We start from the raw sequence: 115,343 nt of genomic DNA on the forward strand, positions 1-115,343 counted from the left end.
CCGTCCTCCGGCATGGGAGACCAGAGACTGGCCGGTGAAAGTGACCGGGACGGACGGGAAAACCTTGGTAGGCTGGTGCATCGAAAAGGTGCTCCTTCAAGACACGGAAATAACGGCGTAGACACCCCTATTTTCCCTTGTCAGAGCACCTTTTCGTCTCTTAAACACACCCCTCAGCCCAACATTGATGAAAACCCCGGGTTAAACCACCGTCTCCTGCAGAGGACTCACACCTCCAAGCAAATGCCCATGCTGGGCGTACAACCAAGGGAGGGCCAGCACGTGCGGGCCCTCCCCGGGTTTCCCCGGAAATGGAAATGCGCGGGTTCCGCCTGGCTGACCTCGTGGTGATGCTGCCGTGGCGGGGAACGTCGCGGTCACGCTCAGTTCGGGGTTCCTCGGTCCGATGTTAATTTTCGCTGGTTCGCCCGGTTGTGTAGGCCGCGGCGGCCCTGTGAAGGGCAGCGGAAACGGCGGCTATGGCGGGGCGGGTGCTGGAAGCTTCTCTGGCTACGAGGAGGATTTGACGGCTTTGCATGCCCGCGGCCGTGGGAAACCGGCGAAGGTTCGTCGACGCACCAACGAGCGCGAGTCCGGGAAGGACGGCGACGGCCAGCCCGGCTTCGACAAACCGCAAGTGCACCGAAACATCTTCGGAGGAGCAGATGACCTTGGGTTCGAAGCCTGCCTTCCGGCACTGGTTGGTTAGCCAGGTCCGGGAAGCCGCGTCTGCGGTCTCCACCGCCCAGCGGGTGTCCGCGAGCTGCGCGATCAGGCCTTGGCCCGGGTCCAGGCCGTCGGCGATGGTCGCGTCCATGACGAGCCATAGTGGATCGTCCATGATCGTGGTGACCGTGATCCCCGGCCGTGACGGCAGCGGCAGTCCGGGGAATGACTCGGCGATCACAAGATCGTATTCGGAGGAGGCCAGAGACGGCAGCGTGGCCTCCGGTTCACCCTGTTCGAACTCCACGGTCAGCTGCGGGTGCAGGCGGCGCAGCTCGTTCAGGGCGTCGGGAATGATCGTCAGGGCCGCGGACTGGAAGGCCGCGACCTTGACCACGCCTCGGGGCTGGGACATGGAGGTCGAGACGTCCGCCTCTGCACGTTCAAGCAATTCGAGAATCTGCTCAGCGTGGGCGACCAGGATCAGGCCCTGGGGGGTCAGCTGCAGACGGCGCCCGGAGGGCTCGACGAGGGGGACGCCGATTTCCTTTTCCAGCAGCCGGATCTGCTGCGACACCGCTGACGTGCTGTAGGACAATGCCGCGGCCACCGCTGTCAGGGTCTTGCGGTGATGCAGCTCCCGCAAGACCCTGAGCCGGACGACGTTCAGCACATCTGTCCCCTCTGCCGCATCGATTCGGAGCCTGGCGCGCCGGTCAGGAAAACTCTACGATAATCTCCACCTCGACGGGGGCATCCATGGGCAGTTCGGCCACCCCGACTGCCGAGCGGGCGTGCTCCCCGCGGGCGCCAAAGAGCTCCAGCAGCAGCTCGGAAGCACCGTTGACCACCGCCGGCTGACCATTGAAGCCGGCGGCGGAGGCGACGAAACCGGTGACCTTGAGGATTCTCGCCTGGTCCAGGTCGCCGAGGGCCCCTGCAGCGGCCAGCGCGTTCAGAACGCACGTCCTGGCCAGGCCGGCTGCCGTCTCGACAGAGACGTCGGACCCGACCTTGCCCACAGCAGACATTCTGCCCTCCCGGAGGGGAAGCTGCCCCGAGGTGTAGACGGTGTTTCCGGCCCGGACGGCCGGTACGTATGCGGCGACGGTTCCGGGGACGTCAGGGAGTTCCAACCCGAGTTCGGCGAGTCGTCCCCGGAGGGCCCGGTGGGACAGGGTGGTGGTCTGGTCAGTCATTTTTGTCCTTCAAAGGTGTGTTTAGTGGCAGAATTCGGTGGCGGTGGCGGCAAGGATTTGGCTGACCCTTGTCAGCGAGTCGAGGTCGACCCATTCGGTGGCGGCGTGGGCTCCGCCGCCGTCGACGCCGAAGAGCAGCCCGGGAATCCCGGCTTCGAGCATGAGGGAAGCATCGGTCCAGAACGCTTCGCCACGGACGGTGGCGGCCTGGCCCGTGACCGCCCCCGCGGCCGCCGCCACAGCACGGACAATCGGGGCGTCGGCGGGGACCTCGAACGCGTGGCGTTCCAGACCCGCGGCCAGGCTGTAGCTGAAGTCGGGGTCGGAGGCGGCGATGGAATCGAGGATTTGCCGCAGCTCGGCCTCCACCGTTGCGGCGCTCTCCCGCGGTACCGTGCGTCGTTCGAGCGAGACGGTACAGGCCGCGGGGTAGCTGGACAGTTCCTCCCCGCCGCGGATGAGCGCGGCATGGATGCTCCCCGTGCCCAGCATCGGGTGGACAGCGCCGCCGAGCAGCGACCGGCTGAGCTCCTCGAGGCCGGTGAGGAATCTCCCGGTCTTGGCGATGGCGTCGATGCCCAGATCAGGGCGGGAGCCGTGCGCGGCGGTGCCGTGGATGGTGACATCGAACCACACGAAACCGCGGTGGGCGATCACGATGTCCTCGTGCGTGGGTTCTGAGACGATGGCGGCGTCGGCCGTGAAATGCCGGAGGACCTCCTCGGTGCCGGCGCTGGCGAACTCCTCGTCCGCGACGAGGGCCACGATGATGTCCCCCGCATGCGGCCGGGATGCGGCGGCGGCGGCGGCGACCATCATCGCGGCGATGCCGGCCTTCATGTCGAACGTCCCGCGGCCATACATGCGGCCGTCCTCCATGCGGGGCTCAAGGGGCTCCCCGTCATAGCCGGCAAGCGTGACGGTATCGAGGTGGCCGTTAAACATCAGGCTCTTACCTTGGCCCGTGCCGGCCGCGACGGCAACGATCGAGGGGCGCCCGGGCACGGCTTCGAGCCGGGTCACGGTGAAGCCCCGTGTCTGCAGCCAGGCGGCAGTGAAGTCTGCAAGGGCTGTTTCTCCAGCCGCGCCGGGAACCAGGCCCGGGTTGACGGAATTAATCCGGACGAGGTCCTGCAGGAGCGCTGCCGGGTCCTCCAGCACGCCGGGCACGGTTTCTGGACTGACGTTTTCGCTGGTTTCCATGGGCAATGAGTCTTTCATCGGAGCGGGTTGGCCGCGAGGCCTTCGGTGCTGACCAGGACGATCACGGAGGTTTCGTCCAGGCCCATCTGCTGTCGCCGTTCCGGTCTGGAGAGGGCGGCCCGCACCCCGGCCAGGGACGCGGCCCCGCAGGGGCCCACATCCTGGCCAAGATCGGTCAGGTCCATGACGGCCTGCCGGCAGTTTTCTTCGGTAACACTGACAGCTGCGTCCATCCCTGCCAGCAGGGCGGGCCATCCCATCTCGGAGGGCGTCCCGCAGTTCAGCCCGGACATGATGGACGGGTAGGAAGTGTCGACCACGACAGGACGGCCGGCGAGCAGCGACTGGGCGACGCAGGCGGCAGTTTCCGGTTCCACGCTGAGCAGCGACGGTGCGGCGTTACCGGGGGTCCGGTAGTGATCCACCAGTGCGTGCGCCAGGGAGCCGACGCCGACCGGGCAGGCTACCAGGTCTGCCCCGGCATAGCCGGACTGCGTCAGAGCCTCGTCAATTTCGTCAAAGAGCGTCGCGTAGCCGTCAACGATCCAGCGTGGGACGTCGGTGTAACCGGCCCACGAGGTGTCCTGGATCAGCAGGTCGCAGCTGCTGCCTTCCGTTGACGCTGCGGCGACGGCGACCACGTCGTCGTAGATTGCGTCCACATGGTGGAGTTCTGCACCTTCGCCCCGGATGGCGTCGACCGCGGCCGGGCTGAGGCCATTGGGAACGTAGATCCGGGCCTCGAGCCCGAGCAAGGCGGCCATGCGTGACACGGCGCGCCCGTGATTTCCATCGGTGGCAGTGACCAGCACAGGCCGTTCGTGGGGCGTGGTGCCGGCCCGGAGGTAGTCCCGGAGCGCAGGAACGCTCATGGTCTCGGCGTCCAGCCCGTAACGGGCGCTCAGGGCCCGGCACACGGCCCAGGACGCGCCGAGAATCTTGAAGGCGGGCAGTCCGAGCCGGTTGGACTCATCTTTGAGGAATACCCGGCCCACCCCGAGTTCGGCAGCCAGACTTGGAAGTTCGGTCAGCGGGGTGGGGGCGTAGCCGGTCAGTGTCCGGTGGAAGGACGCTGCGGAGTCCGGGGCCGCGGTCTGCCAGGTCCGGGCGGCGGGATGGGCGTACCAGTAGGCGGTGTCTAGTGAAGGCATGCCACCATGTTCCGACACTTTGGACTAAAGCAAAAGCAATGGTTACTGCTTGGTTATTTTTACTTTTCCTTCAAATATCACTTCGTTCGCCGCCTCGTGGAACGTCCTGTTTTTGTGGATCTTACCGGCCACGAAAATCCGCTTTTACTTTCGACGATGGACCGTCATGATGGAACCCAACCCACACGTGACTGTCGCCACATTCCCCTTAGAACGGCGAAAACGATCTTCAGACGCGTCATCCGGCCCAGGGCCGGAGGATTTACGCCCCCCGCCCCCCGACATTGCGCACCAAATTCGAATGTTTTCCTGAACACCATCACCTCGAAGGACAAAGCCTGTGACGAGTATGCAGCCGCTACTTAGCAAGAAACCGATGCTCATGGCGCCGGGGTCCGAGCCCGATAGCCCGGAGGCCAGGCAAACGCTCCGACGCTCCATCACCGGCTCCGCGCTGGGGAACGCCGTTGAATGGTACGACTACGCCGTCTATGGATACCTCACCATCTACATGGCAACAAATTTCTTTGGGTCAAAGGCGGGCGACGGCGGCGTGGGCGTTACGTTAACGCTGGCCACCCTGGCATTATCCTTCCTCGTCCGGCCGCTGGGCGGCATCATCTTGGGTCCGCTGGGCGACAAGGTAGGCCGACAGAAGGTCATGGTTCTCACCGTGATCCTGATGACGCTGGCATCAGGCTGCATCGGCTTGCTGCCCACGACGGACACCGCCGGGATTCTGGCACCCGCCCTGCTCCTGATCTGCCGGCTGCTTCAAGGCTTCTCTGCCGGCGGAGAGTACGGCGGCGCGGCCGTCTACATGGCGGAGTCGGCTCCGGACCGCCGCCGCGGTTTCTTCGGCTCCTTCCTGGAATTCGGAACCACCGTCGGATTCATTCTTGCGGGCATTCTGTGTACCGGCCTCGTCAGCATCGTCGGCGAACAAGGGATGCTTGAGGGCTGGTGGCGGCTCCCGTTCCTGGCCACCATCCCGATGGGCATCATTGCGCTGTGGATCCGGACCCGGCTGGACGAGGCCCCGGTCTTCTCGGAGGCCTCCGCACACAAGGAAGGCACAAAGGCGCCGGTGCGCCAGGTCCTGAAGCATCACTGGAAGCAGATCCTGGTCCTTTCCGGTTTCGTGGTCCTGCTCAACGTGGCTTTTTACATGGTCCTGGGGTACATGCCCACCTACCTCAGCAGCCAGCTGGGACACGACACCGCCGAGGGCAACTGGATGCTGGTCGGGATGATGGCCCTGATGCTGATCGCCATCCCGCCTGTGGGAGCCTTGTCGGACCGGGTGGGCCGCAAGCCTCTGCTCCTGCTCGCCGCCACAGGCTACGCGGTGCTCTCCGTCCCGGCCGTTATGATGCTCGGACTGCCGAATCCACTTCTTCAATTTCTCGGACTGGCCGTACTGGGCCTGCTGTTGGTGATCCTGACGGCAGCGGTATCCTCCACCCTCCCGGCTTTGTTCCCCACCGCCGTGCGCTACAGCGGTTTTGCGATCGGCTACAACTTTTCGACGGCATTCTTCGCCGGGCCGTCCCAGACGGTGGCTAACCAGCTGATCGAAACCACCGGGAACCAACTGATTCCCGGCTGGTACATGGCGATTGCCGGTGTGATCGGCTTCATCAGCATCCTCTGCATGCGGGAAACCGCGCAGGCCACGCTCCGCGGTGAAGAATTGCCCGGCGACGCGGCATCGCTCGGCTTCCCCAAACTCAAGTACGTCGAGACAAACCGCATGGACGCCGAAAACCGACGGTCGACCTTTCGTCCCGTGGCTTGAACTTCCAGCGCCCCCTCAACAACCTGGGTAGTCACCCGCACCAAGGAGTCACCAACCGTGAATATCACCAGCGAACCGACCGACCGCACCAGTAACACGCCCCAGACCGGGCTGGAAGGAACCCCGCCGCTGAGCGCTCCGCGCCGAGGCTTCGATGACAAAGAATTTGAGTCCCGGCTGGTGCGGGCCCAACACCTCATGGCCGAGGCCGGGTTGGATGCTCTGTTCCTGACCACCGAGCCAGAATTCCGCTATTTCACGGGGTTCCTGACGCAGTTCTGGCAGAGCCCGACACGGCCGTGGTTCCTTCTGGTACCGGCCAACGGGCAGCCAACGGCAGTGGTTCCGGGCATTGGATACCCCCCGGTGGCGCAGACCTGGATCGATGACATCCGCTCCTGGACTTCGCCGCAGCCCGAAGATGAAGGGGTCTCGCTGCTGGCCGAGACTATGCGCGAAGTTCTGGGAGACCACGCCCGAGTAGGGGTGCCGATGGGCCCAGAGACCACACTGCGCATGCCGCTGAGGGACTACAACCGGCTCAAGGGCATGCTGCAGGGCTTCAGCTTCCACGATGCCACCGGGGTCGTGAAGTCCCTGCGCATGGTCAAATCGGAGGCGGAAATCGAAAAGATCGCGCACGTTTGCCGCATCGCTTCCGATGTCTTCGACCTGGTTCCCGGCATAGCCGCCGCCGGCCAGCCACTCATCGAAACCTTTCGTGCAGTCAAGATCGAGCTGCTCAAACGCGGCGCTGACGATGTTCCATACCTTGTTGGCGCGGCCGCTCCCGGCGGATACGACAATGTCATCTCCCCTCCGGGGAATCGTCCACTGACCGACGGTGACGTGCTGATGATTGACACGGGCACGGTCTACGACGGCTACTTCTGCGACTTTGACCGCAACTATGCCATCGGCTCCGCGGACCGGGCAGCGGCCCACGGGTACGCCACACTTTTCGAGGCCACCAATGCAGCCCTGGACATCGCGCGGCCCGGCGCAACGTCAGGCGACCTCTTCCGGGCGATGCAAAAAGTCATTGTCGACAACGGCTATGCCTGCGGAAATGTTGGGCGTTTAGGCCATGGGCTGGGCATGCAACTGACCGAATGGCCCTCGCACACCGACACGGATGAGACCGTCCTCGTTCCCGGCATGGTCCTTACCCTTGAACCCTCGCTGGACATGAAGCCCGGCCAGGGCATGGTGCACGAGGAAAACTTCGTGCTCCGCGAAAACGGGCCACAGCTCTTGAGCCGCCGCGCCCCTGAACAGCTTCCTGAGGTGCATTGAGATGAAGTTGTCCTACGAATCAGATACTGGTGTGGCGAAGCGCGCCCGGCTGGGTGTCATCGTCCTGCAGGTTGATGAAACACTCGAATACGAATTCCGGACACTCCTGAATATTCCCGGCGTCGCAATCCACCACACCCGCGTGCCCAGTGGACTGGACGTCACCGAAGAAACCTTGGCAGCCATGGAACGACATATCCCCCCCCGCCGTCGCTCTCCTTCCCACCGGGGCACCCTTTGATACGATTGGCTACGCATGCACGTCCGGTGCCAGCGTGATCGGACAGGCAAATGTGGCGTTGGCCGTCCGGTCCGCCTACGCCACCTTCTCCCAGAACGTTCCCCAAGCGCCGGCGGTCACCGATCCCTTGACCGCCGTCCGGGCAGCCTGCAACGTCTTGGGCGTCCGCCGGCTGGGATTTGTCAGCCCATATGTAGCCGGAGTCTCCGAACACCTCCGCACGAACTTGGAAGCAGACGGCCTTACGATCACAGCTTTGGGCTCCTTCGACGAATCCGAGGAACGCAAGGTTGCCCGCATCAGTCCTGAATCGGTTTACCAGGCGATCCTGCAAGTAGGACGGTCTTCGCCTTGCGACGCCGTGTTCGTCTCCTGCACTAACCTCCGGACCCTGGAAATCCTTGAACGCGCGGAGGTAAGCCTTGGGAAGCCCATTATCAGCAGCAACCAGGCCCTCGCCTGGCACATGCTTCGCATCTCCGGCATTAATGACCCGATTCCCGGATATGGACGACTGCTGCAACTAGGGCTTACCGCGGACGCCGAAACCGTCAACACCGGCCCCGCCACATCCCCGAAGGGTGCGTAGTCGTGGAAAATGTTGTCTCTAGGCCTGAATGGTCTCGTCCAGAATCCGTGGAGTTGAAGGCCGATTTCGACGCCGGCCGCCTGGATGCGGAAGTCGACGCGTTTGGGGTCCAAGAGCTTCAGTTCAAGGATGTCAACGGCATAAATATTGCCCTTTCCGACGACAAGCCCGACCTGCGCGTTGGTGCCAATAAGAACCCTCCCGAGGCTGCCTTCCCCATCACCAAGGGAAATACGAGTCTTAAAGAAGCCCTTGACACCGGAATTATCTCTCAGCGTGAAGACGGAACGATCGGCAAGCTCCTAACCGACGCTGGCCTCTCCAAGGGCCTCGCAAAGGTCGCAGCTAAGCAATACGTAGTTCCGGCCAGTTAGCCCGACTGGCGCAACAAGACTTTGTGGCATTTGGTCTGGCTCGACCCTATTCCTTGGGAAAGAATTGGGTCGCTAGTGTCAAAAGGGCTCTTCTTTAGGGGCTGTCAGTAGTCACGAGCCCTAGAGCGATTTCCGGCGAAGCGTCCAATTTGCGGACGGACTTTCCAGTAGTCAATCGACGGAAAATCCGCAACCAGAGGCCCTCCAGCCGGCATCCCTTGAGCCATCGTGCCGCGAACATCCAGACCTGCAGCGAAGAAGTAGAGGTTCTGAGCCTTGAAGTTCGGGAAGCAGCCCGCCCCCGTCGCGGACATCAATGAGGACAAGCTCGAGGTCCACAAGCCGAAGACCGAGGCCGCCGGCGTCAAGGCCGTCATGGTGGCACTGGAACGTGCGGTGTCGCAGGCCGGGTTACCCGCCCGGCGGAGTCGCTGCTGCGGTTGAACCAGCAGGGCGGGTTTAACTGCCCGGGCTGAACCAGGCCCGGAATCGGCCATGAAACGGAAGGCGGGCGAGCCATGCGAGAACGGGGCCAAGGCGGTGGCCGAGGAGAACACCCTCCGCACGGTAGGTGCCGAATCTTGTGCCACGCACTCCATCGCCGAACTTTCCGGGAAGACGGAGTACTGGCTGGGCAACCAGGGCCGCCTTTCTGAGCCTGTGGTGATCCGCGAACCTGGTCCTGTCCCACTTCGTTCCCGCCAACAATTCTCCGGCCCGGTGGTAGGCGGCTGAAAAGGGGTTCAACGGGAAGCTGATTGTGGGTGAAGACCTTATGGTGCTCGGTGTAGGTAGTCAGCTTCGCTGATGCTGTGCATAAATAACTGAAACCGGCCCCATAGGGGTCGGCCTCAGTTATTCCCTCAGCAAAAGGAAATCTGTCGTTCAGCCTCGTCGGTGCGGGAGTTATTGGTCCAGCGGGGATTTTTCCCAGGAGATGTCCACGGCGGAGGCGGCCTGCTGCTGGATGGCCAGCATGGACAGTTCCAGCACGTCCTGGCCGTGGGTGGCTCCGGCGGGTGCGGCGTCGTCGTCCGTGAGGATGAACCTTACTTTCGGGTTGGCGGCAAGGGTGACCACGTCGGCAAGCAGGTTCGCCACCACATAGAACAGGGCTATGACGATCACCAGTGCCTGCACCACGGGCAGATCCCTGTTGGTGACGGCATCGATCAGCTGGAATCCGACGCCCGGGAAGCGGAACAGGAACTCAACGATCACCACCCCGCCGATCAGCCAGGCGAGCTGCAGTGCAATCACCTGGGCAACCGGGCCGACGGCGTTCGGCAAGGCATGACGCAGGATCACCACGCGCTCCGGAAGCCCCTTGAGCCTCGCCTGCTGGACGTACTGGCTGTCCAGGACCTCGAGCATGGTGGCCCGCATGATGCGGACGATATACGGGGAGACAGCCAGCACCAGTGTCAGGACCGGAAGCACCAGCTGTGCCGGGTTGCTCCAGACCTGTTCACCCGGGGTGAGGACGAACACGGCCGGAAACAGATGGAAAAGCCCGGTTGCCAGAAACAGCACGCGTTGGTGTGGCGCTGAGCCCGCCGACGGTGCAGCGTTCTGTTAGCCGGGCCCCGGGGCTCCCATGGTCTGCCGGCATGCGTCCCTGACTTTGGCGACCAGGGGTGAGTCGGTCATGTCGTTGCTGTAGATCAGGCTGACGCGGGAGATGGCGGTGGTGTCGTTGATGTCCAGGTAGGCAAGGCCGGGGATGGCGAAGGCGCGGAGGGATTCCGGGACGACTGCGATGCCCAGGTGGGCGGCGACCAGCCCGAGGATGGTGGGGAACTGGACGGCCTGCTGGGCGAGGTCGAAGTCGACATCGGCGGCGTGGAGCAAGGCGGCGATGTGGTCGAAAAGCCCTGAGATCCTGTCCCGCGGGAAGGCAATGAACCGCTCGCCCTTCAGTTCGCCAAGCCGAACTGATCCTCGGCCCGCCAGGGGTGGTCTGTCGCGACGGCCACCACGAGGCGTTCGTTTTGCAGGAGTGTGGTGCCCAGGCCCGGCACGGTCCGGACTTCCCGGGCGATTCCGGCGTCCAGGGCGCCGGCGGTGATGAGCTCGATCTGGGCGTCGGTGGTTTCCTCGCGGAGCTCGAGGTCGATGCCGGGCCAGTGGGACCGGAGTTCCCGGACCACGGGTGGAAGGGCCGAAATGGCTGCCGAGGAGACGAAGCCGAGACGCAGCTTGCCGATTTCGCCGTCGCGGGCCTGCCGGAGGGCCGCGGTCATGGCCCCGTACTGGCTGAGGACTTTCCGTGCGTGCTTGAGGAGCAGTTCGCCGTCGGCGGTGAGCTGCACGTTGCGGGAGTTGCGCACGAACAGCTGGGTCTTGCATTCCTCTTCGAGTTTGCGGATCTGCTGGCTCAGCGGCGGCTGGGCCATGTGCAGCCGCTCGGCGGCTCGGTTGAAGTGCAGTTCTTCGGCCACTGCGACGAAAAGCTCCAGGCGACGAAGGTTCATACGAACAAGACTAAGTGAGTATTGATGGGAGTCAAATAGATACTTCAGTGGGCCGGGTTTCGGGTTTACCGTTTGATCGTGAGGACAGTCACAGATCACCAAACCCTAAGAGGTTCCAGAATGCCCGTCATGACCAAGCCCGCCAGCAGCTTCATCAACGGAAGGTGGGTTGAAGGGACCGCGGACACGACGTCCCGGTTCAACCCCTCGGCACCGGAGGAAGCGGTCACCACCTATCACCAGGCCGGTTCCGAAGAGCTGGCGCAGGCGATCCAGGCTGCTGCTGACGCGGCACCGGCGTGGGACAGGCTGGGGATTCTGGCCCGGGGCCGGATCCTGGCGGCTGCCCGGTTCAGGGGCGAAAAACGCATCGAGATCGATGCGGTCGCAGCCGTAACAGCCTGACCGGACCACGGCCACGGATCTGTTGGGTTACCAACGTCGTTTTCCCTCTTCCCAGATCGGAACCACCATGCTTTCCCACGCAGCACCCGGGTCTCAAATGACCATCGATTCAGCGCCGCTGAACTCCTTCCACAAACGCCTCACCCTCTTCAGCTCAGGGGGCCCGTTCCTGGACGGCTACATCCTGGCCATCATCGGCATCGCCCTGGTCCAGGTCATCCCGGCCTGGCAGATGAATGACTGGTGGAACGGTCTCATCGGCGCCTCCGCCCTGATCGGTGTCTTCCTCGGCGGGCTCGTTTTCGGCAACATCACCGACAAAATCGGGCGCAAGCTCATGTACACGATCGACCTCATGGCCATCATCGTGTTCTCCATCGCCCAGTTCTTCGTCCAGGAACCCTGGCAGCTGTTCGTCCTGCGGCTGCTCATCGGCATCGCCGTCGGAGCCGACTACCCCATCGCGACCGCCCTGGTCGCCGAATTCGTCCCCGCCACCTGGCGTGCCCGGCTCCTCGGCGGGCTGAACGCCATGTGGTTCGTCGGCGCCACCGTCGCCGCCTTCGTCGGCTACTGGCTCCTCTCCTTCGAAGACGGATGGCGCTGGATGCTGCTCTCCTCCGCCGTGCCCGCCGTCCTGATCCTCATCGCCCGGGCCACCATCCCCGAATCCCCCCACTGGCTCGTCGGCAAAGGCCGCCACCAGGAGGCCCTGGACATCCTGAAGAAAACCATCGGCGAAGGCGCCACCCTGGACGGCATCACCGCCCACGACCCCAACGCGGCCAAACTCAGCAGCGCCCAGGCCTTCAAACTGGTCCTGACCGGCGGCTACCTGCACCGGGTCATCTTCATCTCCATCTTCTGGACCTGCACCATCGTGACCCTGTTCTCCATCTACGCCTTCGGACCCCAGATCCTGGCCCTGTTCAACCTCCAGTCCGGCGACGAAGCCAACATCGGCTACGGCCTGATCAACCTGTTCTTCCTCGTCGGCAACGTCGCCGCCCTCCTCGTCGTGGACAAACTCGGCCGCCGGCCCGTACTGATCTGGGGCTTCATCCTCTCCGGCGTCGGTCTGCTGTTCCTGGCGCTCTTCCCCGCCGCGCCCCTGGGCCTGATCGCACTGGCCTTCGCCTTCTACGCCATCTTCAACGGCGGCCCCTCGATCCTGGAATGGATCTACCCCAACGAACTGTTCCCCACCAAGGTCCGGGCCACCGCCGTCGGACTGTGCACCGGCACCAGCCGGATCGGCGCCGCCATCGGCACCTTCGCCACCCCGCTGGCCCTGACACACCTCGGACTCTCCGGAACCATGTGGATCGCCGCCGGCATCGCCCTCCTCGGAGCCGCAGCCAGCTACTTCATGGCCCCCGAAACCAAAGGCCAGAACCTCGAAGAAGCAGCCGCCCTCCACGCCTGACACCCGCATACCCACCAACCGCGGCGGAGGCAGCCGGTCTCCCCAGGCCACGCTGCTCCCACCGCGGCGCCCGCCCCACCGCGCACGACAGAAAGCAAAGAACCATGCACCCGACCACCCTGACCCTGAACGTCAGCGGCAAAGACCCGGACACGCTACAAACCAACCTGACCACCGCCGTCGATACGGCCATCACACAGGCCATGGCAATGGGCCACCGTCACGGGATCATGGTCACCCAGCACGACTACAACGACTTCACCGTCACCCTTCACCCCGACGTACCCTACGGCCAAGCACGCGAGGAACGACGGTTCGGCAGGGCCCACGGGTAGGCAGCCTCTGGAAACGGATGTGTAGGTGTAGAAGTAGTCGTTCCCACGCCCGGAGATCATGAAGTTCGGAAAACGTAGTTGAGCTACCAGCGACCATGGAGACCACCACCGTCTCCTGATGACTGGCCCTCGGGATCTTCTTCACTCGCCGAGTTAGAACGCGAGCTGATCTCCGCACGCGCCCTCGCCAGTCTCACCTCCGCCCGGTGCGGCCGGAAAGACGCCGGTCTCTAACAGCCGGCGAAAGTCCGGCGCGCCGTGACATCCGTGGGCCGGCCCGAAACCGACGTCAGCGACATCTGAGCCGATCTCGGGATCACACGGCAGACCTGATCTTGTTCGGCAAAAGCCGAGGCCAAGACAACCTCGCCGCCAGCCTAAACGTCGCCGAGCAACAAATGCTGCCGACCCAGCTCGACGGCCTCTGGCCGCTGGCATCGGATTGCCTCTCGCGGGCTCTGGTTGTGTCAGTCGTTCATGGCCCAGGCTTCACGGAGAATCTCAGCTGGGGTCAGATGGGGTAAAGCTGCCACTGATGCTGGCTGGTCCCGTAGCGCGATCGTCTGGGACGGGAACCAATCTCGATGCGATGCAGCCGCCTATGTCGCTGCCCGCGGCGGTGCGATGAGGCTCTCGAGCATTTGTTGTTCGGCGATGTTCAGGCGCTGGGCGAGATGTTCTTTTGCCTGTTGAATTTCGCGGGCCAGGATCAGGTCGCTGAACTCCTGATGCTGTGCGAGACCTTCCGAGGTGGCTCCGCCGTCGGCCTCCAGATGTGTCATTGCCAGGCGGAGCCGGCCCATCAGCGAGGCATGGGTTTCTGAAAGGATGTGGGAGTTCAGGAAGGCCACCGTCCGGGCATGGCATTGTGTATCGGCCTCTACAAACCCGGGGATGTCACCGTTTTCCACCGCTTCACGCATCTGCGCCACTGCTTGTTTGAGTCCCAGCAACGCCTCATCGGAGGCATCGGCAGACGCCTCCACACCGGCAAGTTCGAGCACCCGCCGGGCCTGATAAATTTCGGCCACGTCGGCGGCATCGAGGCTCAGGACTTCCAGTACCCGGGTCGCGGGATTGCGGACGAGGAGCCCTTCCATGACCAGTGAGTTCAGCGCCTGACGGACCGTGGCGCGCGAAATGCCCAGTTCGCGCGCCATGGCGTCTTCGGTGATTCTTGATCCAGGCAGTATCTTCCGGCTAAGAATCTGCTCCCGGAGTGCGGCGATGCTGAGTTCTGCCGTCGTCATGCGGTGGATCTTGTTCACGGGTGGGCTCCTACTGTTGTGGCGGTACTTCTTTATATCGGGGCTGGCGCCGCCAGTGCCTGATTCACGATCCTAGGCGGCCGCCCGGGATCCGCGGCTATCGGGTTTACTGCTGTCCGGGCTTCCGAGGGGCCGCCAGCTGTACGGCGGGGGCGTTGTCGAGAAGGCGATCCGGTCGGAAATCCGCGAACAGGGGTTCGGTCTCCCCCATGATTTCTGCCGTTACGCCCACTCCGAGGAAAGGCGCCAGGGTGACACCGCTATGGGTGGCGACCAGGTAGAGCCAGGGCACGGACGGGACCGCTCCGATGATGCTGCGCCCATCGGCCGGCATGGCGCGTTCTCCGACCCGCAGCTCGGTGATGGATGCGTTCTCGGTATTTCCCAGCACGCCCCGGAGTCTGCTGAGGATTTCGTTGGTGAGGGATGGGTCCGGGCGCAGGTCGGCTCCGGGCGCTGCCGTCGCGTCCAGGTCCAGGGCCTGGAGCAGGAGACGGCCGCCGCCGTCGGGCCGGATGTTCAGTGAGGGTGTGGTGAGGAGGCGGTCTATCGAGGTGGGCAGGGGGTTTGTGACGGCGAGGTAGCCCACGGTAACGTCGCCGGGCTCCTGGTACTCGGTCATGACCTGTCCAAGTCCGGCTGCGGCCGTAATCGTGTTGGTCCAGCGGCCGGCAGCGCTGATGACCCGGTCGGCGAGGATGGTGGATCCGTCGCTGAGGCCCAGCCGCACGCCACCGGGTGCTTCACGGAAATTCTCCACCGCGACACCGGACAGGATTTTTACACCTGATTCTTGGACGCGGCGGAGCTGATGGCGGATGTACAGGCTGGGATAGCAGTGGGCTTCCCGGGGAAAATACGCCACCACCCCGGCGCTGTCGGGGATGAGCAGGTCAGGGACGAGTTCGCGGGCGTAGGACGGGGTGATCTTATCGGCCGGGTAACCTAGTTCGCCGAGGCGTTCCAGACGGCCCTGGAGCTCCACTACGTGCTCCGGGTCGGTGGCGAACTCGATATGGCCGGTGGGACGCAGCCAGTCGGCACCGGAAGCGGCGAGCCGGTGGTGTGCCTCCAGCCCGGCCAGGTTCAGTTCGTAGTAGCTCTCCGGCTCCTTGTTGTTGGAATTGACCCACGCATAGGAAACCGCGGAGGTGCCTGCACCGGGCACCCCCTGGTCGATCAGCGTGACCTGGGCGCCGCGGGCGGCCGCTTCAGCGGCGATCGAAACGCCGATCATTCCGGCACCGATGACGGCTATTCTCATTGTTTGTTCCTTAAAAGAAGGGGTCAGAGGACTTTGCTCAGGAACGCCTGGGTGCGTTCTTCTCGTGGGTTGCCCAGCACATCGCCCGGCGTGCCTGCTTCGACGACGACTCCGCCGTCCATGAAGACCACGGTGTCGGCGACTTCCCGGGCGAAACCCATCTCGTGGGTCACGACGATCATCGTCATGCCCGTCGATGCCAGGTCTTTCATGACGTCCAGGACTTCACCGACCAGTTCCGGGTCGAGGGCCGAGGTCGGTTCGTCGAAGAGCATGAGTTTGGGTTCCATGGCCAGGGCCCGGGCAATCGCGATCCGCTGTTGCTGGCCGCCGGAGAGGGAACCGGGGTAGGCGTTGCGCTTGTCGGAAAGACCAACCCGTGCAAGGAGACGTTCGGCACGTTCCTGCACCCGTGCTTTGGGTTCTTTCTTCACCCCGATCGGCGCTTCCATAATGTTCTGCAGCACGGTCATGTGGGGGAAGAGATTGAACTGCTGGAACACCATGCCCACCTCCGAACGCATCCGGGCGATGTCTTTGGGGCGAAGTTCGTGAAGGGCCCCGGCGTGTTCGCGGTACCCGACCAGGTCGCCGTCAACTGCGATCCGGCCTGCCGATACGGTGTCCAGATGGTTAATGAGGCGCAGAAAAGTTGATTTGCCTGATCCGGACGGGCCCAGAAGCGTCATCACTTCGCCTCGCCGGACTTCCAGGTTGATGCCTTTCAGGACTTCGTTGTGGCCGAAAGACTTCCAGACGTTGGTGGCGGTGACCATCATTTCGGGTGTGTGGGTCATCAGATTCTCCTGCCGGCGGCCGCGTCAGTGGTGCCGCGTCTTTTTTGCAGCTCCAGGATGCGTCGAAGCATGCCGTTGCTTTGGTCCCGAGTGCTTCTGCCGTAGTGGCGTTCGGTGTAGTACTGGCCAACGGTCATCACCGAGGTGACAATCAGGTACCAGATGGAGGCCGTGATCAGCAGCGGAATGGTTTGGAAGTTCTCGGCGTAAATCAGCTGGGTGGCGTAGAGCAGTTCCGGGAAGGACAGCACACTGACGAGCGATGTTGTTTTGAGCATCGAAATCGCGTTGTTCGCTGTCGGCGGCACAATCACGCTCATCGCCTGCGGAAGAACGACGCGCCGCAACGCGCGCATGTTCGACATGCCGAGGGCATGGGCGGCCTCCGTCTGTCCTTTACCGACGGAGACGATGCCGGCACGGACGATTTCCGCCATGTAGGCGGCCTCGTTCAATCCGAGGCCCAGAATCGCCGCAACCACCGGGGTGATCAGCGAGTTGGTGTCCATGGCGAACAACGTAGGTCCGCCCGGCACTCCCACGCTGAGCAGCGGGTAGAGTGCGGAAATGTAGCCCCAGAACAGCAGCTGGACGAAAATGGGCGTCCCGCGGAAGAACCAGATGTACAGGCCCGCGGCGCCTTGGAGAGCCGGATTGGTACTCAACCGCATCACGGCAAGAACGATGCCGAGCACGACGCCCAGGAGCATGGCAACGACCGTCAACTGCAGGGTGTTCACCAGACCCGCCAGCACCCGCGGCGACATGAAGTACTCGCCGACGACGGGCCAACCGAAGTTCGGATTGGTCGCCACGGACTGGATCGCCAGCGCAGCAAAAATGAGAATCAGAACATAGGAGGCCCAGCGACCTGGCCGTTTAAGCTTGATGACCCGTTCGGGTTCGTGCTGCCGCCCCGGAACCCGTGCCGCCTGGTCCGGCAGTAGCGGTTCAGTGTGGGCATTCACGAGCGGGCACCGTTGATTTCGGATTTATCGATCTTGATGGCGTCCAGATTCCACTTGCTCAGCAATGAACCGTACGTGCCGTTCTGGACCAACTCATTGATGGCGGCGTTGACAGCAGCCGTCAGCTTGCTGTCCTTGGGCAGGGCGGCGCCGCCCGGGTTCGGGTTTTTCAGCAGCGGACCGACGGCTTCGAACTTCTCCGGGTTCTTCTTCGCAGCGTCGGCCAGCGGCGGTGCGTCGAGCATGACCCCGTCGATACGGCCGCTCTGCAGGGCCAGCTCCGCCTGGGGTGCGTTCTGGTAGACCTCGGCAGTTGGCGCCGGCTTGTTGGCCGACGTGCAGGCACTCTCCTGACCGGGGAGGAACGTCGTCTGTTGCAGTGAGCCGCGGATTACGCCGATGCGGGCCCCGCAGGTCTGGTCTGCGGCGAGGGACTTCGGATTGCCCTTGCCGACCAGCAGCAAGGTGCCGTTCCAGTAATACGTGGCGAAGTCCACGGTCTTCTCGCGTTCCTTGGTGTCCCCAATGGATGACATGGCCAGATCGACCTTGTTGGCAGCCAGTGAGGGAATCAGCGCATCGAAAGATGTCGGGACGAATTCGACCTTCAGGCCCAGCAGATCACCGACCGCGGTGGCCAGGTCGGGGTCCAGACCAACAATGGTCTTCCCGTCCGTATCCATTGATTCAAACGGAGCATACGTAGGGTCAGTGGCCACCCGCATTCTCCCTGCCTGCCGGATGTCATCCGGCACGAGAGCCGCGAGCCTGGCCTCGGCGGCCGCAGACGGAGTCGGAGATGCAGCCGGTGCACCTGATGAGACACCGCCGCAGCCAGTCAGCGCCAGCACGCCGATAACGGCGGTGAGGCCGGTGTGACCCAGAAATTTCGGTTGCAAGCTCATGCTATCCCTCCTAGTATCAGACTGTCTGACAGTCTAAGTGTCATACTTCACATCTAAGCCGTCAAGAGGCGGCCCAAAGTTTCCGTGCAGAAAGTTCACAAATGAAAAAGGAAATTCAAACCCCGCTCGCCCCTGTGCCCGTCGGCCCCTATTCCCAGGCCGTCCGCGTCGGTCCCTTCATATACCTCGCAGGCCAGGGCGGGTTTACTGCCGCCCGTGAGCTCGTCGCCGAAGATGTCGGGGCCCAGACAAAACAGGCCTTCACCAACCTGATAAACGTGCTGGAAGCCGGTGGCGGATCCCTGAAAGACCTCGTCTCGGTCCGTGTTTACCTCAGTGACGACTCGGAATTCGCGGGCATGAACGACGCCTACGCCCAGTTCTTCGAAGCCCCGTTCCCAGTGCGGACCACTGTCTCCGCAGGACTTGGACCCGGCATGAAAGTGGAAATCGACGCCGTGGCCATCATTGACGCATGACCACCCGGACCATTAGCCTCGAACGACCTCCCGCCAGCGCAGCTGGCGTCACTCTCATGGACGCTCAGGGCCCAGCCCTTGCGTCCAAGCCGGAACGCGGGCCACTGATGTGGACCGTCACAGGCTCGGACCCTCAATCCCTTCAGGACAACATCACTATCGCCGTCCAGAAGGCGGCAGATCACGCAATCCTGGCCGGAGAGGGAGGGATCCTAGTCACCCAACACGGATATGGCGACTTTACCGTTCAGGTTGACCTCGCTGTCCCGTACGGACAGACCTTGGAGCGACGCGTCTACTGAGAACCCAAGCCGTCCACAGGGCCCTTCGCGGATTCCGTGTACGCGAATGGAGGTACCCGTTGCGATGGTGCATACACGGCAATCGTTACACGGCGGGCCCTTGTATTCCTTGGCCCGGAAGGGATCTCAAACGGTGTCTTGCGAACGATCGCTACCGGACATCTTGGAGGCTCAGTCGGATATTCGACGAATTCACAAGCCACCCAAATTCTGCCTGCTGACGTGGACCGTGTTCTTTTAAAGGACTGTGCTCAGCGGATTGGTGAATACAAGACCGATTTGCAGGGGGTACGTCGTGCCCTACGTGAAGCTTTCTGGGCAAAACTGGACCAGCTCGTCTGATACCCAGGCCGGTGTGAGCGCAGACGACATCGCGACGATTCTGGGAGCCAAAGCCGTTCTCGATGTCGGCTTCCCGGCGCTTCATCCTGGGCGCTCAGCCCCGTCTGGACTTCATGTCGGAGGCTTGTGCAACAATGTCGACGAAGCTGTTGCGTAGTGGGGGAACATCTTGGAGATAATCATCATCGCCGGACTGTGCTGGCTCATCGGGGCGGGTTGGAAGGGCCTTCGTCGGGCGTTTTCGAGCAGCCCCACAACGGCTCAGAAGCAGCGACTTCCGAGTCCCGGGCATGGTCGCGGTGAAACTAGTGATTCGACCCCGGTTTCGTCGGCAGCGGCGGCCAGTCCCGGCAAGACCCCTCCCGTCACCACGCACAAAACTGACCAAGGGAAGGCACCTGCCGCCGAACCGCCACATTCGGCGTCCGTTGCCAACCCTGACATCAGCGAATGTCAGGTGCCCCCCACAGACCCTTCACCTCTCGACGGAATACAATTCTTCGTTGGCAACAAAGGATATCCAGTTTCGTCGGATGATCGGGATGAATGGTTAAGAGCCAGACGAACTGGAGTCTCAGCCACGGATGCGCGGAAAATCGTTCTACAGAACGGCCGGCCCAGCAGCCAACGCCCTAAGCTCCTCCTTGAGAAGGTAACTGGAGATGAAGGCCCTCGATTTGCCCAGTTCGAACATGGAATTGCGCGGGAACCAATCATCGCAGCGTGGGTTGAAAAAAACTTCGGAATCAGGCCAAACCGCTTCCTTTGCATTGGGATCAACCCCCGCCATCTGGCAACTCCTGACGGCATTGGAGAAGGCGCAATCTGTGAAATCAAGACGTCGACCAAGCCGCTGGTCAGCACCGCGAAGACGTATCGCGATCAAATCCAATGGCAACTTCATGTCACGGGTGTGGGGAAAGCTCTCTTCGTCGTTGAAAACCGCAATTCCCTCGAGCGCGAGCATGCATGGATTGAACGCGATGAGGCGCGTATCGCCGTTCTCGCTGCTCATGCTGATCACTTCCTCGAAGAACTTGACGCCGCAAACGCCGGAATACCCTTCACCGTCCCCGCTCCCGTCGTCGGTGAACAGCAAGCGGTGCCGCAGACCCAAGAAACCCGGGCCGAGCAGGAACTGAGTTTCCCCGCCGCTACGTCAAACCCCTTCGGGGCGGAGACACATCTCCAAGCGCCAAGCTCCCCGGTTTTCGGACTAAGTGCTCCACGGCAAGCTCTGCAAGTCGCAGAGCCAATCCCTGAGTGGGCTAAGAATGCCTCGATCAAGTTGCTCCGCGACTATGACCAGGGCTTCTCGCTGGAGCAACTCGTCGACGATCGATCTTGGGCCACTGAAGACGAAGTTCTGCAGGAACTTTCGCGATGTCTTCTCAACGTCGAAGCGCCCCTCAACAGAAAGCCATCGCAACGCAGGAAGCGGACGTGGACACGTGTTGAAATGGACGATGTTGAGGACATGTACTACACGGGCATGTGGCTGCCTGCCCTGGCAAGAAAACTTGATTACGAACAAATTGAAATTGCATATGCCCTATTTACCAGACGACTCCCCGAGGTGCCACGGGAGTTAATTGACAATGGGCGATAGTTCGTGCGCATACCCCTCAGAGGCAGCTCTATCGTGTCCGACTATAAGACGGCTCTGATGACAGGCCAATAAAGCATCAATAGAAACTAATCCTTCCCGTTACCCGGGTTATTATTACTCCCCTGCCCCGGTGGCCCTTCTTTCTCTTCCATGGCGCAGGCCGCCCGTTACATTTATTCCGTCCCCGAAGACCTTCGCCGCGGTAACCTGGATGCACCCTCAATGAGCACGAATCCATTTTGTTCGCAGACAGCCAGCTTCCGTGCGTGTCCGATCCTGATGTAGATCCGGACAGCCAGGATCTCTCTCAGTGTCGAGGCCATCTGTTTCACATCGGCAGTCCAGCGGCTCCCGCTTTGTAATCTATGTTCGCGTACGTCCTCGTCATGATCGGTGCGGTAATCGCATGCCCTCTCTTCTCCTGATCTGGTTCAGTGTCTCGAAGCCTCTGCGCCTCGAAACGCTAGGGATACGAGACGGAGGGATTAGGCCAGGCCCTCGCTCCGTGGTGGTTCTACGCGCCATTTATCGATCACAAAACGCCGCTAAATAGCGCCGAAAATCACAGATTTTGAGAGGTGTCGTTTTTCGAAGTCGTCTGCACAGGCACAAAGGGTCGTATTTGACTGTCTGGGCCGGCAGTGCGTGACAGCGTGCGCCCTGACCCTGCCGCCGCCTGAGAGGTCCTCGGGCACGGCTGCGAGACCGTCAGCTAGCTCCCTTGATTAAACCTTTGCCGTTCAAAACGACCAAGCAAGCCGAGGCGCCAGGACGTGCTCGTTCTTCCGGCGATGACATTATGGGATGGTAGGTTTCCGGGACTATTGTTCAGTAAAACAAGCGAGTGGGGGGACAGACGTTCATGCCTGCATTCCGCGTCCCCGTCGCACCCTCTCTGCTGGAATGGGCGGTAGAGCGCTCGGGCCGGCCGGCTGAAGACATCCACCATCGCTTCCCGGCGTTGGCAGCATGGGAGCGCGGAACCCGGCATCCCACGTTTAACCAGCTGGAGGACTTCGCCCAGGCAACGTACACACCATTTGGCTCGTTCTTTCTCGATGAACCGCCGGTCGATGAGGTTCCGATCCCGGACTTCCGGACCATTGGCAACGTTCTGGTCGAGCGGCCAAGTCCGGACTTGCTGGAGTCCATCTTCATTTGCGAACAGCGGCAGGAATGGTACCGCAATCATTCACTGGCCAGTGGGGCAGAAGTGCTGCCCTTCGTTGGATCGGCAAGCGTGGAGAGCCCGGTCGTAGAGACCGCGACCCTAATCCGCGACACCTTGCAATTCAATGCAGAGGAAAGGGCCAACGATGCGTCCTGGTCCGATGCGCTGCGCAGACTCATTGATACGGCCGAGGAAGCCGGAATCCTGGTCATGATTAGCGGCATCGTGGGAAACAACACCCACCGCGGCCTGAATCCCGAGGAATTTCGAGGGTTCGCTCTATCGGATCCGCTGGCCCCCCTGATTTTCGTCAACGGGACAGACACCAAGGCCGCACAGATCTTCACGCTTGTTCATGAAGCGTGCCACATCTGGCTCGGACAAACCGCCCTCTCGGACGCCGCTATGGAACGCCCCGGCGGAAATGAAACGGAACTCTGGTGCAACCGTGTCGCAGCTGAAGTGCTCGTGCCCCTGGCATCGATTCGCCGTTCTTATCGGAACAGCCCTACTAGCGACGAGCTGGACCGCCTGGCGAAGATCTACAAAGTGAGCACACTGGTGATACTGAAACGGATATTCGACGCCGGCCTGTTGGGCTGGGACTCCTATCGCCTCACCTACAGGGATGAACTCTCCCGTGTCATGGCTATCCTCGGCCGAAAGTCCCAGACATCCGGGGGCAACTACTACTTCACCCACCCGCTCAGGGTCAGTCGAAGGTTTGCCAAGGCAGTTATCAACGACACCTACACCGGGAGAACGCTCCACCGCGATGCCTTCCGTCTCCTCGGGACACGGAAGCATGAGACATTCGTCAAACTGGGACAACAGGTAGGAGTGGTCTAGATGTACCTGTTGGATGCCAACATTTTCATCACAGGGAAGAATCTGCACTACGGGTTCGACTTCGTACCGGCATTCTGGGAATGGCTCGACCAGGGCCACTCCGCCGGCGTCCTCTGCAGCACAGATAAAGTTCGCCAGGAACTCTTAGTCGGAAAGGACGAGCTGGGTAAATGGGTCGGCGGCCGAGGCTCATTTTTCCTCGCCCCCGATGCAAGTACGCTTCCGAGCCTTAAAACCCTGACGAAATGGGCATACTCCGGCATCTTCACACCCGCCGCTATCACCGAGTTCCTGAGCATTGCCGATTTTGAACTTGTCGCCTACGCGCACGCACACGGCCATACTGTCGTTACCCACGAGAGGCCCAGCCCACTGGCGAAGAAGAGGATCCTCATCCCGGACGCATGTGACGCCATGGGCGTACCGTGGATCGATCCCTACGCGATGCTGCGACAGACCGGCGCGCAATTCGTTCTTGGCGCAAGCGCCGCATCCTGAAGCTCAACCAGCAGGAAGCGGCGTTTTGGGTCAGGGCCCTGGATTTTCCGACCCCAGCTCCCGCGCTCCAACTCCGCTGCAGCTCAGCTCAACCGGAAGGCTGAGACGAGAGATCACGACGGTAGTACGACGGCCGCCGGAACAGCATCCCCGAGGTCACTGAGTCCACCGCGAGTGAGACAGTGGAACAAAGTCCGCTAGGCTCGGACTAACCCCAGGACTCTGGACATACGTCGGACTCTCTTCTGCTAAACCCTTCAAACCCGCGCTTTTTCGTAGCTCGGGAGCTGTTAATTTGTGCCTCTCTGTAATATAATTAATTAGAGAAAATATTGGCTTGATGGAGGGGTGGGATCATGGGTGTGATGACTGCCCAGCCGCCTCTTCCCATAGCCATCGAGGAAGGTGCTGTGCCGCTTGGCTCGGCGGTATCGCTGGTGGAAGACGCCGACGGTGGCCGTGTTTTCCTTCACGGCCAGCTTGTCTACGCCTGGGATGACGGGGACACGCCCACGCGCCGGTTCGCGGCAGCGAAACTGGCCGATATCAGAGCAGCCTCCGTCGCCGATATCGCCGCCGGATTCGGTATCGATCCCGGAACGTTGTGGCTGTGGCGCAGGGATCTCAAAGCCTCCGGCGTGGCCGCACTGGTCCCGGATAAGCGCGGCCCCCGCGGTGCCAGCAAACTCACCAGGACCCTCATCTCGGACATCAAGGGCCGCCGTGCCCGCGGGGATTCTTTCCGCACGATTGCCGCAGCCGTGGACCTGTCCACGTTCAGCGTCCAAAGGGCGTTATCCGCAGACGCGGACACGGATGAGGGCACGGAGACGCCCGCGGCACCGGCGGCCAGGACGGCCCCGGTGGATGGGACGTCCGCGGTGGACGGAACAGCCGGGGCCGCCGATCCGGGGCCCAGGGAAGTCCGGCTGCCGGTCCTGCCTGATCCGGTGGACCGCTCCCGGGAGCGGGCCGCGGCCCGTGCGGGGCTGCTGGAGTGCGCGGCCCCGGCCTTCGCCTCGGCGGCCCGGGTGCCGTTGGCCGGGCTGTTCCTGGCCCTGCCGGCACTGGAGACGACGGGGCTTTTGGGGTGTTCCAGGGAAGTGTTCGGGGCATTGGCTCCGGGGTTTTACGGTCTGGAGACCATTCTCACCGGTGCCGTCTTTGCCGCCCTGGCCGGGGAACCGCGGGCCGAGGGTGCGACCCGGATCGACCCGGTGGCCCTGGGGAGGGTGCTGGGCCTGGACCGGGCGCCGGAAGTGAAAACCCTCCGCCGCAAAACCGCCGCCCTGGCCGGGACCGGAAAGGCCGGGGACCTGCTGACCTTGATGGCAGCCCAACACCTCAACGGCAGCGATGACGAGGGCGGGGATCTGGCTGCGGTGCTCTACGTTGACGGGCATGTGCGCGCCTACCAGGGCCGTAAGAAGATCGGCAAGGTCCACTCGACAAGGTTGAAGTTCCCCGTCCCGGCGACCGAGGAGACCTGGGTCGCCGACGCTGCCGGGGCCCCGGTGCTGGTGGTCATGGCCGAACCGGGTGCGGCGCTGACCGGGGAACTGCGCCGGCTGCTGCCGGCCCTGCGCACCATCATTGGCGACGGACGCCGGGTCCTGGTCGGTTTCGACCGGGGCGGCTGGTCCCCGGCCCTGTTCCAGCACATGGCCGGGAAGGGCTTTGACGTGCTGACCTGGCGTAAAGGCACCACCAAGGACATCGACGCCTCCCACTTCGCCGAGGTCACCCACACCGACGGGCACGGTGAAACCCGGACCTGGACCGCGGCCGACACGGCCGTGGAGGTGCCCGTCGGGACCACCGGGGAGGTGTTCGCGATGCGCCAGATCAGCCGGACGGTCAACGTCCCCGGCGGCGGGTCACGGCAGATCCACATCCTCACCACCGACACCGGCCTGCCGGCCGGGGAGGTCATCCACAAGATGGGCGCCAGGTGGCGGCAGGAGAACTATTTCCGCTACGCGCGGATGCGCTTTAGTCTGGATTCCCACGACGCCTACGCCAGCACCGATGACGATGCGGAACGGTCGGTGCCGAACCCGGCCAAACGCAAGGCCTACCAGCGGGTCCTCGCCGCCAAAGCCCGGTACGACAAGGCCGAGGCCGACACCGATGCCGCGTTACTGGCCGCCCGGACACCGGCGCCGGGAACGGCCGCGGTCCTGATCACCAACACAGAGCACAACGCGATCACCGCGGACCTCATCGCCGCCGAAACCGCCCTCGAACAGGCGCAGGCGGCGCACCAGGAGATCCCCGCCCGGTTACCGCTGGGAAAGATCGCACCCGGCCAGCAGGTCCTGGAGACCGAAACGAAACTGCTCAGCCACGCCATCCGGATGGCCGCGTTCAACACCGCGTCCACCCTGGCGCGGGAGGTCCGCACCAACACCGGCTACGCCCGCGCCGGCCACGAGGCCCACGCGCTGGTCCGGCAGGCCCTCACCGGCAGCGGGGACATCGACCCCAGCCGGGACGGTTACCTCACCATCCGCCTCGACCCGCTCCCCACACAACGGGCCACCGCCGCGATCGCCGAACTCTGCGACCACCTCACCGCCACCGAAACCCGCTACCCCGGCACCGACCGGATCCTAAGATTCGAGATCAAAAACCGGGCAGCATCACCCAAAAATTAAATGGCAATGTCTGGAGTCCTGAACCCGGAAAAACCGGGTCTAACGGCCACAGGAGGTCCTCGCGTGTCTGAGCCATGGCTTTCGGCTGACTCTATCGCCGCCCACGTCGGGGTTACGAAAGACACGATCTATGCATGGATTGCCGACAAAGGGATGCCTGCGCACAAGGTCGGGCGCCTCTGGAAGTTTCAGGCCAGTGAGGTTGACGAGTGGGTTCGCGGCGGCGGAGCCGCGCTGGACGACGAAAAATGACGGTTCGCGCAGGCCATTGGCGAAGGTGGCCTTGCACATGAGTGCCAGATGGGCGTCTGCCGGTTCTACTTGCCCGAATTCGGAAGGATGTGCCCCGTGGCCCAGGAGACGGTGACGCTATCGATGCTACGCGCGGGTCAACGCCTCCACGGCATACTGCCCGGCCAGGTAGTCACGTTGATCGCGGTGGATCCTATCGATGCCGGGCTGTTCGAGATCTTCTACCGAGACGACTCAGGCCGTAGCGGCGCTCGAGCTATCACAGAGGTGGACGCCGGCAAGCTTGAGGTCGCCTGCGAATTTGACCACGCAGTGGCATTCGACGGCGACCCTGACGAGTTCCGTCTAGCTGCGGAAGCTCTTCGAATCAAATACGCTGCGCTTTACGACCCTATGGTCGCGGTCAATTCTTCTGATGTGGAGCCCCTCCCGCACCAGATCCGCGCTGTCTATGAGGAGCTGTTACCTCGTATCCCGCTGCGGTTCCTCCTCGCCGACGACCCTGGCGCTGGCAAGACGATTATGGCCGGGCTGTATTTGAAGGAGCTGATGCTGCGCTCTGATTGCGAACGCGCAATCGTCGTCGCCCCCGGCGGGCTAGCTGACCAGTGGCGCGAGGAGCTGTCGCAGAAGTTCGATCTCCACTTCGAGATCTTCTCTCGTCAAATGGTTGAGGAGGCTCAGGGCAGGAACGTGTTCGCCGAACACCCGTATCTGATCGTGCGGATGGACCAGGCTTCCCGAAATGACGATCTCATGGAACAGCTTTCCGAAGTGACCTGGGATGTAGCTATCGTCGACGAGGCCCACCGTATGAGCGCCCACTACTCCCCTTGGGCGGGCGAGGTGAATGAAACCAAGCGCTTCAAGCTGGGCCGGTTGTTATCGGAGACCGCCCACAACTTTCTGCTCATGACCGCGACGCCGCACGCGGGCAAAGAGGAAGACTTTCAGCTCTTCATGTCGCTGCTCGACCGAGACAGATTCGAGGGGCAGTTCCGTCCGGGAGTACACCGCTCCGACACTGAAGGCCTGATGCGGCGCATGGTTAAGGAGGACCTCCTGACCTTTGAGGGCAAGCCGCTATTTCCGGAACGCCGGGCCTACACTGTCGAGTACGAGCTTTCATCAGCAGAACGTGATCTATACGAGCAGGTCACCGACTACGTGCGCACCGAGATGGGTCGGGCCGAAGGTATCGCGGAGTCGGGCGACAAGAAGCGCGGGAACAATGTGGGCTTCGCCCTCACCATCCTTCAGCGGCGACTCGCATCAAGCCCCGAGGCTATCCTCCGGTCACTCGTAGATCCCGGGCAGTGGCCCTGCGAGCATCTCCAGGGCGATGCCGTGCGCGGTGAGATGGTCGGCCAGTGCGGTCAGCTCGGCCGAGTCGCGGCCCAGGCGCTTCATCTCGTACACGGTGATGATGACCCGGCAGTGCGGGGCGTGGGCCTTGATCTGGCGGCACAGCTCCAGCGCGGCCTCGAACTTCGGCCGGAGCCTTACGCGGGTGGAGACTTTCTCGGCGAAGATCTTCGCCCGGTCGATGCCGTGTGCTTCCAGGGCGTCGAGCTGGGACTGGAGTTCCTGAGTGAGGTGCGAGCAGCGGGCGTAACCGACCCTGATGTCGGTGGCCGGTGTGTCCGTGGGGATCGGCGCCGGCGGCGGGGTGCCCGGTCGCCAGAGCCGGCCCGGCCCCCGGTCGGTCGGGGTCGGCACCCGCAGCCGCTTCGCCAAGCGGGGCACCTTGATGAACCGGCCGGTGTGGTAGGTGCCCGCCACCGTGCCGGAGCGCGACCGGCACGGCGAGCCCGCCTCGACCAGGCACCGGGGGCAGGGTTGTCGTTCGACCTCGTCGGCGTCGGTGGGGGTGGAGTCCGGTTCGCTGCTCACCTGGGCATCTTCTCACAAACCTCTCCCACAGCGTGGGTGTACCCAGCGGCAATCGCGTAATGGCAACCACATAGAGGACGGTCGTACCGGCAATAGTCACCCCTAGAATTGTGCTTGTCATCAGCGCCGAGCGGGTGAAGGAATGCCGCCAAGGGCGAGCTATGAGGATGATCAGTAGGCTGCTCTAGGGCAACCGGACCCTCGTCAAGTCCTCCGCACTGATGCTGTCGAGTAGGTTGACGGGCAACTGCGGCCATCTGCGATGAGCACATGGAGCCGGGTACCATCAAGGCGCCTGCGCTGGCGCCCCGCGGCGCCACGGTCATTGGATTACACGCACGGACTGACATTCCCGGAAATGGACCAGTTTTCTCGCGTTTAACTCGTCCCTTATCCAGATGATGAGGCCGTCGCTTGTCTTGGTTTCGACGGTCCCGACGTAGTCCTGAGTGTCAGTTCCTTGGAGTGACACGACGTCGCCGGGAGCGAGGCTTGTCCAAATTGATAAGGGGTGCTTCTCCGCCCCTTCGTAATGGTTGTCTTTCGTGAGATTGTATTCTCGTGGCTCCGACACGGGTGGTCCTTTCGCGGGGTCAGGCATCACGCATCTTGATTCAGCGGCATCTCTGGGGTATCCATGTCTGCCGCAATTCAGAGCAAGTCGAGTTCATGGGTGAAGCCGAACGCGACGCTAGGGCTGAGCGCTATCTCGAAAGTAGAGTGGTCGATCCTGGTGACGAGAATGCCGCAATCTGTAGCTTCCTTGCGGAGCAGTGCACAGGTCCGCTCGAGTTGCCGATCCCTTGATGTAGGGTCCTCAACCTTGAGGGTGATTCTTGAGGTTGTTTGCGACATGGTGCTCTCCTTACTTCTGTCAATGAGTGCCGTTTTGACCTGAAAGCCACGTACGCCTGAAGTCGCGGTGGCCGCTTATATGAGTGCTCCTCGGTTGCGGGGATGGGAGGCCCCTGGTGGTCTGATACATCCTTCCTTCAAGGCAGGAAGGATGCGTTATCCGGCGTAGGGGTCAGCGATGCCTATGTACTGGGTGGTGGTGTATTCGGCGACGCCTTCAGCGCCACCTTCGCGACCGAGTCCCGACTGTTTGATGCCGCCGAAGGGTGCCGCCGCGTTGGAGATGACTCCGGCGTTGAAGCCGACCATGCCGAATTCGATCTGTTCGGCCACGCGCAGGAGCCGGTTGAAGTCGCGGCTGTAGAGGTAGGACGCGAGGCCGTATTCGCTGGCGTTGGCCAGTCGGATGGCGTCTTCCTCGGTGGCGAAGATGGTGACCGGGGCGACGGGGCCGAAGATTTCCTGGCGGAGGATCTCCGCGTCGTTCGGCACGTCGGCTAGGACGGTGGGCTGGTAGAAGTATCCGGGTCCGTCCACGGGGGAGCCTCCGGTTACGGCGGTGGCTCCGGCGTCGACGGCAGCGGTGACGAGGGCGTGGACGTCGTCGCGGGCGCCGGCATCGATCAGGGGTCCTACCTGGGTGGCGGGGTCGGTGCCACGGCCGGTGGTCAGGGCGGCCATCGCGGCGGCGAACTTTTTCGTGAACTCGGCGGCCACGGATTCCTGGACCAGGAAGCGGTTCGCGGCGGTGCAGGCCTCTCCCATGTTCCGCATCTTGGCGGCCATGGCGCCTTCGACGGCTTTGTCCAGGTCCGCGTCCTCGAAGACGATGAACGGGGCGTTCCCGCCGAGTTCCATGGAGGTCCGCAGCACGTTCTGCGCTGCGTCGGCCATCAGGCGCTTGCCCACCGGGGTGGAGCCGGTGAAGGAGATCTTTCGCAGCCGGGAGTCCTTCAGCAACGGAGCGGAAATCCCCGAAGCTGAGGAGGCGGAGACCACGTTGAGGACACCGGCCGGGAGGCCTGCCTCCATCATGGTCTGGGCGAACAGCTGGGAGGTTAGGGGTGTTAGTTTGGCGGGTTTGAGGACCATGGTGCAGCCGGCGGCGATAGCGGGAGCGACTTTGCGGGTGGCCATGGCCAGGGGGAAGTTCCACGGTGTGATCAGCAGGCACGGGCCAACGGGCTTGTGCTGGACGAGGATTTTGTTCTTGCCCTCGGGTGAAGTGAGGTAGCGGCCGTAGTTGCGGACTGTTTCTTCCGAGAACCAGCGCAGGAATTCTGCGCCGTAGGTGACTTCGCCGCGGGCTTCGCCCAGGGGCTTGCCCATTTCCAAAGTCATGAGCAGCGCGAAGTCCTCGGCCCGCGCCGTGACCAGATCGAAGGCCCGGCGCAGGATCTCGGCCCGTTCGCGCGGTGCCGTCCGGGCCCAGGAGGCCTGGGCCTTGTCGGCTGCGTCGAGCGCGGCGAGGGCGTCCTGGCTGGTGGCTGAGGCCAGGGTAGCGAGGACTTCTCCCGTTGAGGGGTCATGGACGTTGAAAGTGCCGCCGTCGGAGGCATCACGCCATTGGCCGCCAATGAGCAGGCCGGTGGGCACAGTATCCAGCAGGTCGAGTTCAGTGAGTGCGGGGACAGACATGTTTTTCCGTTCTTAAGCGATTGCAGGGCGCAGCTATTCGAGGGCGGGGGCAGTGCAGCGGGGAATGCCGCCGCCGGTGGTCTTAGTAGGCCTTGACTCTTTGCTCTACCACCAGATGAATGAGCGCGAACACGTGGTCTTCATCGATGGCTTTCAGTGCCGCTGCGATAGCGGCAGGGATGTCGGCGTCGCGTTCGACTTTGATGCCGTAGCCGCCGAATGCCTGGGCCATGAGCGCAAATTCCGGGTTTTTCAACTGGGTACCGGAGACCCGGTCCGGGTAGTGGCGTTCCTGGTGGGTGCGGATGGTGCCGTATTCCTGGTTGTCCATAACGATGACAAGCGGAGTGGCCCCGTGCTGGGCGGCGGTGGCGAGTTCCTGGCCGTTCATGAGGAATTCGCCGTCCCCTGCGATGGTGACGATGCGCCGGCCGGGGTATTCCAGGGAGGCTGCGATGGCGGAGGGGACAGAGTATCCCATGGAGCCGTTGCGGGCGCTGATCATGGAGGCGTAACGCTGGGTGGGGAAGTAGCGGTGCGCCCAGTTGGTGTGCTCCCCGGCTCCAAGGGTGATCATGGCGTCGGCAGGCAGCGTGGGAACGAGATTGGCCATCAGGGTGTCCATACGTGCCGGACCGGACGAGGGCGTCGATGGGGGAAGGGCTGCGAAGGATTTTTGTTCGCCGCGCATTCGTGCCGTCCAGGCTTTCCATTCATCCTTGACCGGGAGTTCGATCTTGGCCAGGTCGCGGATGAATACGTCCGGTTTGGCGACGATCTGGTAGGAGACCGGGCCGGAGCGGCCCCGGAGGGACGGATCGACGGTGACGAGGAAGTTCTTCTTGGTCCAGTCCTGCCGGCATAGGAAGCCGTCGGTAATAACATCACCCGGGACGGTACCGACAAAAATCAGCAGGTCGGTTTCTTCGAGGAGGTCGTAGGTCGGCCGGGGACGCCCGTAGCCGATGGGTCCGACGTAGGAAGAGGAATTGAAGGGAACGGTGCCTTGGGTCCGCCACTCGGCGGCCGCCGGGATGTGGTGCTTTTCAAGCCAGCTGGTGAACCGGTCCGCGCCTTCCTGCGTCCAGTCGTTACCGCCGGTGACGAACAGAGGCTTGCTGGATGAGGCCAGGGCTTCTGCCAGGGCATCCGCATCCACCGTGGTCATACCACCGGTGGCCACAGGGATGGGCGGGTGAAGTTCGGCGGGGATCTGTTGCCGGATGACGTCCTCGGGCAGCCCGATGACGACGGGACCGGGACGGCCATTCATCGCCGAAAACAGAGCCTCGGCAACGATTTCGGAGGCCCGCTCGGCGTGATCCAGGACCATCACGCGTTTGGCTCCGGTGTCGAACCAGGCCTTGATGTCGAATTCCTGGAAAGCTTCGCGGTCCCGGTGGGCGAAGGGGATCAGCCCCACGAACAGCACCATGGGGGTGGAATCCTGCCACGCCGTGTGCAGTCCAACGTGGGCATTGGCCGCACCCGGGCCGCGGGTGACCATTGCAATGCCAGGCATTTGGTTCATCTTGCCGTCGGCTTCAGCCATATAGGTCGCGCCGCCCTCGTGGCGGCAGATGATTGTCTCGATTGGCGAGTCATGGAGCCCATCAAGGACGTCCAGGAAACTCTCTCCGGGGACGACGTGCGCCCGTTTGATCCCGTGCGCGACCAGCGAATCCACGATGACGTGACCCGCGGACTTCAGGGCCGGGGCCGCCGGCGAAACAGGGGCCGGTTGCGGCGATGCTAGGCCTGTCCGGGTCATCATCGACCGACCGGCAAGTTGAGGTTTCCGGCTGCAGCATCCTCATGGTTGCCCGCCTGTTGAACGTTGCTGACAGGCGGATAATCTGTGTTGCCGGATAACTTCATTGCTGCTTTCCTTGTCTGTTTGTTGTTGGCTGCTTTGGGAGCCGTGCACGGTCGCCTGGCGGCTAAGTCGGGCTTCCGTTTCCCAGCCTGGCCCTAGGGCATTCTGCTGATCATTCGTTACGGGCATGTAAAGAAAATGGTCTGCGCGGGCCATTTTTCGGCCCGGCATTCTTTGTTGTTTCGGAGCAAGGACGGCGCTGCACGCCGCGCTGGCGGGAGCAGCACCGTCCCTCGGAACTATGGCTGCTCCCGCCAACGTGTTGCCTCGGTGGTGTCAGACTTTGAGGGCGGAGGCGTTGAGAGCGGCTGCTTCTTCTTTGCTGGGTTTGGTCTCCTTGGTGAAGATCAGTGCGATGACGCCGATCGCCGCGACGGCCATCATGACGAATGCCGGCATCGTGTTGTTGCCTGTTTCGGCAATCAGCCAAGCCGCAAGGAGAGGGCCCGTGCCGCCGAAGATGGCCACACCGAAGTTGAAGGGTATCGCGAAGCCGCTGAAGCGGACGTTGGCCGGGAAGGCTTCCGTGAAATACGTGGCGAAAGTGGAGTCATTGAGGGAGAACGTCGCAACGAGTAGGAGCTGCAGAGCCATTGCCCCGGCGAAACCGCTGACTCCCAGTAGCAGGAATATCGGGTAGCTCAAGACCAGGAAGATTAAAGCGCTTGCCATGAGGACGGGCTTGCGACCAAAACGGTCAGCGAGGGAGGCGCCGGCATACAGGAGGGGGAGGTAGACCAGCAGGGAAGTTGTCATGATGATGCTGGCCTCGAAGGCGGACAGGCCGACTTCCACTTCAAGGTAGGTCTGCATGTAGCCCAGCACGAGGTAGTAGCCCGTGGCGTTGATGCCCATAACGGCCAGTGTCCGAAGGAGCACCCTCCAGTGTTTGCGGAATACCACGAGGACGGGCATTTTGATGATTTCTCCCTTTTCCTGGGTCGCCAGGAAAACGGGAGTTTCATGGATACGGGTGCGCAGATAGATGCCGATCAGCGTCATCGGCGCCGCGAGGAGGAACGGAACACGCCACCCCCAGTCCGCCATTGCATCGTCACCAAGTTGCCCGTGCAGAACGCTGGCCACAATCGATGCTGCAAGGAAGCCAAGGGCGGTTCCGATGGGTACGGCGCTGATGTAGCGCGCCCGCCTGTCGGCCGGCGCGTATTCGGAGAGCATGACGGCGGCTCCGGAGTATTCACCGGCGGTGCAGAAGCTCTGAAAGAGGCGCAGGGTTATAAGGAGCGCAGGCGCCCAGAACCCGATGGTGGCATAGCCTGGCAGCAGGCCAATGCAGGTGGTCGCAAAACCAATCCCGATGATGGTGATTGCAAGAGTGCGTTTGCGTCCGATTTTGTCTCCGAAGTGCCCCCAGAACAGAGCACCGATGGGACGCATCGCGAAGGACAAAGCGAACAGTGCGAAAGTCTGCACGAGCGCAACTGCTGGGTTGCCGGGGGGAAAGAATACGACGGCGATCGTGGTTGCCAGGTAGGAGTACGAGGCGTAATCGAAGAATTCAATGAAGGTACCCGCCGAGGCTGCAAAGAGGGGTTTCCTTGCGGCAGTCTGCACCTGGGCAGGTGTTTGAGTTGTGCTTGAGTGCATCACGAATGTTCTTTCTGCAGGAAATCAGGACCGGGAAAGTCTGAAGGAGAAATCCCCGAGTGGAGATATACGAACGCAGGATCTGAGGATAGGGAAAGATGTTGCCGGGATGTCTCCCGGTTGTTTGATGTACGGCACCGATGCGGCCGGCCTGCCGTACGAAACGCGGCTCTTCAGCCTGCACAGGATAGTTCTTGCGGTAGGGAGCCCTCGGGGTACTTGAGCCCGGAAACCGGGTAGACCAAATCTTGTCATCACCTGTGGTTGTGATCACAAATCATTGATCCGAGTGTGGCTTATTCCACAACTTTCGTCAAGAGGGGGCCGTCGGTTTTCATGTAAAAGTCTTGCTGCGCACGTCGCCCCGCCCCTGCTGCGCACGTCGCGCCGCCCCTGCGGCGCGTAGAGCACGCCAGGCCTGAGGGCCGCCAGGCGCGGCCGCAGGCAGTTCGCGCAATGCGGGAGGAGTGCCATGAGGCGACCGCGCAACGGCACAATCAGTCTATTGACATATGTGATCACGGATCACATACTGGCATGAATCAAACGTACCCGTCCGGCATCGGCAAGTTTTGGTGGCGGACCACCAGACGGAGAGAGTCCTTCTCCTGCTGCACATCGCAGTCATCACCCGGCGGCATCGCCTCGCCCCCATGATCGTTTCACTATTCGCGTCAGTGCCCTGATCCAGGCACCTCCGAGAGGACACCATGAATCTTCAGACTTCCATCACCCACCCTGCCGTCTCTTCGGAGGGGGACCGAATCATTGAGTTCGACGAGGGGCGGCATTACAAGGCGCGGATTGGTTTTGTCCTCCTGGCGATGGAGCAAACCATTGAAAGCGATATGTTTCGTCTGGCACCCCCTGGGGTGGGAGTGTTCTTCGCACGGGCACCAATGGCCAACCGAATCAGCGTTGAGACATTGCTTGCCATGGAGTCCGGTATCGGCGATGCCGCCGCCACGATTCTCCCCGACGTCAGACTGGACGTTGCCTGCTACGCCTGTACATCGGGAAGCGTCGTCATTGGTGAAGACAACGTATTCGCCCAGTTGCGGCGCGGGGCACCCGGTGCAAAGCCGACCTCGCTCATCACAGGAGTCATTAACGCCTTGCGCGCAATCAACGCCAAGCGCATCACCATCGCAACCCCCTACCTGGATGAAGTAAATGTCATCGAACGTAAGTACCTCGAGGAACGGGGATTCGAAATCCTCAACATCGAAGGGCTCAACATCGAAAACGACGAGGACATGGCCCGTGTAACACCTGAATACCTGGCCGAATTCGCCGCCTCCATCGACCGCGAAGACAGTGACGCGGTGTTCATCAGCTGCGGGGCGCTGCGGTCGGTGGAAATCATCGACGCACTCGAGGCCCGGCTCAACAAGCCCGTCATTACCAGCAACCAGGCCATGATGTGGGACTGCCTGCGCACAGCCGGCGTCACGGACCGTGTCGAAGGATACGGCACCCTGCTCCGGGACTTCTAAGTCTCCCGCTCACATAGCTGACCCTTTTAGACAGGAACGAAAACATGAACATCACCGTCATCGGAGGCGGCATTATCGGCCTGTGTTCTGCCTACAGCCTGAGTAAGGCAGGGCACGAAGTCACCGTAATCGACAGCGGAACGTGCGGCGCAGGCGCCTCAGAGGGAAACGCCGGTTGGATGGTCCCCGCTTTGTCCCAGCCTTTCAACGCTCCCGGTGCGATAAGCGATGCCATCATGTCGATGCTCCATAAAGACAGCGCCATTAGGTTTCAGACATTTCCCAATGTGGACTTCATGAAGTGGGTGGCCCTTTTTTATCGGAACAGTTCCCAGGTGAACTCCGCAACAGCACGTCAGGCCCTGGTTGCCCTCAACGATCAGACCATTGAACTTTTCGACAAAATGCTTCTGGACGTCAAGGCGGAAGTTCATGACGACGGGCTGCTCCTGCCCTTCCGCACCGAGGCCGGCAGGGAGGGATTCTTGGCTTCACATGCACAGATCCGTCAGGCCGGCTACGCAGGCAGGGCCGTCAGCATCACGCCGGAACTCCTCCGCACGATGGAGCCTGATCTCGCTCCTGGACTGGTGGGCGGCGTGCACCTGATCGATGAAAAGAGCGTGCGGCCCGAATCAATTACGGCAGGTCTGGTTACTTGGCTACGCAGCGCAGGCGCCCGGATTCTGGAGAACTGCTCAGTCCGCAAGTTGGAACAGACGCCCGGCGGATGGTCCATCGAAACCGACAACGGCACGCAACAGGCTGATCAGGTTGTGGTCGCGGCTGGGGCTGCTTCGGCCCGCATTCTTCGAACTACGGGGGTTAAACTGGCCCTTGAGCCGGGCCGTGGATGCAGCATAACGGTCGCAGATGGCCCCGTGCTTCGGCACCCGGTCAAACTTGCCGACGTCAGGGTGGCCTGCACACCCTTTGAGACAGGCACAAGATTTTCAGGAACGTTCGACTTCGCGGGGCATAGCGGCTCGTCTTCTGTGGGCCGGATGAAGAGCGTGCTCCGGCAGGCATCCCAGTACTTCCCGGGGTTGGCCAATTTGCAGCCCCGTGCCGCACAGGTTTGGAGCGGCCTGCGTCCGTGCACACCGGACAGCGTCCCCTACATCGGTGCAGTCCCCGACAGGCCCGGCCTTCTGGTGGCGACCGGCCATGGCACTCTCGGCATGACGTTGGGACCCGTCACAGGTGATGCGATTGCCGGAATCGTGGCCAACGAACCCATCCCACCGCATATCCGGGCCTGCGCTCTGGACAGGCCTCAAGTCCGCCTCCTCTGACCCAAAGCCCCGACAACCCTCGGACTTAGAACACATTGCCCTGGCAACAGGGATGAAAGGAATACCATGAACACCGATCTGAACGTCAAGCAAGACCTGAACCCAACGCCGCTGATTCCCCACCAGCCGCACTTCACCGTTGAGGAGTACCGGGAACGTCTCCACAAGGTTCAGGACCGGATGGTCCAGGCCGGGCTCGATGCGTTGCTCATCCACCAGCCCGAAAATCTTGCCTGGCTGAGCGGAGTGTGGCACGACGGCTTCTTCGCCTACCACTCCCTTCTCGTTCCCCAGAAAGGCGATCCGCACTTGGTCATGCGGGCCCTTGAGAACCCTGTGGCAGAGGAACTGTCATGGGTCGGCGACAGGCACCTGTACTTCGATGGGCAGGACCCGATTTCGTTCCTGAAGGAAGCGGTCCAGGAGACAGTCGGCCTGGAGGCCGTCATCGGCGTCGAGTACGACTCGCATTACCTTTCGCTGGGACTGTTTGAGCGCATCCGCGCGGCGCTTCCCCGCGTCCGGTTCACACCTTCCTCACAAATCGTCGAAGAACTCCGCCAAATCAAATCAGCCCGTGAAATCGACTATCTGCGTACCGCCGGCCGCATTGCGACCGCCGCGATGGATGCCGGCATCAAAGCCGTCCACGAAGGCGTCTCGGAACTGGAAATTGCTGCGCAGATTGCCGCAGCCCAGGCACGAGCGGGACATGACGGTTTCATGGGCGGCATGGGCGGCACCATCTGTTCAGGATGGAGGACCAACCAACTGCATGGACAGCAAACCGACCGCATTCTTGCCGCAGGTGACAACGTTCGGCTCGAACTGGGCGGCATCTACAAGCAATACTGGGCAAAGCTGATGCGCGCCGCCGTGGTCGGCCCCGTCAGCAGCTCCGTCCTCCGTGCAACCGACATTCTCCGGAGTGCCCAGGACAACGCCATCGGGCGGATGGGCCCGGGCATTAATGCCTCCGAGATAGCCAGTGCATGCCGCTTGCCAATCCTCAAAGCCGGCCTGGAGGAACGATACGACAGGCGGGTGGGGTACGGGCTCGGGCTTCAGTTCCACCCGACCTCAGGAGATTTCAGCCTCGACATCGACGCGCAATCCGACTACGTCCTGGCACCGGGCATGGTCTTCCACATGCTCCTCGGCGCGGGTGGTGCCGCGCTCAGTGAAACAGTCGTCGTGACGGATTCAGGGCATGAAGTGCTTACCTCCACCGCCCGCGAAACATTCTCTCGCGCATAGTGCGTGTGGAGGAAAGAGAACAGAACATGAAAAAAGCCTCAGTAACAGTCATATCCCTGGGCGGTACGATCTCATGCACGCCGGCGACCGGCGGCGACGGGGTTGTTCCAACACTGGGAGCATCGGACCTCGTCCTCTCCCTCGAAGAGTCAGCTTCTGATGTGGACATCCGACCACTTACCTGGAGCACTCGGGACTCATCGGAAATCACCTTTGCTGAACTCGTCGACCTGGCGGCAGAAGTCAGGAAACAATTCGACGCCGGCGCACAGGGAGTTGTGCTGACCCAAGGGACCGACACTATTGACGAGTCGGCCTTCGCCCTGGACCTCCTCCTCGGCACAGATAATCCGATTGTCATTACAGGAGCCCTGCACAACCCCAGCCAGTCGAAATCCGACGGCCCGGCGAACCTCCAAGCAGCCCTGCAGGTGGCCATCAGCCCGGAGCTGCGGGAAGTGGGGACCGTGGTTGTGATGAATGATGAAATTCATTCAGCCCGATGGGTGCGTAAGAGCCATACGTCCAACTCCGCGGCCTTCCAGTCCCCAGGTGTTGGTGCAATCGGCTGGATCGCCGAGTCCCACCCCGTCTTTGCCGTAAAACCGTTCCACGCCGTGAAGACACCGATCCACGGCGCCACCGGAGCCGGAAACGTCGCCTTGATCACGGCTGTTATGGATGAGGACCCCACGATTGTCGACTCCATCCTGTCGCTGGGCTACAAAGGGCTGGTAGTTGACGGCATGGGTGGCGGTCACGTCAGTGGCGGATTCTCCAAAGCGCTGGCAAAAGCGGCCCAGTCCATCCCTGTAGTTTTCGCCTCCCGAACCGGATCAGGCTCCGTGCTCCGAAACACCTACAGCTCACCCGGGGCAGAAGTTGACCTCATCAACCACGGCTTGATACCAGCCGGGTCACTCCCCGGCCTCAAGGCCCGCGTCCTCCTGACGCTCCTGATCCGAAGCGGCGCGACAAGCACCGAGATCGCGGATGCCTTTGCCACACATGGAGGGTACCCGCCCCGCACCACCCAGCCACTACACCCGGAGACCAACTATGCGTAACCTTGTCAACCACAACAGCACCAGCCAGCCATATGCTGATCTGGCCATTGGGGGCGGCCTCATTTTTACCAGCGGCCAAATCCCCACCTCGGCCGACGGCACCACGCCTGAGGCCTTCGCTGACCAAGTGACGCAGACTCTCTCAAACCTTGAGCAGACGCTCCAGCTCGCAGGCGCTGGCCTTAACGACCTCTTGAAAGTCACGGTGTATCTGGCGTCCCTGGACGACTTTGACGAATACAACAAGATCTACACTGCCAAACTCGGAGATACAGGCCTCCCGACACGCACCACCGTTGAAGTCAGCAGGTTCAGGGGCAGCAAACGCATTGAGCTGGAAGCTGTCGCCGTAGCTCCTCCAACGAAGTAACAGGAGCACGAAGAGCAGCCTGCGAGCTTGGAACCGGATCCTCCCTTCCGGTCCGGCGTAAGACCGGCCCGGAAGGGGAACCGTTTTCATCAGTTGCGTGATTTGTGATCAAAAAGTATCTTTAGGTATGATTATCCCTTATGAGGGACGGCGGTGGGGGTGGTGTCTGTTAATACGGACACAGACGTTGGGCAGGGACTCAACTGCGGGGTGCTCTGACAGCTCCAACATTCACTCCTGCAAATAGCGGATGGAGCACACCTTGACCCAAATAGATTTAACAATCACCCCCACTTTGGTCGCAGACCAAGTCTTCGACGTCCTGCGTAGCAGGATCCTGACCGGGGAACTTGCCGCTGGCTTCCCCTTGAGGGTGCGGGATGTCGCAGCCATGGTGGGAACCAGTGTCATGCCGGTGCGGGAAGCCATACGCCGTTTGGAGGAATCCGGCCTGGCTACGCGCGTCCCGCACAAAGGCGCAGTGGTCAGGAAATTTAGTGTTAGTGAACTAATCCACATCTACCATGTCCGCACCTTATTGGAAGTGCAGGCGGCACGGCGAGGTGCCGAAAGGGTCACCGACAAGGATCTCGCAGAGATGCAGGCGGCCTGCGATCGAATGCTCCAGGCAGTAGCCGAGGAAAGGGTCTCGGACGCACTGGATGATGACGAGGTAATTCACCGTACGCTGTACACCGCCGGCGGCAACCCCGTTCTCACAAATGTCATTGAGACGTTGTGGCTTCAGTGCCGACCCTACAAGGTTATCGGCGCAGCCGAAGCTATCGCCAACCAAGATTCCTCCCTTTGGACCTCACAACAGGCGATTGTCGACGCAGCCAGAAGCCGGGACGCTGAAACAACTTCAGAACTCATCGACCAGTCACTTGCCAGCGCCCTCCACCGCCTCGAGCGGCGCCTAATCCCCTCCGACGCGTCCGAACGCGACCAGGAATCGATGGTAGCCAAGTCCAGATAGGGAGCAACAGCAACTGCGCGCTCATGCTAGGGAGTTCATGGTCTGAGCGCCCCCTTGTTAGGCCGTTCTCCCGACCCCGGTGGATCTTCTCAGAAACCTCTCCCACAATTCGTTCAGGCTCAGTTCATGTGAGAGATGGTTTTGAGAAGGAAACCGGGTCTCGCGGCGGTCCGCCGGGCATTTTCGGACGGGATTCTCAGAATGGACCGTTTGCGGGAGGGCGGGGCGTGCTTCTGGGGCGCCAGACACGCCTCCGGCCAAGTCGCGCGCCGACAGTGTGCCCGCTGCTGTTCGCGCTCTTCGGCACCCGCCAGGTGCTCCTGGTGGAAGCGGGGCATCGTCAGGGCCCCATCGGCAGAGGGGCGGGGGAGACCTGGACCGTGGTGCCGTGGGTGACGCGGATGCGGTCTGCCGGGCGGCAGCCCCGCACCTCGCCGCCGCTCCACACCGCTTTCCGGGGTCAGAACAGGGTGTCGCGCACCCGCAGCGGCCGGTATCCGGTGGGGCCGAGCTGGGCCAGCTCGCCTTCGACGTCGACGTCGATGGCGCCGAAGAAGTTGATGTTCTCGCTGTGTGCCGGGGAGATGTGGGCCAGGACCTCGTCGTCGATGCGCCGCCCGGACCGGCGCATCGACTCCACCGCCAGGCCGTAGTACTCCGTCGTCCAGGTCACCACGGCGTTCGTCACGAGCGTCAGGCACCAGGCCTGCTCGGTCTGTTGTTCGAGGTGACGGGCCCGGATGGTGCCCTCGTGGGCGTAGAGCAGATCCCGTTTCAGGGCATGGAGGGACTCGCCCTTGTTGAGTTGCCGCGAGATCTTGCGGCGATATGCCGCGTCAGACAGGTACCGGGCGGCGTAGATCGTCCTGCGCAGCGCCCCGTACTCCTTCAGCGCCGCGGCCAGCGCGTTCTGCCTGCCCGATGCGGAGAGCTTGCCGACCAGCAGCGACGCGGTGGCGTGCCCGAACTTCAGCGACCCGGCCAGCCGGAGCAGGTCGTCCCAGTGCCCGGCGATCAGATCCAGGTTGCACCGCCGGGTCAGCAGCGGCCCGGCCATCGGGAACGCCGATTCGATCTCGGACTTCTGCACGGTCCGGTAGAGGGTGATCTTGCCCAGGTCCCGGATGCGCGGGGACAGCTGCAACCCCAGCAGGTCGAACAGGCCGAAGTTGACCAGCGTCACCCCGTGCGTATCGGTCGCGTGCTCGGTGACGGGAATGTCGGTCGCGTTGCCCAGGATTTCATCCAGGACGTAGTGCGCCTCGCGTTTCGTGGCGACGATGATCTTCGTGCCGTAGGTGGTGTGCTGGTCGGTCACGTGCGTGTAGGTGCTCAGCCCTTCATGGGCAAAATACCTGCTCAAAGCCCTGGCCGTGACGGACTTCCCGCGAGTGGGGAACCGCTGACCGTCCGATGAGGACAAGGTGCCCGAGCCGAAAACCGGGGTCAGCGGCAGCTTCTGGTGGTAGCCGATGAGCGCCAGGTTCGCCGCCCGCAACGTCTCCTCCCTCACGTACCACTCGGCGGTCCAGGCCAGGATGTCGTAGGAGATGCCGCAGGCATCGGCCATCCTGGTCAGGCCGAGGTTGGTGGAGCCGCTGATCAGCACCGCGATCAGGTTCCGCTTCAGCTCCGGGCTGCGGGTCTGCCTGCCGCCGGCGTGGGCGAAGCAGTCCAGGAACCCGGTGCGTTTGTCCATCTCGATCAGCAGCGACACGATCGGCGCGAACGGCAGCATCTCGGTCAGCTCCTCCTTCAACGCCACCGCCTCGGCCGGGACGTCCTCGGCACTCAGCGTGGAGATCACCAGGTCGCCCGCCTCGTCCAGGCGGACCGGCCCGTCGCCCTCGCCGAGGGTCTGTTCCAGCTCACCCAGCGCCGTATGCAGCTCCTGCTCGACCTCGGCCAGCCCCGTGGCAGCGTCAGCGGGTTTGCCGACCAGCCGGCAGAACTCCACCCGCTGATCGGCCCACGTCTCCGGAGTGAGCACGTAGGCGGCCGGGTCGGAGTAGCGGCGCGAACCGGGCACGAACACATCCCCGGTGCGCAGCCCGTCCCGCAACGCCAACAGCGTGCACAACTCCCAATAATGCCGGTACGCGGTCACGCTGCCCGTCTTCGCCGCGGTCTCCAGATAGCCGCACCAGCGTGCCGGGACGAACCCCGTCGGCGCGTCCTCGGGGACCTTGCGGGCACCGGTCACGTTGAGCTCCCGCAGGATCTCCACCGCCTTCACCAGCTCGGCCGCGGCGGTACCGCCAGCGAACCGCACTACTTGGAGCACCTGCGGGGTGAACTGCCGCAGATACCCATACGAGCCCTCCAGCGCGGCCAGATGCCCATGATCGCGCGGCAACGGGGGCAGGGCGGCCGACTGCGCCGAACGCAGTCGTTCCCACCCGATCCACTCCCCGCGGATCAGGCCGCCGACCTCCTCGTCCGGCACCGCCGGGTCGGCGACGATGGCCAGGATCGCGTCCAGCAGCGCCTGCCGATCCTCCCCGGCACTGCCCCGCTCAGCCAGCGCGTCCCGCATCTTGTGCGCGGCTTTGCTCTCCCGGGCGGAAACCGCCTGGTCGAACAACTGCACCACCTCGTCCAGCACCTCGGTCGCCGACTGCGCCAATAGCGTCAGCAGGATCGGGTACCGGCGCTCCGGCTCACGCCGGGTCAACGCCTGCGCCGTCAGCCGGCGGCCCACCGTGGCCAGGAACCGGCGCCGCTCCGCCGGCAACACCGACAAATCCAGGGTGTGCGCGTCCATCCCGCGCAGGAACTCCAGCTTCGCGATCTCGGCCTTCACCGCCGCGGGCGAGGCCTCCACCGGCCCCGTACCCAGCCACCGCAGCCGGGTCATCCCGATCCCCGCGTCCACCAACAACAACCCGTCCAGGCCGACGCGACGCTCGTCGGTGAGCTCGTGCGCCAGACGGTCGAACGTCTCCCGCCGCGCGGCTTCCCGGGCGTGGGCGACCCGCTTCACCACCATCACCGGCCCCGGCCGGATTACCCGCGCCGAGATCAAATACTCACACGCCAGCCGGACCAGCAACGTCGGCGAGTCATGCTCCATCGCCCGCGCCAGCAGGAACTCGTCCAGCTCCTTCAACTCCAGGCTCGTCGGCGCCCGCCACCCCAGATACCGTGCCGCCAGCCGAAAATGATCGGTCCGGGTCTTCGCCCGACGCCCGTACGACCGGATCGCTTCCGGATCCACCCCAAGCTGCCCGGCCAGCCGCACCACCGCCGCCCACGGCGCCGACGCCACCTCGTCCGGCACAAACCCCAACCACGGCAACGTGCAAACGGCGACAGCAAGCCCCAACCGGTCCGACGGGCCCCGACCCCGGCCAGGATCGATGAACGCGACATCAGCCGGACTCAAGGTGAAGAACCGGAACAGCTCCTCCCGGCCGATCTCCGGAAACCGCCGCAGCCCCTCCAGCTCCTCGTCCGTGAACACCTGAACGACCACCCGGCAACCTCCCACCAGAGCCAAAAAATCCCCTGATCAGAAGCCTACCCAAGACATATCCGCCCGATTTTTCCCGAGAACTACGGGGACCCCTGGGAGACCCGGCGGTCCGCACCGGTCGGTGCCGGGAACCTGGTGGACATCGAATACTGGCGCATCCAGGTCCGCCCCGGTTCCTCGAACTCCGCGTTGCGGACCTTCACGCTGCGCCGGAACCCGCTGGCCACCCGGTGGCTCCTGGAAACCATCAGCGACGGCGGCCAGGCCCGGTGACCATGAACCCCCGGCCAATCAGCAACCGGATGTGGGACGGGATCAGGACGGAATTCACGCTGCCGGCCCTGGAGCAGGTGCGCCGCCGGCTCGCCGAAATCATGGAAGACCCCGAACCGGTCATGGGCCAGCTTGTCCGGGTCTTCGTCGGCGGCGGGACCATCTGCCCCGGATTCCAGTTCCTCCCCGGAGGCCGGCTCCACCCCACGGTTCTGGTCCTTTTCGAGCGTGCGCTGGAGCTGGGCATCCCGCACAACTATTTCACCGCCTGGATGGTCAGCCCTGTGCGGACGCTTCGGGGGCTGCGGCCGGTGGATTGTCTGGAGCTTCCAGCCCGGCTGTTGAGCCTCCTGACCAGCGGCAGCCCCTTGCCCGGCCCTTCTCCGCACCGGCGTCCGTCGAGGGCTTAGTCCTTTTCGCCCCGGGCCGGCTTCGCCCCGGGTCGGTCATCCCGGGGTGTTGCAGGGGTGATGCGGTCCAGCAGCGCATCGTGGGCCTGCTGCAGGGTATCCGCCCGGGCCTCCGCCGCGGCCAGCCGGGCCGAGGCCGCCGATGCTTCCCGGGCAGCTTCCTGCTCCGCCGCCTGCGCCCGCGCCAGCTGCTCCCCCGCCGCAGCCACCTGGGTCTCCAGTGCCACAATCCGGGCCGTCAGCTCGGTGACGGCGGCGTCTCTTTCGGCGCTGACCTTGTCCAGGTCGGTCACGAGTTCGGCGATCTCCAGGGTCAGGTCCTTCTTCTCCTGCCCCCAGGCCGCCTCCGCCGCGGCATGGCGCTCATGGGCCAGCCCGGAAGCCTCCGCCCAGCAGGCCCCGGCCAGGCGGGCGGCCTGTTCCAGCAGCGCGGCCGGCACCGCGGCGATCTGGCCGCCCGCGGCCTGGCGTTCCTCCGACCATTCCTTGAGGTAGCGGGTGGCGTCGGCGTTACTCACCCCCGCCAAGGCACGCACCGTCGACACAGTGGGCCGGCGTTCGGCACTGATCTGCTCCGCGGCAGCGTACACGCGGTCTTTCACACTCAACGTCACGGCGGGAACCCCTTCTAAGGCGGAAGTAGTAGTAGGAATCCTACTACTACTTCCCGCGTCAGTACCTTCCTTCATCAGGGCAGGGGGAGGAGAAGGCGCTCCAAGGCATGGGTGAGCGCTGTGCGTTGGTGGCGGCTACTCCGCCATGGTGACCTCGACGTCCGCTTCGACGCCCGAGGTGGACTCCAGTTCCTTCTCCAGGTAGGCAGCCAGCTCGTGGTTGCTGGAGGTGTGGTGGCCCGGAACGATTTCGGCCGCGCAGGGATGCGCGGTCATCGTCGGCGGCCAGGATGAAGAGGTAGCAGCCTTCGACCGCATCCGAGGACAGGTTCTCGATGTCGGTGAGGAATTCCTGTTCATGGCCGGGCTTCGGCGTGGCAGTCATGGTGAAGCTGATCGTGTTCGCTGCCATCAGGCCCTGTGCCTACCCGCGCCGGCCCCGCGCAAAGACCGTGTGCCGCTACGGGCAGCCAGGCACGTTGCGGCAGTCGCCAGAACAGGGACGAGCAGAAAGGTCAGGAACCCGCCCCCGCCGCTGATGAAGCCGCCGACGTTCAGATAGCCCGATAAGCCGATCCACCAGCAAAGAAGCGCCAAAAAACCAGTGATCACGACAAGGGCGCCCCGCAGGTCCCTGCGTTCCATCAGCATCACGCGATCCTGCTGATTACCCATCCCAACGCCCCCCTTAGCTGTCTGTCATCGACTACGTGACCTTCAGGACAGCACGGATCCGGAATTTTGACGAGACCCCCGGGTGCAGCGACCGGCACCCGCCCGGCCAACAAGACCGTCCCAGTTCCTGGCACGTGGGACGCCCCCGGGCGGCCACTCCCCCGGCCCCGGTACCGGCGGAGCCATGCGGCCTGTGCCGGGCCCCTCGTTCGTCCACAGACCATCCCGAAATCAGCCCCTGTTGACGGACTGCTGGGGCTGGTCCAGCCTCCGGAAAGCAACAGTTCCGCGCCCCCATCGCGGTCCCTGTCGCAGGCACCGATATCAGCGCACACACCGCCCTGGCGGCCATACCCAGGTGCAGCGCCCGGGCTGCAGCAGCACGCACCCCTTGGCCCGGTCCTGCACCGCGGCAAGGTCCCGCCCGGTGGCGACGGGCCCGTCCCGGAAGCAGCGCGGGTACCCGGCGTCGGGGTCCTCCGCGCCCAGCGTCCATCCGCTGACCACCTGGTCGTAGGCGTCCCGGATCCTCGGCCGGGGACCCGGACCCGCCGGCCAGTGCCTGCAGCAGATCCTCACGCGTGCAGCTGACCAGTTCGCCGGGGCAGTGCAGCAATCGCTGAACCTCCAGTTCCGGGCACGGCGGGCGCTGTGACCCAGATCGTAGCGGCCGGATCAGCCCGGGCAGGCCCGCGGCCGGGGTGGGTGCGGCCCTTAGCTTCCAGGGCGTCGAAACAGCCCAGACGACCACCTGGTGCGTCGGCCGGCCGTCCCGTACCGGCCGCCCAGGCGTTCGTGCCGCCCTGTGACTGTGGAATAGCCGCCGCGTCCTGTATGTTGCACCGGGGTCAGTCAACATACGAGAAAAGAGCACCAGCCACGTGGCAACCGATTACGACGAAGTCCGCTCCGACGTCAAGGAATCCCAGCAGAACTCCCTGCAGGCCCTGCAGTCCGCGAACGCACCGGACGCCCGCAGCGTCGTCCTGGAACTCGACGAAGCCGACGGCCTGGACGGGGCCGGCATCCCGGGCGGTGAGTTCATCGCCGAGGAACTCATCGTCCAGGTCATCCCGCAGAAAGAGGACGAGTTCACCTGCTACTCCTGCTTCCTGGTCCGGCACCGGTCCCAGATTGCCCTCCAGAAAGGCGCCCACGCCTACTGCACCGACTGTGAAGGCTGAGCCCGGCCCGCACCCGGCCCCGGATCCCGTGGGGCGATGGACGATGACCTCCGGGCCGACGCCGGGGCAGAGTTCACCCGTCCGTCCCGGGGGAGGTCCGGGGGCGCCTTGCGCCGCTGCCGCCGGCCCAACATGCAGACACGGGAAAGCCCCTCCGACGAGGGGCTTTCAGCGGTCAGGTCAGTCATCGGGTCAGGTTGGCCAGCGGCGACGTGCTCCCCCTTCCCGGACGCCTGAAACGCCCATGCCCGACTTTGTACTGCAAGACAGTAATAGGCGGATCAGTAGCCCGTCCAGCGACACGCCGCCCGGCTGCGGGCAGCTGTTGGAGCGCAGCGGAACCCCGGGTGCTTCTTCCCACGGGTGTGATTTAAGGCGGAAGAGCCGGAACGTAGTGCGTCCGCTCTTCCGGTTTTCCCTCTGCATAAGGACAGCAGACAAAAAACGCCGTTCGGCAAACAGGGCCAGGGCACCCGGAGCCCTACGACGGCGCGCCCTGGACCCCACGGCCGGCCGTGCAGTGGACGCCCGAAGGCTTTGTCCCTGGACTGGCCGTGTCCCCTCACATTGCGGCACCGGTGGCAGGATGGGGTCCATCATGGACAGGCGGTTGCGGCGCGCCATCACCAGCCAAGGATTCCACACCCCACCGGACCGCCACGCCCAGCGCCGCGGACGCGGCCAGTCCACCCGGCCCCCTGCGGCCCCGGCCGGCCGTCAACGATCACCGACGCTGTATCGCTGACCCTTGAAGCTGTTGCCTGGATCACATTTGCCCTATGGTTGTCGGGGGCCACAGCGTCGTGGCCCCGAGTTAGAGCGGAGAACCCTTTGACAGAGAAGCTTCGGGTACTGGTCCGGGTCGACCTGGACTGCGCCAGGGCGCAGGTCGCGGCCCAGGGCCATGTGACCATCCAAAGCGTCCAGGGCCTGTACCCGGTGATGAAACGCGCCGCCTCGCTGATGGCGGGACTCTCGCTGGTACTGGACATGACCCGCGCCAGGATCGACCCGGACGCCCTCGAGCAGCTCCGGGACTGCGTCCGGTCACACCATCTGCCGGCCCATATCGATCCGCCGCAGTCCGACTGCACGTTCAGCATCCTGACGCCCCCTGCCCCCTTGGCCGGCGGCGGCGCCGCGGCCGCGCTGGCAGCCTGACACCGGCCCTGGTCGGTACGCCCCCGTGGATGCGGCCCCGACCACCGCGCCCATAAACGGGGCCAGCGGGCCCCCGGTGGCCCGGGGCAGTGGCACGGCCAGCCGCGGAGCGGGAACCCTTTGCCTGCCGTCCTGGACCGGAGGTGTCCTACCGATGCCGGGAACGGGATGGGAGGAGGGGCTGCGCTATGGACAGACGGGCACGCCGGGCCCGGGACCCGTAATGGGTGCTGATGTACCGGCGCGGGCTAAGCCGGGGCCGGACGGCTGACCGGCTCCGGGCACCGGCCCGGACCATGGCCTACCCCTGGCCACCCGCCCGCGCCCGGGACCCGGGGCTGTAGGACGACCACGCAGCCGCCGCCGGGCACCCCAGTTCCGCCACGGTCCCGCCAAAGGTGAGCGCATGGACCAGATCATCGCCATGGTCCCTGCAGAGGGTCGGTACCTGTCCTCGAGATCCCCGGACCAGAAAACCCATAACCTCGACAATCGGTGACCCCGAAATGCGGGACCCGGCAGGCTGAGGGCCGCTTTAGATCTGGCTGGCCCGGCGGTGACCGGGGTTGCGCCCCTTGGGGCAGGTGGAGCCCGGCGGGTCAGCTCAAAGCTGTCCCCACTGGGTGCAAGCCGCCCCCTCCCCCTTTCGCCCATGCTCCCGGCCGGCGCTACCCGGCGCAGCGCCGGGACACAAACATCAGACGCGACCAGAACGCCCGCGTAATCGCGAAAGGACACCGGCCGGGAAACGTCATGGTCCTGATATTTCGCCTGCGCCTCGGAGCTCGGACGGGCACTGGACCTGACAGCTGGCCGTGCGGTTGCAGCGCAACGGACAACATGCCCGGTGCACCAAGTGTAAACAGCGCCAGTTCCAACCCCGTTGTAGGCGGCTGTTGCGGACCCTCCTGATGATTCTAATTAATAATGTCATGCATGTATGCATGCATGCATACATGCATACATGCATGACAAGGAATATTCCACCAAACGCTACAAATCAGGTGCCTGACCTCACCCCGTGTTTCATTTTTCATTCTTACAAGCTTTCAGACATGAATGCATGCCTTCATACATGAATGCAGGCTTTCAGGAAAGTCACACGGCTTTACTGCTGCGGGGAGGAGCGCCAGCATCGCCTCCAAACTTCCCCCAGCACCCTTGGAATTAAAGGCTGCAAGCGGGATAGTGGCATTCATGCATTCATGCATTCATGCATTCATGCATGTTTTCTGAAGGAAGAGCGTGCGCTGACCAAGCCGGAGCTATTGGGCAAGAGCACCGGCTTGCAGCGGATATCAAGTAGCGGACAGCGAAAATCCATCGTCCTGACATCATGCATGCATGCATGCATGCACTAATCAAATTGGGGAAGTGACGGCGTGGCTGCTTGCAACGTCGGAGTGAGGAAGGAAAGCTTGCAAGCATGCAAACAATCATGGTTTACAGCGAGTCGGGTGGCGCCACCAAAACAACGACAGCTGTATCACTGGCCGCTGTGACGGCCGCCTCTGGACGCAAAGTAACGCTCATCGACCTCGACCCGAGAGCGGCCGCCACCAAGTGGATGGGCGTGGAGCCCAAGGACGAGGGCCTCCATGTGGGAGCCATCCTGGGGGACCCGGACCCCGAGGGATGGGCGGACGATCTGGCCGTCACCAGCAACTGGTTCCCGAACCTTCGCGTCGTTCCGTCGGCCCGTAGCGTCTCCAACAGGGAAGCGGACCGTGCCGACCATGCCGAACTCCGGCTCCGAACCTCGCTTATGGGCATTGATGCCGACGTCGTGGTGATCGACTGTCCGAACCGGCAGGGCGGCCCGCTTACACTTTCCGCGCTGAATGCTGCCGACACCATCGTTTACGCGGCGGGAGCGACCGTGGACGGTGTGGATGGGGTGGCAGGCGCCCGGCGCAGCGTGGAGCAATTCCGCATGTCCCGGAAGCGCATCGGCGCCCCCGACAATTTGCACGAGGCCGGCATCGTTGTCGGAGCAGTTGCCTCGACAGTTATGAGCCGGATTGCCGTGGCGAGCATCGAGGAGTTGAGAGAGACCAGTATGTTACTCACCCCGCTTGTCCCGCACCGGACCATCGTCCAAGAGATGCGCATGACCCAGGAATGGTACGGCGAATACACCAAGGGCCTCCCCGTCGTGGAGGCTTACCAGGCGCTTATGAAGGAGATAATTCGATGACCGACGGACTGAAGGAGCGCCCAGCAGTCCTGGCGCGCCGAAAGCCCAGGCCTGCGCCGGACGAAAGTGTCGATCCCGTCGACTACACCCCGGCCATCGTGGCTCCGGTGCAGCCTCAAGTCGCGTCTGCAATCCCGGAAGTTGCTAGTGGGGGAATGGCTGAGAAAGTAGCTCCTGTTACCGGGGAAACAGAGCCTGCTGCCGTCGCAGTATCTCAAATCGTGCCCATCCCGGAGTCTCCGGCAGTATCTGTTCCCCGCGCCGCTCCGGCACCTCAACCAGAACAAGTTACACAGGCACCCGCCACGGTGACGAATACGTCCAAGGTTGCCGGTGCCAAGAAAACCAGTCGACGAGAGGTCACCTATCCATTCAGCACCCGGCTGTCCCAAAACGTCATGGACGTTCTTTATGCTGCGTCCGATGCGGAGGACATCTCAGTGCGCGAGGCCGTCGAGCAGGCTATCCTCAGCCGCTGGGCATAGATCCTCCCAACATGTCTGCTTTCATGCATGCATGAAAGCAGACATGAAAGCAGCATTACCGGATCGTGGCGAATGCCATGTCCGCCAGGGCCCACTCATCCGGCGGCCCCTCGAAAGCCTCCCAGGGATAGTCCTCGCCGGGGGAGAGGAGTTCGGCGACGGTGTTGACGTTCCTGGACAGCCAGTCCTTCCACAGGATCCGCTCGATCCGGTATTTGTGCAGCTGAGCGGCGACGGCTTCCAGGACGCCGAAGTGCTCGGCGAGTTCCTTCAGTGACGTCGTGGCCACCACGGACCAGGCCCGTGTCTTGTCCCGGGTCGCCATGTTCCAGGCGGCCAGCACCTCCAGGCTTTCACTGACCGCGGTGCGGGACAGCCTCGTCAGGTGCACCAGTTGTGCGGTGGTCAGCCCGGGGGAGTGCTCCAGTGCCTCATAGACGAAGGCCGCCGGCAGACCGAGTTCCCTGAACACCGGCCGCAGGGCATGGATCTTTCCCTTGCGCCACGTCAGATCTTCCGCAGCGGTTTTCACCCCTTCGGGCACGGTCAGCATATAGAGATCCCCCTTTGTCCCCCGGCCGGCCTCGACCAGGGTCACCAACGGATCATGCTCGGCGCGCAGGGCGCGCAGGTGTGCACCGACTGTCGTGTGGTCCAGGCCTGTCGCCACCGCAATGGACCTATCGCCGAACTCAATGAACCTGGACCCCGTCATGTGAGCTGCCTCCCCGAGCGCCCGCAACACCATCCTCCTAGCCAGCCCCGTCCTGGAGTCTGCGTACCCCTGTTCCTTCAGCCGCAGCGCGTTTCTCCAGGTCCGGATGAACCGGTGTTCGGCGTGGGGATTCGATGAGACGGTATTCCCTTGTGGTCCCAGGGGCTGTGTATTTGGCTGGCTTGTGGGGGATATACGGGCATTGTTCTTTCCCGCCGTGGTTCCGGGGTTTTTACGCAGGTACTCCACCGCCCTGGCCCAGTCCCGTCTGAGGGCCGGGAGGCGGTGGCGGGAGGCGTAACGGGCGTAGAAGGACGCCAGTCCAGGCCAGGTTCCCTGCAGCATCCGGCGTTCCACATCGGTCAGCTCCAGGCCCGCGGCCGCAGCCCCGGTGAGGATTGCCTGGCGTGCCTCCGAATCGGAGGCATACCGGTTGGCATCGTAGAGACCGGTCAGCGCCATCTGAACCATGGCCCGGGACATCCGCCCGCTGGGCTGGAGTCCTTTCGGGGCTTCGGCGGTCGTGGGTGTGTAGGACTGTTCCAGGCGCAGCGCCCGGACGGCGGCGATCTCCCCGGCCAGATCGGCGTTCATGGTGGCCCACACTCCGGCGCCGTTGGGCCGGCGGGCAACGTCGTAGGCCATGTTCAGGCTCATCGCCAGTTCCTGGTGACCGCCGTGCTTATGCGGGGAACCGGGGATGCGCATGCACCCGTGCAGCAGGTTCTGGTGCGGGGTCTTGTCCAGGCTCCGGTACCTAGTGCCCAGAGCCTCGACGAGATCACGCGCTTCAGAGAAGGTGACCCGCTTCTCCAGCGGGATATAGACGTGGCGGCCGCCGTTGGGGGAGTAGTCCTCGATCCACCGGGCCCCGCAACGGTGCAGCCAGGTCTGGACGGCCCTCACATCGGCTTCCACCCGGTCAACACCGGCCACCGAGGAGTCAAAGTCCAGGAAGATCGCCGCGCAGGTCCCGTCCTTGCCGAAAATCCGGACCGCCGCAGGAAAGGAGGGAAGTGCGCCAGTCAGGGTCCGTTCGTTTTTTTGCGGATACGTCTTTCCGCCGTCCCGGGAGAGACGGACCCGGGGCTGTCCGGCAAGCAGGAGCGCCAGTGCAGCCCAGACTTCGGCCGGGCTGCACTGAGAGGCTGACTTGCTCGGCACGCCACCCACAGGTATAGGTGGCAGCGCGCGGGCGTGCTGTTGTACGATGAGTTTGTTCCTGTCAGAGGGAATGAGTGAGGGCCGGTCCGCCAAGACCGGTTTGCAACACAACGGAAGCCCTGCGAAGGACTTCCCAACGATTTACGATCTGTCAGCCGGCAAGCAGTCCGGATCGTGAATCTCAAGCTTCGAAGGCCCGCCTAGTGCGGGCCTTCTTCTTTTAAGAAGCTAAGCGGCCAAGAGGCAACTCCTCTTGCTGGACTAGTGCGTGAAGATTGGTGTTCGCGAGGCGTGCGTCGACCAAATCGGACAGCCAGTCGCTGACATACTGGTAGCCCTCTGCTTTTGCAACGAGGTCCATCGCATCTGCCTTGGGTGTAGCGATGCGGAATCCGACGAATTTGCGGTCACCCTTGGACCGCCGGCCACTACGGTTTACTGGAGCCATCATCCCTGTCCTTTGAACTCAGTGGCTGAAGGCCACCGTTACTTCAATAGATTGGTCGGACCAAACATTTCACGGTCCTAAAGGGGGAACACCGTCCATTCCGGTCCTTCTGAAACTGAAGCTATCACCGCGATGCCGCATGTCCCGGCATTGAAACTGAAACACCCTCGGCGTGTTGAAACAGAAACATGTACGCCCGAATCCCGAAGCCACGCAGGAAGGGGCTGCGCTGATCCGGTGCACTCGTCGGCCGAACGTAGTAGGTGCAATTTGGGCGCTGTGCCCGCCATCTAGGCGGTGACTCGTGCCATCGAATGGCAGGTAATTTGAGCGTGTCTCCAACATGGCAGAGCCTTGTCACATTCCCATGATGTGGTAGCCACCATCGACGTGAATTATCTCGCCGGTGGTGGCCGGGAACCAGTCGGAGAGCAACGCTATAACTGCCTTGGCCACTGGCTGCAGGTCGGTCCGGTCCCAACCCAGGGGCGCACGGCTTTCCCATACTCCGTCTGTACTTTCAATGCCATCGATGGCTGCGACCGTGAAATTGTCCAAGGGTCCGCACGCCACCAGGTTCGTTCGGATCTTCCGCGCGCCGAGGTGGTAGGCGAGGTACCGGTTGGTGGATTCATAGGTGGCTTTAGCCACGCCAGCCCACCCGTAGATAGGCCATACCGGCGTTCCGTCGAGGGTGACGCCGACTATGCTGGCCCCGTCGTTGAGTACGGGGAGGCAGGCTTTGGTGACGGCCTGGAGTGACGCGCCGGAGATTTGAAGGCTCGTGGATAGGTCGTCCCAGTCCGCTGTCATGAATCCGGGGCCGACGGCTTCTGGTTTGCTGGCAGAGATGCAGTGGATGATGCCATCGAGGCTGTCGGTGTGGTCCAGGATCCTGCTGTGCAGTGAGTCAAGGTCTTCCTGGCTGGTGGCGTCCAGCTCCAGAACCGGGCCGGGGGAGGGGAGTCGCTGAACTATTTTTTGAGTGATTTTGGAACGGCGCCCGAAGCCCGTGAAGATCAGGGAGGCGCCTTCTCGTTGTGCGAGCTCGGCCGCGGCGTAGGCGATGCTGCGCTCCGTGAAGATTCCGGTGACGAGTATTGTCTTTTCATCCAGGATTCCCATTTATGCTCCTTGTCCGGCAGGTACCAGGCTTGTCATGAGATAGCGGCTCTGACCGTCGGTGGAACCGATCGGCGCTACAGCAACGGAAAATTCCTGCCATGTTTCGGCAATGGTTCTCAACCGCACACTGGCAGATGACTCGGGTCCGAGGCGTCCTGCAGCGGCCGCTGCGAGGTGATGCTCGAAGCTGAACTTGTCGTCAGGGTGGGCTAGAGCTGCCAGGTTTCCTTCAAAGTCAGGCAGGAGTCCGAAGTCCGCCCATCTGCTGGACGTCCGGAACGTCACTTCCTGTTGCATGTCGATGGCGGCAAAGGCACGGTCGGCTGCCAAGGCGAAGAGCGCTTCAGTGACCAGGCCGGCCGAGACGGGCGAGAGGCCCGGAGTGACGAGTTTCGTAGCGCAGTCCACTTCACGGCTGAAACCGCGCAGCATGATTGCCTCGGGATAATCGGGGTCGTCATAGGCCCGGGCGGACATGGCGATCTGCTTCTTACCCGGGTTGGCGCTTCCGTATCCGTAGACGACCTCGTAGGACAGCAGGTGCCGGCTGCGGTTGTTGACGGAGATGCCGCTGTCAATCACCAGCTTGATGGTGTCTCGGTCTTTGGTGGAGATGAGCTTGGCCAGCCATTCGCCGGCAGGTCCGCGGTGGCTTTCGACGGTCGCGGGCTCGATTCCATAGATCTTAAAGAGATTGGTGTCCCACAGTGAGGAGTCATCACCCACGTTTTTTCCGGTTTTCTTGCAGACCCGCCACTGCCAGGCGCCCAGGAGAGGGGCGTCGGGGATCCGGTGCCCGGGGTGTTCGAATATTCCGTAGGCACCCACACTCTGCTTGCCATCGGGGGACACGATGGGTTTGGCTATGACGGCGAATTCAGCCGACCCGTAGCGGACGATGCCGTCGAAGGCCTCCCCTGACGAGAGTGCGGTCCGGAGTTTGTCGAGCAGAACCGTCCGGGTCCGTTCGTCCAGCCAGTTCCTTGGGCTGATGCCGGGATGGTTTTCTGTGCCCACGGCCAGCAGGGACACTCCGTCCTGCGTTGTGTCCAGGACGACCCAGCGTCCTTTTGCATCGATCTCTTGCTTAGACACGGATAGCCTTTCGTTCTCGCTGGCATGAGGATTCTGTTATCGAAGGCGTCAACGGCTCGCCAAAGAAAGAGCTCAGATGAACGCCCAGGTGGACGTGCCCGTCAATGGTTCTCACAATTCCGGCTGCTTCCAGCGTGGAAAGTTCATGAGTGACGACGGAGAGGCATAACTCGAGTCCTTCAGCAATCTCCTCGGGCCGCTGCGGAATCTGAAGGAGGTTCAACGCGCGGAGAATCCGGAGGGACGGGGTTGAAGCGGCGGCGCATACGGCATTGAGAGCATCGGGGTGCATGACTTTAAGCCCTAACAAATCGAGGGTTGGAAGCCAGCACACCACTGTCCAGCAGCACACTTGAGGTATGGGAGATGTAGGCCCGCGAGGTCGCCGGGCCACTGTGGACCTTACCTGTAGAGTGCAGGCGTGGGCAAGTTTATGGTTGAGTCGCCGGTGGCATTTGTAATTGGAGCATCCCGGGGGATTGGTGAAGCAACCACCAGGCGTTTCCTGGAAGAGGGCTACGCCGTAGCCGGCACCCACCGCGGAAGCGGCGTGGCGGACGGTGTCCACGGAATCGAATGCGACGTGACGGACACACCGGCGTTGAAGGCAGCCTTCAAGGAAATAGCGGTCACCTTCGGACGGCTCGACACAGTGGTCTATAACGCCGGAGTTGCCCGTCAAGATCTTCTCATCCGGATGCGTGACGAAGACCTGCGATCAGTCATGGAAACGAACCTTTTCGGGGCTTTTACCAGCGTCCAGGAATCATTGAAATACATGGGCCGGGCCCGTTCCGGATCCATTGTGCTCATCTCCTCTGAATCATCCCGTACCGGCATCCCCGGCTCTGCTCACTACACATCATCGAAGGCTGCACTTGATGGCCTGGTGCGCTCTGCTATGTGGGAGGCGGGCCCTCGTGGAATCCGGATCAATGTCGTCGCCCCTGGCCCCACAAGGACTGACATGCTGGCCAAGGTCGAAGAGGCTGACATGGCAAGGCTTATTGAAAGTTCGCCGCTGAGGCGGATAGCGGAGCCGGATGAAATCGCAGACGCCATTTACAAGGTCAGCACGCTGACGTACCTGACCGGCGCTCTCATTCCTGTCACAGGCGGCGAAGGTCTAGGGTACTAGCCTTCCTGCGCGTCCTGCCCGGGAAGGGCTTTCAGGTCAATACCAAGGAACTCGTAAAGCGCCTTCGCCATCCCCTTGTACTTGTCCTGGTTGACTTCCCACCTCGTAGATCGGCCTACACGCTCACCGCGCGGCGGATCCCCGATCAGGATCCCAAGATCTTCAAGCTGGTCGAGGTTTCTGCCCACCAGACTGCTGTCCAGGGACAGCTTCTTAATCAGTGTCGCCCGCAGTGTCGGCCCCTGCGTGTAGAGATATCCAACGATAGCCAGGCGTGCGGGGGTGCTAATAACCCTCTGGGCCAGGAGGAGATCCTCTGACCAGTTCTCCTCGGGAAGGGCGTATTTAGGCACGCCCCCCATTTTGCCCCTAAACAACACCATTTTCATACTTGCTTCGCCTTCATCAACACTTACATGTCCTTCATAAGGGTGTTTAACACATTGTTGGATGCGTTTAATACACTCATCATGCTACATTTTAGGCAGTGATGAAGGCATTAAGCGAGTTCCTAACCTGTACTGGTCCCCTGCTTACCGGAAGTGAGGCGGGGCTCGTTCTTCCGAGTCCATCGGCCGACCGGGTAGTTCAAGCGATGTCAGGGGGAGATAGGGGATGAATCAGCCGAGTTCGCTAATTGGGATTTCCCATGCGAAGGGATCAACGAGATCCGCAACCCCTGATCGAGTCGGGGCTCCTCGCAAGGAGTCGAGGGAAACGGTATGAAGCCGAAGGGACTTCTGGCCGGGGCGGCAGTTCTGGTCCCGGCGGTCTTGTGCGGGCTGATCCTTCCTATCGTCCTGCTCTTGGGTCCACCTTCGGCAACGGCCGGCTGCGGCCCCACGGTGTCCGTCGTCATTGACGGTGATACCAGGGTGGACGGCTACACCGGGGAGCAGCTCCGGAACGCTGCAGCCATCATGAACACCGGCAAGACGCTGAACCTGCCGGCACGGGGCCAGATGATCAGCGTCATGGTCTCCCTGGGGGAGTCGGGCCTGCGCGTCCTGGACCACGGCGACGGTGCGGGTCCGGATTCCCGGGGGTTGTTCCAGCAGCGCGACAACGGCGCGTGGGGCTCCTACGCAGACCGGATGGACCCGACCACGAGCGCAACGAACTTCATCAAGGCGCTGCGGGCTGTCCCCGGTTGGGAGCTGTTGGAGCCGACCATGGCCGGCAACAAGGTCCAGCGCAACGCCGATCCCTACCATTACCAGAAGTACTGGCCCGAGGCCGTCAAGCTCGTCCAAGCACTTTCGGACGGGAAGTTCTCCCTGGAAGGCAGCGACTGCGCCATTCCCGGCGGCTCCGGAGCAGGCGATGATCTTCCTTGGAAGAGCGCACCGAGCTGGCTGCAGGTCGGCGCCAACGCCTCCAGCACTTCTCCGCTGGGGATGTACAACCGGGAGTGCACGGACTTCGCGCTCTGGCGGGTGAACCAGCAGCTCGGCAGCACGGGAGCTCCGTTCAAGGTCCACAACAGCACGTTCCGCCCCGACGGCATCAACCTCGGATCGGCCCTGACGTGGAAGAGCGGATGGCACGCGAAGGGCTGGCCCACCGGCAACACCCCGCGGGCCGGGGCCATCGTCTGGTACGCCCCCGGCGCCGGCGGGGCCGACCCGACCTTCGGGCACGTGGCCGTGGTGAAGGCCGTCAACGCCGACGGAACGTACGTCGAAGAGGGCTACAACGGCAACCCTGCCCCGGCGGACCACAGCTACTACACCCGGACAGTCAGCAGCAACGTTCCCTCAGCTTTCCTATACCTGCCCACTCAAGAGGAGAAGAAGTGAAAAAGCCTTTTACCCTGCTCGCCGTGGCGCTGCTCTGCGTTTCGTGCACACCGGCGGGGAACACGACGCCGGCACCGGAAGAATCAGCCAGCACCAAGCCCACATCGTCCGCGCCCGTCCCGCTGGGCGCCACCAGCGGACCACAGGCACCAGGTGGAACGGTCCCGGCCACGACCGGCGTCACCTGGGATCAAGCCAGCAAGGACAAAGCGGTGGAAGTCGCCGAGAAGGCAATGACGGACTTTGCCCGCCCCGCCGTGGAGGAAAAGCAGTGGGCCAATGACCTGGCCCGGTGGCTGACCCCGCAGGCCACAGCCGACTACTCGGCAGTGGACCCGGCCAACATCCCGGTAAGCCGCGTCACCGGGCCGGCCACACTCTCTGTCGATGACGCCAACGGCTTCGGAGTCATGGCAGCGGTCCCCACCAACGCCGGGACCTACACGCTGCAGCTTCTCCGCACGGGCAAGGACGCCCCGTGGAAGGTCAACCGGTTTACACCACCCTCGTCCTAAGTACCGCACCTCTAAATCTCACACATAGGTAAAGGAAGAAGTTCATGGGTACTACACCGACGGAAGTCATGGCCTTTCCAAAGATCAGGGCCATCGTCCGCGATAACGGGACCGCTGAGGTCGTCGTCGCGGGCAACTCCCGCGTCGTTCCTGCCGGGGACACCGTGCAGGATCTCCGCAACAATGCCCTGGCCCTCATCGTGGGCGAGGCACAGACACTGCAGCGCCCCGTCAGGGTCCAGATCGAGGATCCCGAAGGGCACGGTGAACTGATCGTGCACCCTGACCACAAGATTGAATCTGTCTCCTATGAGGCCCGCCCCGCCCGCCGCCGGGCAGAAGCCCCGGAAACCACGCCCGGGACCGTAGCGCCGGCCGTGATTGATACCGTTCCGGTCCGTGCCCCTGAGCCCGTAGCCGCCCCCGCCGAGCCCATGACGGCCCCGGCCGCTGCGGAGGCGGTGGACCGCCAGCCGTGGCCGCCCAACCCCGTCGCCGACACCACGCCAGTGCCGGCGAATCCGGAACCGCAGGCGGCGGCCGCCGCAGAGGAACCGCAGACGGCTGTAATCGGTGAGGAAGCGCCGCCTACCCGGCGCAGCTTGAAGGAAACCTCATTCCTGGTCAGCGCCCCGGTGCTGGAACCGGCCACACTGGGCTGGCGGGGGACGCTCACGCGCCTGGGATTCCGGATGGACCCCTCAGAGGAAGAACTCTCCGAGCGGGAGGATATCCGCACGGTCAGCCAGCACTGGCCCGGCCCCCGCACCATCGCCGTGGTGAACCGCAAGGGCGGGGCGAACAAGACCCCCACGGTGGTCATGCTCTCGGCCATCCTTGCCCGCTACAGCGGGGCCGCCACCGTGGCCTGGGACAACAACGAGTCCCAGGGCACCCTGGGCTGGCGGACGGAAAAGGGTTCCCACGACCGGAGCGTCCTGGACCTGATTGATTCCTCGACCGAACTGCTGTCACCGTCAACGAACGCAGCAGAAATTGCCAGGTTCGTCCATCACCAGACCGCCGATAGGTTCGATGTCCTGCGTTCGGACGAGAACGAGGAAGGCGACCACGAAGTCACCGCTGAAGAAGTCGATATCGCCCACCAGGTGCTCACCCGCTATTACCGGCTGGTGGTCATGGACTCGGGCAATACCGCCCGGGCCGAGAACTGGCGGCGGATGATCGACCACACCAACCAGCTCGTCGTACCTGTGACGGCCATCGAGGACCGTGCCGAAGCCGCACGCCTGACGCTGCAGACCCTGGAATCCCGTGGCGGGCACGACGCGGAGCTGGCCCGGGGCGCCGTCGTGATCGTCTCTGAGTCCACCGACGCCAAGCGCAGCATGAGCGGGGACGCGCTGAGGCGGGCCAAGGATGAAGCGCGGCGGATCGCGGACGGCTTTACACCTTTCGTCCGGGCCGTCGTGCGGATCCCGTACGACCCGGCCCTGGTCAACGGACCCATCCGCTACGAGGCCCTGCAACCAGCCACCCGGCGGGCCTGGCTCGCCGCCGCGGCCGCCGTCGCCCAAGGCTTCTAACCACACCAGCCCCACCAACGTCCGAAAGGAGGAACCATGAACCAGTCCCTCAACCCGTGGATCATCACCCCGGACACCGGCGCCGAACCCCACAACACCGCCGCGGATCTCCAGCTGCCGCCCGCCCCGACACTCAACGCTCCAGTGCTGGGGATGGTGGAACCTGACGCGGCAGACCGGCTCGGCTGCCGCACCGTCGCCGGCACCGCCACACTGTGGGTCACGGGCGCTCATGGGGGAGCGGGGGAGAGCCGCCTGGCCGGAATCCTGGAGGGCGCACGCGCCACAGACCATGCCTGGCCCGTCCCCGACGACGCCTTCGGCAAGCCGTCCGTGCTGCTGGTGTGCCGGTCGGACCTGCGGGGATTGAAGGCCGCCCGGGGCGCGCTGATTCAGTGGGCCTCCGGTGCCGGCCCGGCCGTTGACCTGCTCGGCCTCGCTGTCCTGGCCGACGCCCCCGGACGACTCCCCAAACCCTTGCGGGACTTCGCCGCCCTCATCGGCGGGGGAGCGCCCCGGTTGTGGATCCTCCCGTGGGTCGAATCCTGGCGGCTCGGCGATGCCACTGCCGGCCCACCGGGACGGGACTACCAGCGCTTCGCCACCGACATCGCGGCCCTCACCACCTGACCACCCATCAACGTCCAGCTTCACCTCTCGAAAGGTCTCATCATGCAGAACCTCATTGCACGCCTTCCGCTCAGCGTCATCCCGAACCCGACGCCCACCGTCCCGGAGCAGGCCAAGGGCCTTCTGACCGTCCTGAACTGGGCCTCCGGCATCGGCCTGGTCCTGGGCGTCCTGGGCGTGATCATCGTCGGCATCGGCATGGTCATCCAGCTCTCCCGCGGCAACGGCGGGGAACACCTTGGCAAGCTCGGCTGGGTCCTCGGTGGTTGCATCATCATCACCGGCGCCTCGGGCATCGTCCGCGCCTTCGCCTGACCCGACTACCGGAGAGGTTCATCATGAGCGAATCCACCCACAGCACCACCGGACCCAGTCCATTCACCAGGCCCGGATTCATCATCTCGGCCGCCCTGGTCGTTGCACTGATTGCCGCCGTCGTCGTGATCTTCTTCCTCCCCAAGGGAAACAGCACCGCACAGCAGTCCCCCGCCTCATCGTCTGCCGGTGCCTCCTCGGCGCCAGCGAAGTCAGCAGACGCGGCTGGAAAAAGCATTTGCGGGCTGCCCTCAAGCGCGGAGACGGCCTTGGGCGCCGCGCCGAAGTCCAAGTGGGAGCTAATCGGCAAAATGGCGGCCCCCACTGACCCTAAGACCTTCGGACCGGGACTGACGGACGACAGCGGATTCAGGTCCTGCTTTGCTCACTCACCAACCGGCGCCGTCTACTCTGCCGTCAACTTGGTGGTCCTTGGGTCGTCCAAATCGCAGGAAATGAATATCAAATTGGCAGACAAGCTCATGGCTCCCGGTGCCGGGCGGGATGCAGCCAAACAGCAAGCAACGACATTGGATCCTTCCACCGGCTCCAGTGAAACCGTTCAGGTGCGAGGCTTCCTACTCAAGTCCTACATGCCCACCGAAGCCAACGTTGATCTGGCTTTTGAAACCTCCGGTGGAAAATTGTTTCACGCGGTTCTTCCGCTCCAATGGCTTGATGGAGACTGGAAAGTCAAGGTTTCCGATGCCGGCCAGCTCATAAACGACGTTGCCCGGCTCAGCGACATGAGTGGCTTTATCTCATGGGCCGGGGTCTGACATGGCCGAGTGCGTTCCCCTGGACGTCATCTGTCAGGGAGGCAATGCAGTTTCCGGGATGCTTGACGATGCCATAGGCAATCTGGCGAAGTCGATTATGGAGGGTCTGAGCCAGATGGTGACGACTCTTTCGACTTTCTGGGTGACCATGCCGACGGCGAACCTCACGACAGCAGATGGTTCCCAGCCCAGCGTTCCTGTTGGTTTTCTGGAAAATGGTCTCGCTACATGGACGCTCACCCTTGCCGTACTGTCGGTCATCATCGGTGGAACGCGGATGATCTGGGAGCAGCGCGGGGCGCCGTTGAAGGACCTTCTCCGGTCTCTGCTCACGCTCACACTGGTATCGGGCATGGGTCTGGCCGTGATTTCGATTCTCGTCATGGCCGCGGACGCCTTCGCCGTGTCCATCATCGAAACGTCCACTGACGGCAAAGGATTCGCCCAGGCCCTGACAATCCTGACGCTGACGAACAGCCAGGGCGTCGGTGTCTTCATCCTGATCATCCTCGGCATTGTCGGGCTGCTCACCTCGCTCGTGCAGATTGTCCTCATGATTGTCCGCAGCGGCATGCTGGTCATCCTGGCCGGCATTCTTCCCACGACGGCCGCGTTCACGAACACCGAGATGGGCCGGCAATGGTTCCAGAAAGCGGTCGGCTGGACGATCGCGTTCATCCTCTACAAACCCGCAGCGGCCATCGTCTATGCCGTCGCCTTCAAGCTGATGGACTCCGGCACCGGCAAGAACACCCTGCTGGGATCGATCACCGGGTTTGCCCTCATGATCGTCGCCCTCCTGGCGCTCCCGGCCCTGATGCGCTTCGTCACTCCGATGGTCGGCGCGGTTGCCGCCGGCGCCGGCGGGGGAGCGGCCGCCGGAGCTGCCATGGGCGCGGTGGCGACCGGCGCCGTTTCCATGGGGCGGGGCGGAAGCGGACGGGGGAATGCATCCCCGATTCCGGCGAGTCAGGGATCCGCCTCGGGAAGTCCGGGCAAGGGCAGCACTGGCGCTGGAAGCACCGGGCGAAGCGGAAGCAGCGGAAGCAGCGGAGCCAATGGAAAGCCGACGCCGGGAGCGGCATCGGGCGCCGCAGCAACAGCCGGGGCCGGAGCAGGCACCGCCGGCGCAGGCGCAGCATCGGGTGCCGCGAAGGCTGCAGGTCCGGCCGGCATGGTCGTCGCCGCAGGAGCACAGGTAGCGTCAAAGGCCTCCCAGGCCGCACAGAAAACCGCGCAGGATTCAACCGGGGAGGGCCCCAGTGGCAGCAATTAGCACCGAATACAAGGAACCGTCCTACGGCAACTGGCAGGTTCCCCGCTCAGCAGGCCTCGGCAGCCTGGGCGCGATCGGCACCGGCATCGTCATGGCCGGCCTGCTGGCCGGCATCATCACCTTCGCCATCGCCGGGCTGCTGCCCGGACTGAGCGTCCTCGCCTTCGCCGGGGTGCTCGTGCTGCTGCTGACGGTCAAGGACAAGCACGGACAGTCCGTCGTGGACCGGTTCGCCACACGGATGAACTTCCGCCTCGCCCGCTCGGCGGGGACGAACCTCTACCGTTCCGGCCCCCTCGGGGTCACGGCGTGGGGGATGTACCAGCTCCCCGGGCTGGCCGCGAGGTCCCGGCTGTACGAGCTCCACGACTCCTACAACCGCCCCTTCGCCATGCTCCATGTTCCGACGACGAACCATTTCACCGTGGTTTTCTCCACCGAACCCGACGGTGCGTCGCTGGTCGATCCCGAGCAGGTTGACGCCTGGGTGGCGAACTGGGGCGGCTGGCTCGCCGGTCTGGGGGATGAGGCAGGGCTGGAAGCTGCCGCCGTGACGGTGGAGACCGCGCCGGACTCCGGTTACCGGCTGCGCAACGAAGTGGAAATGAACATCGACCCGGACGCCCCGGAAGCGGCCAAGGCGATCCTGCGCGAGGTCGTCCGGACCTATCCGGAAGGCTCGGCCACGGTCCGGGCCTGGGTGTCTTTGACCTTCAGTGCCTCCTTGCGGTCCGGGTCCCGGAAGCGGGAGCCGGAGGACGTCGCCCGCGACGTCGCCTCCCGCATCCCGGGCCTGGGCGCCCGGCTGCAGGCCACCGGCGCCGGGATCGCCCGGCCCATGTCCGCCCAGGAACTCTGCGAAGTCGTCCGGATTGCCTACGACCCGCCGGCTGCGCTGATCATTGATGAAGCCCACGCCGCCGGCACACCCGTTGCGCTGAGCTGGGGCGAGGTGGGCCCGACCGCGACCCAGGCCGGCTGGGATGACTACCGGCATGACAGCGCGTTCTCCGTGTCCTGGACCATGACCGGGGCACCGCGCGGTTCGGTGAATTCCTCGGTCCTGTCCCGTCTGCTGGCCCCGCACGGGGACATTGACCGCAAACGCGTTTCGCTGCTGTACCGTCCGATGGATTCGGCCCGGGCCGCCGCCGTGGTCGAGCGGGACCAGAACAACGCCAACGTCCGCATCAGCTCCGGGAACCGGCCGTCCGCCCGTGCCCTGGTCGATGCCCGCTCCGCCGCGCAGACCGCGGCCGAGGAAGCCCAGGGCGCCGGGCTGGTGAACTTCGGGATGGTCGTCACCGCCACCGTCACCGACGCGGGCCGGCTCCCCGACGCGGTGGCCGCCGTGGAACAGACCTCCGGCACCGCCCGGGTGCTGTTGCGCCGGGCCTACGGCTCCCAGGACACCGCCTTCGCCGCGTCCCTGCCGCTGGGCCTGGTGCTGCCCAGGCACATTCTGCTGCCCACCGAGATCAGGGAGGCCCTCTAAATGGCACCCATGTTGTTCTTCCCCACCAGGAAATCGAAGGTGACAGCTCCTGCGAAGGCGAAGGCCGCTCCGGCTGCGCGTGAGCGCGGGCCGGGTTCGCGCGGCTGGGGCGGGCGCGGGGGAGGGGCTGCGGCCCTGGTCCCCGCGGTGCGTGAATACCGCGGCACCACCGTGCAGGTGTGCGGGTTGTGGCCGTTTTCCTCGGGCACGTCCTCGCCCATGATTGGAGTGCCGCTGGGCCGGCATGAGGAAACCCAGGCCACGGTCTGTTGTGATCCGATTAGCTGGTTCCAGCGCGCCAGGCTGATTTCCAACCCGTCCGCGTTCATCCTCGGCAAACCCGGTCTGGGGAAGTCCACGCTCGTGCGCCGGATGATGCTGGGCCTGGCCGGGCAGGGCGTGCACCCGCTCGTCCTCGGGGATTTGAAGGGCGAGCATGTGGACGCCGTAGCCGCGCTCGGCGGGCAGGTCATCGAGCTGGGCCGGGGCCGTGGCTACCTGAACATCCTGGACCCGGGCCAGGCCGTCGAAGCCGCAGCCCTGCTCGAGGACAAGGGCCACCACGACGCGGCCGTCCGGGTGAGGGCCGACGCCCACGGCCGGCGCCTGACCATGGTCGTGTCCCTGATCACGATCAGCCGCAACAACCCGCCCACGGACCAGGAACAGACGATCCTGGACCGCGCCCTGCGCGTCCTTGACGAAACCTTTGACGGGGTCCCGGTGCTGAAGGACCTCCTCGACGTCATCACCGCGGCACCGGATGAGCTGCGCCAGGTCGCCCTGGACCGCGGCGACATGAACGTCTACCTGAAGGAGACCCGGGCGCTGGAGGCCACCCTGCTGGGCCTGACCGGCGGCGGGAAGCTGGGCGAGATTTTCTCCCGGCAGACCACGAACCCGATGCGGCGGGACCGGGCGGTCGTCTTCGATGTCTCCAGCATCGATGAGACCGAGACGGATCTGCAGGCCGCTGTGCTGCTGGCGTGCTGGTCCTATGGCTTCGGTACCGTCAACGTCGCCAATGCCCTGGCCGACGCCGGGCTGGAGCCGCGCCGGAACTACTTCGTGGTCCTCGATGAACTTTGGCGGGCGCTGCGGGCCGGTAAGGGCATGGTGGACCGGGTGGACGCCCTCACCCGGCTCAACCGCTCCGTCGGCGTCGGTCAGGTCATGATTTCCCACACCATGTCCGACCTCCTGGCTCTCCCCGCAGAAGAGGACCGGATGAAGGCTAGGGGTTTCGTCGAACGCTCCGGCATGGTCATCTGCGCCGGCCTGCCCGCCTCGGAGATGCCGCTGCTGACGGCAGCCATACCGCTGTCCCGTCAGGAGCAGCAGAAGCTCATCTCCTGGCAGGACCCGCCCGCCTGGGATTCGCGCGGCGGCGACGTCGAACCTCCCGGGCGGGGGAAGTTTCTGATCAAGGTCGGCGGCCGTCCCGGCATTCCCGTCCGGATCGGCCTGACCTCCATTGAGGCCTCTTTGAATGACACCAATAAGCGCTGGAATGCACTGGCTGAAACGCTCCTGGAGCCGGGAACGGCCGGACTGGCTGGGGAGGGTGCACTGTGAGCGCCCCGAACCGCAAGGGAACGGGCCTGGGTGACGGGCTGGGGATCTGGCTGGCCATCGGCGCAGCTGTCGTCTTTGGGGGCGGGTCCTGGGTCTCGGCCCATCTCGGATCCTGGCTGGCCGGCATCGCCGCGCCCCCGGCCCACCCGATCGACCTGGTCGCCGGTCTGGCCAAGGGCCGGGTTCCCTGGCCCGTCCAGTCCACTGCGGTGGCATGTGTGCTGTCCGGTGTGTTGATCGCGCTGGCCGTGGCCGTGTTGGTGGTCCGGTCCCGGACGGCGCACACGCGCACCCGCGTGGATAAGGCCGCCGTGCACATGGGCCGCGGCAAGGACCTGGACCATCTGGGCACGAAGGGGGCCACGGCCACGGCCGTGCGCCTCGGCGTGGAGGACTCCACCGGTGTCCGGCTCGGGCGCAGTGTCGCCGGGAAGCGTCACCTGTGGGCGTCCTGGGAGGACATGCTGATCCTCATTGCCGGGCCCCGGACCATGAAGACGACGTCCTATGCTGTCCCTGCGATCCTGGACGCACCCGGCGCGGTGATCGCCACCTCGAACAAGCGCGACATCGTGGACGTGACCCGCCCGATCCGGTCCGAGGCCGGGCAGGTGTGGGTCTTTGACCCGCAGGCCGTCGCCGAAGAACAACCGACCTGGTGGTGGAACCCGTTGTCCTACGTGACGAACGAGGCGACCGCCGGGAACCTGGCGCAGCACTTCGCCAATGGCTCCCGTGAACCGGGAACCAAGCCGGACGCCTACTTCGATCCGGCAGGGCAGAACCTGCTCAAAGCCCTCCTGCTGGCCGCCTCGCTCAACTCCACGCCGATCACGCAGGTGTACACCTGGCTGACCCGCCCGCACGACGAGGCCCCGGCCGAACTTCTGCGGGCCGCCGGGTATGACCTGCTGGCGGACATGGTGCTGGGTCACATCCGCGAGCCGGAGAAGCAGCGGGCCGGGGTCTACGGCACCGCCCGGCAGATGGTCTCCTGCCTGACCGACCGCGACGTCAGCCAATGGGTCACCCCGCTGCGGGACACGACCGTGGCCACCGATCCCCGTCCGCAGTTTGTTCCGGAAGAGTTCGTGCGCGGCAGAGGCACGCTCTACAGCCTCTCCCGCGAGGGCGTGGGCACCGCCGGGCCTCTGGTTACCGCGTTGACCGTCGCCGTCGTGGAAGCCGCCGAGAAGTACGCCACCTCCCAGCCCGGCGGCCGGCTCGCCACCCCGCTGCTCGGGATCCTGGATGAGGCGGCGAACGTGTGCCGGTGGAAGGCGCTGCCTGACCAGTACAGCCACTACGGCTCCCGCGGGATCATCCTCATGACCATCCTGCAGTCCTGGTCCCAGGGCGTGGAGGTCTGGTCCCTGGAAGGCATGCGGAAGCTCTGGTCGGCGTCGAACGTGAAAATCTACGGCGGCGGCGTTTCCGAGGTCGGCTACCTCGATGAACTCTCCCGCTTGATCGGCCAGTACAGCTACATCAATGTCTCCCGCAGCCACAGCAAGGCCGGGTCTTCATCCTCGCGGCAGGAGAGCAAGGACGAGATCCTCTCCGTGGCCGACCTGACGGCCCTGCCGAGGTTCCGGGCCATCCTGCTCGCCTCCGGCGCCCCGGCAACCATGATCGAAACCATTCCCTGGATGAATGGACCCCACGCCCAGAAGGTCAAAGACTCCCTCGCCGCCCAGGAGAAAGTGGAGCGTGAGCCTGTGGTCGTTCCGGCGCGCAACCCATGGACGGATGGTGACAAGGAGTGAGTGAGGAGTTCGGGGACGCGTTCGGCGGCGAAGAGGTTCGGTCCACAAACGGCGGTCACAGCCATGCCGAACCTGAACCGGAGCTGGTGTACTCCAGTGCCGTTGAGTTTTTCGTCGAGCTGATGGCCCAGTCCTATGTTCGGGAAGTCAATGAGGGCGCGGCCTTCGCCTGGTGCCCCGAGTGGTACAAACACCCCGAAGCCCTCATCAGGATGGAAGCCATCTGGCGGGCCTGGGAACACCTCCGGCTGGAGCCGGCTCTCGGCGTCAGCAGCTGGTGGCTGAACCACGCCGACCCCCACATGCGCGTCCTCATGGACAAAGAAGGACCGTTCAAGAAGTGCGCCTACGACGGCCACACACCCCCACGCACCCCAGGCCTTGCCTCGCTCCCGCACAGCGAGCCCGAGGCCGGCATCTTCGGCTAGAGCCCACGGGTGTCCACGCCGGGCGCAGGTCTTCAGTAATTCCCTAGGGCGAACCGCCGCGGGTCGTGCTCGACCGCGCCCGGGCAGCGAAGTACCCAATGAGTGGGGGATTTGCCGTCCACAGACTGGCTGCAGCAGTCCCAGCAGCCTGTGGGCACAGGTTGTGGTGTAGGCGGCCCCGTGAAAAACGATTTTGACGACGGACCTTAACGGTCAAGCGTCAGGGTCGTGGCCCAGGATTTTGAGCAGATTCTGAAGTGACATCCTTACTTGCTCGTATCCGTGTTGATAGAAAAGCGGGGTCATCTCCTGCAGGCCGGTGTCGTCGAGTTCGTGGATCATTTCCACCGTCTCCCGGATGAAGGCTTCGACTTCTGGAGGCAGCCGTCCCGGCCAGTCGGCGTTGGCTTCGGGGTTGATCACGATGTTGTGCCTTTCTCTTTCCATCTCTTCCGGTCCGAAGCGTTCAGGCGGCGTGGGAGACCCGGCCCGCCCTCGCGCGCCCTTTTGCTCCCATGTCAGGGAGAGGGCGATGGGGTCGGCATACGTCGCACGGGTCGCTTCTGCTGGTGCTCGTCCGAAGAATCAGGCTTCAGGAGGCGGGCCTGTGCGGCCGGGCTTCATCATCGACCACGCCATAGTACTTGGAGTGATGATTCAGGGGAGTGGCGGCGGTATGGCGCCGGAGTCCTCGTAGATTGAGTAGACCGTTTCGACGTTGTCGGTGAGCCGCTCGATGTCCTCCAGGGTGATGTTGATCGCTGCCGAACGGTTGCGCAGGATTTGTACCGCTTCGGTTTGCGGCCAGAGGAGCTGGTCCATGTAACTGGGGAAGGAGCGGCCGCTGGCGGTGGCGTATCGCAGGATTTCTTTGGGGTCGGTCACGCGTTGGCCGAGGACGAGCTCGACGTCGACGTCTCCCAGGGGATCAACCGACCGGTCGAGATAGCTTCCAAAGATCCTCAACCGCTGTACGTAGTATGGCTTGCCGGGATCTGCGTTGTAGGTGCGGGCCCGGTCGAGCATTTCAGCGACCAGCCGATCCGCTGTTTTCCGTGTGATCGGTTTCCCGAAGCTGGCCATGGCGAGGGCGTTGCCCAGGGTTGTGGTCGTCCACCAGCGTTGCCCGTCGGGGGAGTGGTCTGCCCGTTCGATGTACCGGTCGCCTTCGAATCTGTCCAGGGTGGACTTGGGGTCGGCGGCGGCGAGGGATTCCAGCAGGGACAGCGCCCATTCCTCATCAAAATCCGCGAGGCTGGCCCGGCGCAGGAAATCCCTGGCGGCCGGGGCGGGCAGCCCTGCGATGATGTCGTTCTTGGCTATCCTCATGCGTGCCTTAGCGGCAATCCAGTCCGTACATGGCGAGAACGTAGTCCAGGTCCGGGTCGGTGCGGTGGATTTCCGTTTCGTCCAGGACAGCGACCGGGTCGGTGCCGAGGTTGTCGTCCCTGCGGCGCATCCAGTACGCCCAGCAGACACCGCCGCCGTACTTCGAATGCGCACGCACGCCGGCCGCGTAGTTGCCGTCGTCCAGGACCTGTTCGCGCAGCCATTCGGCGATATGTGTCGTGGGTGCGCGGTCTTCGCCCGCCAGGGTTGCCAGGGTGATGTCAGCGATGCCGAAGGCATCCTCGAGTTCCTGGCCGAGGTGGCGGTTCAGCGCGGCGATCGATTCAGCGGCGGTGAGATCGATCCACCGTTGCGGGCCGTTGATCTGCAGCGTGTACATCAGGCGTCCGTCGCGCCAGTTGGCCGGCAGCCAGCCCGGAACCATGTTTCCGTTCCTGGTCCAGTCGTCCTGGATCATCCTTCTGGCATCCTCCACGGACAGGCCGAACTGCCGGGCGGCGAAGGCAATGGCGTTGCGGAAGTCCTTGGCCACCCGCGCCATGGCCAGGGCCTCGGCATACGCGGTTCTCTTGTCCCCGGCCAGGTACACCGTTGATCCCGGGGTGTCGAAACGTGACCACGCGGACCGGTCGGCGGATCCGACGGTGCGCGGCAGCGGGTTGAGCGGGCCGTACGAGGATTTCGCGATTCTGTACCCGGTCACCGGCCCGTCCACGAAGGCCAGGCCCGTGGTGGCACAGACCTGCGTCAAGCGGAGAACCTGTCCTCGGTCATGGCGGCAGCCGCGCCCATGACGTCCTTGGCGCGCATGTCCCTGATTGCTTCGATCGGGGACACCTCGCCCAGCCAGGGGTTCGCGCCGACAAACCACAGCCGGGCCACGTGTTCACCTTCCACTCCCGCCACAGCCGTCCAGGCGCGGTGCGCCAGTTGGAGCCTCGCCTGCGCCTCGGCCCGGGGTTCGGGGCCGTCCGTGCGGGCCCAGCGGTAGCTGATCTTCGGGTCCTTGCTGCCGGCAAGTGCTGCGACCAGTGTCGCCCCCAGGGCGCTGTTGAGCTGCCTGACGATTTCCCGGATGCCCAGGCGTGCGGTTCCGCCGTGGGCGGCCCCGACGTCGATGGATATGCTCACGGGTACCACGCTCCTTCCACTAGTCCTTCAACCTTAGCGGAACAGCCAAGAATTTCCACTGAAAAGCCACCAAAAACGCACCAATTCCTCACCAGATAGCTGCTGCCTGGCCCCACCAACACCACGACCACCCCTTCCCGGCACCGGCGCTGCACGGTTCCCGCTCGCGGCGACAGCGGCCCGTGGGGCTCACCTATTTCAGCGAAGCCCAGGTGGTTTGAGACGATTGCGCCATGAAACAGGACGACAAGAACCCGAACGGACCGGAATCGGTCCTGGAGCTGCGGGTGGTTCTTGTCGGCAGCCAGCCGGAGATCTGGCGTCAGCTGGAGGTCCGCGGCCCCATATCGCTGGATCAGGTACACGGGGTCCTGCAGGTGGCCTTTGGTTGGGAGGATGCTCATCTGCACCGATTTACCGGCAGCGATCCCTTCGCGCCTCTGCGGCCGATCGATGGCGAGATACCGGAAGCCCTGCAGTGGCTCCCCAGGCAGTCGTGCGAAGAACCGGCGGACAGGGCAGAGGAGGATTACTCGCTGGATCAACTGCTGGCGACTGGACCCGGGGTCGCGTTCTATGAGTACGACTTCGGCGACAGCTGGCTTCACCGGCTCGAGCTGGTTTCCCGCCGCCCGGCGACGGAGACTTCTCCGCCGGCACGGTTGCTCGACGGCGCCCGGCGCGGACCCCTGGAAGATTCCGGAGGTATGCCCGGGTTCGAGGAGATTCTGGACGCCCTGGCCGACCCGTCCCATCCTGACCACGTTGAATTTTCGGCGCGGGTCGCCGAAATGACCGGCACCGATGAGCCCTTTGATCCCGGCTTCCTGGACATCGAAGCCATTAACCGCAAGCTCGCTCGATCCCTGAAAAGTGTCCGATCCCATTCGACCTGTCAGCGCCGACGCGGGAACTGACAGGTTGAGTGAGACGCCGAAAGGCACTGGCTGTTGTCCTGTCTCATCCAAGACGGCCCAATCTCACCACAGTTGGCCCATCCCGCCAGTCTGTCCCACTACAGTTGGACCAACGGTTAAAGTTCCTTGTATTGCCGCGGTTTTTGGATCGACAGCCCGCCCGGAGATTCTTCACTTTGGCCCGACTGTAGTGAGACGAAATCGTAAATTTGTCTCACCACAGTTGACCGAACCCGCGAGATTCCGGGGTTGCCGTGGGTCAACTTAAATGAGACGGGACAACTGACTCATCCCAATTGCCAGGGACAAGGACCGAACCATAACTGATAGTTTACTATCGTTTCTACCTTACATAAGATCCGTTATCGGCTAAATTTTAGTCTCCTTGTGTCCGTGACGGTTGTACCGTCCGGTAAAGTGTTGTCCTTTTCCATCTAAGTTGACGCGCGATCACGCTTCTTGACGCATTTTTGCTGCCGGTGTCATTACAGTTGACGCACCTTCCCGCCAGCGGCGTGAATGAGCGCAGGCCGGCCAGCTTCGGCAGGGAGCAGCCAGACTGTACCGGGTCAGAAACCGACGACACGATTCACTGCCTTACGACAACTGAAATGAACAAACCCCTGGAACCCGGTTCCACTACGGTTGTCGCATCCCCGTCAGAGGCATGCTGATGCGTCAAGTTAGATGAACAAGGACAAGTGTGTAACGATTGGTACAAACACTTGAGACTATCAAGGGACGAAGCCATGGACACCAGGCCTCCGGTTCCCCCGTTTACACTCGAAACTGCCATCGAAAAGGTTCGAGCCGCAGAAAACGGCTGGAACACCCGCGACCCCCTGAAAGTGGCCCTGGCCTATACCGAGGACAGTTGGTGGCGGAATCGCACCACATTCGTCCAGGGGCGCGACCAGATCATCCAACTGCTGACTGACAAGTGGGCCCGCGAACAGGAATATCGCCTGATCAAGGAACTGTGGGCCTACGACGGCGACAGGATCGCGGTTCGTTTCGTTTATGAATGGCAAGACCAAGATGGGCAATGGATCCGTTCCCACGGAAACGAGAACTGGGAGTTCGACGAGCGCGGGCTGATTCGGTGGAGGCATGCGAGCATTAACGACGTCGTCATCAGTGAGTCTGAGCGGAAGTTTCACTGGGACCGGGGAGGTCCTCGTCCGGAGGCCCATCTGGGCCTGAGTGAACTTGGCCTCTAAGAAGAAAGGAGCCCCTCGTGCCCAAGATGATCGCCACGCGAGCCGACGCCGTACCCCAACTGGCCGAGGTGTTCCGCTCCCACGGTTTCGCTGGAGCGAGCCTTTCGGAGATCTCCCAGGCGACAGGACTGGGCAAGGGGAGCCTCTATAATTTCTTCCCCGGAGGCAAGGACGAGATGGCAAAAACGGTTCTTGCCGATATCGAAAGCTGGTTTCAGGCCAAGATATTTGCTCCGCTGAAGTCAGCCCTGCCCCTGGACGAACGATTGACTCTGATGTTCAGCGACATCATTGACTACTTTGCATCAGGACATCGAATCTGCCTGGTTGGTGCTTTCGCGTTGGGGGCGGAGAGGGACAAATTCGTTGACCAAATCACCGGCTACTTCGTTGACTGGACCGAGGCATTGCGGCAGGCCCTGGAAGAGGGCGGGCATTCCGAGCATCCACAGGAACTGGCTGAGGAAGTCGTCTCCGGCATCCAGGGCGCATTGATCCTCGGCAGGGCGCTAAACGACCCAAGCCGCTTTGTAGCTATCCTTCATCGCCTGGAGGATCGGCTACTCAAGGAGTGCCGCCCGTAGCCACCTTCGATATGTCATCTGCGGAAGCGGCGCACGTTCTGCACTCGGAACACCGATGCCATCAATTCCACCGCGGAAACAGATCGCCGTGGCGACCAGCCCGGTCAGGGCCAGGCGATACGAGTGAGATGGTTGCTTCGCAGGAGGCTCACCGTTCGATCCCCTCTGGCATGAAATTTCCTCATCCGCCGAAGCCCGAATAATCCGTGCGGTGTCCGACTCAAACGTAGGGCTTCCTGTCCCTGTGCCGAACATCCATCTGGCAGGGTTAGCCATGGGCTTTCGCGTCGAACTGACTGTCCATTGACACATATAGCCGGCCCGCAAAAGATGCCCGTCAGGCCGCGTGGAGCGGTGCCGTGTCCCGATGCTGGACGTTGTCGTTGCCAAGGTACAGCAGTGGACGGTGACTGCCGGGACTGGACGCTCACCGCCACGCGGTATCGGTGTTCTGGGAATCCTGCAGCTGGGTCTGGCAAGGCGGAGTGTCCGCCGCTCCTTGGCGGCGACAGCCGAAGATCCTCTTCGGCGAGATCAACGCCGGCGACATCGTTGTGCTGGACGTGGACAGCGAAGGCGACGACGCCAGGTTCACCTTCGCAGGCAACGCCAAGCCGCGCATCCCGGACGCACTGCCCGCCGCTTGAGCTAAACGGAAAACCGGCCGCTGGCCACCGCCGAGTCGGGCTGAAATCTGGTGTCTCACCTCATTGTCCTGCAGGCCGCACCGGATCGGCACGGGCAAATTCAGGCCCCTACGATCACCATCCAAGGCTTAGGGCTTGCAATGAATTAACTCATTCGGGTTCGGGCGTGTCGCGGGTTGGCGGGTTGAGCGTGTAGTTCCATTCGCCGTGGAAGGCCTCGCGGGTGAGGATGCCGTGTGTTTCGAGGGCTTTCATCTGTTCATCGGGGATCTTGACGCCGGTGGGGTAGGTGGTGGTGTCCAGTTCGGCGTGGACCTTGGATCCGTTGCCGGTGGTGGTCGCCGCGATGGTCTCAACGATGACTTCATGGCTGGTCAGGGGCCTGCCGCGCCAGTTCATGGCGATGTGGGAGAAGAGCCGGTGCTCGATCTTATTCCACTTCGAGGTGCCCGGCGGCAGGTGGGCGACGGTAATGGCCAGCCCGGTGCGGGCGGCCAGGGCTGCGAGTTCGGTCTTGAACAGCCTGGTCCGGTAGCCATTGGAGCCACCGCCGTCCGCGCAGATCAGCAGCCCCGTGGCTGCGGGGTAGGCAACGGCCCCCACGGTTTTCCACCAGGAGGCGATGGTGGCGACAGCAAAGGCTGCGGTGTCGTGGTCGGTGCCCACGGACACCCACCCGGTATCGGCTCCGACGTCATAGACCCCGTACGGGTTGGCCTTGCCCAGGGCGGGATCAATGAAGTCGTGGACCTTGACCGGGACCGGCTGCCCCGCCGGTGACCATTCCCGGCCGTTCTTTTTTGTATCGACGCTGATCACCGGGTTCCCGGCAGCCATGTGCCCGGCGGCCTTGTCGTTGAGGTGGCCGAACTGGGCGTCGCGGTCCGGGTGCTGGCCGCCCTCGGCGGTCCTGGCATTGGCCTGCAGGCTGTAACCGAGTTCGTGCAGCAGCCGGCGCACCACGAACTCACTGACCCGGTGGCCCTGCTCCGTCAGCGTCCGGGCCAGGGTCCGGGCCGACTTGGAGGTCCACCGCAACGCCGACATCGGATCGCCCCGGGTGACCGGATCAATGAGGGCCTCCAGTGCCGCCACCAGCTCGGCGTCGTGCTCCTCGGCCCGCTTACGGCCACCGCCGGGGCGCCGGGACCGCACCACGGTGGCGGCATCCAGGCCCCGGGCCTCGCTGCGTCCCCGGCGCACCGTGTCCGCGGCAACACCCGCGGCCAGGGCCACCACCGCCACGCCGCCCGATCCCAGCTCGTCCGCCTCGGTTCCGAGCCACAACCGGCGCTGCAACTCGCTCAGATGCGGCCGCAGCACCGCGAACCGCCGTGCCAACGACTCCTCCAAATCCGCCATAGCACAACAGTAGCCGTCAAACACACAAAAACGAACTTATTTCATTGCGAGCCCTTAGCGTGGTATTTTTTTCCGTTTTCTGAAGCGCCCCGGTGTTGGCGCCGCGAAGCGCGGACGCGCCAATTGCGGCTCGTGACAGCGTTACCAACACCGTCACTGCCATCGCTGCACCCTGCCGGCCCCAAGCCATGGCTCTCCGGCTGATGCGCGCCTGTGCCTACGTGGGAGTAAGCTTTCTAGAGTGACACGGGGTGCCCTGGGCAACAGGGCTGAGATAAGACCCGTTGAACCTGATCTAGTTCGTACTAGCGAAGGGATGTTGCGGATGACTGTTCGCCTGACACCTGACCATGTCTGCACGATGCTCGCCCGGTTGCGGGAGACGGGGCCATTGGTGCAGTGTCTGACCAACACGGTTGTGACAAACTTCACCGCGAATGTGCTTCTAGCCCTCGGGGCGGCGCCAGCCATGGCTGATGTCCCCACCGAGGCCGGCCAGTTTGCCCGGATAGCTTCCGGAGTGCTGATCAACGTGGGTACTCCCCACGCGGAGCAACGGGTCGCCATGGTCGAAGCCGCCTCGGCCGCTCAGGAGGCAGGCAGTCCGTGGGTTCTTGACCCGGTCGCGGTCGGTGTCCTGCCGGTGCGTACTGCCCTTGCCAGTGAACTGCTCTCTTACGCCCCGACCGCTATCCGGGGCAACGCTTCAGAGGTTATCGCACTGGCCGGGTTGGGGGCAGGTGGCCGTGGTGTTGATGCCGTCGATACTCCCGACAGTGCGCTGGCAGCGGCCGGCCGCCTAGCCAGTGTTCACGGTTCCGTCGTGGCCGTTTCCGGGGCCGTTGATCTGATTACTGATGGCATCGACGTGATCCGGATCAGTAACGGCCACCCCTATCTGACCCTGGTCACCGGGGGTGGCTGTGCACTGGGTGCGGTCACCGCAGCTTTTTTGGCTGTGGATGGCGACCGTCTGGCAGCGACGGCTGCAGCCACCGCGGTGTATACCGTCGCTGCCGAAATCGCCGCTGCCGGCGCCCGCGGCCCGGGCAGTTTCGCGGTCGCGTTCCTGGATGCGCTGGGGTCTGTGGATGCCGAAACAATCCGGTCCAGAGTGGCTATCTCATGACAGGCGCCGGCAGGACTGGCTTCACCGCGGGGATTTACCTGATCACTGATGATCAGTTGTGCGGGGAACGCGGAGTGGTGGAGACGGTCAGCGCCGCCGTTGCCGGAGGCGTGCGAATGGTACAGATCCGGGAAAAAACGGCCAGCGCCGCCCGGTTCTACGATCTGGTGATGCGTACCGCCGACGCCGTGGGTGACCGGGCCACGGTGTTGGTGGATGACCGGGTGGACGTTTTTCTCGCCGCCCGGGCGGGCGGTGCGGCTGTCCACGGCGTCCATATCGGTCAAAGCGATCTTCCGGCACCCCAGGTCCGGGCAATTGTTGGCCAGGACGCGTTGATCGGGCTGAGCGCCAACACGGCCGCACATCTCGCGCAGCTGCACGCCCTGCCCTCAGGGACCGTGGACTATCTGGGCGTGGGCGTGATCCGTCCGACGTCGACCAAACCGGACCATCCGGCACCCCTGGGCATCCAGGGGTTCGCCGCTATCGCTGCCGCTACGCTGCTGCCCTGCGTCGCGATCGGCGGCATAACCCCGGCCGATGTCAGGGCACTGAGGTGCGCCGGAGCGGCCGGCATCGCCGTGATATCAGCCATCTGTGCCGCCGAAAACCCTGCCCGCAGCGCCAAAGAGTTTCTCAAGGAATGGACCCAATGAACACCGCAACCGCCCATATACCCCGCCCAGCCATATCTCCCTCTCCGGCCCCCGCGCCGCTCCTAAATCGCGGCACCGCGCGGCCGGATATTCCCGGCGGAAAACGGGCCACCGTCTATCCGGCACCAGCAAACGCTCCGCATACGCGGGGAAAGGACTTCTCGTGAACAAACGACGCTTCCTCGTGGGCGCGGTCAGCGCCCTCACCCTTACCGCCATGGCAGCCCTGTCAGCCTGCGCCGGTTCGGGAGGAAGTCCCACTCCGGCTTCTTCCGGGACCACACTCATTACTTTCGCCCTGGACTGGACGCCCAACACGAACCACACCGGGCTGTACGTGGCGATCAACAAAGGCTATTTCGCCGCCGCCGGACTCGACGTCCAGGTACTGCCCTACAGCCAGTCCTCCACCGACACCCTCATCAACTCGGGTGCGGCGGACTTCGGAATCAGCTTCCAAAACACGGCTACGTTCGCCGCAGCAGCAGGGGTGGCCAACACCTCGGTCATGTCGGTGCTCCAGCACGATGCAACAGCCATCGGCGTCCTGGCCAGCCGGAAGGACATTACCAGCCCTAAAGACCTCGATGGCAAAACCTTCGGCACGGCCGGGCCCAGTGCCACGTTCCCTACCGAAGCCGCAGATGCCATCAGGAACGCCGGCGGAACAGGCAATTTCAGCCGCGTCACCCTGGGCACATCCGCCTACGAAGCCCTGTACGCCGGCAAAGTCGACTTCACCTCAGCCTTCAAGACCTGGGAAGGCACCGACGCCACCCTCCGCGGCACTCCGATGAAGTTTTTCAACCTTCATGACTACGGCGTGCCGGACCAGTATTCGGTGATCATTGAAGGCAACCGGGAATGGATCACGGGACACCCGGACGTGACCCGGAAATTCGTCCAGGCCCTCCAAAAGGGATACCAATATGCCGCAGCCGAACCCGACGCCGCCGCGAAAATACTTATTGACGCCAACCCCGGTATCTTCGCCGACGACCAGCTTGTCTACAAGAGCCAGGAAGAACTGAGTGCTTCCTACCTCAAGGACGCCGACGGCCAGGTCGGCACCCAAACAGCCGATCAGTGGAAGCAGCTGGCGGATTTTCTCTACAAGGCCGCCCTGCTGGCCGATGAAAGCGGCAAACCCCTCTCCAAACCCCTTGACACCACGGCGTTGTTCACCAATGAGTATCTGGCCGGCAAATAGCTGCCGCGCCCTCCCCTTTCCCGATCGCCGGCCGCGGGACCGTAACGGCAGAAAGGCAACGCTGTGAGTGAGGGTCCGGGAGACGGAGCGGGCCGCAACCGGAAAACAGGGTCTCCCCTCCGGTTCAGGACGCTCACCACCGCCGTGCCCCCGGCCGTGATTGTCCTCGCTCTCCTGGCAACCTGGCAGGGCGCGGTCGCGGCCGGCGGCGTGAAACCAACCGTGCTTCCGTCTCCGCAGCGGATCGTGGAGCAGGGCTGGTTGGCGCGCGGGATCATCTGGGCCAACACGGTGCCGACGCTGCAGGAAACCTTTCTCGGTTTCGCCGTCTCCCTGACCCTGGCGTGGGTCCTTGCCGTCGCCATCGACTTCTCACCGTGGCTTCGCCGGGCCCTGATGCCCCTGCTGGTGGCATCCCAGACCATACCGATCATCGCCATTGCCCCGCTGATGATCATCTGGTTCGGCTTCGGTCTGATGCCAAAGATCATGGTCATCGCCTTGGTCACGTTCTTTCCGGTGACCGTCGGCCTGATCGACGGCTTCAACCTCACCGACCGTGACGCGGGCAATCTGCTGCGCAGCATGGGCGCCAACCGGTGGAAGCAATTCGTCTATGTACGCCTTCCATCGGCTCTTCCCTCTTTCTTCACAGCCCTGCGGATCGGCATTGCCTACGCTGTTACGGGCGCCATTTTCGCCGAGTACATCGGGGCCCGGGACGGGTTGGGTATCTACATGGCCACGATGAAAAACTCGTTCCGCACCGACCTCGTACTGGCAGCAGTCGCAGTCACCGCCTTCCTTAGTGTGGGCCTGTTCCTGCTGACCTACGCCGCCGAGCGGCTGATCATCCCCTGGCACTCCAAGGAACGCAGGAACCGCCATGTCTGAAACCACCGCTGCGGCACCCAGGGTCGAAGTACGTGCAATTACCAAATCCTTCGATCTCGGGCGCGGAGAATCCCGGCACGTCATCGAGGACGTCGACTTCTCCGCACAACAAGGAGAATTCGTTGCCATCATCGGTCCCAGCGGATGCGGAAAGAGCACCCTGTTCAACATCATGGCCGGCCTAGAAAAACCCCGCGGCGGCGAAATCCTCATCGATGGGCGCGCCGTCACCGGGGAACGTGAACACTTCGCCTACATGCCGCAAAAAGACCTCCTCTTTCCCTGGCGCACCATCCTCCAGAACACCGCCCTGGGCCTGGAAGTCCGCGGTGGAAGCAAAAAGACCGCGCGGGCACGTGCCGCCAGCCTCTTCCCGGCCTTCGGGCTGTCCGGTTTTGAGAACTCGCATCCCTTTGAGCTCTCCGGAGGCATGCGGCAAAGGGCCGCCCTGCTGCGCACAGTGGTCCAGGACCGTGACGTCCTGTTACTGGATGAGCCCTTCGGTGCCCTCGATTCCCTCACCCGCACCGACATGCAGGCGTGGCTTCAAGATGTCTGGTCCCACAACTCCTGGACCGCGGTCCTGATCACCCACGACATCCGTGAAGCGATCTACCTGGCCGACCGGGTCGTCGTACTCAGCCCCCGGCCCGCCTCCGTGCGCCTAAACCTCCGCATCGACCTGCCCAGGCCACGTCAGCTCTCGACGATGGCTTCGGCCCGGTTCGCCCACTACGAACTCCAACTCCTCGAAACCCTTCACCGCCCCGGCAACCCCAACGACACCACGGATGCTGCCCACGGAAGGCCTCGGGCCTGAAAGCACAAAGCCCGAGGGGACTCCAGGGAGGAAGGACGTTCCTGACGGAAGGCTATCCAATACGCCCGCATGGAGCCCGGTGTCTTCACGAGGGACAAAGCCAGCTTGTGGCAACCCTGTCCCGGACGGTATTGGATGATCGGAACCGCCGCCCTGCCGTAGTGGCGCTCTTACGCAGGGGCGCCAACAGCCGGGCGGTCCAGCCCCAGATGCCCGCGCAGCGTCGAGGCGGTGTAGCGGGTGCGGAAGAGTCCCCGGCGCTGGAGGACGGGGATGACGTCATCGACGAACTCGTCCAGGGAATCGGGCAGCAGCGGGGGCATCAGGTTGAACCCGTCAGCGCCGCCGGAGCGGAACCAGAGCTCCATCTGATCAGCGATCTGCTCCGGCGTGCCGACCATGGTGCAGTGGCCCCCGCCTGCGGCCAGGCGCCCCAGCAACTGCCGCACGGTGGGACGTTCGGTTTCAATAATGCGCAATATGGTGGCATAACGGCCCTGCGGCCCAGTAAATTCTGCCGCCGGTGGCAGGGACGGCACGGGGGCGTCCAGTTCCCAGCCGGTACAGTCCTGCTGCACGAACGTGCCCAGCCGTGTCAGGGATTCTGCGGTGGGCAGCAGCGCATCCGTCCGGTCCTGTTTGGCCCGGGCTTCGGCCGCGGTGGAGCCCACATACGTCACCAATCCGGGCATGATCGCTACCTTCTCCGGATTACGCCCGGCAGCAGCGATCCGCTGTTTCATATCCGCATAGTAGGCCTGGGCGCTGGGAAGATCGTAGGCCACGGCGTAAATCCCTTCCGCGTACCGGGCGGCAAGGTCCCGGCCGGCCCCGGAAGCACCGGCCTGGAACAGCACGGGGCGTCCCTGCGGGCCCCGGGGCACATTCAAGGGCCCCTCCACCCGGAAGTGGCCCCCCTCATGATGCAACGGCCGGACCAGGGCCGGATCGGCATAGAACCCGGCCCTGTCCCGAACCATCGCATCATCAGCCCATGAGTCCCACAACCCCAGCGCTACCTCAATGAACTCTGCAGCGCGGCCGTAGCGCTGCCCGTGGTCGGGCATCGCTTCCAGCCCGTGGTTGCGGGCTTCAGCATCGAACATGGACGTGACCACGTTCGCCCCGATACGCCCGGCACTGATGTGATCCAGGGAGGCGAGCAACCGGGCGGCATGAAAAGGGGAATAAAAGGTGGCCGAGACGGTGCTGATAAGCCCGATGTTCTCCGTTGCCCGGGCCATGGCCGCCAGCGCGGTCAACGGTTCCAGAAACCATCTCGGACCGGCGCCGACGTCACCGGCGGACTGCCCGTCGGCGAAGAACACGGCATCGAACAGGCCGCGTTCGGCGCTTTGTGCGAGCCGCTCATAATAACCGATCTCTCCGAGCTGCTCCAGCGGCGATCCGGCCCGCCGCCAGGCAGCACCGTGGTGGCCGGCTCCCAGCAGGAAAGCGTTCAAATGCAGTTGCCGTTTCCCGTTCATCGACAGGCCGCCTAGTCCATGACCAGTCCGCCGTCGACCACCAGGTTCTGCCCGGTAACCGACCGCGCCCAAGGCGAGGCGAAAAACAAGATGGCATCGGCGAACTCGGCCGGGGTGGTGACCTTACCCAGGGGGGTCGAAGCGGCAATGTAGTCAAAGACCTCCTCCGGGGTTGCGGCGCTGGCATCGGTGGTGCGCAGCAGGCCGCCGGAGACCATGTTCACGGCAATATTGTGCTGCCCCAGATCCTTGGCCATAGTGCGGGTCAATGACACCAGGGCGGCCTTGGCCGCGGTGTAGTCGTGGTACGGGACCACCGGGTTCTGGAACAGATTGGTCCCAACGTTGATGATGCGCCCAAACCCGTGGCCGCGCATCCCCTCCAAAGCCTGCTGGGTCGTGTTCAAAGCCCCCCGGACACTGCCGGCGAACTGTGCCTCGAACTCCGCCCATGAAATATCCCCGGCACCGGAGCGGGCATCCCCGTTAAACGAGAAATCGGCCAGCGCATTATTGACCACAGTGGTGACGGCGGAACCGAAATGGGACCGGGCCTGCTCCAGCATCACCGACACCTGACCGGCGTCGGTGACGTCAGCCTGCAGGGCAACAGCGTGCTCGGGGCCATAACCGGCGGCCAGTTCCCCGGCGGCTTCGGCGCTGCGGCGGTAATTGATTACCACCCGCGCCCCCCGGGCCGCGAACGCCTGCACAATACTGCTGCCCAGGCCCCGTCCGCCGCCGGTCACAAGAACGATTTGTTCTGCCAGTTCCATCAGTTTCTTCACCTTCGGATAAGGCGAAAGGATGCGATCCGGGCGCCAGGACCGTGCGAACCGTTGCAGGACATCCCTTCGCTAGTGTCAACTAGATCAGGTTCAACGGGTGTCATCTCAGCCGGGCCAATCAAGCCGCCCGGCACCCCGTGTCACTGGGAGCGAGTATACCCGCCCCCGGCCAAACCAGCGCCCGCACCTAACCGTGCTGCCGCCGTGTCCTGCCCGAACTGTTTCCCAAACGGCTCCCGTGCCGGACACCGCGGCGCGACCACCGGACCTCCCGTACCTGCGGGCACCGGTCTCCCCCGGTGGACCGGCCGGCCCTGAAAACCCCAAAATAGACACCTCCAATAACCGCATCAACATACAGCGCACCTCAGAGGCGGGTAGCGTCGGAAGCGTCAGAGCCTGGTACCCCACCTGTTGGGACATGTATTTGCTCTTTCAGCCGTTCCATTTGGTGCCGTCGTCACGGACCATGCTGGCCACGATGTGAAGGTGGTCGTTGCCGTTCCTGCTCAGTCCGTGGCGCACTGCAACCCACCAGGCCGGGGCCTTTCCGCCGTCCTCGGCGAAGTCCATGTTCTGCATGAAGTTCTGCATGAAATCATTCGCGATGGCCGCCCATTGCTGGTCGGCGAGCCAGCCTTCCTGGGCGGCCAGGCCCAGGGAGCAGTGGAAGACGTGCCCGCCGTCGACGTCCGTGTCGTAGAACTGCTGTCCTGCAAGGGACATTTTGGCTAAGGGCACCAAAACGCCCGTTTTGGTGCCCTTACTGCGGGGAAGTTGAGGCCGCGGGCTCCCATTGTCGACGGAGTGAGCTATGCGAGCGATTGGGGGTCCGGGCGCCCGAGTCCTGCGCGGGTCGCCGGGACGTCGGCGGAGCCGTCCTAGTGGTCTGTCTCAGTTTTGCTTGACGGCTTGGAGTGCGACGCGGCCGCGGACGACCTTTTCGAGGATTGAGTCGGCGGTCGCGGTCCAGACGAGGGGCTTGGGCTCATCGTTGTGGGCGGCGAGGTAGCCCTCGATCGCCGCGATCAGATCCGGTACGGAGTGGAAGGCGCCGCGCCGCAGGGCCTTGTCCGTGAGCTCGCGGAACCACCGCTCGACCAGGTTCAGCCAGGATGAGGACGTCGGGGTGAAATGCAGGTGGAACCGGGGATGTTTGTCCAGCCAGGCCCGCACGTTGGCGTGTTTGTGGGTGGCGTAGTTGTCCAGGATCAGGTGCACGGCCAGTCCGTCCGGGATTTCCTTCTCAACCGTTTTGAGGAACCTCAGGAACTCGCTGTGGCGGTGTTTGGGCAGGCAGGATCCGATCACCTTGCCGGTGGCAACGTCCAGGGCGGCGAACAGGGTCGTGGTGCCCGTTGCGCAAGGAGCCGTGGGTCATCGTTTCGCACCGGCCCTTCTTCATCGGCTGCGACGGCTGGGTCCGGTCCAGCGCCTGGATCGAGGACTTCTCATCCATGCACAACACGATCGCCTGCTCCGGCGGGTTCAGATACAGGCCCACCACGTCGATGAGTTTCTCCTCAAACCTCGGATCGGTGGAAAGCTTGAACGCCTCCACCCGGTGCGGCTTCAGCCCGCGCGCCGCCCAGATCCGCTGCACCTGCGCCGGAGACACCCCGGACCTGGCAGCCATGGTCCGCACCGACCAGTGCGTATGCCCTTCCGGCTTCGAGTTCCGCGCCAAGTCAACGATCTCATCGATCCTTGACTGCGGAATCACCGGCTTTCGGCCCCGCCCGGCACGGACCTTCCCCAGCTTCGCCAGGCCCTCCTCCTCGAACCGGGCACGCCACGACCTCACCGTCCCCGGACTCGTCCCCGCTACCTTCGCGATCGACTCGGTGGCCAGCCCCTCCGCGGCCATCAACAAGACCTGTGCCCGCTGCACCTCACGATGGGACGCCGTCTGCGACTTCGACAGCACCTCCAGTACGGCACGCTGACCATCGGTCAACGCCAGAGGCGGAGCGGGATTAGACATAACCCAAGTTAAACAGGAAACTCACAAACTATTTTGGAGACACACCACTCGATAGTCGCCGCGAGGTCCGCGTGGATCCGGCGATACCCGTAGGTGCCTTCGGACTCCTCGAAATAGTGCTGGATCCGCGCTATCAGGGCCTTCCGGCGGGTGGCAGTCGCCGATTGCGGGCGCGTCAGCCAGTGATAGAAACCGGAGGTTGAGACGCCCCGCCAGCGGCACATCTTCACAACCGAATTCAGGTTGGCGGGCTCCGTCTTTGGGAGTCGATGTATTCGTACTTGCTCACTGCCGCTGCTCCCACGCGAAGTAAGCGGCTGCTTTTTTCAGGAACAGAGTCTCCGCTCGCAGCTCCTGATTTTCCCTCTCGAGCTCCTTCAGGCGGGCCCGTTCCGGCAACGTCAGGTCCGTCTCGGTGCCCCCGTTAGCCTCAATGCCGTTTGGTTAGCTGTTGGGGTCGGGGGTCAAGATTCTCGTGGTGAGTGTCGCGGGATAGGTGTGCCGGTCGATGTCGCGTCCTTTGGCGCGGTATTTGGAGATCGCGCGTTTAATCACGCGGGGCCGGGTCCGGGTGCGGCGGGCGGGCAGGAGTTCGGCCAGGATCGCTGTCCCGATGCGGCCGACAAGGTCGACTGTGCTGTGGGTGATGATCCCTGCGGCCTGAATGATCTGGTCGCGGGCGGCCCGGAGCGCGGTGGTGAACGAAGCCCGGTCGGGATCGATATCGGGCCGGTCCAGGATCGCGTCTGCCATCGCGGTGCGGAGCACCTGGTAGACCGTCAGCAGCGCCCAGACTTCCTGGGTGACTGCCGCGGGATACCGGCCTCGGAGCACCCGCCCGCCCAGGATCGTGGATTTCAGTTCGCAATAGGCGGTCTCGATCTCCCACCTTTCGTGGTAGAGCCTCACCAGCTGTTGTGCTGGCGCCTCCCGCGGGTCCAGCAGTGTGGTGATCAGCCGGTATTCGCCGGTGCGGGTGGCCGCTTCGGTCCTGACCGTCACTTCCGCGTCGATGACCCGGACCGGCACGCCGCCGGCGTTCGAGAGGTACGAGCCGTCATGGAGGCGGGTTGTGGCGGGGAGTTTCATCGCGCCGGTTCCGCTCTTGCCGCGGATCAGGAACCCGGCCCCGGTCCCGGTGACGGTGGTGAAGAACTTGTAGGTGGCGAAGTTCCGGTCTCCGAGCAGCAGCATCCCCGGTCGTAGCGCGGCCGCGACCTGGGATGCGTAGCTGAGTTCCCCGGTCCTGTCACTGCCGAACACGGCCTCGATCACCGATCGGGTACCGGAAGCGACGAGTGCGACCAGCCGGATCATGGGGTATCCCGCTTCCCCGTTCGGGCCGCCACGGGGTTTGGGGAACATCACCCGGTTCGCGTCAGTATCGGCGACCGGGATCTGGGTGCCATCGATCGCGACCACCAGACGGCCTGCGAACTGCACCGTCTGCCTGGCGCTGGTGACCGCTGGCCCTTTGAGCAGATCGAACAGTTCACGCAATGGTGCTGCTCCGACCCGGCGCATCGCCTCAGTGATCGCCGCACCCGATGGCCTCACCACAGGGCCGGGAAGTCCAGCAGTAAGGCGTGAGAACACTTGCCGCCACCCTTGGCCGGCAAACAGAACACCTGCCAGGAGGAGGTACACCACGACCCGTGAAGGCAGGAGCCGGAGCCGGTGCTGCGTCCGGCCAGTGGCAGTCAGGGCCGCATCGACCATCTCGAACGGAACGACCCGGGTCAGCTCGCCCAGATGCCCGGGAGCGAATACCCCGGGCGCGTGATTGATGACAGAATCATGCATTGCAGCCCTTGTTGTGATGTAGCTCGGTCTTGGCGGACAGAACTACTTCTACAAGGGCTGCACTCCTATTTCCGGGAACCGCGCCGGTTTGACATCACACCGCACCCCCTAACCAAACGGCATTGCCGTTAGCCTCGCGGTATTTGTTCAGCCAGTTGCGGAGGGTCTCGGGGCCGACGCCGTATGCGGTGGCAACATCCTTGATGGGTTTGGACGTATTGATCACCTCACGGCACAACTCGTCTTTGAACTCTTGGGTGAAACGCCGGCGTGCTGTGGTCATGCTGATCTCTACTTTCAGTAGACCCCCATTTTAGGAGGGCCCACTGTCCGAGAACTCCGCGGCAGCTCAGCGGAAGCACCACTCGTTCTTGAGGTGATGACTGACGGGCCGGGGCAGATCCCGAAAAAGGGTCCAATGTACTCTGCCGGAAGTCGTGGCGGCGTCGCTGTGTCCGGGGCACTGCTCCCTGCCAGAGCAACCAGCCCGCAGAGTTCACAGCCGCGCGTTGTCCACTCCCGTCCAGCAATAGGATGATCGCTTGTCCTTCCGGCTCTGATGCCGGGGCTCCATCGTCGCGGTGTCTCAGCGATTCGCTTGAACCTGCAGGAAGGAGTAGACCTCGGTTTCGTCCACACCGGGGAACGCCCCTGGCGGCATGGCGGCGAGCAGGTGGGAGTGGGTGCGCGCGGAAGGCCAGGCGTTGCCGGCCCATTCGGACGTCAGCGAGGCCGGGGGCCGCCTGCAGCAGTTCTCGTCCGGGCAGGTGGATTTGGACCGCTCAATGGTGTCCCGGCCGCGGAACCACTTGACCTGCGCGTAGGGGACTCCCACGGACAGCGAAAACTCGCCGTTGGCGGAGCGCTCGGTCCGGGCCGTGCACCAGTAGGTTCCGGCGGGTGTGTCGGTGTACTGGTTGTAGGCGCTGAACTTGTCCGGCACGTCGAACACCACCCGTGACGTCCAGTTTTTGCAGGAGGGCTGGCCCTCGATGGCTCCGGTGTGGTCCTGGGGGAACGTCACGCCGTCGTTTTCGTAGGCCTTGTAGATAATGCCGCTCTGGTGGGTCTTCTGGAAATGCGTGCGGAGGTCCAGGTGTTCCGTAGCGAGGTTGGTGAAGCGGTGCGCGGCGGTTTCGTAGGACACGGCGAAGGCGTCCCTGATGTCCTCCACAGCGATTTCCTTGGCTTGTTTGGCCTTCTGCAGGAACTCCACGGCGGCCTGTTCCGGCAGCATGAGGGCTGCTGCGAAGTAGTTCGTGGCCACGCGCTGCAGCAAGAAATCCGCGTAGTTGCTGGGCGTCTGGTGGCCCAGGACGTAGTGGCCCAGGGCCTGCAGGAGCACCGAACGGGGGTCGTGGTCGCTGCGCGCGTTCTGCGTGAGGTAAATTCGGCGGTTCTTAAGATCGGTCACCGAACGGGTGGAATGCGGCAGGTCACCCACGTGGTGAAGGCTGAAACCCAGGTGCCCGGCGATGTCGGCAATAACGTGATGGGAAAGCGGACCGCTGGTGTGCCCCACGGAGGCGAGGACCTTATGTGCCTCGGCCTCGTACTCCGGGAAGTAGTTGTTCCGCTCGCGCATCATGGCGCGCAATTCGGCATTCGCGCGTCGGGCCTCCTCCGGCGTCGCCACCTGCTCATTGAGCTTGCGCTCCAGCTCGTGCTGCAGCCCCACCATCGACTCCAAAACATCCATCGGCAACCGCGAACTGATGCGGATTTTCGGCAGCTTGAGGGACTCGTAGAGGGGGCTGCGCTGGTACCGTTCCAGCTCAATCTCCAGTGCCGCGCGCCGGTTGGGCGGCTCGGCCCCGAGCAGTTGGTCGATCCTGACGCCGAGCGCCGCGGCGAGCTGCTGGAGCAGGCCGAGTTTGGCCTCGCGTTTGCCGTTCTCGATCAGGCTCAGCTGGCTCGGCGCGGTCCCGACGGCGGCACTCAGGTTATTGAGTGTCATCCCTGCCGCTTTCCGCAGGTGCCGGACCCGGCGGCCAAGGCTGATGAGGTCCACTGCAGGGGGCGATGGCGGGGCTACGGCTTTGCGGTTCCAGCTCGAAGCGGGCATCTGTTCATCTGGTATAAGCATCGAGAATCTAACGGGTCGAAGGCCGGTGTGGCGTGGTGTCTCTGGAGGCATATCGCCTCAATGCCTGATTTTGACCACGGCTGCGCGCGGGTGTTGATCAGCTAAGTTGGATGATGACGGCGTCGTCCCATTGGAAAAGGCGTCTACCCTCCATTGCCCCGAGTGCAGGACAGATCCATCAGGCGTGCAACCGGCGATGGCCCGCTGCCCGAGATATCTGCCCTCCAACCTAACTTGGACGCCGAGTCCATACGGCACCATTTGCCAGGTTCCATACGTGGCACATTCGGCGGCTCCTCGAAGGCCTTCGGCTTCACCGTCACCAGCCGCGTTCGGCGAGGCGGTGCGGCTGCGGGATCTCGTCTACGTTGATGCCGACCATGGCTTCGCCCAGTCCGCGGGAGGCCTTCGCGATGACGTCCGGGTCGTCGAAGAAGGTGGTCGCCTTCACGACGGCGGCCGCGCGCTGGGCCGGGTTGCCGGACTTGAAGATGCCGGAGCCGACGAAGACACCGTCGGCGCCGAGCTGCATCATCATCGCGGCGTCGGCCGGGGTGGCGATCCCGCCGGCGGTGAAGAGCACCACCGGGAGCTTGCCGGTGGCGGCAACTTCCTTGACCAGTTCGTACGGGGCCTGCAGTTCCTTGGCGGCGACGTACAGTTCGTCCTCGGCCATGCCGGCCAGCTTGAGGATTTCGGCGCGGATCTGGCGCATGTGGGTGGTGGCGTTGGAGACGTCCCCGGTGCCGGCCTCGCCCTTGGAACGGATCATGGCCGCGCCCTCGTTGATGCGGCGCAGGGCCTCACCGAGGTTGGTGGCGCCGCAGACGAACGGGACGGTGAAGTTCCACTTGTCGATGTGGTTGGTGTAGTCGGCCGGGGTCAGGACCTCGGACTCGTCGATGTAGTCCACGCCGAGGGACTGCAGGACCTGGGCCTCGACGAAGTGGCCGATCCGGGCCTTGGCCATGACCGGCACGGAAACGGCGTCGATGATCTTGTCGATCATGTCCGGGTCGGACATGCGGGACACGCCGCCTTGGGCGCGGATATCGGCGGGAACGCGTTCCAGCGCCATCACGGCCACGGCACCGGAGTCCTCGGCAATGCGGGCCTGCTCGACGTTGACGACGTCCATGATGACGCCGCCCTTGAGCATCTCCGCCATGCCGCGCTTAACACGGCTGCTGCCCGTGGACCGGACGCTTGGCTCTGCTGTGTTCACTGGTCCTCGTTTCCGAATTCTTGCTGGTTGTTGCGGGACCGTACTGCTCAGTCCTCACCGGGTATGGCGTGCCGGCCGCAGTCAGGCTTCTCCGGCCGGCACGTCGGGGGGTTCACGGAACCCGTCAAGCGAGGGCACCTTTGACGACCAGGCCCACCCCGGCAATCAAGCATAGGCCTAGGGCTGCGGGACGGATTGTTGCCGCGGAAAGTCGTCTCACCACGGGCCTGGACGCGAGTGCACCGAGGACCACACCCGGCAGCAGCCAGCAGGAAGCCATCAGATCCGGCATGCCGAAGGCCCCGTATCCGATCAAGACGAGCAAAGAGACCAGAGATGAGACGAGAAAGAACATCGACAGGTTGGCGCGGTAGCGGACCGGGTCTAGGTTCCGGTAGACCACTACGATCGGCGGCCCCGAGGTCGAGGCAACCGTACCTAGCACGCCGCCGAACACGCCGGCGGCGATCAGGGAGATCCGGTTCTGTGGGATCTGGAACCGTGCGAGTCCGACCAGCACGCTGGCCACGACCAGCCCGCCGATGATGACTCCGGTCCACTTGCCGTTCAGCAGGGGCAGCACCCACAGTCCTGCAAGGGCCCCGGGCAGGCAACCGGCAAGGGCGCTCTTGAGATCCAGATGCCCCAATCCTTTTCGGTTCTGCCAGGTCACGAACACCATGACCACGCATGAGACCAGCAGCAACGGGCCAGGTACCAGATGTGGGCTGATCATTAGCAGCAGGGGCGAAGCGACGATGCCGAATCCTGAGCCCGTGCTGGCCTGTGCCACCACGGCGAAGGCAATAATGAGCGCCGAGATGATGAGTTCTGCGGGGCTCACGGTGTCCCGTCCGGGATAAATTGCACGCCTATGAAAGCCAGTACTGCGATGAATCCCCATGAGAGCATGGCAGCCAGGATCGCCCTGCCGCTTGTTTGGAGGAGCGAGCGTACCTGTACTGACGCGCCCAGCCCGAACAGCGCTGCTGCAAGCAGCAGGTCTTGGGTAGTTGCGGCAATTTCCAGGGCCACATGTGGCAGGATGCCGAACGTCCGCACGACGATCATTGCCATGAACCCTGCCACGAAGAGCGGAATCAGCGGCGGAAGTTTGGCGCCGGCCTCCTCGGTGCCACTGGACGCCCTCCGTCGCCGGTAGCGCTGTACCAGCGCAGCCCCCGTCACCATAGGAGCCAGCATCAGAACGCGGGTGAGCTTGATGATCAGCGCTCCGGCCAGGGCTGTTGTACCTGCTGTCTGCGCTGTGGCGACCACCTGGCCCACATCGTGGACGCTAGCTCCCACCCAATACCCGAACTGGGCATCGTGCAGGCCAAGCGGGCCGCTGAGGGCGGGCAGAATAGCAATGGCCAAAGTACCGCACAGCGTCACAAGCGCAATGGGCACAACAGTGCCTCGATGGTCGGTCTTGGTCACACCGCTCATGGCCCCGATGGCTGAGGCACCGCAGATGGAAAAGCCTGCGGCGAGCAGCACGGATTCATCGCCAGGAAGTCTGAGAGCCTTGCCCAGTAGAATCGTCCCCGCAAAAGTGAACACGACGATGCCAGCCACAATCCCCAGCGTCGTCCAGCCCAGGGCAGCGACATCGATCAGGCTGAGCTTCAGCCCCAACAGCACGATGCCCAGCCGCATGAATCGCTTGGCCGCAAGGACTAGCCCGGGCTGCATGACCCCTTCGACTGCCGCGCTGATCCCCGGCAGGTTCGCGGACAGGATGCCCAGGATGACAGACACCGTGAGGAACGGCAGTACCGGGACTGCTGCGTGGATGAGCCACGCGACCGCGACGGCGACGGCTGCAAGTCCCAGCCCGGGCAACCGGGGATGGCGCAGACCTCGCAGAAGAAGTCCGTCCTGCTTTTGCTTTTCACTTCCTGCGGTGGTGGCAACGTCTTGTGTCATGGTCATCTACGATCCATCCGGAGCGGGCGCGCGCCGTGCTCGGACCGGATCTCCTTTCTTTCGAAACAGCAAGTGGGACGGCGGCTGGAATTCTCAGGCTGTTCCAGGTGGAATCGCCGGCGTGCCGCCGGTTGCCGCAGCGACGGAATTCGCAGGGATGCCGGTAGCCGGCTCGGCGAGAGATTGCATGGCGCTCAACAGGCCCACGGCGGCAATGTCCTCCGCACTGCAGCCGCGGGACAAATCATTCAAAGGCGCGGCCAGGCCCTGCAGGATGGGGCCCACTGCGACGGCGCTGCCGAGGCGCTCCGTAATCTTGTAGCCGATGTTTCCGGCATCCAGACTGGGGAATACCAGCACATTGGCTTGCCCGGCGACATCCGATCCGGGCGCCTTTGTCACCCCGATCCCGGGGACGACCGCAGCGTCAAACTGCAGTTCGCCGTCCACGTGGAGCAGCGGATGTCGGGTACGCAGGATGCCCATCGCCGCCCTGACTTTGTCCACGTGCGGGTGGATTGCGCTGCCCCTTGTGCTGAAGGACAGCAACGCCACTTTTGCCTCCTGCCCGGTCAGGGCCTGGTGTGTGGCAGCCGCCGATACGGCAATGTCCGCCAGCTGTTCGGGGGAAGGATCTGGAATGACAGCGCAATCACCAAACGTTAGGTGCCGTCCATCGGGAAGCAGCATCAGGAAGGAGCTACTTAAGGTGGAGCAACCGGGAGCCAGCCCCACCACACGCAGCGCGGCACGAATCACATTTGCCGTAGGTGTCCCCGCCCCGGCAACACAGGCATCAAGGTACCCGGCCCGCAAGGCGGCTGCGGCAACATGGACGGGCTCGCGCTGTACGTATGCCAGTCGTTCAGGCTTCCCGGCATAAGCATCGCCGATGATTGTGGTCACTGCACTGTCGTGGGCCAGCTCGTCGACGTCGAGAATGGCATCCTCGGGCAGCATACAGCCCAGACCGGCGGCCAGCCCCCGGATTTCGGCGCTCCTGCCGATCAGCCGGGGCCTGAGAATTCCCTCAGCCGCCAGCGTGCTGGCGGCGCGGATGGCACGTTCGTCTTCACCGTCCGAGAACCCGACGGTGCGACGGCGGCCGGAAAGTTCCTGGCGCCAGCGCTCAAACAGGGCGCTTCCCGCGGACGGCGCTGCCCGCTCATCAATCATCGCCGTAGTCATGGCTTTACGCCTCTCATATCGGGCCTGTGGAGGCCTCCACGAGGGAAGCCTCCACAGGGAATACCGGATGCAGCGGCTTAGGGCTGGATGGCCTTTTCGACGTCGTTGAGCATGCCGTCCACACCATGCAACAGGGCGGACAGGACCTCGGCATCGGCAACCAGTGGCGGGGAGATCATGAGCATGGTGGCGCCACGGTCGTCTCCGCGCAGGATCACCTTGGTCCGTTTGAAGGACTCGGGAAGTACTTCGCGCAGGACCTTGAGCGACTCGGCCTCGGTCAGTTCGCGGCCGCTGAAGCTGTCCGCCATGAGTTCGATCGCGTAGAAGAAGCCGGTGCCCCTGACCGCCTTGACGCAGCGGTGCGAGCTCTTCAAAGACTCCAGGGCCTCCATGATCCTGGGGCCCTGCTCCTGGACGTTGCCCAGGACGTTTTCGTCGCGCATGGCAGTGATATTGGCGACCGCGACGGCGGTGGAGACCGGGTGCCCGCCCCAGGTGGCGCCGTGCGTGAAGACGCCGCCCGTGGACGAGTTGAACAGCTCCTGGACCAGTTGCTCGCGAACGATCAGGCCGCCCAGGGGTGCGTAGCCGGAGGTGGAGCCCTTGGCGAAGGTGACCATGTCCGGGATGACTCCGGTGACGCCGTAGCCGAAGAAGTGGCCAAGGCGGCCGAAGGAACAGATGACTTCGTCGGAGACGAGGAGGATCCCGTACTTGTCGCACAGTGCGCGCAGTGCCGGCCAGTAGCCGTCCGGTGCCACGAGGGCGCCGCGGCCGTTCTGGACCGGCTCGGCGAAGATGGCAGCAATGGTTTCGGGGCCTTCTTCGAGGACCACGCGCTCGATGGCGCGGAAGCAGTCGAGTTCAGTGACCGGACCGCAGTCGCCGGTGAAACCCAGGGTGTTCGGGACGCTGCGGATGCCCGGCAGGAGCTCGCCGAACGGCTCCTTGATCTTGGGCAGCTGGGTGATGGACAGTGCGCCCATGGTGGTGCCGTGGTAGGCCATGTCTCGGCTGATGACCTTAGTGCGCTGCGGCTGGCCCTGGCTGCGGAAGTACTGGCGGGCAAACTTCAGGGCCGTCTCCACGGCCTCGGAGCCGGAGTTGACGAAGAACGTGGTGCCCAGGTCCCCGGGGGCCAGCTCAGCGATGAGCGCGGCGGCCTCGATGGCCGGCGGGTGAGCCGAGCCCCAGTTGGAGGCGTAGGCCAGGGTGCTGATCTGCTCGCTGGCTGCCTTGGCGATGTCCTGGCGTCCGTGGCCCATGTTCACGCAGAAGAGCCCTGCCAGTCCGTCCAAGTATCGGTCTCCCTCGGTGTCAATGAGGTAGCTTCCTTCACCGCGGACAAAAATCGGGAACTCGCTGTCCCAGGTGTCCTTGCGGGTGAAGTGGGGTCCGAGGTGTCGTCGGGCCTGTGCCCGGAGTGTGGAGGCGTCCAAGACCATCTCCTTCGTGTCGAGGTGAGTAGCGATGATCGAAGCCTAGGTCATGGTTTTTTCCTGCATCAGTACCAAATGGTCACTGGGTGATGGGACCAGTCTGGTCCCATCACCCAGCATACTTCTGGTTCTTCTGGTCCCTGCCGGTTCATTCCATACTTCGATAATGCTGCGCAGCCCGTACGGCGGGACTTAGCGAGAGCACCCATCAACGACACGGAGGTCCCAATGAAGATCGGCGTCCCGAAGGAAATCAAATCCCACGAATACCGAGTAGCCGTCACGCCAGCCGGCGTGCATGAGTTGCTTGCCCATGGGCATGAAGTGCTCATCGAGACCGGTGCCGGAGAAGGGTCATCCATCTCCGATGATGCGTACACGCTGGCCGGAGCCAGCATTCTCCAGACCGCCGATGAAGTCTGGGCCACGGCAGATTTGCTGCTCAAAGTCAAGGAGCCGATCGCCGAGGAATACCACCGAATGCGGCCGGACCTGGCGATCTTTACCTACCTGCACCTGGCCGCCGACGAGGCCTGCACCATGGCCCTGCTGGAGGCCGGGAGCACCTCCATCGCCTACGAAACGGTGCAGCTTGAAGACGGCTCGTTGCCGTTGCTGTTCCCCATGAGCGAAGTGGCCGGTCGACTGGCTCCCCTCGTGGGCGCGCAGTGCCTGACCCGTCCTGAAGGCGGGCGCGGTGTACTGATCGGCGGCGTCTCCGGCGTGGCACCGGCCCGCGTTGTCGTCATCGGCGCCGGCGTCTCAGGAATGAATGCGGTCGCAGTGGCTGCCGGCATGTGGGCAGACGTGGTCCTGTTCGACAAGAACGTGGACAAGCTGCGGGCCGCAGACCGCATGTATCAGGGACGCGTCCGCACGCTCGCGGCGAATCAGCTCGCAATCGAACAGGAAGTAGTCCAGGCAGACCTGGTAATCGGCGCCGTGCTGGTCCCGGGAGCCAAAGCCCCGAAGATCATCTCCAACGAGCTGGTCTCGCGCATGAAGCCCGGCAGCGTCCTCGTTGACATCGCGATCGACCAGGGCGGCTGCTTCGAGGATTCACATCCGACAACGCACCAGGAACCCACCTTCCGCGTTCACAACTCGGTCTTCTACTGCGTCGCGAACATGCCGGGCGCCGTTCCCCACACCTCCACCTACGCCCTGACCAACGTAACCCTGCCCTACGTGCTGCAGATCGCGGACAAGGGCATCGAGCGGGCTATGGCTGAAAACGCAGCACTGCGGGCAGGCCTCACCACTGTCGCCGGGCGACTCACCAACGCCGCCGTTGGTGCAGCCCACAGCATCGAGGTCATTGATTCCCTGGAAGCCGTGACTCAAAGCTAAAGAAAAAGGAAATTTTTGGCGGGGGAGTTCATACTGAACTCCCCCGCTTCGTGAGGTCCTGATACTTCATCGAGCTATTTGAGAGGCAATACATGCCACGGACGCTCATAGAGATTGACCGCAATTCCAGTGAGCCGCTGTACCGGCAGGTTCGCCGCGTCCTCGAACACGGTATCGCTGTGGGTATCTTCGACGCCCGCCGCAGGTTGCCCAGCTCTCGGGAGCTGGCGGCCGAGCTCAAGGTTGCCCGCAATACCATCAACCTCGCGTACCAGGAACTGCTCACCGAGGGTCTGGTGCTCAGCCATGAACGCAGCGGGATCTTCGTGAACCCGGAGATGCTGGCTGCCGCCGAATCCCAGGTGCCGGCAACGGATTCCATGATCGACTGGTCCTCCAGGATGCGGCGCTACGCCGACGAGGGCGTCCCCGAGGTGGAGAAAACAGCCGACTGGTACTCCTACCCTTACCCGTTCGTCGCCGGCCAGATCGATGTCCACAGCTTCCCAGCCACGGCCTGGGTGCGGAGCCTGCGCGAAGCCCTGTACCAGCCCCACCGTTTTGCCAGCCTCCAGGACAGCGTGGGCGCCGACGACCCCATGCTGGTCGAGATGATCCGGCGCCAGATCCTTCCGGCACGCGGCATTGAGGCCGGGCCGGACGAAATCCTGATCACCGTCGGATCCCAGCAGGGACTGGACCTGCTGGCCAGGACCCTGCTCGGCCCCCACCAGCGCGTGGGCATCGAGAACCCCGGCTATCTTGACGCGCGCCATATCTTCATGCGCACCGGCGCACAGGTCTACGGAATCGACGTCGACCAGGACGGGCTCTGCCTCCCCGGGACCCTCAGCGGCACCGCCCTGCTCTACGTCACGCCCAGCCACCAGCACCCCACCAACGTCACCCTGAGCATGGAGCGCCGCCGTCGGCTGCTCACGCTCGCCGCCGCTTCCGGCACGGTTGTCATCGAGGACGACTACGATAGCGAGTTCCGCTACGAAGGCAGCCCCAGCCCCGCTCTGAAGGCACTGGATTCCACCGGCGACGTCCTGTACCTGGGCACGTTCTCCAAGTTCCTCTCCCCCGGGCTGCGGCTGGGCTTCCTGGTGGGGCCCGCCGAGCTGGTCAGGGAACTGCGCAGGGTGCGGCGGTACCAGGTGCGCCACCCTCCCGGGCACATGCAGCGCGCGCTGGCCCTGATGATCGACAGCGGCGACTACCACCGCGCCCTGCGTCGGCACCGCAGGCAGTTGAAAACCCGCTGGGAAACGATTACCCAGCTCTCCGCGCAGTGCCTGCCCTGGGAACAGGGCCCGTACCCGCCCGGCGGAGTCAGCCTGTGGATGGAGGGCCCCGCCCGGCTTGATGCCGTGGAGCTGGTCCGCCGTGCCGAACAGCGCGGCGTGCTGATCGAGCGGGGCGATATCTTCTTCAGCCAAGCGGATCCGCCGCGGAACTGCTTCCGGATAGGCTTCGGCGCCATTCCGACGCGCTCCATTGCCGAAGGCCTGGCGCGGGTAGGCGATGCGGCGAGGGAACTGCTCGCCGAAGGGTAGCAAGCAGCACGGCTGAGACAGCTCGGCATCGAAACAGCAAAGACTCCCCGGACCTTCGGCCCGGGGAGTCTTTGCGTCGGCTACGACTTCTTGGGCGTGCCGTCCGGTTTAGACGTAGTCCTTGTACTTCTCGAGCATGCGGACCGGCTTGGCGAGGGCATCGCGACGGAAGGGATCACCCAGTTCGCGGGTGCACATGATCTCGATGACGGTGGTCTTGCCTTCATCCATCTGGGCAGCGAGAGCGCGCTTGAGAGCGGGGCCGACCTCGTCGAGCTGGTCGACGACGATGCCTTCGGCGCCCATGGTCTGTGCCATGGCGGCGAAGCTCTCGTTCTCGTTATCCAGTTCGCCGGCCACGAAGCGGCGGTTGTAGAACTCCACCTGGTTCTTCTTCTCCGCACCCCACTGGCGGTTGCGGAAGACGATGGCGGTGACCGGGATGTCGTGCCGGACGGCGGTGAGGACTTCGCCCATGCTCATGGCCCAGGCGCCGTCGCCGGCGTAGGCCACTGCGGGTCGGTCCATGGCCGCAGCCTTGGCGCCGATCATGGTCGGCAGCGCGTAGCCGCAGTTGCCGAAGCTCATCGGGGCGAAGAAGCTGCGCGGCTTCTCGAAGCGGAGGTAGCTGTGGGCGACGGAGTTGATGTTGCCGATGTCGGTGGAGATCATGACGTTCTCCGGCATCGCCTTTTCCAGTTCGCGCAGCACCTGGCGCGGGGACAGCCAGTTGCCCTCCTCGTTCTTGTGCTCCTCGAGCATGTCCAGGCTGTACTCATCCTTCTCATGAGTCCACGCCGTCAATTCCTCTTCCCAGCTTTCCTTTTCCGCCTTGATGGTGGCGGCACGCTCGGCCTTGGTGGCGTCGCAGGTAAGGGTGAGCTGGTCCAGTCGTTTGCCCAGTTCGAGGGCCACGGCCTTGGCATCGCCGCAGATGCCGACGCTGATCTTCTTGACCAGGCCGAGCATGGTGTGGTCCGCGTCGATCTGGATGATCTTGGCTTCGGCGGGCCAGTAGGCCGCACCGTACTGCGGCAGGGTGCCGAAAGGGCCCAAACGGGTGCCCAGGGCAATGACGACGTCGGCCTGGGAGATGAGCTTCATGCCGGCCTTGGATCCCTGGTAGCCGAGCGGTCCGGCCCAGAGCGGGTGGCTGGCCGGGAAGGAGTCGTTGTGCTGGTAGCTGTTGACGACCGGGGCGCCCAGGCGCTCGGCGAGGGCTTTGCATTCCTCGACGCCGTCGGCCATGACCACGCCGCCGCCGGATACGATCACCGGGAACTTGGCCGTAGCGAGCAGGGCCGCGGCCTCGTCCAGGCTCCTGGTGCCGCCGGCACCGCGGTCCACGCGGCGCGGCTGCGGGATCTCGGTGGTGATCTCGCCGTAGAAGTAGTCACGCGGGATGTTCAGCTGGGTGGGTCCGTTTTCGGACATGGCACGGTCGAAGCAGCGGCCGGTGAATTCGGCCATCCGGGCCGGGTGCGTCACGTGGCCCTGGTATTTGGTGAATTCCTGGAACATGGGCAGCTGCTTGGCTTCTTGGAAGCCGCCGAGCCCGATCCCCGTGGTGCCGGCCTCGGGCGTCACGATGACGACGGGGCTGTGGGCCCAGAATGCGGCGGCGATGCCGGTGACGCAGTTGCTGATGCCGGGACCGTTCTGGCCGATGACCACGCCATGACGGCCGCTGGCCCGGGCATAGCCATCGGCCATGTGCGCGGCACCCTGTTCGTGGACCACCGGGACCAGGCGGATGCCGGCGGGGGCAAAGATGTCCATGGCGTCCATGAAAGCTGAACCCATGATGCCGAAAATGTCGGTGACGTCGTTGGCGACCAGGGTCTCCACGAAGGCCTCCGACGGCGTCATCTTCTGTACGCCCTTGACTACTTCACGCGCGCCCTTGGCCGGTGCTTCCTGGGCCGGGGCGCCATTGCCCTGCGCGCCGGATGCCTCCGTGACGGACGCTTCTGCAGTGCCGTCCTCGGCGCGTGAAATTCCGACGGATTCCTCGACGGTGCTCTGGCTCATGTTGACTGCTCCTTTTCCAGGACTTCGCCTAGATACGCTAGATATATAAAAAATGGAACGGTAAGTTCCTGTTTTGGTACTGTTGCCGAGATTATGGCAAAAGTCAGGCATCGTCAACGGGTATTTCAAATATTTGGAACGGGAAGTACGATATTCTGGAAATAGATGCCGAAGAGAGTGCGGCTTGACCAGGTGGAGGACAACAGATGGCTGAGATTCACAGGCTCGGTGAGCCGGGCGCGCAGGCACCGACAGAGCTGGCCGGGGACACCCCCACCATGCGGCTGTTCTCGCTGCTGGAACTGATCGCCACGAAGGACCAGCTCTTCACCCTCCAGGGCCTGGTGGAGGAAACGGGCACCCCCAAGCCCACCCTGCACCGCATGCTGCAGCAGCTGGAAAGCTCCGGCCTGCTGATCCGTGAAAACAACGGCCGGCACTACGGGACCGGGGTCCGGCTGCGGCGCATGGCCGAGGACCTGCTGATCAACGACATGCACCACGGGGCACGCCGTGCCGTGCTGCGCAACCTGGTCGCGGAACTGGGCGAAAGCTGCAACGTGACGGCCGTGTCCGGCAGCGAGGTGGTCTACCTGGACCGCATCGAAACCTCCGAACCGCTGCGGATCACGCTGCAGGCCGGTTCCAGGGTTCCGGTCCACTGCTCGGCCAGCGGGAAGATGATCCTCTCCCAGCTCAGCCCGGCACAGCGCAAGCGCCTCATTGCCGCCGCGCCCCTGGAGCGCTACACGAACAAGACCGTGACGGACCCCGAACTGATCGAAGAGCAGCTTCAGCGCGTCCGCAGGGACGGCTACGCGATCGATGACGAGGAATTCCTGCCGGGCATGGTCTGCGTCGCGGTGCTGGTGCCCACGAGCAATGCCGTGTCCAACCTCTGCGTTGCCGTCCAGGCTCCGGTCATGCGGCTCACCCCGGAGAAGGGGCTGAAGCTGCTTCCCGCCCTGCAGCGTGCTGCGGCGGCGATCGGCCGGATCGAGGCCGAGTCCGGCGCCGGGGAAGGAACGGCCGACGGCGGCAGCCCGGCCGGAGCGGGCGGCGCCGACGGGGCGGAGGACGAGCTGTGGACCAGCTGACGCGCCTGATGCCCGATGAAATGCTCTCCGTCCGGGAGGTGTTCAACCTCGACTCGGACCTGATGGTGGCTGGATTCCGGGAAGCCGACGAGCACGTCCCCGAGGTGGACCCGGCCTACCGGTTCAACCACGACGTCACGCTGGCCATCCTGGCCGCGTTCACCCGCAACCGGCGGATGCTGCTCCAAGGGCTCCACGGGACAGGCAAGTCCACGCATATCGAGCAGGTGGCTGCACGGCTGAACTGGCCCTGCGTGCGGGTGAACCTGGACGGCCACATCAGCAGGCTTGATCTGGTGGGCCGGGACACCGTGGTCCTGAAAGACGGCAAGCAGATCACCGAGTTCCAGGAGGGCATTGTCCCCTGGGCCATCCAGCGGCCTATGGCCCTGATCCTGGATGAGTACGACGCCGGGCGGCCGGACGTGATGTTCGTGATCCAGCGGCTCCTGGAGCGCGACGGCAAGCTGACACTGCTCGACCAGAACCGGGTCCTGGACGTGCACCCCGGCTTCCGGCTCTTTGCCACGGCCAACACCGTGGGCTTGGGTAACCTCAACGGCATGTACCACGGCGTCCAGCGGCTCAACCATGCCCAGATCGACCGCTGGAACATCGTCGCGGCCCTGAACCACCCTCCGGCGGAGGACGAGATCGGGATTGTGCTGTCACGGTTGCCGGAGATGGATTACCCGGCCGGCCGGAAAATGGTGGCCTCCATGGTGGCCGTGGCCAAGCTGACGCGGGACGGCTTCCGGGTGGGCGATCTGTCCACCCTGATGTCCCCGCGCACTGTGATCACCTGGGCCGAAAACATCGAGATCTTCGGCGATCCGGGCAAAGCGTTCCAGCTGTCCTTCGTCAACAAATGCGACGAAGCCGAGCAGCCTGTCATCGCCGAATACTTCCAGCGCTGCTTCGACCGGGAACTGGAAGCACCGCGGACGGCAGGGTATCTGCCGGACACACCGCAGACCGCCGCTGTCTTCGCCGCCGCGGCCGGATAGGCCCGCCCATGGCCTCGCTGGCGGAACAGACGGAGCAGGCGGCGAAGGAACTGGCGGAGACCGCCTCCCGGCACCAAGCGGCCGCGTCGCTGCGCCGCCGCAAGCAGACCGTTGAACTGTGCGCCGCGGCCATGCGCGCGCTCAGCGGGCAGGGCGGCCTGCATTTCCGCGGCCCTGCCCTCTACCGGGAAAGCACCCCGGTGGCCATGCCCGCCCCGCATCTGCACCCGGATGACAACGACGCCGCCCTGGCTTCCTTCCGCGGCGCAGCCGACGGCATGGCTCTGCGGCTGCGGCACAGCGACGCCGCCCTCCACGGCCGGCTCTGCCCGGCGACGCCCGCGCGCTTGCTGGTGTTCGAGATGCTGGAACAGTTCCGCACCGAGTCGCTGTCCCACCCCGCCATGCCGGGGGTCCGGGCCAACCTGAACGGCCGTTTCCAGCAGTGGTCCCGGGAGTTCGAGGCGTCCACCCTGGTCGACACGGCCCTGGGGATCATCCTCTTCACCGTCGCCCAGGTCTGCCGGGCGCGGATCACTGCCGAGCCGATGTCCCCCGACTTCGAGGACCGGATCGAATCGACCCGGGCCGAGCTTGCCCCGTACCTCGGCACCCATCTGGCCGCCCTGCGCCGGGAACGGTTCTCCCAGTCCGGTTTCGCCCGCCATGCCCTTGCCATTGCGGAAACCGTTGCCGCCCTCAGCGAGCACCTGGAAGCCCGCGAAGCGCGGCCCGCCCGCTCGAGCAGCCGGGTGCCGCAGTTCCGGCTGCTCTTCGACCAGGACAGCAACGGCGACGCCGTCCCCACCGCAGGGTACGGGCACAGCGATGCCCTTCCGGCCGGCGGCGGCTACCGGAAGTTCACCACGGCCCATGACCGCCAGTTCCAGGCCGCGGACCTGATCCGCGCCGGGCTGCTCCGCGGCTACCGGCAACAGCTCGACGATGATATCGCCCGCCAAGGCATCAACGTGCCCCGGCTGGGCCGCGCCCTGGGAGCGGTGCTGTCCACCGCCATCCACGACGGCTGGGACGGCGACGCCTTAGAGGGCCGGATCGACGGCAGCCGGCTCGCCCGGCTGGTCACGTCCTCCGGCGACCGCAGGGTCTTCAGGACCGAACGGATCGAACCCCGGACCGATGCCACGGTGACGTTCCTGGTTGACTGCTCCGGGTCCATGAAGGAATACAGTGCCGCCGTGGCCGCACTCGTGGACGTCTATGCGCGCGCCCTCGAACTCGCCGGTGCGCGGTGCGAGATCCTCGGCTTCACCACCGCCGCCTGGAACGGCGGCCGTGCCGGGAAGGACTGGATCCGCGCCGGCAGGCCCGCACATCCGGGGCGGCTCAACGAGGTGCGGCATCTGGTCTTCAAGGACGCCGATACCCCGTGGCGGCGGGCCCGCCCGGGGATTGCCGGGCTGATGAAGAAGGACCTGTTCCGTGAGGGGGTCGACGGCGAAGCCGTGGACTGGGCCTGTGCTCGCCTCAACGGCGGCGCCGGAAGCAACGACGCCGAACGGCGCATCCTGCTGGTGGTTTCCGACGGCAGCCCGATGGACGGCGCCACCGCCCTGGCCAACGACGGCCACTATCTGGAACAGCACCTGCAGGATGCGGTGGCAGCGCACGAGGCCGCAGGCAGCGTGGAGATCTTCGGACTGGGCGTCGGGCTGGATCTCTCACCGTACTACCGGCGGAACATCTCCCTGGACCTGTCCCGCGGAACCACCAGCGCCGTCGTCGGGCAGGTCCTGGCCATGCTGGCCGGACGCCGCTGACAACGGTCGTCCGTCGGGCGCCATCGGGCGCAAGGGACCTGCCTTAAAACACTAGAGCCCGCTGCGGGACGGTGCCTCCGTTGGCACTGTCCCGCAGCGGGCTCCGCGGGCCGGATGGTCGCTCCGGCCTGAAGATCAGGTGCGGGCTGCTACTGCTTCGTTGTCCGGGTCTGCCTGCAGCTCCTCGTCGGTCCCGGCCAGGTCCTCGGGCAGTTCGGCGGCGTCGTTGCCGGCATCTTCTCCCGGCTTCCTGCCGTAGCGCCGGCGCAGCTCGTAGCTGAGCAGGATGACAATGAGCGTCACGCCGCTCATCACAAACTGGGTCTGGGTGCTGGGCAGCAATGCCATGGCTGCGATCACTGAGAGCATGAGTGCGATGGTTGCGTAGCTCAGCCACGGGAACAGCCACATCTTCAGCTTCAGCGCCGCAGGGTCGTCCTGGTCCAGTCGTTTGCGCAGCACCACCTGGGAGACGGCGATGGCGAGGTAGACGAAGAGTGCCACGGCACCGTAGGAGTTCACCAGGAAAGAGAACACCACATCGCCCCACATGTAGACACAGACAACGGAAACGTACCCCACGGTGGTGCCCAGCAGGATGGCGCGGCGCGGGACGCCGCCCTTGGACAGTTTGGTGAAGAACCTGGGGGCATCGCCGTTGCGGGTGAGGGCAAACAGCATCCGCGAGGTGGTGTACAACGCGGAGTTCAGGCAGGAGAGCACGGCAGTGAGAACGATGACGTTCATGATGGTGGACACCGCTGGAATGCCCATCACGTCCAATACAGCCGCGTACGGGCTCACCCCGACGCTCTCGGCGTCCCATCGCTGGATGGCCACCACAACAAATATCGACCCTACGTAGAAAGTCACCACCCGGGCCACAATGGAGCGCATAGCCTTCCTGACGGAACGCTCGGGGTCCTCCGACTCGGCGGCCGCAATGGTGATGATTTCCGCTCCGGTGTAGAAGGCCACGCAGGGAACGACGGCGGCCAGCACCGCGCCCCAGCCCAACGGCGTGAAGCCGCCGTGGTCAAACAGGTTGCCGATTCCCGGGGTGGACTCGGGCCACAGCCCGGTAATCCACAGGATGCCCAACCCTAGGAACACCACGATGGCAACTACCTTGATGGAGCTGAACCAGTACTCGAACTCGCCAAAGGAACGGGCCGAAACCATGTTGGTTGCACTCAGCACCACCATCAGGCCGAGGCTGAGTATCCACAGCGGGACCATGGGGAACCACAGTTGGATGATGCGGCCGCCGGCTATCGCCTCAACGGCAACGACAATCACAAAGAAGTACCAATACATCCAGCCGGTGGTGAACCCCGCACGCTGGCCTAGGGCTTGGCGCGCATATACATAAAAAGAGCCCACCACCGGGCGCGCAACGGCCATTTCAGCCAGCATCCGCATGAGGAGCAAAGTGATGACGCCTGCGATGGCAAAGGAAATGATTGCGGCCGGGCCGGTGCTGCTGATTACAACGCCACTGCCGACGAATAGCCCGGCACCAATGACGCCCCCAATGGCAATCAAATTCATGTGTCTGTTCTTGAGGCCTTTGCTAAGGCCGGCATTCTCAACCTGCCGGGGTTCGGCTTGATACACGTGTCCTCCAGGATGCTCTGACGAAACCTATTCGGAGCCTGTGCCACGATGCGCCAGGCTAAGGCCCACCGGAGGTCGGTCCGCACAGCATTGTGACGAAGTGATTCCGATCACTCCTTCAGGTGTAGCCCCAACCTACGCAGGTGTCGTTGGGACGCACAGGGCCAGATCAAGCGGAAAAGTGGGAGCCAGCGGCGGCCGGTCCTTGCCGACCTCGTTGGTCAGCGGCAGCAATGCGCCATGACAGGTCTTACGGGCACGGATCCGCATAGTGGCGTTGGACCAACTGAGATCCTCCATGTGCAGTTGCACGACCTCACCTGCCCGCAGCCCCAGACAGGCCACGCACAGGATGATGGGTCAAGTCCAAATGCGTGGTGTAACGCGGTTGCCGCGTGATCCTTGGTTTCTTTAGGCGCTGAGCGCCAGTTCTGGGGTGTTCACTGCCTCCTCTGTGGTCGTGGTGCCGACGGCCTGGGCGTGTTGGATGATGTCCAGGCTGAGGTAGCGGCGGGCTTCGATCCAGTCATCGGGTTGCTCGGACAGGACGGCGCCCACAAGCTGGATGAGGGAGTTCCGGTCCGGGAAGATCCCGGCCACGTCTGTCCGCCTTCTGATCTCGCGATTGAGGCGTTCGATCGTGCGGGTTGTTGGACCACACCTGCCGCCAGAGGCCTTTCGGGAATGGCGTGAACGCGAGCACGTCGGCGCGGGCGGCTTCGAGGCGGTCCGCGACCTTGGGCAGCTTCTCTTCCAGGGCGCGCAGGACGCGGTCGAACTGGGCGTGCACGGCGTCCGCGTCGGGCTGGTCGTAAACACTGTGCAGCAGGGTTTTCACCCAGGGCCAGGAGGTCTTGGGTGTGAGGGACATCAGATTCGCCGCGTAGTGGGTTCTGCAACGCTGCCAGGACGCTCCGGGCAAGGTCGCCCCGATCGCCGCGACGAGCCCGGCGTGGGCATCGGAGGTCACCAGCTTCACCCCGGAGAGTCCCCGGGCGGTGAGGTCGCGGAAGAATCCCAGCCAGGCGGCCCCGTCCTCGGACGAGGTGGCCTGGATCCCCAGGACTTCCCGGTGCCCGTCGGCATTGACGCCGGTCGCGACCAGGGCATGGACGTTCGCGACCCGCCCGCCCTCGCGGACCTTCAGCACCAGCGCATCGGCGGCGACGAACGTGTACGGGCCCGCGTCCAGGGGCCGGGTCCGGAACTGCTCGACCTGTTCGTCGAGGTCCCGGGCCATGATGGAGACCTGGGACTTGGACAGGCGCGTGATACCCAGGGATTCGACGAGTTTCTCCATCCGCCGGGTGCTCACCCCGAGCAGGTAGCAGGTTGCCACGACGGAGGTCAGGGCGGCCTCGGCCCGGCGGCGGCGTTCCAGCAGCCAGTCCGGGAAATACGTGCCCTGGCGCAGCTTCGGGATGGCGACGTCAAGGGTCCCGGCACGGGTGTCGAAGTCCCGGTGCCGGTACCCGTTGAGGGAGTTTACCCGCTCCGTGGAGGCGATGCCGTATTCGGCGCCGCAGACGGCGTCGGCCTCGGCACCCATCAGGGCGGTGATGAAGGTCTGGAGCATCTGGCGGAGCAGGTCAGAGGACGCCTGCTCGAGCTGCTCGGACAGAAAACAGGTCGGATCGATAGAATAAGGTGCGGTCATCGCGGAGTTCTCCTTCAGGAAAGACATTGGACTGTCATTTCCAAGGATCACGCGGTGACCGCCTTCGCATCTGGCAACACGCCCGAGGTGGGCCGTTACACCACGCTAATGGACGTAACCCCGATCCAACACCGACTGTCCCGGAGCTTCATGCGCATACCGCCCGTACGCCGCCTCTTCGGCAGCCGTTAAATATTCACCAGCCATGCTCTCTCAACGATCGACGCTAGCAATCGTTGCGGTCGGATTGATCCTTAGCGCTACTTTTCCGCGGGATGGTCCTCGACCCCCGAACAGGAGGGGGTCCGAATTCAATTATTTGAAAAACCCGATCTGAAGTTTGAGCGCGGGCGCCAGATCGGCGATCTCATCGGAAATCTCCAACCCGACAAGCGGCCGGACGCCGTGTTTGCCGCCGACGACCAGCTGGCACTCGGACTCGTGCAGTCCTTCGCCGCCAACGGACTCCGTGTGCCCGAGGATCGCAATCATCGGTTTCGACGACATCGACTTCGCGTCCCAATCAAGCATTCCGCTCAGCTCGATCAGCCAGCCGCGGCAGCTCATCGGCGAACGTGCCGCCCAGCTCCTTTTCGAGGAGATCGTGGGAAAGAAATCGTGCAAGGACCCTAGCGGTTTTGGCCCGGTCTTCGTGCGCTCTGTCCCAACGCCCGCCCCCAGGCCAAGCAGCCTATGAATCCACAGGACCACGGTCGACGTAATTAGCTAACCAGTGTCCTGTGGGGCCTGCCGCTACGGAGATGTCAGTACAGCCCCCGATACTGCAGGCGCCGGGAAGGGCCCCTGCAGTCGCCGTGGTTAGCACCACGGCGGTGTCCGCGATGATGCTCCCGAGCGGCTGCGGTACCGCAGCCGCTCGGTCACGAAGATGGCAGCCGCCGCTACTGACGCACTGGTGGTCATTTTCGTTAGTTCGTCGGGGGTTACGCGGCTTTCCGGTGGCCTGTCAGGTCCTCGTGTTTGGCGAGACGGCGCAGGTATTCGTTGAGGTCGGTGCGGGTGTATTTCCAGTCGAAGGGCTCGGCGGTGGTGTTGTAGCGTTCCTGGAAGGCCAGGATCCGTTCCTCGAGTTCGCCGAGGTCTTTGAAGTCGCCGCCCGGGCGAGTCCGCTCGTCCAGGGCCGGTTAACAGAGACCTGGTTCAGCCAGGAGGCATGCACGGGCAGGTGCACCAGGACCGCGGTCGGCCACGCTTCGCTCATCCGCCCGATGGAGCGGGCCCCGTTGTGGGAGGAGCCGTTGTCCACTACCCAGAACACCCGGTTGGCTGACGCGTACGGTTCGGTGGTCATGACCTTCTCCACCAGGACGGCGAAGGGCTCGATCCCTGCCTTGGGTGCGATGGTGCCGATGACGTTCGCGCGGTCGACGTCGTAGGCGGCGAAGTAGGCCAGGGTCCCGCCGCGGCGGTATTCAAACTCGATCCGCCGGGTGCGCCCGGGAGCCGGCCCCAGTCCCGGATGGCGCCGGCGCAGGGCCTGCAGCTGGGACTTCTCATCGGCGCTGATCACGTAATCGTCCGCACCGAGTTCAACGCCGTTCCAGGTGCGCCCGTAGAGGTCCAGGACGCGGGCGGCCTTGGGGCCGAAGGCCGGGTCGCGGGGGAAAATCCAGGACCGGTGCTGCCAGGGTTTGATGGCGTCTTCGGCCAGCCAGCGGGCCACCGTGGCCGCGCTGATCGTCTCGACCAGGTGCTCGGCGACGGCCTGGGCGGCCAGTTCCGCGCTGGACCAGCGTGTCAGCGGCAGGTCTTTCTCCGCCGGCGGGGTGCAGGCCAGGGCCTTGATTCCGGCGACCTGGACCGGGGTGAAAGTGCACGGACGCCCGGACCGCGGCAGGTCGGCCAGAGCCTTCAGGCCGCCGGCGGCAAAGCGCCGGCGCCATTTGCGCACGGTATCGACATGGACCTGCAGCGCCGCGGCGATGGCGGCGTTGGGTTCCCCCCGGGCTGCGGCCAGCACGATCCGGGCACGCACCACGTCCCGGAATGCCAGCCGTTCCGAGCGCGCCCGGATCCTCAGGACGCCCTCCTCCGCCGGGGTCGGGACGACCGGGTAGGGGCTTTGAACTCTCATGCCTTCCGTTGTACGCCCCGCACAGCACTTTGGGGCAGAATGGAGCACATGGCCAGGATTCCCGAGTCGACGAAGACCTCGCTGGACCAGCGCCTGGCCGCACGGGCCAAAGAACGCTGGCCGCAAATCAGCACGGTCAACCTCCGTTTCCGGGCCGGTTTCGCCTACGTCGACGCCGTCCTGCCCGGCGGGGAAGTCCTGCCGCTGTGCCGGTTACGCTACGCCGGTTACGCCAACGCCTGGGGCTTCGCGATCTACCGGGCCAGTCACGAGGACTACCAGGACAACTACCTGCCCACCGGGCTGGCCGGCGGCACCGCCGAAGAAGCCCTCGACACCGCCTGCGGCCTCTACCTCAACGACCCCACCGCGTGGATCTGAACCCGACGAACTAACGAAAATGACCACTAGTCTCCTCGCGGATTTTGCCAGAGCAGGATAACCACGGTTACTGCGGCGGCGAACGGAACAACGGCGGCAACGACTGATCCGGCCGCGTAGGATCCGAGGGCTCCTGCTGAATCGAACAATGATAGAACGGGGCTGGCGGCGGCAAGCCCTGCGGCCATCCCCAGTTGACCTAGTGACGTCTTGACGGGAGCAACTGCCGCGGTGCGCGAAGGCCCCGCGATTTCGAACATCAGCTCGGACTGCGGTTGCTGTACCCACATGACTGCGGCTCCCACGACCAGACAACCAAGCAAGGGCACAGTAACAAGGGTTGCCGGGGAAATCAGCGTCTGCGCCACACCTGCGGTCACGAGCAAACCAAGTCCGCTGAGATACATTGCACGGCCGTTAAGTCTGAGGCAGCCTCTGGCGAAACCGGCTATGAGCGCACCGAAGACGCTGCCGCCGCCGATCAGTGCCGTGACCAGTCCCACTGTTGCCGTAGGTATCCCTGCCGCGGCGCCGAGGATGGGGTAGGCGCCCAGGAAGAATCCGTTGGAGAAGTTGAACCCCAGCCCTGCTAAGCCTGCGGCAAGGAAGCCGCGGTGGCGCAGCAGGGGCAGGATTCGTGTACCCGGAAACTTGCGTTGGCCCGGAACCGGATGCAGCAGAACACGGCAGGCGCCGCAGGCCAGGGCCGCCGCCAATGCCGTGAGCATGTAGGCACTCCTCCAGCCGGCGGCATCCACCAGGTCTCCGCCCAACGGACCGGCGAGAAGGATCGCGGCTGCATCCCAGGCGAGCCACATGGAGCACGCAATCGTCAGAGCCCGTCCCCTGTAATTGCCCGCGAGCACAGCTAGTCCGGCGGCGAAGAGCACGGCTGTGGCCGCGCCTGTCACGAGGCGGCCCGTTGCCAGGGACGGCACATCCCAGGCAAGTGCGCTTAGGAGACTGGAGCCCGTCAGTGCCGCCGCGGCAAGCACAGCGGCTCTGCGCAGGCCCCAACGTTGGCTCCAGCGGCCAGCCCCCAACATCGTGACGGCCAGCACGACCGTCGCCAGTGAACGCAGGACCGCGTTCTCGGTCGGACCTGCCCGGAAGGCCTCGCTGACAACCGGCATCGCCAACACGTGCAGTTGAGGATCGACTCCCAGCAAGGACGTTGCCAGGCACACAGCGACGAGTGGGCGGGTACGGCTTATCGACACTCGTAAACGATGCCGCTTAGAGGCCGATGATGAATGGATTCCGGGGCCGCGGCGGATACCGGGGGTGTTCCTCGCAGGTAATTTCAAACGGGAGAGCATACGTTTTCCTAATGGACGGCTTCGGGCGAGACATGGCAGCAGCCACCGTCCCGCCCGGGTCCCGTTCAAGTACCCAAGGACTCAGCCGAGGCTGAAGCCCGAAGCACCCGCATCCGAGGCGGGCAGCTCCTGCGGACTCCGCCGTCGGGCTGCCATAAACTCCTGCCACGGTTCCTTGCTCTCCCAACCTGTGGGACTGTCCTTGAAACCCTGCCAAGGACGCATGCCGGGCGGAGTTGACCCGGGACTCCTCGCTTTCTCCAACCGAAAGGCACAGAGCCGTTGGCTCCTGTGCCTCATACTCTGTGAAGCAGGCTGATGGCTGGGTGAGCCGTGCCACGGGTTTGCTCTTCTTCATCACGATGATCCGGTCACGAAAGGCCTCACCCATGCCCCTGCCCCTGATAGTGCCGTAAATCTGCGCGGATAGTTTTCGGCGCAGGACCCGGAATGCCACAGGCGCGCGTTTAGGAGCCATAGGATGGAGCGCTCCGGAGCGCGCCCATATTTGCTTCGATAATGGAAGCCAGCATCAGTAAGTGAGAATCTGCGTACCGGGCGCCGACGAGTTGCATTCCGATGCCTGCCCCGCGTTCATCAAGCAGGAACGGAAGACTGAGGGCCGGATTCCCCGTGAGGTTGAACGGCAGGGTGAGGGCGTTCATACTTCCACGCAAGCGGTTCGGGCCCTCGTCGTCCGAGTTTCCGTCTATCTCGTTAAGCAGCGGAGCTGTAATGGGCATCGTTGGAGTCATAATGACATCCACTTGGTCGAAAGCGGTTTCGACCTCGTGGTGAAGGTCCTGACGCAGCAGCTGGCAGTGCGCGTAGTCTGCCGCTGTGATGAACATTCCCGCCTCCAGCCTCAGGCGGACATCGTCGGGCAGCATGCTGGCCCGCTCTCTGAGCAGGTCTTTGAACGTGTGGAGAGCCTCGGGTCCCAAGGTGCACAGCATGATCCCCGGCGCCGCTGCCAAAGTGGGCAGGTGGATCCGCCTGAGACGTGCACCCAGTTCGCGCACAAGTCCCTTGGCCTGCTCGAAGGCTGCGCGGATCGGCGGGGCCAGCAAGCCCTCTACGTAGGAGTCGGCGAGACCGATCGTTACGCCCGTGAGCGGCCTTTCGCTGAAGTGAATGCCATCGGCGACCTTGATTTCTTTCCCGTCGAAGCCACGCATGGCATTCAGGGCAGCTTGTGCGTCCGCGATTGTCCGGGTCAGCGGGCCGATGTGGTCGAGGCTGGGAGCCAGGGGTTGCGTGCCTTTGGAGGGCACTGTTGAATACGTGGGTTTCACACCTACGACACCGCACAGTGCGGCGGGCATGCGGATGGACCCGGCGGTATCGGTTCCTACGGCTATGTCGGCCAGGCCGGCGGCCACGGCGGCTGCGGATCCGCCGCTTGAGCCACCGGCCACGACGGCCTTGTTCAGCGGGTTGCGTACGGGCCCGAAATCGCTGCTTGTGCTGAACGGGCCGTAGGCCAGCGCATGGAGATTCGCGGTACCGATGATGATCCCGCCAGCGGCGCGCAGGCGGGACACGACGAGCGAATCCTTCCCGTTATCGGAGCGCAGGGCCGCCGTCCCCGCGGAAATCCGTGAACCACGGACCCCCATGATGTCTTTCACGGTGACAATCGCACCGCCAAGCGGACCGATGGTTTTTCCCCGGGCGAGTCTGGCGTCCAGCAAACGGGCATCGGCCAGGGCTTCCCTGAAAAAGACGCGGGTGAATGCGTTGAGATCAGCGTGTGCCTCGATTCGAGCCAACGTCTCCTCAACCCGTTCAGCGATCGATTCTCCCTCGGCCCGGTCCCAGGTGTGGGAGGCTCCGGTTTGCTCCAGTGCGCCTTCGCGATCTCCATTGCTTAACGGACGCCGTACGTAGTCTGGCGGCCTTGTAGAGACCGGCGCCCACCCTCGGACACTTTCAAGCACCGGATGGTCTTGGCTGATGCGCTCACGCCAAATGTCCATACGGCCGGTTCCATCCACCCCGAAGCCGGCCGCTATGCATGTCAGTTCTTCGTTGTTCACAATGGATGAACTCTCTCTGGTGCACCGGTACCGCGCACACTGTGCCAGGTTATGAGGAGGGTAATCTCGCCCTTGGGGGCTTAGGAGTTACGATCCATAAGTTGAGACAGGGCCTTTCCTGCCGTGCGGATATGGAATCGAACTGCTTTTTCAGCGGCGCGCGGGTCCCCGGCCCGAAGCGCGTCAACGATGGCTTCATGCTCGCTGAGTGATGCTTCCGGGCGCCCGGGTACGCGTGCAGAAATGTTGTTTCCCATGCGCATCTGGCCGAAGAGGTTATCGGCAACGCCGACCAACCGTTTGTTTCCGGAACCAAGCCACATCAGCTGGTGGAATCTGACATCCAGCTCCACATAACCGGATAGATCCCCGGCGGCGACGGCCGCGCGCTGTTCTTCCAGGAGTTGGTCCATGTCGTCGGCAAGTTCGAGACGCGAAGGGGATTGCGCGGCCCGGCGGCTCGCTATTCCTTCGAGTGCTTCCCGGAGTTCGTAGATCTCCATCAGGTCATCAACACTCAGCGACGGAACGAAGAATCCACGGTGGTCGTGGGATTCCAGCAGGCCCTGGCGCTCAAGGGTGGCGAGAGCTGTTCGAATCGGCGTGGCCGAGAGCCCCAGGCGCTCGATCAGCGGCCGAACCGTGACCCGGTCGCCCGGCAACAGGTCGCCTGAGAGAATCAACTTACGGATCTCCGTGTGCGCCACGCTGACCAATCCGTCGCCGCGTACAGCGTCCACATCCATGCTGACACGCCCGGCCTCGAAAGTCTTATTCACAAAATTCAAACTATCACTCTTGACCGCCGGGTTGAAGCATGTAAGGCTTTTTTTCAATCAAAAATCAAAAATTTTAGGTCAGAATCCAGAGTAGGAGTTGGCTATGAGCGACCGTTCGAGCGACGCGGTATCGAGTGCGACCGCCTCTGTGATTCACAACAATAAAGCAGGGGCGGCGCCGGGCGGAGAACCAGCCCTGTCCACGCCGCCGGGGCTTCCCAGTTCTTCGAAACGGATTGGCGCTATTCTCGGCCGTTCATGGGTCATACGCAGTATCACCTTGTTGGTAGGCGTATTCCTGTGGTGGCTGGTGACTTCGCTGCAACTTGTTCGTCCGCTGTTCCTTCCCTCTCCCGGTGCGGTATGGAACGCCTTTGTCGAAGCCAACACGGACCACAATATTGCGCCCGGCATCGACCGCATGGTGCGCGGGGCGCAAAACTACTACCTGTGGGAACACCTGATTGCCAGTTTGCAACGCATTGGCATAGGCGTCGGTGCAGCCATCGTGTTCGGCATCGCGCTTGGCCTGCTCATGTCGACCGTCCGGCAAATCAGCATCGTCATCGAGCCATACCTGAACTATCTGCGTGCTCTTCCACCCCTTGGCTACATCGGGATCCTGATCGTTTGGTTTGGCATCGGCGACACGTCAAAAAACTGGCTTCTGTTCCTGGCTGCATTTCCACCGATCGCAGTGGCCACGATCAGCGGGGTGCGCGGCATCAAAGAGGACCAAATCAACGCGGCCTTGTCCCTCGGAGCCTCCCGCTGGCAGTCGGTGTTCCATGTAATCGTCCCGTCCGCCCTGCCCGAGGTCCTGACCGGTATCCGCATCGCGGTCGCCTTCGCCTGGACGACAGTCGTTGCCGCCGAACTCAGCAACGGGATCCCCGGCATCGGCGGACTGGCTTATCTATCCGGTACCGAACTCCAGACTCCTTTGACAATTGCATGCATCATCGTCATCGGCGTGACCGCGGTAGCACTGGACGGCGCCCTCAAACTCACCGAGCGCCTCCTGGTTCCCTGGCGCGGCCACGTATGACCTATCCCTTCCACCTGATAGTCCTCTTGAGGAGCCGTTCATGAAAACCGTTTTGTCGAAAAAAATCCTGATATCCAGTGCTGTGCTCATACTCGCGCTCACCGGCTGCGTGGAGACGGGCCGCTCTACTGCCCCCGCCGCGGGAAACGCCAAGTGCCCCTGGGCAGCAGACGACTCTGTGAAGGGCACCGTGCGAATCGCCTATCAGAAGGTTCCCAATGGTGATCCGATTGTGAAGGACCAGGGCATTCTGGAGGCGTGCATGCCGAACGCCACGATCAAGTGGTCGGTCTTCACCTCCGGCGCCGACGTGCTCCAAGCGTATGGGGCAAACAGCATTGACGTTGGATACATCGGCTCGTCCCCGGTAACGATGGCGCTCTCTGAGCCGCTGAAGATGCCCATCTCGGTGGTGTGGATGTTCGACGTCATCGGCAACGCCGAATCGCTGGTCGTGCGCGATGACGCAATCAAGTCCGTGAGCGAGCTGAAAGGCAAAACGATTGCTGTACCGTTCAGCTCCACGTCACACTTCGCGCTGCTACAGGCGCTCAAGCAAGCCGGGATTGACTCCCGGAACGACGTCAAGCTG

The 115,343-nt window shown here is 63.8% G+C and carries 98 protein-coding genes, 12 pseudogenes and 2 riboswitches (2 of these 112 cut by a window edge); of the genes and pseudogenes, 58 read left to right on the top strand and 52 right to left on the bottom strand.

The features are described 5' to 3' along the window. The 5 genes and pseudogenes from ACQCSZ_RS24680 to ACQCSZ_RS24700 all read right to left on the bottom strand — a co-directional run. Positions 1-81 (bottom strand): annotated as a pseudogene (locus tag ACQCSZ_RS24680) (IS1380 family transposase) (it extends 1,364 nt beyond the left edge of the window). Positions 82-409: 328 nt separating this feature from the next. After that, complete coding sequence (locus tag ACQCSZ_RS24685) at positions 410-1,339, bottom strand: LysR family transcriptional regulator (protein WP_427008619.1); 930 nt, start codon at positions 1,337-1,339, stop codon at positions 410-412. 43 nt (positions 1,340-1,382) lie between these two features. After that, on the bottom strand, positions 1,383-1,865 hold the full coding sequence (locus tag ACQCSZ_RS24690) for a RidA family protein (RefSeq protein WP_427008620.1): 483 nt from the start codon (positions 1,863-1,865) through the stop codon (positions 1,383-1,385). A 21-nt stretch (positions 1,866-1,886) separates the two neighbouring features. Beyond that, positions 1,887-3,068, bottom strand: coding sequence for an ArgE/DapE family deacylase (locus ACQCSZ_RS24695; RefSeq protein WP_427008621.1), 1,182 nt, complete (start codon positions 3,066-3,068; stop codon positions 1,887-1,889). Positions 3,069-3,082: 14 nt separating this feature from the next. After that, complete coding sequence (locus ACQCSZ_RS24700) at positions 3,083-4,219, bottom strand: diaminopropionate ammonia-lyase (RefSeq protein WP_427008622.1); 1,137 nt, start codon at positions 4,217-4,219, stop codon at positions 3,083-3,085. A 349-nt stretch (positions 4,220-4,568) separates the two neighbouring features. Between ACQCSZ_RS24700 and ACQCSZ_RS24705 the strand changes: the two genes are divergently transcribed. The 6 genes and pseudogenes from ACQCSZ_RS24705 to ACQCSZ_RS24730 all read left to right on the top strand — a co-directional run. Then, the gene (locus tag ACQCSZ_RS24705; protein ID WP_427008669.1) at positions 4,569-6,017 is read left to right on the top strand and encodes an MFS transporter; all 1,449 of its coding nucleotides are present in this window, start codon (positions 4,569-4,571) and stop codon (positions 6,015-6,017) included. Positions 6,018-6,197: 180 nt separating this feature from the next. Beyond that, positions 6,198-7,313: a M24 family metallopeptidase gene (locus ACQCSZ_RS24710; RefSeq protein ID WP_427008670.1), complete on the top strand. Its 1,116-nt coding sequence runs from the start codon at positions 6,198-6,200 to the stop codon at positions 7,311-7,313. Position 7,314: 1 nt separating this feature from the next. Next, complete coding sequence (locus tag ACQCSZ_RS24715; protein ID WP_427008623.1) at positions 7,315-7,554, top strand: hypothetical protein; 240 nt, start codon at positions 7,315-7,317, stop codon at positions 7,552-7,554. A 34-nt stretch (positions 7,555-7,588) separates the two neighbouring features. Next, the gene (locus tag ACQCSZ_RS24720) at positions 7,589-8,143 is read left to right on the top strand and encodes a maleate cis-trans isomerase family protein (RefSeq protein ID WP_427008624.1); all 555 of its coding nucleotides are present in this window, start codon (positions 7,589-7,591) and stop codon (positions 8,141-8,143) included. A 2-nt stretch (positions 8,144-8,145) separates the two neighbouring features. Next, a complete protein-coding gene (locus tag ACQCSZ_RS24725) occupies positions 8,146-8,517 on the top strand; it encodes a hypothetical protein (protein ID WP_427008625.1) in 372 nt (123 codons plus the stop codon). A gap of 276 nt (positions 8,518-8,793) precedes the next feature. Continuing rightward, positions 8,794-9,192: pseudogene (locus ACQCSZ_RS24730) on the top strand (hypothetical protein); the annotation flags it as partial. Positions 9,193-9,564: 372 nt separating this feature from the next. Here the strand turns inward: ACQCSZ_RS24730 and ACQCSZ_RS24735 are convergent. After that, positions 9,565-10,050: pseudogene (locus ACQCSZ_RS24735) on the bottom strand (ABC transporter permease); the annotation flags it as partial. A gap of 42 nt (positions 10,051-10,092) precedes the next feature. Next, positions 10,093-10,991 (bottom strand): annotated as a pseudogene (locus tag ACQCSZ_RS24740) (LysR family transcriptional regulator). 129 nt (positions 10,992-11,120) lie between these two features. Between ACQCSZ_RS24740 and ACQCSZ_RS24745 the strand changes: the two are divergent. From ACQCSZ_RS24745 to ACQCSZ_RS24755, 3 genes are all read left to right on the top strand, one after another. Continuing rightward, complete coding sequence (locus tag ACQCSZ_RS24745; RefSeq protein ID WP_427008626.1) at positions 11,121-11,396, top strand: aldehyde dehydrogenase family protein; 276 nt, start codon at positions 11,121-11,123, stop codon at positions 11,394-11,396. A 97-nt stretch (positions 11,397-11,493) separates the two neighbouring features. Next, complete coding sequence (locus ACQCSZ_RS24750; RefSeq protein ID WP_427008627.1) at positions 11,494-12,822, top strand: MFS transporter; 1,329 nt, start codon at positions 11,494-11,496, stop codon at positions 12,820-12,822. A 104-nt stretch (positions 12,823-12,926) separates the two neighbouring features. Next, positions 12,927-13,157 carry a hypothetical protein gene (locus tag ACQCSZ_RS24755; protein WP_427008628.1) on the top strand — a complete coding sequence of 77 codons (231 nt, stop codon included), beginning with the start codon at positions 12,927-12,929 and terminating at the stop codon, positions 13,155-13,157. 599 nt (positions 13,158-13,756) lie between these two features. Here ACQCSZ_RS24755 and ACQCSZ_RS24760 read toward each other — a convergent pair. From ACQCSZ_RS24760 to ACQCSZ_RS24780, 5 genes are all read right to left on the bottom strand, one after another. Next, positions 13,757-14,425 (bottom strand): GntR family transcriptional regulator, encoded by a 669-nt coding sequence (locus tag ACQCSZ_RS24760; protein WP_427008629.1) that lies wholly within the window; start codon positions 14,423-14,425, stop codon positions 13,757-13,759. A 106-nt stretch (positions 14,426-14,531) separates the two neighbouring features. Next, the gene (locus ACQCSZ_RS24765; protein ID WP_427008630.1) at positions 14,532-15,689 is read right to left on the bottom strand and encodes an NAD(P)/FAD-dependent oxidoreductase; all 1,158 of its coding nucleotides are present in this window, start codon (positions 15,687-15,689) and stop codon (positions 14,532-14,534) included. 23 nt (positions 15,690-15,712) lie between these two features. Further along, positions 15,713-16,486 carry an amino acid ABC transporter ATP-binding protein gene (locus ACQCSZ_RS24770; protein WP_427008631.1) on the bottom strand — a complete coding sequence of 258 codons (774 nt, stop codon included), beginning with the start codon at positions 16,484-16,486 and terminating at the stop codon, positions 15,713-15,715. Next, positions 16,486-17,454, bottom strand: a complete 969-nt coding sequence (locus tag ACQCSZ_RS24775) for an amino acid ABC transporter permease (protein WP_427008632.1) — start codon at positions 17,452-17,454, stop codon at positions 16,486-16,488. The genes ACQCSZ_RS24770 and ACQCSZ_RS24775 overlap by 1 nt, the downstream gene beginning before the upstream one ends. Next, complete coding sequence (locus ACQCSZ_RS24780) at positions 17,451-18,359, bottom strand: ABC transporter substrate-binding protein (RefSeq protein WP_427008633.1); 909 nt, start codon at positions 18,357-18,359, stop codon at positions 17,451-17,453. Before ACQCSZ_RS24780 ends, ACQCSZ_RS24775 begins: the two co-directional genes overlap by 4 nt. A gap of 101 nt (positions 18,360-18,460) precedes the next feature. Here ACQCSZ_RS24780 and ACQCSZ_RS24785 point away from each other — a divergent pair, with 101 nt between their 5' ends. From ACQCSZ_RS24785 to ACQCSZ_RS24815, 7 genes and pseudogenes are all read left to right on the top strand, one after another. Then, complete coding sequence (locus ACQCSZ_RS24785) at positions 18,461-18,838, top strand: RidA family protein (RefSeq protein ID WP_427008634.1); 378 nt, start codon at positions 18,461-18,463, stop codon at positions 18,836-18,838. An 813-nt stretch (positions 18,839-19,651) separates the two neighbouring features. Further along, the gene (locus tag ACQCSZ_RS24790; protein WP_427008635.1) at positions 19,652-21,091 is read left to right on the top strand and encodes a YqaJ viral recombinase family protein; all 1,440 of its coding nucleotides are present in this window, start codon (positions 19,652-19,654) and stop codon (positions 21,089-21,091) included. Between the two features lie 862 nt (positions 21,092-21,953). Continuing rightward, the gene (locus ACQCSZ_RS24795; RefSeq protein ID WP_427008636.1) at positions 21,954-23,111 is read left to right on the top strand and encodes an ImmA/IrrE family metallo-endopeptidase; all 1,158 of its coding nucleotides are present in this window, start codon (positions 21,954-21,956) and stop codon (positions 23,109-23,111) included. Next, positions 23,112-23,609: a DUF4411 family protein gene (locus ACQCSZ_RS24800; protein WP_427008637.1), complete on the top strand. Its 498-nt coding sequence runs from the start codon at positions 23,112-23,114 to the stop codon at positions 23,607-23,609. It begins immediately after the preceding gene. A gap of 365 nt (positions 23,610-23,974) precedes the next feature. Next, positions 23,975-26,266: a helix-turn-helix domain-containing protein gene (locus ACQCSZ_RS24805; RefSeq protein WP_427008638.1), complete on the top strand. Its 2,292-nt coding sequence runs from the start codon at positions 23,975-23,977 to the stop codon at positions 26,264-26,266. A 63-nt stretch (positions 26,267-26,329) separates the two neighbouring features. Next, a complete protein-coding gene (locus ACQCSZ_RS24810; RefSeq protein WP_427008639.1) occupies positions 26,330-26,518 on the top strand; it encodes a helix-turn-helix domain-containing protein in 189 nt (62 codons plus the stop codon). Positions 26,519-26,605: 87 nt separating this feature from the next. Beyond that, a pseudogene (locus ACQCSZ_RS24815) lies at positions 26,606-27,820 on the top strand (DEAD/DEAH box helicase); the annotation flags it as partial. Here the strand turns inward: ACQCSZ_RS24815 and ACQCSZ_RS24820 are convergent. The 5 genes and pseudogenes from ACQCSZ_RS24820 to ACQCSZ_RS24840 form a co-directional block, all read right to left on the bottom strand. Beyond that, positions 27,818-28,411, bottom strand: a pseudogene (locus ACQCSZ_RS24820) (recombinase family protein); the annotation flags it as partial. The pseudogenes ACQCSZ_RS24815 and ACQCSZ_RS24820 overlap by 3 nt on opposite strands. Before the next feature lie 651 nt (positions 28,412-29,062). Continuing rightward, positions 29,063-29,266 (bottom strand): hypothetical protein, encoded by a 204-nt coding sequence (locus ACQCSZ_RS24825; protein WP_427008640.1) that lies wholly within the window; start codon positions 29,264-29,266, stop codon positions 29,063-29,065. Between the two features lie 156 nt (positions 29,267-29,422). Beyond that, positions 29,423-30,904, bottom strand: a complete 1,482-nt coding sequence (locus tag ACQCSZ_RS24830; protein WP_427008641.1) for an NAD-dependent succinate-semialdehyde dehydrogenase — start codon at positions 30,902-30,904, stop codon at positions 29,423-29,425. Positions 30,905-30,986: 82 nt separating this feature from the next. After that, positions 30,987-32,675: a thiamine pyrophosphate-dependent enzyme gene (locus ACQCSZ_RS24835; RefSeq protein WP_427008671.1), complete on the bottom strand. Its 1,689-nt coding sequence runs from the start codon at positions 32,673-32,675 to the stop codon at positions 30,987-30,989. Positions 32,676-33,056: 381 nt separating this feature from the next. After that, the gene (locus ACQCSZ_RS24840; RefSeq protein WP_427008672.1) at positions 33,057-34,388 is read right to left on the bottom strand and encodes an MFS transporter; all 1,332 of its coding nucleotides are present in this window, start codon (positions 34,386-34,388) and stop codon (positions 33,057-33,059) included. A gap of 710 nt (positions 34,389-35,098) precedes the next feature. Between ACQCSZ_RS24840 and ACQCSZ_RS24845 the strand changes: the two genes are divergently transcribed. From ACQCSZ_RS24845 to ACQCSZ_RS24870, 6 genes are all read left to right on the top strand, one after another. After that, a complete protein-coding gene (locus ACQCSZ_RS24845) occupies positions 35,099-35,884 on the top strand; it encodes a maleate cis-trans isomerase family protein (RefSeq protein ID WP_427008642.1) in 786 nt (261 codons plus the stop codon). 44 nt (positions 35,885-35,928) lie between these two features. Further along, positions 35,929-37,179, top strand: a complete 1,251-nt coding sequence (locus tag ACQCSZ_RS24850) for an NAD(P)/FAD-dependent oxidoreductase (RefSeq protein ID WP_427008643.1) — start codon at positions 35,929-35,931, stop codon at positions 37,177-37,179. A 66-nt stretch (positions 37,180-37,245) separates the two neighbouring features. Then, entirely contained in the window at positions 37,246-38,436 is a 1,191-nt protein-coding gene (locus ACQCSZ_RS24855) for a M24 family metallopeptidase (protein ID WP_427008644.1), read from the top strand. A gap of 5 nt (positions 38,437-38,441) precedes the next feature. Further along, entirely contained in the window at positions 38,442-39,503 is a 1,062-nt protein-coding gene (locus ACQCSZ_RS24860) for an asparaginase (protein ID WP_427008645.1), read from the top strand. After that, on the top strand, positions 39,496-39,873 hold the full coding sequence (locus ACQCSZ_RS24865) for a RidA family protein (protein WP_427008646.1): 378 nt from the start codon (positions 39,496-39,498) through the stop codon (positions 39,871-39,873). Before ACQCSZ_RS24860 ends, ACQCSZ_RS24865 begins: the two co-directional genes overlap by 8 nt. Before the next feature lie 262 nt (positions 39,874-40,135). Next, positions 40,136-40,852 carry a GntR family transcriptional regulator gene (locus tag ACQCSZ_RS24870; RefSeq protein WP_427008647.1) on the top strand — a complete coding sequence of 239 codons (717 nt, stop codon included), beginning with the start codon at positions 40,136-40,138 and terminating at the stop codon, positions 40,850-40,852. A 460-nt stretch (positions 40,853-41,312) separates the two neighbouring features. Here ACQCSZ_RS24870 and ACQCSZ_RS24875 read toward each other — a convergent pair whose 3' ends face one another. Then, positions 41,313-44,315: a Tn3 family transposase gene (locus tag ACQCSZ_RS24875; RefSeq protein WP_427008673.1), complete on the bottom strand. Its 3,003-nt coding sequence runs from the start codon at positions 44,313-44,315 to the stop codon at positions 41,313-41,315. Between the two features lie 147 nt (positions 44,316-44,462). Between ACQCSZ_RS24875 and ACQCSZ_RS24880 the strand changes: the two genes are divergently transcribed. After that, positions 44,463-44,600 carry a hypothetical protein gene (locus ACQCSZ_RS24880; protein WP_427008648.1) on the top strand — a complete coding sequence of 46 codons (138 nt, stop codon included), beginning with the start codon at positions 44,463-44,465 and terminating at the stop codon, positions 44,598-44,600. 2 nt (positions 44,601-44,602) lie between these two features. Beyond that, entirely contained in the window at positions 44,603-45,010 is a 408-nt protein-coding gene (locus ACQCSZ_RS24885) for a hypothetical protein (RefSeq protein ID WP_427008649.1), read from the top strand. On the opposite strand, the gene ACQCSZ_RS24890 is transcribed toward ACQCSZ_RS24885, so the two are convergent. The 4 genes from ACQCSZ_RS24890 to ACQCSZ_RS24905 all read right to left on the bottom strand — a co-directional run bounded on the left by ACQCSZ_RS24890 (position 45,007) and on the right by ACQCSZ_RS24905 (position 46,878). Beyond that, on the bottom strand, positions 45,007-45,624 hold the full coding sequence (locus ACQCSZ_RS24890) for a DNA-binding protein (RefSeq protein ID WP_427008650.1): 618 nt from the start codon (positions 45,622-45,624) through the stop codon (positions 45,007-45,009). The two genes, ACQCSZ_RS24885 and ACQCSZ_RS24890, sit on opposite strands and share 4 nt — an antisense overlap. Positions 45,625-45,759: 135 nt before the next feature. Further along, the gene (locus ACQCSZ_RS24895; RefSeq protein ID WP_427008651.1) at positions 45,760-45,900 is read right to left on the bottom strand and encodes a hypothetical protein; all 141 of its coding nucleotides are present in this window, start codon (positions 45,898-45,900) and stop codon (positions 45,760-45,762) included. A gap of 135 nt (positions 45,901-46,035) precedes the next feature. Continuing rightward, positions 46,036-46,299 carry a hypothetical protein gene (locus tag ACQCSZ_RS24900; RefSeq protein ID WP_427008652.1) on the bottom strand — a complete coding sequence of 88 codons (264 nt, stop codon included), beginning with the start codon at positions 46,297-46,299 and terminating at the stop codon, positions 46,036-46,038. Between the two features lie 324 nt (positions 46,300-46,623). Next, positions 46,624-46,878, bottom strand: a complete 255-nt coding sequence (locus ACQCSZ_RS24905; RefSeq protein WP_427008653.1) for a hypothetical protein — start codon at positions 46,876-46,878, stop codon at positions 46,624-46,626. Between the two features lie 302 nt (positions 46,879-47,180). Between ACQCSZ_RS24905 and ACQCSZ_RS24910 the strand changes: the two genes are divergently transcribed. From ACQCSZ_RS24910 to ACQCSZ_RS24925, 4 genes are all read left to right on the top strand, one after another. Then, positions 47,181-47,483 (top strand): DUF4193 domain-containing protein, encoded by a 303-nt coding sequence (locus ACQCSZ_RS24910; protein WP_427008654.1) that lies wholly within the window; start codon positions 47,181-47,183, stop codon positions 47,481-47,483. Positions 47,484-48,314: 831 nt separating this feature from the next. Beyond that, entirely contained in the window at positions 48,315-48,644 is a 330-nt protein-coding gene (locus ACQCSZ_RS24915; protein ID WP_427008655.1) for a hypothetical protein, read from the top strand. Between the two features lie 1,426 nt (positions 48,645-50,070). After that, on the top strand, positions 50,071-50,841 hold the full coding sequence (locus ACQCSZ_RS24920) for a ParA family protein (RefSeq protein ID WP_427008656.1): 771 nt from the start codon (positions 50,071-50,073) through the stop codon (positions 50,839-50,841). Further along, a complete protein-coding gene (locus ACQCSZ_RS24925) occupies positions 50,838-51,326 on the top strand; it encodes a hypothetical protein (protein ID WP_427008657.1) in 489 nt (162 codons plus the stop codon). Before ACQCSZ_RS24920 ends, ACQCSZ_RS24925 begins: the two co-directional genes overlap by 4 nt. Positions 51,327-51,381: 55 nt before the next feature. Here the strand turns inward: ACQCSZ_RS24925 and ACQCSZ_RS24930 are convergent, their stop codons facing one another. The 4 genes from ACQCSZ_RS24930 to ACQCSZ_RS24945 all read right to left on the bottom strand — a co-directional run bounded on the left by ACQCSZ_RS24930 (position 51,382) and on the right by ACQCSZ_RS24945 (position 55,873). Beyond that, positions 51,382-53,205 (bottom strand): MarR family transcriptional regulator, encoded by a 1,824-nt coding sequence (locus ACQCSZ_RS24930; protein ID WP_427008658.1) that lies wholly within the window; start codon positions 53,203-53,205, stop codon positions 51,382-51,384. A gap of 220 nt (positions 53,206-53,425) precedes the next feature. Beyond that, positions 53,426-53,656 carry a hypothetical protein gene (locus tag ACQCSZ_RS24935; RefSeq protein ID WP_427008486.1) on the bottom strand — a complete coding sequence of 77 codons (231 nt, stop codon included), beginning with the start codon at positions 53,654-53,656 and terminating at the stop codon, positions 53,426-53,428. A 354-nt stretch (positions 53,657-54,010) separates the two neighbouring features. Beyond that, a complete protein-coding gene (gene fabI / locus ACQCSZ_RS24940; protein WP_427008487.1) occupies positions 54,011-54,778 on the bottom strand; it encodes an enoyl-ACP reductase FabI in 768 nt (255 codons plus the stop codon). Further along, entirely contained in the window at positions 54,779-55,873 is a 1,095-nt protein-coding gene (locus ACQCSZ_RS24945) for a hypothetical protein (RefSeq protein WP_427008488.1), read from the bottom strand. Positions 55,874-56,294: 421 nt separating this feature from the next. On the opposite strand from ACQCSZ_RS24945, the gene ACQCSZ_RS24950 reads away from it, so the two are divergent. Then, on the top strand, positions 56,295-57,011 hold the full coding sequence (locus ACQCSZ_RS24950) for an SDR family NAD(P)-dependent oxidoreductase (RefSeq protein ID WP_427008489.1): 717 nt from the start codon (positions 56,295-56,297) through the stop codon (positions 57,009-57,011). On the opposite strand, the gene ACQCSZ_RS24955 is transcribed toward ACQCSZ_RS24950, so the two are convergent. Continuing rightward, positions 57,008-57,400: an ArsR family transcriptional regulator gene (locus ACQCSZ_RS24955; protein ID WP_427008490.1), complete on the bottom strand. Its 393-nt coding sequence runs from the start codon at positions 57,398-57,400 to the stop codon at positions 57,008-57,010. The genes ACQCSZ_RS24950 and ACQCSZ_RS24955 overlap by 4 nt on opposite strands. A 333-nt stretch (positions 57,401-57,733) precedes the next feature. Here ACQCSZ_RS24955 and ACQCSZ_RS24960 point away from each other — a divergent pair, with 333 nt between their 5' ends. Genes ACQCSZ_RS24960 through ACQCSZ_RS25010 form a run of 11 tightly spaced genes read left to right on the top strand, consistent with a single transcriptional unit; the run spans position 57,734 to position 69,136 of the window. Then, positions 57,734-58,810 (top strand): CHAP domain-containing protein, encoded by a 1,077-nt coding sequence (locus tag ACQCSZ_RS24960; protein WP_427008491.1) that lies wholly within the window; start codon positions 57,734-57,736, stop codon positions 58,808-58,810. Continuing rightward, the gene (locus ACQCSZ_RS24965) at positions 58,807-59,325 is read left to right on the top strand and encodes a hypothetical protein (RefSeq protein ID WP_427008492.1); all 519 of its coding nucleotides are present in this window, start codon (positions 58,807-58,809) and stop codon (positions 59,323-59,325) included. Before ACQCSZ_RS24960 ends, ACQCSZ_RS24965 begins: the two co-directional genes overlap by 4 nt. Positions 59,326-59,369: 44 nt before the next feature. Beyond that, positions 59,370-60,872: a chromosome partitioning protein ParA gene (locus ACQCSZ_RS24970; protein WP_427008493.1), complete on the top strand. Its 1,503-nt coding sequence runs from the start codon at positions 59,370-59,372 to the stop codon at positions 60,870-60,872. Positions 60,873-60,908: 36 nt separating this feature from the next. Next, positions 60,909-61,502 carry a DUF6668 family protein gene (locus ACQCSZ_RS24975; RefSeq protein WP_427008494.1) on the top strand — a complete coding sequence of 198 codons (594 nt, stop codon included), beginning with the start codon at positions 60,909-60,911 and terminating at the stop codon, positions 61,500-61,502. 42 nt (positions 61,503-61,544) lie between these two features. After that, positions 61,545-61,817, top strand: coding sequence for a hypothetical protein (locus tag ACQCSZ_RS24980; protein WP_427008495.1), 273 nt, complete (start codon positions 61,545-61,547; stop codon positions 61,815-61,817). Positions 61,818-61,840: 23 nt separating this feature from the next. Then, complete coding sequence (locus tag ACQCSZ_RS24985; protein WP_427008496.1) at positions 61,841-62,596, top strand: hypothetical protein; 756 nt, start codon at positions 61,841-61,843, stop codon at positions 62,594-62,596. A gap of 58 nt (positions 62,597-62,654) precedes the next feature. Further along, the gene (locus ACQCSZ_RS24990; RefSeq protein WP_427008497.1) at positions 62,655-63,872 is read left to right on the top strand and encodes a hypothetical protein; all 1,218 of its coding nucleotides are present in this window, start codon (positions 62,655-62,657) and stop codon (positions 63,870-63,872) included. Next, positions 63,859-65,367 (top strand): SCO6880 family protein, encoded by a 1,509-nt coding sequence (locus ACQCSZ_RS24995; protein ID WP_427008498.1) that lies wholly within the window; start codon positions 63,859-63,861, stop codon positions 65,365-65,367. The genes ACQCSZ_RS24990 and ACQCSZ_RS24995 overlap by 14 nt, the downstream gene beginning before the upstream one ends. Continuing rightward, positions 65,368-66,942 carry a helicase HerA domain-containing protein gene (locus ACQCSZ_RS25000; protein WP_427008499.1) on the top strand — a complete coding sequence of 525 codons (1,575 nt, stop codon included), beginning with the start codon at positions 65,368-65,370 and terminating at the stop codon, positions 66,940-66,942. It begins immediately after the preceding gene. Next, positions 66,939-68,708 (top strand): type IV secretory system conjugative DNA transfer family protein, encoded by a 1,770-nt coding sequence (locus ACQCSZ_RS25005; protein WP_427008500.1) that lies wholly within the window; start codon positions 66,939-66,941, stop codon positions 68,706-68,708. The genes ACQCSZ_RS25000 and ACQCSZ_RS25005 overlap by 4 nt, the downstream gene beginning before the upstream one ends. After that, entirely contained in the window at positions 68,705-69,136 is a 432-nt protein-coding gene (locus ACQCSZ_RS25010; RefSeq protein WP_427008501.1) for a DUF4913 domain-containing protein, read from the top strand. Before ACQCSZ_RS25005 ends, ACQCSZ_RS25010 begins: the two co-directional genes overlap by 4 nt. A 213-nt stretch (positions 69,137-69,349) precedes the next feature. Here ACQCSZ_RS25010 and ACQCSZ_RS25015 read toward each other — a convergent pair whose 3' ends face one another. From ACQCSZ_RS25015 to ACQCSZ_RS25030, 4 genes are all read right to left on the bottom strand, one after another. Continuing rightward, the gene (locus ACQCSZ_RS25015) at positions 69,350-69,559 is read right to left on the bottom strand and encodes a hypothetical protein (protein ID WP_427008502.1); all 210 of its coding nucleotides are present in this window, start codon (positions 69,557-69,559) and stop codon (positions 69,350-69,352) included. A gap of 234 nt (positions 69,560-69,793) precedes the next feature. Further along, positions 69,794-70,465, bottom strand: a complete 672-nt coding sequence (locus tag ACQCSZ_RS25020) for a hypothetical protein (protein ID WP_427008503.1) — start codon at positions 70,463-70,465, stop codon at positions 69,794-69,796. Between the two features lie 7 nt (positions 70,466-70,472). After that, positions 70,473-71,237, bottom strand: a complete 765-nt coding sequence (locus ACQCSZ_RS25025) for a hypothetical protein (RefSeq protein WP_427008504.1) — start codon at positions 71,235-71,237, stop codon at positions 70,473-70,475. Beyond that, the gene (locus ACQCSZ_RS25030; protein WP_427008505.1) at positions 71,234-71,617 is read right to left on the bottom strand and encodes a hypothetical protein; all 384 of its coding nucleotides are present in this window, start codon (positions 71,615-71,617) and stop codon (positions 71,234-71,236) included. The genes ACQCSZ_RS25025 and ACQCSZ_RS25030 overlap by 4 nt, the downstream gene beginning before the upstream one ends. Positions 71,618-71,850: 233 nt before the next feature. Here ACQCSZ_RS25030 and ACQCSZ_RS25035 point away from each other — a divergent pair, with 233 nt between their 5' ends. The 4 genes from ACQCSZ_RS25035 (at position 71,851) to ACQCSZ_RS25050 (ending at position 74,985) form a co-directional block, all read left to right on the top strand. Beyond that, positions 71,851-72,534 carry a plasmid pRiA4b ORF-3 family protein gene (locus ACQCSZ_RS25035; protein WP_427008506.1) on the top strand — a complete coding sequence of 228 codons (684 nt, stop codon included), beginning with the start codon at positions 71,851-71,853 and terminating at the stop codon, positions 72,532-72,534. Between the two features lie 749 nt (positions 72,535-73,283). Continuing rightward, complete coding sequence (locus ACQCSZ_RS25040) at positions 73,284-73,754, top strand: DUF1348 family protein (RefSeq protein ID WP_427008507.1); 471 nt, start codon at positions 73,284-73,286, stop codon at positions 73,752-73,754. A 26-nt stretch (positions 73,755-73,780) separates the two neighbouring features. After that, positions 73,781-74,338, top strand: coding sequence for a TetR/AcrR family transcriptional regulator (locus ACQCSZ_RS25045; protein WP_427008674.1), 558 nt, complete (start codon positions 73,781-73,783; stop codon positions 74,336-74,338). 485 nt (positions 74,339-74,823) lie between these two features. After that, positions 74,824-74,985, top strand: a complete 162-nt coding sequence (locus ACQCSZ_RS25050) for a hypothetical protein (RefSeq protein WP_427008675.1) — start codon at positions 74,824-74,826, stop codon at positions 74,983-74,985. Positions 74,986-75,141: 156 nt separating this feature from the next. Here ACQCSZ_RS25050 and ACQCSZ_RS25055 read toward each other — a convergent pair. Then, positions 75,142-76,347, bottom strand: a pseudogene (locus ACQCSZ_RS25055) (ISAzo13 family transposase); the annotation flags it as partial. A gap of 237 nt (positions 76,348-76,584) precedes the next feature. Continuing rightward, positions 76,585-76,681, top strand: a riboswitch (TPP riboswitch). Here ACQCSZ_RS25055 and thiM point away from each other — a divergent pair. The 5 genes from thiM to ACQCSZ_RS25080 all read left to right on the top strand — a co-directional run bounded on the left by thiM (position 76,673) and on the right by ACQCSZ_RS25080 (position 81,059). Continuing rightward, entirely contained in the window at positions 76,673-77,476 is an 804-nt protein-coding gene (gene thiM / locus ACQCSZ_RS25060) for a hydroxyethylthiazole kinase (RefSeq protein ID WP_427008508.1), read from the top strand. Its footprint overlaps the riboswitch before it by 9 nt. After that, the gene (gene thiE, locus ACQCSZ_RS25065) at positions 77,473-78,135 is read left to right on the top strand and encodes a thiamine phosphate synthase (RefSeq protein ID WP_427008509.1); all 663 of its coding nucleotides are present in this window, start codon (positions 77,473-77,475) and stop codon (positions 78,133-78,135) included. The genes thiM and thiE overlap by 4 nt, the downstream gene beginning before the upstream one ends. Positions 78,136-78,352: 217 nt before the next feature. Beyond that, on the top strand, positions 78,353-79,345 hold the full coding sequence (locus tag ACQCSZ_RS25070; protein ID WP_427008659.1) for an ABC transporter substrate-binding protein: 993 nt from the start codon (positions 78,353-78,355) through the stop codon (positions 79,343-79,345). 63 nt (positions 79,346-79,408) lie between these two features. Then, a complete protein-coding gene (locus ACQCSZ_RS25075; RefSeq protein ID WP_427008510.1) occupies positions 79,409-80,239 on the top strand; it encodes an ABC transporter permease in 831 nt (276 codons plus the stop codon). Next, positions 80,232-81,059 (top strand): ABC transporter ATP-binding protein, encoded by an 828-nt coding sequence (locus ACQCSZ_RS25080; RefSeq protein ID WP_427008511.1) that lies wholly within the window; start codon positions 80,232-80,234, stop codon positions 81,057-81,059. The genes ACQCSZ_RS25075 and ACQCSZ_RS25080 overlap by 8 nt, the downstream gene beginning before the upstream one ends. A 170-nt stretch (positions 81,060-81,229) precedes the next feature. On the opposite strand, the gene ACQCSZ_RS25085 is transcribed toward ACQCSZ_RS25080, so the two are convergent. The 13 genes and pseudogenes from ACQCSZ_RS25085 to ACQCSZ_RS25145 form a co-directional block, all read right to left on the bottom strand. Continuing rightward, a complete protein-coding gene (locus ACQCSZ_RS25085) occupies positions 81,230-82,546 on the bottom strand; it encodes an LLM class flavin-dependent oxidoreductase (RefSeq protein ID WP_427008512.1) in 1,317 nt (438 codons plus the stop codon). Positions 82,547-82,557: 11 nt separating this feature from the next. Next, entirely contained in the window at positions 82,558-83,322 is a 765-nt protein-coding gene (locus ACQCSZ_RS25090) for a 3-oxoacyl-ACP reductase (protein WP_427008513.1), read from the bottom strand. Positions 83,323-83,378: 56 nt separating this feature from the next. Next, positions 83,379-83,482: riboswitch (TPP riboswitch) on the bottom strand. A gap of 287 nt (positions 83,483-83,769) precedes the next feature. Further along, the gene (locus ACQCSZ_RS25095) at positions 83,770-84,060 is read right to left on the bottom strand and encodes a relaxase/mobilization nuclease domain-containing protein (RefSeq protein ID WP_427008514.1); all 291 of its coding nucleotides are present in this window, start codon (positions 84,058-84,060) and stop codon (positions 83,770-83,772) included. A 168-nt stretch (positions 84,061-84,228) separates the two neighbouring features. Continuing rightward, positions 84,229-85,318, bottom strand: a pseudogene (locus tag ACQCSZ_RS25100) (IS630 family transposase). 26 nt (positions 85,319-85,344) lie between these two features. Next, positions 85,345-85,750, bottom strand: a pseudogene (locus ACQCSZ_RS25105) (IS3 family transposase); the annotation flags it as partial. Between the two features lie 12 nt (positions 85,751-85,762). Further along, the gene (locus ACQCSZ_RS25110; protein WP_427008515.1) at positions 85,763-87,121 is read right to left on the bottom strand and encodes an IS4 family transposase; all 1,359 of its coding nucleotides are present in this window, start codon (positions 87,119-87,121) and stop codon (positions 85,763-85,765) included. A gap of 124 nt (positions 87,122-87,245) precedes the next feature. Beyond that, positions 87,246-87,404 (bottom strand): annotated as a pseudogene (locus ACQCSZ_RS25115) (transposase); the annotation flags it as partial. A 303-nt stretch (positions 87,405-87,707) separates the two neighbouring features. Next, the gene (locus tag ACQCSZ_RS25120) at positions 87,708-89,186 is read right to left on the bottom strand and encodes a helix-turn-helix domain-containing protein (protein ID WP_427008516.1); all 1,479 of its coding nucleotides are present in this window, start codon (positions 89,184-89,186) and stop codon (positions 87,708-87,710) included. Positions 89,187-89,526: 340 nt separating this feature from the next. Continuing rightward, on the bottom strand, positions 89,527-90,432 hold the full coding sequence (gene pdxS, locus ACQCSZ_RS25125) for a pyridoxal 5'-phosphate synthase lyase subunit PdxS (protein WP_427008517.1): 906 nt from the start codon (positions 90,430-90,432) through the stop codon (positions 89,527-89,529). A 124-nt stretch (positions 90,433-90,556) separates the two neighbouring features. Further along, entirely contained in the window at positions 90,557-91,276 is a 720-nt protein-coding gene (locus ACQCSZ_RS25130) for a sulfite exporter TauE/SafE family protein (protein WP_427008518.1), read from the bottom strand. Then, positions 91,273-92,367, bottom strand: a complete 1,095-nt coding sequence (locus tag ACQCSZ_RS25135) for a YeiH family protein (protein ID WP_427008519.1) — start codon at positions 92,365-92,367, stop codon at positions 91,273-91,275. The genes ACQCSZ_RS25130 and ACQCSZ_RS25135 overlap by 4 nt, the downstream gene beginning before the upstream one ends. A gap of 87 nt (positions 92,368-92,454) precedes the next feature. Beyond that, complete coding sequence (locus ACQCSZ_RS25140; protein WP_427008520.1) at positions 92,455-93,549, bottom strand: phosphotransacetylase; 1,095 nt, start codon at positions 93,547-93,549, stop codon at positions 92,455-92,457. A gap of 77 nt (positions 93,550-93,626) precedes the next feature. Continuing rightward, complete coding sequence (locus ACQCSZ_RS25145) at positions 93,627-94,997, bottom strand: aspartate aminotransferase family protein (RefSeq protein ID WP_427008521.1); 1,371 nt, start codon at positions 94,995-94,997, stop codon at positions 93,627-93,629. A 222-nt stretch (positions 94,998-95,219) separates the two neighbouring features. On the opposite strand from ACQCSZ_RS25145, the gene ald reads away from it, so the two are divergent. Together ald and ACQCSZ_RS25155 are read left to right on the top strand one after the other, a co-directional pair. After that, positions 95,220-96,341, top strand: a complete 1,122-nt coding sequence (ald, locus tag ACQCSZ_RS25150; protein ID WP_427008522.1) for an alanine dehydrogenase — start codon at positions 95,220-95,222, stop codon at positions 96,339-96,341. Positions 96,342-96,433: 92 nt separating this feature from the next. Next, complete coding sequence (locus tag ACQCSZ_RS25155; RefSeq protein ID WP_427008523.1) at positions 96,434-97,900, top strand: PLP-dependent aminotransferase family protein; 1,467 nt, start codon at positions 96,434-96,436, stop codon at positions 97,898-97,900. A gap of 108 nt (positions 97,901-98,008) precedes the next feature. On the opposite strand, the gene xsc is transcribed toward ACQCSZ_RS25155, so the two are convergent. Continuing rightward, positions 98,009-99,769 carry a sulfoacetaldehyde acetyltransferase gene (xsc, locus tag ACQCSZ_RS25160; protein WP_427008660.1) on the bottom strand — a complete coding sequence of 587 codons (1,761 nt, stop codon included), beginning with the start codon at positions 99,767-99,769 and terminating at the stop codon, positions 98,009-98,011. A gap of 368 nt (positions 99,770-100,137) precedes the next feature. Here xsc and ACQCSZ_RS25165 point away from each other — a divergent pair, with 368 nt between their 5' ends. The 3 genes from ACQCSZ_RS25165 (at position 100,138) to ACQCSZ_RS25175 (ending at position 103,816) form a co-directional block, all read left to right on the top strand. Then, positions 100,138-101,028 (top strand): IclR family transcriptional regulator, encoded by an 891-nt coding sequence (locus tag ACQCSZ_RS25165; RefSeq protein ID WP_427008524.1) that lies wholly within the window; start codon positions 100,138-100,140, stop codon positions 101,026-101,028. Positions 101,029-101,036: 8 nt separating this feature from the next. Next, entirely contained in the window at positions 101,037-102,035 is a 999-nt protein-coding gene (locus ACQCSZ_RS25170) for an AAA family ATPase (protein WP_427008661.1), read from the top strand. A 131-nt stretch (positions 102,036-102,166) separates the two neighbouring features. Continuing rightward, positions 102,167-103,816, top strand: a complete 1,650-nt coding sequence (locus tag ACQCSZ_RS25175) for a cobaltochelatase CobT-related protein (protein ID WP_427008662.1) — start codon at positions 102,167-102,169, stop codon at positions 103,814-103,816. Between the two features lie 135 nt (positions 103,817-103,951). On the opposite strand, the gene ACQCSZ_RS25180 is transcribed toward ACQCSZ_RS25175, so the two are convergent. Further along, on the bottom strand, positions 103,952-105,367 hold the full coding sequence (locus tag ACQCSZ_RS25180; RefSeq protein ID WP_427008525.1) for an amino acid permease: 1,416 nt from the start codon (positions 105,365-105,367) through the stop codon (positions 103,952-103,954). Positions 105,368-105,844: 477 nt separating this feature from the next. Further along, positions 105,845-107,090, bottom strand: a pseudogene (locus ACQCSZ_RS25185) (IS256 family transposase). A 405-nt stretch (positions 107,091-107,495) separates the two neighbouring features. Here ACQCSZ_RS25185 and ACQCSZ_RS25190 point away from each other — a divergent pair. Next, a pseudogene (locus ACQCSZ_RS25190) lies at positions 107,496-107,787 on the top strand (substrate-binding domain-containing protein). Between the two features lie 270 nt (positions 107,788-108,057). On the opposite strand, the gene ACQCSZ_RS25195 reads toward ACQCSZ_RS25190, so the two are convergent. Further along, positions 108,058-109,185: an IS630 family transposase gene (locus ACQCSZ_RS25195; RefSeq protein WP_427008526.1), complete on the bottom strand. Its 1,128-nt coding sequence runs from the start codon at positions 109,183-109,185 to the stop codon at positions 108,058-108,060. A gap of 48 nt (positions 109,186-109,233) precedes the next feature. Between ACQCSZ_RS25195 and ACQCSZ_RS25200 the strand changes: the two genes are divergently transcribed. Further along, the gene (locus ACQCSZ_RS25200) at positions 109,234-109,566 is read left to right on the top strand and encodes a hypothetical protein (protein ID WP_427008527.1); all 333 of its coding nucleotides are present in this window, start codon (positions 109,234-109,236) and stop codon (positions 109,564-109,566) included. Positions 109,567-109,592: 26 nt separating this feature from the next. On the opposite strand, the gene ACQCSZ_RS25205 is transcribed toward ACQCSZ_RS25200, so the two are convergent. The 3 genes from ACQCSZ_RS25205 to ACQCSZ_RS25215 form a co-directional block, all read right to left on the bottom strand. After that, on the bottom strand, positions 109,593-110,885 hold the full coding sequence (locus tag ACQCSZ_RS25205; protein WP_427008528.1) for an MFS transporter: 1,293 nt from the start codon (positions 110,883-110,885) through the stop codon (positions 109,593-109,595). Between the two features lie 467 nt (positions 110,886-111,352). Further along, the gene (locus tag ACQCSZ_RS25210; protein WP_427008529.1) at positions 111,353-112,924 is read right to left on the bottom strand and encodes an amidase; all 1,572 of its coding nucleotides are present in this window, start codon (positions 112,922-112,924) and stop codon (positions 111,353-111,355) included. Positions 112,925-113,004: 80 nt separating this feature from the next. After that, positions 113,005-113,760 (bottom strand): GntR family transcriptional regulator, encoded by a 756-nt coding sequence (locus ACQCSZ_RS25215; RefSeq protein WP_427008530.1) that lies wholly within the window; start codon positions 113,758-113,760, stop codon positions 113,005-113,007. A gap of 46 nt (positions 113,761-113,806) precedes the next feature. Here ACQCSZ_RS25215 and ACQCSZ_RS25220 point away from each other — a divergent pair, with 46 nt between their 5' ends. Next, positions 113,807-114,751 (top strand): ABC transporter permease, encoded by a 945-nt coding sequence (locus ACQCSZ_RS25220; protein ID WP_427008531.1) that lies wholly within the window; start codon positions 113,807-113,809, stop codon positions 114,749-114,751. 40 nt (positions 114,752-114,791) lie between these two features. Next, positions 114,792-115,343: the 5' portion of an ABC transporter substrate-binding protein gene (locus ACQCSZ_RS25225; protein WP_427008532.1), read on the top strand. 507 nt of this gene lie beyond the right edge of the window; only the first 552 of its 1,059 coding nucleotides appear in the window; its start codon is at positions 114,792-114,794; the stop codon falls past the right edge of the window.

This window comes from Pseudarthrobacter sp. H2 (assembly GCF_050157045.1).
Classification (GTDB): Bacteria; Actinomycetota; Actinomycetes; order Actinomycetales; family Micrococcaceae; genus Arthrobacter.

What these genes read in the sequence shown, in the direction of transcription:
- ACQCSZ_RS24690 (WP_427008620.1), bottom strand. Translation starts at nt 1,865, where the DNA reads ATGACTGACCAGACCACCACCCTGTCCCACCGGGCCCTCCGGGGACGA.
- ACQCSZ_RS24695 (WP_427008621.1), bottom strand. Translation starts at nt 3,068, where the DNA reads ATGGAAACCAGCGAAAACGTCAGTCCAGAAACCGTGCCCGGCGTGCTG.
- ACQCSZ_RS24700 (WP_427008622.1), bottom strand. Translation starts at nt 4,219, where the DNA reads ATGCCTTCACTAGACACCGCCTACTGGTACGCCCATCCCGCCGCCCGG.
- ACQCSZ_RS24705 (WP_427008669.1), top strand. Translation starts at nt 4,569, where the DNA reads ATGCAGCCGCTACTTAGCAAGAAACCGATGCTCATGGCGCCGGGGTCC.
- ACQCSZ_RS24715 (WP_427008623.1), top strand. Translation starts at nt 7,315, where the DNA reads ATGAAGTTGTCCTACGAATCAGATACTGGTGTGGCGAAGCGCGCCCGG.
- ACQCSZ_RS24745 (WP_427008626.1), top strand. Translation starts at nt 11,121, where the DNA reads ATGACCAAGCCCGCCAGCAGCTTCATCAACGGAAGGTGGGTTGAAGGG.
- ACQCSZ_RS24750 (WP_427008627.1), top strand. Translation starts at nt 11,494, where the DNA reads ATGACCATCGATTCAGCGCCGCTGAACTCCTTCCACAAACGCCTCACC.
- ACQCSZ_RS24755 (WP_427008628.1), top strand. Translation starts at nt 12,927, where the DNA reads ATGCACCCGACCACCCTGACCCTGAACGTCAGCGGCAAAGACCCGGAC.
- ACQCSZ_RS24765 (WP_427008630.1), bottom strand. Translation starts at nt 15,689, where the DNA reads ATGAGAATAGCCGTCATCGGTGCCGGAATGATCGGCGTTTCGATCGCC.
- ACQCSZ_RS24770 (WP_427008631.1), bottom strand. Translation starts at nt 16,486, where the DNA reads ATGACCCACACACCCGAAATGATGGTCACCGCCACCAACGTCTGGAAG.
- ACQCSZ_RS24780 (WP_427008633.1), bottom strand. Translation starts at nt 18,359, where the DNA reads ATGAGCTTGCAACCGAAATTTCTGGGTCACACCGGCCTCACCGCCGTT.
- ACQCSZ_RS24785 (WP_427008634.1), top strand. Translation starts at nt 18,461, where the DNA reads ATGAAAAAGGAAATTCAAACCCCGCTCGCCCCTGTGCCCGTCGGCCCC.
- ACQCSZ_RS24795 (WP_427008636.1), top strand. Translation starts at nt 21,954, where the DNA reads ATGCCTGCATTCCGCGTCCCCGTCGCACCCTCTCTGCTGGAATGGGCG.
- ACQCSZ_RS24800 (WP_427008637.1), top strand. Translation starts at nt 23,112, where the DNA reads ATGTACCTGTTGGATGCCAACATTTTCATCACAGGGAAGAATCTGCAC.
- ACQCSZ_RS24805 (WP_427008638.1), top strand. Translation starts at nt 23,975, where the DNA reads ATGACTGCCCAGCCGCCTCTTCCCATAGCCATCGAGGAAGGTGCTGTG.
- ACQCSZ_RS24825 (WP_427008640.1), bottom strand. Translation starts at nt 29,266, where the DNA reads ATGTCGCAAACAACCTCAAGAATCACCCTCAAGGTTGAGGACCCTACA.
- ACQCSZ_RS24830 (WP_427008641.1), bottom strand. Translation starts at nt 30,904, where the DNA reads ATGTCTGTCCCCGCACTCACTGAACTCGACCTGCTGGATACTGTGCCC.
- ACQCSZ_RS24835 (WP_427008671.1), bottom strand. Translation starts at nt 32,675, where the DNA reads ATGACCCGGACAGGCCTAGCATCGCCGCAACCGGCCCCTGTTTCGCCG.
- ACQCSZ_RS24840 (WP_427008672.1), bottom strand. Translation starts at nt 34,388, where the DNA reads ATGCACTCAAGCACAACTCAAACACCTGCCCAGGTGCAGACTGCCGCA.
- ACQCSZ_RS24845 (WP_427008642.1), top strand. Translation starts at nt 35,099, where the DNA reads ATGAATCTTCAGACTTCCATCACCCACCCTGCCGTCTCTTCGGAGGGG.
- ACQCSZ_RS24850 (WP_427008643.1), top strand. Translation starts at nt 35,929, where the DNA reads ATGAACATCACCGTCATCGGAGGCGGCATTATCGGCCTGTGTTCTGCC.
- ACQCSZ_RS24855 (WP_427008644.1), top strand. Translation starts at nt 37,246, where the DNA reads ATGAACACCGATCTGAACGTCAAGCAAGACCTGAACCCAACGCCGCTG.
- ACQCSZ_RS24865 (WP_427008646.1), top strand. Translation starts at nt 39,496, where the DNA reads ATGCGTAACCTTGTCAACCACAACAGCACCAGCCAGCCATATGCTGAT.
- ACQCSZ_RS24885 (WP_427008649.1), top strand. Translation starts at nt 44,603, where the DNA reads ATGAACCCCCGGCCAATCAGCAACCGGATGTGGGACGGGATCAGGACG.
- ACQCSZ_RS24895 (WP_427008651.1), bottom strand. Translation starts at nt 45,900, where the DNA reads ATGACCGCGCATCCCTGCGCGGCCGAAATCGTTCCGGGCCACCACACC.
- ACQCSZ_RS24900 (WP_427008652.1), bottom strand. Translation starts at nt 46,299, where the DNA reads ATGGGTAATCAGCAGGATCGCGTGATGCTGATGGAACGCAGGGACCTG.
- ACQCSZ_RS24920 (WP_427008656.1), top strand. Translation starts at nt 50,071, where the DNA reads ATGCAAACAATCATGGTTTACAGCGAGTCGGGTGGCGCCACCAAAACA.
- ACQCSZ_RS24925 (WP_427008657.1), top strand. Translation starts at nt 50,838, where the DNA reads ATGACCGACGGACTGAAGGAGCGCCCAGCAGTCCTGGCGCGCCGAAAG.
- ACQCSZ_RS24935 (WP_427008486.1), bottom strand. Translation starts at nt 53,656, where the DNA reads ATGATGGCTCCAGTAAACCGTAGTGGCCGGCGGTCCAAGGGTGACCGC.
- fabI (WP_427008487.1), bottom strand. Translation starts at nt 54,778, where the DNA reads ATGGGAATCCTGGATGAAAAGACAATACTCGTCACCGGAATCTTCACG.
- ACQCSZ_RS24955 (WP_427008490.1), bottom strand. Translation starts at nt 57,400, where the DNA reads ATGAAAATGGTGTTGTTTAGGGGCAAAATGGGGGGCGTGCCTAAATAC.
- ACQCSZ_RS24960 (WP_427008491.1), top strand. Translation starts at nt 57,734, where the DNA reads ATGAAGCCGAAGGGACTTCTGGCCGGGGCGGCAGTTCTGGTCCCGGCG.
- ACQCSZ_RS24970 (WP_427008493.1), top strand. Translation starts at nt 59,370, where the DNA reads ATGGGTACTACACCGACGGAAGTCATGGCCTTTCCAAAGATCAGGGCC.
- ACQCSZ_RS24975 (WP_427008494.1), top strand. Translation starts at nt 60,909, where the DNA reads ATGAACCAGTCCCTCAACCCGTGGATCATCACCCCGGACACCGGCGCC.
- ACQCSZ_RS24980 (WP_427008495.1), top strand. Translation starts at nt 61,545, where the DNA reads ATGCAGAACCTCATTGCACGCCTTCCGCTCAGCGTCATCCCGAACCCG.
- ACQCSZ_RS24985 (WP_427008496.1), top strand. Translation starts at nt 61,841, where the DNA reads ATGAGCGAATCCACCCACAGCACCACCGGACCCAGTCCATTCACCAGG.
- ACQCSZ_RS24990 (WP_427008497.1), top strand. Translation starts at nt 62,655, where the DNA reads ATGCTTGACGATGCCATAGGCAATCTGGCGAAGTCGATTATGGAGGGT.
- ACQCSZ_RS25000 (WP_427008499.1), top strand. Translation starts at nt 65,368, where the DNA reads ATGGCACCCATGTTGTTCTTCCCCACCAGGAAATCGAAGGTGACAGCT.
- ACQCSZ_RS25020 (WP_427008503.1), bottom strand. Translation starts at nt 70,465, where the DNA reads ATGAGGATAGCCAAGAACGACATCATCGCAGGGCTGCCCGCCCCGGCC.
- ACQCSZ_RS25035 (WP_427008506.1), top strand. Translation starts at nt 71,851, where the DNA reads ATGAAACAGGACGACAAGAACCCGAACGGACCGGAATCGGTCCTGGAG.
- ACQCSZ_RS25040 (WP_427008507.1), top strand. Translation starts at nt 73,284, where the DNA reads ATGGACACCAGGCCTCCGGTTCCCCCGTTTACACTCGAAACTGCCATC.
- ACQCSZ_RS25045 (WP_427008674.1), top strand. Translation starts at nt 73,781, where the DNA reads ATGATCGCCACGCGAGCCGACGCCGTACCCCAACTGGCCGAGGTGTTC.
- thiM (WP_427008508.1), top strand. Translation starts at nt 76,673, where the DNA reads ATGACTGTTCGCCTGACACCTGACCATGTCTGCACGATGCTCGCCCGG.
- thiE (WP_427008509.1), top strand. Translation starts at nt 77,473, where the DNA reads ATGACAGGCGCCGGCAGGACTGGCTTCACCGCGGGGATTTACCTGATC.
- ACQCSZ_RS25070 (WP_427008659.1), top strand. Translation starts at nt 78,353, where the DNA reads ATGGCAGCCCTGTCAGCCTGCGCCGGTTCGGGAGGAAGTCCCACTCCG.
- ACQCSZ_RS25080 (WP_427008511.1), top strand. Translation starts at nt 80,232, where the DNA reads ATGTCTGAAACCACCGCTGCGGCACCCAGGGTCGAAGTACGTGCAATT.
- ACQCSZ_RS25085 (WP_427008512.1), bottom strand. Translation starts at nt 82,546, where the DNA reads ATGAACGGGAAACGGCAACTGCATTTGAACGCTTTCCTGCTGGGAGCC.
- ACQCSZ_RS25090 (WP_427008513.1), bottom strand. Translation starts at nt 83,322, where the DNA reads ATGGAACTGGCAGAACAAATCGTTCTTGTGACCGGCGGCGGACGGGGC.
- ACQCSZ_RS25095 (WP_427008514.1), bottom strand. Translation starts at nt 84,060, where the DNA reads ATGTCCCTTGCAGGACAGCAGTTCTACGACACGGACGTCGACGGCGGG.
- ACQCSZ_RS25110 (WP_427008515.1), bottom strand. Translation starts at nt 87,121, where the DNA reads ATGCATGATTCTGTCATCAATCACGCGCCCGGGGTATTCGCTCCCGGG.
- ACQCSZ_RS25120 (WP_427008516.1), bottom strand. Translation starts at nt 89,186, where the DNA reads ATGCCCGCTTCGAGCTGGAACCGCAAAGCCGTAGCCCCGCCATCGCCC.
- ACQCSZ_RS25135 (WP_427008519.1), bottom strand. Translation starts at nt 92,367, where the DNA reads ATGACCATGACACAAGACGTTGCCACCACCGCAGGAAGTGAAAAGCAA.
- ACQCSZ_RS25140 (WP_427008520.1), bottom strand. Translation starts at nt 93,549, where the DNA reads ATGACTACGGCGATGATTGATGAGCGGGCAGCGCCGTCCGCGGGAAGC.
- ACQCSZ_RS25145 (WP_427008521.1), bottom strand. Translation starts at nt 94,997, where the DNA reads ATGGTCTTGGACGCCTCCACACTCCGGGCACAGGCCCGACGACACCTC.
- ald (WP_427008522.1), top strand. Translation starts at nt 95,220, where the DNA reads ATGAAGATCGGCGTCCCGAAGGAAATCAAATCCCACGAATACCGAGTA.
- ACQCSZ_RS25155 (WP_427008523.1), top strand. Translation starts at nt 96,434, where the DNA reads ATGCCACGGACGCTCATAGAGATTGACCGCAATTCCAGTGAGCCGCTG.
- xsc (WP_427008660.1), bottom strand. Translation starts at nt 99,769, where the DNA reads ATGACGCCGTCGGAGGCCTTCGTGGAGACCCTGGTCGCCAACGACGTC.
- ACQCSZ_RS25165 (WP_427008524.1), top strand. Translation starts at nt 100,138, where the DNA reads ATGGCTGAGATTCACAGGCTCGGTGAGCCGGGCGCGCAGGCACCGACA.
- ACQCSZ_RS25170 (WP_427008661.1), top strand. Translation starts at nt 101,037, where the DNA reads ATGCCCGATGAAATGCTCTCCGTCCGGGAGGTGTTCAACCTCGACTCG.
- ACQCSZ_RS25175 (WP_427008662.1), top strand. Translation starts at nt 102,167, where the DNA reads ATGCGCGCGCTCAGCGGGCAGGGCGGCCTGCATTTCCGCGGCCCTGCC.
- ACQCSZ_RS25180 (WP_427008525.1), bottom strand. Translation starts at nt 105,367, where the DNA reads ATGAATTTGATTGCCATTGGGGGCGTCATTGGTGCCGGGCTATTCGTC.
- ACQCSZ_RS25195 (WP_427008526.1), bottom strand. Translation starts at nt 109,185, where the DNA reads ATGAGAGTTCAAAGCCCCTACCCGGTCGTCCCGACCCCGGCGGAGGAG.
- ACQCSZ_RS25200 (WP_427008527.1), top strand. Translation starts at nt 109,234, where the DNA reads ATGGCCAGGATTCCCGAGTCGACGAAGACCTCGCTGGACCAGCGCCTG.
- ACQCSZ_RS25205 (WP_427008528.1), bottom strand. Translation starts at nt 110,885, where the DNA reads ATGCTCTCCCGTTTGAAATTACCTGCGAGGAACACCCCCGGTATCCGC.
- ACQCSZ_RS25220 (WP_427008531.1), top strand. Translation starts at nt 113,807, where the DNA reads ATGAGCGACCGTTCGAGCGACGCGGTATCGAGTGCGACCGCCTCTGTG.